Origin of the sequence: Streptomyces anulatus (assembly GCF_000721175.1) — a bacterium.
In the GTDB taxonomy this organism is placed as follows: domain Bacteria; phylum Actinomycetota; class Actinomycetes; order Streptomycetales; family Streptomycetaceae; genus Streptomyces; species Streptomyces anulatus_C.
Genome location: NZ_JOEZ01000023.1, coordinates 1 through 98,304 on the forward strand (window position 1 = coordinate 1; position 98,304 = coordinate 98,304).

Consider the following 98,304-nt stretch of genomic DNA (forward strand, 5'->3'; position numbering starts at 1 on the left):
CCAGCAGTACCTCGACCAGCGCCAGATACCTCGGCCGAAGTCCTGGCGAACCCTGGGAGCCTGACCGGCACCTTCAAGATCCCCGACAGAGTCAAGCTAGCCCGCCGCCACCCGGGCCAGCACCTCGCCCGTGCGCGGGCTGAACGCCAGCACCGTCGCGTTCTCGGGCAGCCGCTGGTGGCGGGTCAGCAGCAGCCACCGCACCCCGTACCGGGCAGTGATCTTGTCCCGCAGGGCCTGCGGGGTCGATACGTCGAGATAGGCGGCCACCGCCCGGCTCCTCTCCCGCCGCTCCGTGTTCGCGAGCCCCGCGTCCGGCAGTGCGTCGGCCAGCACGTACGCCCCGTGCCCGGCCAGCGCGTACATCGCGGGGCGGCTGTCCGTCAGGACCACTTCGCCCGGCGGCACGTACACGGTCGCCCAGGCGTACGGCTCCCCGGCCGCCCGCACCCCCTCGGCCGCCGTCGGGCCCCCGACGGGGGTGCGCGGGGCGGTGAGCCCGTTGTAGTACGGCCACAGCGCCGCCACGGTCACCGCGCACACGACGGCGAACGCCCACCGCCACACGGTCGGCCGGAACCGGGTCCGCGTCCGGACCGCGATCAGGGCGAGGCACCCGATCGTCGCGCCGACCGCCGTCGGCGGGTGGACCAGCAGGACGAGCCCGAGCAGTACGCCGATTCCGGCCGCCTCCGCCCACCGGGGCGTCCGGCCGGGCTTCGGATCGCCGGGTCGGGCGGCCCTCGCGGCAGCGCGACCGGTCCACGCCCACAGATGCAGCGTGACCGCGACCGCGAACGTGCTCGGCGCGCTCCAGCGGGCCGGGTCCGCCCAGTGGATCAGGGCCGGAGGCACCAGCGCGAGGACCGGCACCCAGCGGTTCGGGGTCAGCAGCCGGGTGAGCCGGCCGATCCCGGTGAGCAGGAGAGCCAGGTTCACCGACGCGGCCAGCGCGACGACGGACGGGCCCGAAAGCCCGGTGGCCCGGGCGGCCAGACCCTGGAGCAGCGCGTACGGGGAGTAGTGCGCGCTCGCCACGGCGGGCAGGTCGGTCATCGGGAACGCCGGGTGCAGCAGGTTCACCCGCAGCCGTTCGACGACCGCCGCCTGGAGCCCGGCCTCGCAGCACAGCGGTGCCTGCCAGGCCGCCGCCGACAGCACCGCCCACAGCAGTCCGCCCAGCACGAGGTACGGCGACGGCAGCCACAGGGGCGGCCGGGCCGCCCCGTCAGCCCCGTCGCCTCCGGTCCTGGAGGGCGGAACGTCGGACGGGATGCCGGGGGACGGGGCGGAGGAGGCAGCGGAGGAGAGGGGCACATCTCATGGGTTCCGTGCGGCGGGGCCGCTCTCCCCGCTGCCACCCGTCCGAGGGATTCCCTGCGATGGCTTCCGGAACGCTACGGGGTGTCGTCGGGCGCGTCCGCCAGGAGCCGGTCCGCCACCCGGGCCGCCGCACCGCCGTCGTCCAGGTCGCAGTAGTCGCGCCGGAAGCTCTCGTACGCGTCGGCGTGCCGGGCCGCCGGCGACCCGGTGTCCCGCAGCGCCTGGGCCACCTCGTCCGTCGTGACCAGCAGCGGCCCCGGCGCCCGGGTCTCGAAGTCCAGGCAGAAGCCGCGCACGGTGTCGCGGTAGTGCTCCAGGTCGTACGTGTGGAAGAGCATCGGCCGGCCCGTCAGCGCGAAGTCGAACATGAGCCCCGCGTAGTCCGTCACCAGGACGTCGGCCACCGTCAGCAGCCCGGCCGCGCCCGGGTGCCCGGACACGTCGAGCACACCGGGCCCGGCCGGGATGCTGCCGGTGACCCGGGGGTGGCGGCGCACCAGCACCGTGTGGCCGGGGCCGAGCGCCCGTGCCAGGGCGCCCGGATCGAGCGCCGGGTCCCAGCGGTACGGGCCGGGGACCGTGCGGTCGGTGGAAGCGGCCGGGGGATGGGCCAGGTGGTCGCGGTAGGTCGGGGCGTACAGCACGACACGGTGGTCCTCCGGGATCCCGAGCCCGCGCCGCACCTCCTCGGCGGCCTTGTCCCGGTCGGGCGGGAACAGCACGTCGTTGGCGGGCGACCCGGCCTCCAGCACCTCACCCGTGTACCCGAGCGACCGGCGCAGCCACGGGGTGGCGAAGCGGCTCGGGGAGACCAGCACCGACCACTGGGCCGACCGCTGCGGCAGGGTGGCGAGGTGCTGGTGGTCGGCGTAGAGGGTGTCCGCCAGGCCGCCGCCGAACCGGCCGAGGGGGGTGCCGTGCCACGTCTGGACGACCGTCTGTCCCGGCCGCCGCTCGAACCACCCGGGCAGCTGCTCGTCCGTGACGATCCGGCGGGAGCGGGCCAGCGCCTCGTACCAGGCCGCGCTGTGCACGGGGACGGCCCGCGCGCCGGGCGGTACGTGGGTGGTGCGGCCGGGGGCGGTACCCGTGACCCACAGGTGCTCGGTCTCCGTGCCCCGGCGCACGAGCTCGGCGTGCACGGCGCGCGGGGAGTCGCCGCCCGCGTAGAGGACGGCGTCGCGGAGCGGGAGGGCCGTGCGCCGGTCGCCGTAGTGCGCGGCGCGCAGGAGCCGCCTGCCGTACGCGCTCCGCCCGGCGGTCGGCAGGTCCGGTTCCGCGACCACGGACAGCCGGTCGCCGTGCCGCCGCTCCAGGCGCAGCGCGTTCTCGCCTCCGCCGCAGGGCAGGTGCGCGGCGGCGGAGCCGAGGACGCGTACGGGGCGGCCGTCCAGGCGGACCTCCCAGCGGCCCTCCGGGAGCGGCGGCGCGATCAGCGCGGAGAACCGGCCCGGCGCACCGGCGGGGGGCGCGGTCCCGGCCCCTGCCCGGGATCCGGCCGGGGTTTCGTCCGAAGCGTCCGACGCCCTGTTCGAAGTCCCGGTCGTCCCGGCCCCTGCCCAGGATCCGGCCGGGGTTTCGTCCGAAGCGTCCGACGCCCCGTTCGAAGTCCCGTCCACGACGGCCTCCGCGACCGGGACCGTCTCGTGCAGCGTCTCGTGGCGCAGGACGAGACGGCTGCCGGAGGCCTCCGGTCCGCCGTCGGCCCCCCGCCGCTCCCGGGCGTACGTCCCCCGGATGCGCAGGCCCCCGTCCGGCGTGCGCTCCACCCGGTCCGCGTACGGGGGGCCCGCCAGGTCCAGCACCAGGTCGCCCGCCGGGTCCGCGTAGGCGGGCGGCGGCAGGCCCGGGGCGGCGGGCAGCGGTACGCGGGTGCCGTCGGCGAGCAGCAGCCGGACCCGCCACCGCGCCGCGCTCCCCGTCTCGACCTCGCGGGGGGCCCGGTGCGGTGCGGGCGGGGCGCCGGCGAGTCCGGCGAGCGGCACGCGCACCGTGAACGCGACCCCGTGCGACCCGTGCACCCCGCGCGCCCTGTTCGATCCGTGCGCCCCAACCTTCGAGGGCGTCACCCCCGTCCGGACCGGCCCGCCTGTCTCGTCCGCCCCGCCGGCCTCCGCGTACTCCACCGGGCAGGACCGCTCCTCGCTCCCGTCGCGTGTCAGCAGCAGTGCCGTGGGCCTGCTCCCGCCGAAGAACCGGCCCGTGAGTTCCAGCGGGGCTCCCTCCTCCCCCTCGGTCCGGTGCCCCTCGGCCCGGGCCCGCAGTCGTGACACGGTCAGCCGGAGCCGGCCGCCCCGGTAGTCGAGCACCGCCCGCCGCCCGTCGCCCAGGTCGTGCACCAGCGGCTGGTCCGCGCCCGTGTCCGGAGCGCGCACCGCCACCCGGCGGACCGCCCAGGGCCCGGCGAGGACCAGGCCGACCAGCCAGCCGCTCCCCGCCGTCGCAGGAAGCCGGTCAGGGTCGACGACCATCTCGAAGCCGGCGTGGTCGTAACCGTGCAGCTCCTGGCCGGAGTTCACCGTCGCCTCGGGCGCGGACACGGACCGCACCGGCACCGGTCGCACCTGCCTCCCCCGCTCCGCCCGGACCATCCCCACCGTGAGCCGCTGCCGGGCGGAGGCGGCGGGAAGATTGCGCAGATACGCGTACCCGCGCAGCCGCAGCTTCCCGTCCGCGCCCCAGCGCGCCTCCAGCAGCCGCGCCACCGCCGGGATGTCCGTGCGCGCGAGCCGGGCGCTCGCGCCGCGCACGCCGGGGTACACCGCGCGCCGCCGCCCCGGAGGCCCCTCGACGGCGAACGTGCCGGCCCCGTTGGCCCGTTCGAACGCGAGGACAGCCAGCAGCTCGTCCAGGCGCCGCTCCCGCACCAGCGACCACTTGATGCGCAGCTCCACCGGCAGCCCCTCCAGCACCCCGGCACCTGCCCGGTCGACGAAGGCCCCGGCGCCCTCCAGGAACGCCGCCCGGTACGCCTCGCCGCCCATCGGCAGGCCGTCCAGGAAGTACCCGAAGTCGTCGCGCAGACAGGACGTGTCGTACGCCCGCCGCTGCGCCGCGTCCCGGCCGCCCAGGAACGCGCTGACCTGCTCGCACGCGGCGATCCGGTCCCGCACGCCCGTGACGTCCGTACGCCGCCGGGTGATCGAGCCCTCCCGCACCCGCCAGTAGTAGACGTGCTCGTGCAGGACGTCCACGGACCCGGCGAGATGGTGCGCGGGGATCATCACCGGGGTGTCCTCGTACAGCTTGCCCTCGGGGAAGGCGAAGGCGTGCGCGTCCCAGAAGGAGCGCCGGAACACCTTGTTCCACGCCACCCGGTCGGCCAGCAGGCGCGGATCCCGGGTGATGTGGGTACGCGGCCGGGTGCCGGTCAGCCAGCGGTACTGCCAGGCCTGCTGCCGTCCCTGCCCGGTCAGCCGCCACACATTGCCGGTGGCCAGATCGGAGCCGGTCGACTCCAGCGAGGCCGTCATCCGCTCGTACGCGTCGTGCACGACGATGTCGTCGCTGTCGGCGAACGCCAGGTAGGGGACGGCGGGGTCGGTGTGCCGGACGCCGGTGTTGCGGGCGGCGCTCAGGCCGGCGTTCTTCTGCCGCACCAGCCGGAAGCGGCTGTCCCGGGCGGCGAACTCCGCCGCGATCCGGGCGCTGCCGTCCGTCGAACCGTCGTCGACGAGCACCACCTCGATCGCTTCGAGGGTCTGTTCCGCCACCGACCGCAGGCAGTCCTCAAGGTAGGCCTCGACGTTGTGGACGGGGACGACGACGCTGAGGAGTGGCTTCATGTCCTGGTCAACAGGGGGCGGCTCCCGGGGTCACCGGCGCTGACCCGAACGGGTGAACGCGGGCCGCTCCTCGCCCGGACCCGCGATTACGCTCGGCTGCCATGCCCACCAGAGCCTCCGTGCCCACCAGAGCTTCCGTGAAGCGGTTCGTGCGTCGCCAGGCCATGCGGGCCGCCTACCGCACCGACCTGCGCCGCCCGCTCGACCCGGACCTCGCCGTCTACGGGGCGTACTGGAACCGGGGCGTCGCCTGCAATCCGGCCGCCATCCACGCCAAGGCCCGCGAGCTGGTCCCGCACATCCGGGGTGTGTGGGCCGTCTCCTCCCGGCATCGCGACGGGATGCCGGCCGGTGTGCCGTACGTCATCGAGGGATCGCGCCCCTACTGGCGGGCCATGGCCACGGCCACCTACCTGGTCAACAACTCCAGCTTTCCCGGCGGTTTCACCAAGCGGCCCGGTCAGCGCTACCTCCAGACCCACCACGGGACCCCGCTCAAGACCATGGGGCTGGATCAGCGCGCGTACCCCGCCCTCGCCCGGAGAGCCGACTTCGGCAAGATCCTCGCCCATGTCGGCCAGTGGGACTTCAGCCTCTCCGCCAACCCGCACACCACCGAGGTCTGGGACCGCGTCTACCCGGGCGCGTACGAGCGGCTCGACCTCGGATACCCCCGGAACGACGTCTACTTCACCGCCACCGCCGAGGACATCGCGAAGATCCGCGCCGAGCTGGGCATCGCCGACGGCCGGACCGCCCTGCTCTACGCCCCGACCCATCGCGACTACCGCACCGGCTTCGTCCCCGACCTCGACCCGGAGCGCCTGGCCCGCCAACTGGGCCCCGACTACGTGGTGCTGGTTCGCGCCCACTACTTCTACGGGCGTTCCGCCGGGGTCGGCGCGGTGGAGGCGGGAGCGGGGACGGGGCAGGTCATCGACGTCACCGGGCACCCCCGGGTCGAGGAACTGTGCCTGGCCGCGGACGCGTTGATCGCCGACTACTCCTCCCTGGTCTTCGACTACGCCTGCCTGGACCGCCCGATCGTCGTCCACGCCCCCGACCAGGCCGCCTACCGGGCCGCGCGCGGGACCTACTTCGACCTGCTGTCCGGGCGACCCGGCGACACCCCCGGGACCGTCACCACCGACCCCGAACGGCTGGCCGACGTGTTCCGGACGGGGGAGTGGCGGTCACCGGAGGCGGCCGCGCTGCGCACCGCGTTCCGGGAGCGGTTCTGCCCGTACGACGACGGGCACGCGGCGGAACGTGTCGTACGGCGGTTCTTCGCCCCGGCCGAGTGAGGCGCGAGGCCTCACCACCCGGATGGCTCATTCGGGCGACCGGTGCCGATTCCTCCGCCCCGTACGGTCGTTGTGCCCAACAGCTCGCTCGCCCCGCCATGTTGGGAGACGTCCATGCACCGGTCCGCCTACGAGCAGATGGAACTCTGCGTCAAGGAGTATCTGCCCGTCGAAGGGCCCGCGTCCGGTAACGGCGCCTACCGGGTCGTCGACCTCGGCTCCCGTATCTCCGGCAAGCAGACCCGCACCCACCGGGCGCTCCTCTCCGGCCACCCCGTCGACTACTTCGGGGTCGATGTGCAGGACGGCCCCAACGTGGACGCCGTGATGACGAAGCCGTACCGCATCCCCGCCCGCTCCAACAGCGCGGACGTCGTCCTGTCCGGGCAGGCGTTCGAGCACATCCCGTTCTTCTGGGCCTCCATGCTGGAGATCGCCCGGATCCTGAAGCCCGGCGGCCACGCGTTCATCACCGCCCCCTCGCGCGGTCATGTCCACGACGCCCAGGACTGCTGGCGCTACTACCCCGACGGCTTCCGCGCCCTCGCCGCTCACTCACGGCTCGAACTGCGCGAGACCTACACGGACTTCCCGCCCCGGAAGGGCATCCGGCACGACTACCGGGCCATCGACGAGCATGCGGCCTACTGGGGCGACTCCGTCGGCGTCTTCCGCAAGCCGCAGCGCTATCCGCGCCTGACCATGTTCGCCGTACGGGAGCTGGCGGTGTGGTGGGCCAACCGGGTCGGCGGCGTGGACGGCATCCCGCTGCCCCGGCCGGTGGACGGGCGCGAGCGGTGCGGGCGGCCGAAGACTCCGCCCGCGCGAACGGCCTCACTCGAACAGGAGCCGCCCCGATCAATGGCAGGTTGACGAAAGATGACATGCGGCGCATACCGCGCGTACTGTCCCGGGGCATGGCTTGGCGCAACGCCGTCAACGGCGTCCTTCAGCAGCTCACCGGATACCAGCTCAGGCGCGTCACCGTGCCCGCCGCCCGCACCGCCCCCGCCCCGGCGCCGGCCGCCCCAGCCGCCCCCGCTCCCGCCGCGAAGCCCAGGGTGAAGAAGCCCGCGCTCGCGTTCCCGGAGGACTACGACGACGAGGCGAAGGACATCATCCGCGCGGTCAAGCCGTACTCGATGACCTCGCCGGAGCGGCTGAACGCCTTCATCCTCGCCACGCGTCACATCGCCCGGCACAACATCCCCGGCTCCGTCGTCGAGTGCGGTGTCTGGCGCGGCGGTTCCATGCAGGCCTGCGCCCGGACCCTGCTGTCCGCCGGGGAGACCGAGCGCGACCTGTACCTCTTCGACACGTACGAGGGCATGACCCCGCCCACCGCCGAGGACCTGCGGCGCGACGGCCGGCCGGCCCAGGAACTGCTGGACGCCCAGGGCAAGGACCGGCCGATCTGGGCGGTCGCCTCGCTGGAGGACGTCAAGGCGGGCTTCGACCACGTCCCGTACCCGAAGGAGCGCGTCCACTACGTGCGGGGACGGGTCGAGGACACCGTCCCCGGGCAGGCCCCCGAGCAGATCTCGATCCTGCGCCTGGACACCGACTGGTACGCCTCCACGAAGCACGAACTGGAGCACCTGTACTCCCGGTTGGTCAGCGGCGGCGTCCTCCTGATCGACGACTACGGCTACTGGCAGGGATCGCGCCAGGCGGTCGACGAGTTCCTCGACAAGACCGGTGAGCGGCTCCTCCTGCTGCGGATGGACGAGGGCCGGATCGCCGTGAAGCCCTGACCCGGGCCCCCTCCACGGCAGCGCCGAGCACCGAGCCCCGTGCCCTTCCCGGTACGGGGCTCGAGCGCGCTCCCGGCACGCCCCCGGGTACGCGACTCCGCCCTCCGCGTCACCCGAACGGACCCCCTCGGGTGACCCGTCCTTCCGGCGCGGGTTGTACCCCATGGCCCCCGACGGGCCCCTGCCCCGAAGACTCAAGTCCCCGACGCTCATTGCCCCTGATGTCGTCCGCCCGGAAGGATCGTGCGCCGCGATGGCACCCCGTCTCACCGTCGTCGTCCCCCTCTACAACGTCGAGGAGTACCTCGGTGCCTGCCTGTCCTCGCTCGCCGAACAGACCATGCCGGAACTGGAGGTCGTCCTCGTCGACGACGGCTCCACGGACGGCGGACCGCTGCTGGCACAGGAGTTCGCGGACCGCGACCCGCGCTTCCGGCTGCTCCGGCAGGAGAACGCCGGGCTCGGCGCGGCCCGCAACGCCGGGATCCGCGAGGCCCACCCCGAGGCCGAGTTCCTGACGTTCGTCGACAGCGACGACGTCGTGCCGCCCGGCGCGTACGCGCGGATGCTGGCCGAACTCGACCGCTCGGGCTCCGACTTCGCCACCGGCAACGTGCTCCGGCTGCGGACGAACGGCGAGCTCGAACAGTCCCCGATGTTCCGCAAGCCGATGGAGAAGGCCCGGCAGGCCACGCACGTCACCCGCGACTGGCTCCTGCTCGGCGACCGCATCGCCTGCAACAAGGTCTTCCGCCGCACCTTCTGGGACGAGCACGCCTTCGCCTTCCCCACCGGGGTGCTGTACGAGGACATCGCCGTCGTCCTGCCCGCCCACTTCCTGGCCCGCTCGGTCGACGTCGTCGAGGAGCCCGTCTACCACTGGCGCGACCGCGACGGTTCGATCACCACCCGGCGGGCCGTGCCCCGGGGCATCCGCGACCGCGTCACCGCCGTGACCGCCGTCAGCCGCTTCCTCGCGGACCGGGCGGGGACGACCGGCGCGGCCGAGGCCAAGCGGCGCTACGACGCCCACGCGCTCTCCGGCGACCTGTGGCTGTTCATCGAGGCCCTGCCGGACGGCGACGCCGAGTTCCACGAGGCGTTCCTGAAGCACGCCGGCGCGTTCGCCGCCACCGTCGAACCCGACGTCCTCGCCTCACTGCCGCTGCATCTGCGGGTCAAGTGGCAGCTGATCCGCGAACGTCGGCTCCCCGAACTCCTCGCCCTCCTCGCCGACGAGAAGAAGGACCGGGACACCTTTCACGTACGCGGGCTGCTCCGCCCCCGTGCTCACCACCCCGCCGTCCGCGCCCCGCTGCCGTCCGCCACGACCGCACTGACCTCCGCCGACCTGCCCGTACACGCCCACCTCACCGAGGCCGTCTGGCGGGACGGGCTGCTGCACCTGACCGGCCACGCCTACGTGCGCAACGCCCCGGGCGGCCCGGCCCGGCTCGGCTGGCTGCGCGCGGGGAAGCGGCTGATCCCGTTTCGCCTGCGTCCCGTCGGCGGCGACGAGGCCACCGCCCGCTCCGGCCGTTCCCTGCACCGCTACGACCGCGCCGGGTTCGAGGCCGTCGTCGACCCGCGCGCGATCGCCAGGAGGGCGGGTGACGGGCGTACGGCCTGGAAGCTGGAGGCCGTCGTCTTCGGCGCGGGCCGGCTACGCAGGGGCCCCATGCGCCTCATCGGCACCCCGGCCCCGCCCGCCGTGACGTACACCGGCGAGGGGACCCGCGTCGTCCCCGTCCTGTCCGGCAACAAGCTGGAGCTGCGCACCGAACGCGTCGCCGCCGTCCTGACCGGGCAGTCGGCGGTCGAGGACTCCGTGCGCCTGGAGGTGAAGACCCTCGGTGACGCCGGGCCCGTCGCCCTCAGGCTCACCGAGTGGCGCACCAAGGAGACCCGGGAGTTCGCCCTGCGCGGCTCGCCCGGCTCCCGGGCGGCGGACATCCCGCTCAGCGCCTTCCGGCGGGAGGACGACAGCGCCTTCCGGGGACAGGACGCCATCTGGGGCGTCCAACTCGTCGTCGGGGGAGCCCCGTTGACGGTCGCTGCCCGGACCGACGGCCAGGACGGACGCTATGCGCTGCCCGGCGGCCGTGAACTGTACGCGGCACCCAACCCCTCGGGCGACCTCGTGCTCACCGACCGGGCCGTTCAGCCCGTCGTCACCTCCGCCACCTGGTCGGAGTCGGATGAGCTGGTGCTGGAAGGAGCGTTTCCGGCACCCGGCGCAGGCCTCCACGAACTCGTCCTGCGGCACAGCGGCCACCACGAGGAGGCCGTCCTCGGCCTGGAGCGAGGAGACGGCGACGGCTTCCGGGCCGTGATCGCGCCCGCCGCCGTCGACGGGCCGGGCGGGGCGCTGCCGCTCGCCGAGGGGCGCTGGTACCTCTTCCTGCGCGAGCCGGGGGAGCGGGACCCGGAGGCGTACCGGCCGCTCCGGCTGAGCACGCCGCTCCACCGTGACCTGCCACGGCAACACCCCTCGGGCGGTAGGGACTTCACCTTCCAGCGGCGCTACCACGACCGGCTTGTCCTGGAGTCCGGCAGCGCCCTCCCGGCGCAGGAGTCAGGACCGTACGGGCAGCGGATCCAGCGCGAGCGGTACACCGGCCTGCGCGGCCGCACGGCGGACGAACTGCGCCCCGCCGTCCTCTACTCCAGCTTCGACGGCCGCCAGTACTCCGACTCGCCCCGCGCCATCCACCGCGAACTCGCGGCCCGCGGAAGGGACATCGAGCACCTGTGGGTCGTGCGGGACCAGCAGGCGGCCGTGCCCGACGGCGTCCGCCCCGTCGCGCTGCACAGTGCGCAATGGCACGAGGCGCTGGCCCGCAGCCGCTGGGTCGTCACCAACACCCACCTGCCCCAGTGGTTCGAGCGGGCCGAGGGCCAGTGCGTCGTCCAGACCTGGCACGGCACCCCGCTCAAACGCATCGGCCGCGACCTCGCGGGCACCCCGCACGCCGACGCCGCCTACATGGCGTCCATGGAGCACCGGTCCGCCCAGTGGAGTGTCCTCGTCTCCCCGAACAGCTTCTCCACGCCCGTCCTGCGCCGCGCCTTCGGCTACTCCGGCGAGGTCCTGGAGTGCGGCTACCCGCGCAACGACCTGCTGTACGCCCCCGACCGGGTCAAGATCGCCACCGCCGTACGCGAACGGCTCGCGATCCCCGAGGGGCGGCGCGTGATCCTGTACGCGCCCACCTGGCGCGACGACCTCCCCCGGCAGGGCGGGCGCTACGGGCTCGACCTCCACCTCGACCTGGCGCAGGCCCGGGAGGCCCTGGGTGATGACCATGTCCTGCTGGTGCGCCGCCACTACCTCGTCGGCGGCAGTGTCCCCGACACCGCATTCGTCCGGGACGTCTCGCGCCACCCGGACGTCGCCGAACTGCTGCTGATCAGCGATGTCCTGGTCACCGACTACTCCTCGGTCATGTTCGACTTCGCGCAGACCGGCCGCCCGATGCTCTTCCACACCTACGACCTGGCCCACTACCGCGACACCCTGCGCGGTTTCTGCTTCGACTTCGAGAACCGCGCCCCAGGACCCCTGATCCCCGACTCCGCCGGGGTCGTGGCCGCCCTGCGCGACCCGGAGGCCGCCACCGCCGGGCACCGGGAGGCGTACGAGCGGTTCCGGGAGGCCTTCTGCGACCTCGACGACGGGACCGCCGCCGCCGGGGTCGTCGACCGGATGCTCAAGGGGGAGCAGGCATGAGCGACTTCAGCTGTGTGATCACCGGCGGCGGGGACGGCGAAGGACCCGGCGGCGCCGACGCGCTCCGCGCCTCCGTGGAGTCCGTGCTCGGCCAGTCGCTGCGCGGAGCCGAGGCCGTCGTGGTCCTCGCCTCCGCCGCCGACCCGGCCGTCCGCACCACGGCCCGCGCCCTCGCCGACCGGGCCCCCGGGCGGGTCCGCCTCGTCCACGCCGACCCGGCCGTCCGCACCACCGGAGCCCTGCGCAACGCGGGCCTGGAAGCGGCGGACGGCCGGTACGTCCTGGTCCTCGGCACCGGCGAGCGGCTCCAGCGGCACGCCTGCCGCAACCTCTGGCTGGCGGGCGAGACCAGCCGCGCCGACCTGATCGCCGGCCGCTGGAGCCGGATCGCCGACGAGAGCGGCAAGGAGCGGGAACCGTCCTGGCAGGGCGAGCTGTACGCCCGCTCCCGCACCCTCGCCCGCTTCACCGAGGCCCCCGGACTCGTCGTCAGGGACGCCCTGGTGACCGGATTCTGCCTGCGCCGCGAGGCCGCCAGGCGCCACGGGCTGCGTTACGAGGAGGACCTGGCGCACGGCGAGATCCTGTTCGGCCCGCTCGCCGCCGCCGCGGTCGGCCGGATCGCCCTGGTCCGCCGCCTCGTCGTGACCGGCCGGGCCGACCCCGACCGGGCCCGCGACCTCACCGCCCTGGTCGAGGCCCATCGCCGGGTCGCCAACACCCTCCTCGCACACGGGCTGACCGAGCTGCGCGAGGAGCGGGAGAAGGCGTTCGCGCGCGACCACCTGGTGCCGCTCGCCCGGTCCTTCCCCCGGCTGCCCGCCGCCCGCCGCGCCCAGGTCGCCGCAGCCGCCGCCCGCACGCTGACCACGCCCGTCCCGCCGGACCTGCCGCCGCTGGAGCGGGTCGCCGTGACCCTGCTGGCCCGGGGCGACGCGGAAAGGGTCCTCGCGGCGGCGTACGCGCTGAGCCGTCCCGCCACCGTGTGCGCGCCCCTGGCGACGGGTGCGGACGGGCGGGTGACCTGGGGCGACGGCGCTGAGGGGCTGCCCCTCGACGTCACGGAACTCGGTCACCAGCACCGTACGTTCGGCGAACTGCGGCTGATGAACCGGCTCACCCGCTGCGCCACCGACGGGGACGGCCGCCTGCTGCTCGAAGGCCGCCTCGTGCTGCCCGGCCACAGCGGACCCGGCCCCGGCACCCCCCTCACCGCCACCCTGGAGTTCCGGGCCCGGGGCGGGGCGCGCGCCGTCGCGTTCCCGGTCGAGGAGGTCCGGCACGACGGGAACGGGATCATCTGGCGCGCGCGGGCCGACGTCTCGCGCCGTCTGCGCCCCGTCGGCGCCCGCGACACCGCGTGGGACGCGCGGCTGACGGTACAGGCGGGGGGCGCCGACGGGCCCCGGTCCGTCAGCGATCTGTTCGCCCCCCAGGACCAGGTGGAAGGGGCGGCCCGGTTCGCCGCCCAGCCCCTGCTCGGGCGGCTCGCCGGGGACACCTGGGAGCCCTACATCACGCTGAAGGACCACCTCGCGCTCCGGCTGACCGCCCGCCGCCGTCCTGCCCGCACCGCCCACCGCCTGATCCGCTACGCCACGCACTTCCGTCCCGCCCGCAAGGCGAAGCTCCTCGTCAGGGCCCTGCGCAAGCGCCTCGACCGCTACCGCTCCCGGGGTTTCAAGGCCACCGCCTACAACACCTGGCTCACCCGGCTCCCCGTGCGCCGGGGCTCCGTCGTCCTCGAGAGCCACATGGGCACCTGCTACGGCGACAGCCCACGAGCCCTCCACGAGGAGATCCGCCGCCAGGGCCTGAAACTGCACGCCACCTGGTCCTACGACCCCTCCCCGGCCGGCTTCCCGGACGACGCCAGCCTCGTACGCCGCTGGTCCTGGCGCTATCTGTGGGCGCTGGCCCGCGCGGAGTACTGGGTCGACAACCAGGGCTTCCCGCAGAACCTGCGCAAGCCCCGGCACACCACGTACCTCCAGACCTGGCACGGATCCGCGTACAAGAGGATGGGCTTCGACGAGACCCGCGTACGGCTGCAGAACGCCCCGCAGCGCGAGCGGCTCCAGCAGGCCGTGGACCGCTTCGACCACTTCCTCGTCCGCTCCGAGCACGACGTGAACACCCTCGCCCGCGCCTACCGGCTGCCCGAGGACAAGCTCCTGCGCACCGGCTACCCGCGCAACGACGCCCTGATCGCGGAGCGCACCCGGTCCGAGACCGAAGGGCGGCTGCCGCGCCCGCCGCTCGCCTCGGCGCTCGGGCTGGACGACCACAGGAAGACGGTGCTGTACGCCCCGACGTTCCGGGGTGGGCCCGGCAGGCAGGGCAAGGGCCGACTCCTCCTGGAAGTAAGGGAGTTCGCGGAGCGGTTCGGCGACACCCACACCCTGCTCGTCCGGTCCCACTACCTGGAGTCCGCGCGGCTGCCGGTCTGCCCGCCCGGGACCGTCGTCGACGTCTCGCACCACCACGACGTCAGCGAACTCCTGGTCCTCACGGACGTGTTGGTGACCGACTACTCCTCGATCATGTTCGACTTCGCCCTCCTCGACCGGCCCGTCGTGCTGTACGCCCCCGACCTCGACACGTACACGGCCGAGCGCGGCAGCTACTTCGACCTGCGGGAGAAGGCCCCCGGCCCGGTGACCGCGACGCAGGACGAACTGTTCGCCGCCCTCGCCGAACTGAAGAAGTCGGACACCCGGTACGCGGATCAACGGCGGGCCTTCGTAGCGCAGTTCGGGCCCTACGACCGTGGCGACGCGGCCCGCAGGGCCGTTGCCGCCGTGTTCGCCCCCGGAGCCTCCCGAGGCTTCCGGGGCGCCCGCCACACCACCGACCACGACCGGGGGGCCGGCCGATGAGCCGCGACATCTTCATCGTCTCCAACAGCACCGACGAACTCGGCGGCGTCACCGGCTGGATGCACCAGACGGCCCGCCTCTTCACCGGCCAGGGCCACCGGGTCCACGCCATCGGCATCCACGCCTCCGACCTCACGATGGCGCTGCCCGAACAGCCCGCCCACCCCGTCACCGCCCTCTACCCCGCCCACCCCCCGACCCCCTGGACGCCCCACGGCATCCGCGACCGCTTCCGCATCCCCACCCGGCGCAAGGAGGCCGCCCGGGTCGCCGCCAAGAAGCAGGCGGTCGCCCGGCTCTCGGAGATCTTCGCGACCGCCCGCCCCGGCGCGGTCGTCATCGTCACCCAGGTCTGGGCGATGGAGTGGGTCGGCGAGGCCGACACCACCGGGCTGCGGGTCATCGGGATGAGCCACGAGTCCTACGGCTACTCCCGCGCGAGCCACCGCTACCGCTGGATCAAGAACCACTACAAGGACCTCGACCACTGGCTCGTCCTCACCGAGGAGGACGCCGACCAGTGGGCCGGGGACGGCATGAACAACGTCGGCTTCCTGCCCAACGCCCTCTCCCGGCTCCCCGCCGTGCCCTCCCCGCGCACCGCGAGGACCGTCGCGAGCATCGGCCGGCTCAGCGACCAGAAGGGCATCGACCTGCTCCTGGACACCTGGGCCCAGGTCGCGCCCTTCCGCCCCGACTGGCGGCTGCGCGTGTACGGGGCGGGCGAGGACGAGACCGCGCTGAAGGCGCAGTGCACCGCCCTCGGCCTCGACGGGTCCGTGGAGTGGATGGGCCGCACCGACGACGTCGAGCGGGCCCTCGCGGACGCCTCCGTCTTCGTCCAGTCCTCCCGCGGCGAGGGCTTCCCGCTCGCCCTGCTGGAGGCGATGGCCAGTGGCGTGCCCTGCGCCGCGTTCGACTGCGCGCCCGGGGTGCGCGAGATCGTCCGCGACGGCGAGGACGGACTCCTGGCCCCCGCCGGGGACACCGCCGCCCTCGCCGACCGGCTGCTGCGGCTCACCGGCAACCCCCGGCTGCGCGACTCCATGGGCGCGCGGGCCCGCTCCGGCGTCCAGCGGTTCTCCGAGCCGGAGACCCTGCGGCGCTGGGAGGAGCTGTTCGCGTTCCTGGAACGCTGATCACCCGCTGGGCGACCGGCCTAGCCCCCGACGCGGGCCCCGGTGTCCTCCTGGGACGGCAGGGCCGCGGGCGTCCGGCGGGCGGCGTACGGCACCGGCAGCGGCAGCCCGCCCGTCTCCCCGAGGAAGACCCGGCGCACCACCCGCTCCGCGGCGTACCCGTCGTCGTACGGACAGAACCGGGCCCGGAACGCGGCCCGCAGCTGCGCCGAGCGGGAGCCCCGCCAGTGGTCCGTGGCGAAGACGTCGAACAGCTCGTCCTGACTCCGGGCCACGATGCCGGGCGGGAACGCGGTGATGTCGAAGTACGTGCCCCGGGCCGCCTCGTACGCCTCGATGTCGTCGAGGTGCAGCACCACCGGGCGGTCCAGGTTGACGTAGTCGAACATCAGCGACGCGTAGTCCGTGATCAGGGCGTCCGAGGCGAGCGCCAGCGTCTCCAGGGACCGGTGCGCGCTGACGTCGATGATCCGGGGATCCGGCGCACGGCGGACGCCCCCTGGGCCGGCCGGTAGGGGCGCCCGGGCCAGGACCACGAACCGCGGCCCCAGGACCGCAACCAGTCGCTCCAGATCCAGGGCGGGCCGCTGGACGCGCCGGTAGTCGCGGTGCGTCGGGGCGTACAGCAGGGCCGTGCTGCCCGCCGGGATCCCCAGCGTCTCGCGCAGCCGCGCCACATCGGCCGGGCCCGTGCGGTGGTACACGTCGTTGCGCGGCGAGCCGTATTCCAGCGTCGTGTACGCGGACGGGTAGGCCCGCTCCCGTACGAGGGTGGAGTGCGGGTTCGCCGAGAGGGAGAAGTCCCAGGTGTCGACCGAGCGCAGCAGCTGCTCGAAGTCGGTGCCCCGGGCGGCGGCGGGCCGGTCCAGCAGATCGGTGCCCACGGTCCGCAGCGGAGTCCCCTCGTGCGTCTGCAGCAGCACCTGGCCCCGCCGCTTGACCAGCCCCCGGTCGAAGGAGCCGTCGTTCACCAGGTACGCGGAACGGGCCAGCGCCGTCCAGTGGGCGAACGTGCCGGGCGCGAGGTGCCGGGTGCCGGTCGGCACGGTGTGGGCGTCGACCGGCCGGCAGATCCAGGCCGTCCGCACCCCCGGGACCAGCTCGCGGACCTTCGCCTCGATCGCCGCCGGGCTGCCCGTGTACCCCGCGCCGCCCCGGGCGGCGAACACCGCGTCCCGGGTGCGCAACGGCAGCCGCGACTGGATCCGGTAGTGCGCCCGCAGTGCCGCGCCCCGCACCGCCCGGCGCACGGCCGCCGAGCCCCGGCGCAGCCGGCCGCCCAGGCGCTGGGCCCCCGACAGGGCCCGGTAGGTGCGCCGCGCGCCGAGCCGCAGCAGGCCGTGCCGCAGCAGCGCGCGGCGGGGGACCGGGGCGCCGGGGGTGTGATAGCGGCGGCAGGACGCGGTCGCCCGGCGGAAGAACGCGGCGCGGCTGTGGAGCGGCAGCCGGTCCCGGGAGGCGAACAGCGCCGAGAAGTGGTCCAGCATCCGCCGGAACATCACCGGCCGCCACACGGCGAGTTCGGGGCGGGAGTCGATGAACGCGAAGACCCGGTCGTACTGGTCGAAGACGTCGAAGTGCTTCTCGCTGGTGGTGGAGAGGATGTTGCCGCGCCGCCGCTGCCGGTAGGACACGCAGACCGCGTCCAGGACCGCGATCGACCCGGCCGACATCAGCACCGGGTAGGTCCAGGGGGTGTCCTCGTAGTAGCCGGGCGGGAAGGTGAACCCCTCGGCCTCGACGAACGCGCGGCGGTACGCCTTGTTCCAGACGACCATGAGGAGTTGCAGCAGCTCGGGGCGGTCGGTGAGCCGGAAACGGGCCGGCCCTGCCTCGTCGAGGTGGGCGGCCAGGACGTTGCGGACGCTGCGGCCCGTCCAGTACGTACGGGCGTAGTCGTACATCAGGACGTCGGGCTCGCCGGTCGCGTCGATCCGGTCGGCGATGATCCGGAGCGCGTCCGGCAGCAGGGTGTCGTCGCCGTCGAGGAAGATCAGGTAGTCGCCGCCGGCCCGGCCCATCCCGGCGTTGCGGGCCGGTCCCAGTCCGATGTTGCGGGGCAGGTGCAGTGCGGTGACGCGGGGGTCCCGGCGGGCGTACTCGTCGGCGATCGGTCCGCAGGCGTCGGGGGAGCAGTCGTCGACCACGATGATCTCGTAGTCCTTGAAGGACTGGGTCAGCACGGAATCCAGACACGCGTGCAGATACGCCTGGACCCGGAATGCGGGCACGATGATGGTGAACCGGGGCACTACACATCCATGGGTCGTTCGCGGGAACCAGGTGGCCCGCAAACGTCGGATGGAATGACAGGGTTACGCCGGACGTGGCATTCGGGGGATGTGCACACCGAAGCGGCCCGGTTCCGGGGAACCGGGCCGCTCGGTGTTGACGTACAGCCGTACGCCTTCGGTCGTACGCCTTCGAGGTTCACGGCCCTGCCGCGGCGGCTACTTGACCGCGCCCGCCATCACGCCGGAGACGAACTGCCGCTGGAAGGCGAAGAACACCGCCAGCGGGATCACCATCGACACGAACGCGCCGGGCGCGAGCACGTCGATGTTGTTGCCGAACTGGCGTACCTGCTGCTGGAGCGCCACGGTGATCGGCGGCGACTCGGAGTCGGCGAAGATCAGCGCGACCAGCATGTCGTTCCACACCCACAGGAACTGGAAGATCCCGAGCGAGGCTATCGCCGGACCGCCCAGCGGCATCACGACCCGGGTGAAGAGCCGGATCTCGCCGGCCCCGTCGAGCCGGGCGGCCTCCAGCAGCTCGCGGGGGATCTCCGCGAAGAAGTTCCGCAGCAGGAAGATCGCGAACGGCAGGCCGAACGCCGTGTGGAAGAGCACCACCCCGAGCGTCGTCTCGAAGATCCCGATGGTGCCGAAGAGCTCGGACACCGGGATCAGCGCGACCTGCACCGGCACCACCAGCAATCCGACGACCAGCAGGAACCACCAGTCCCGGCCGGGGAACTCCATCCACGCGAAGGCGTATCCGGCCAGTGACCCGATCACCACCACCAGCACCGTGGAGGGCACGGTGATCATGATCGTGCTGAGGAGCGAGCCGGTGATCGTCGAATTGTCCAGCAGTCGCTGGTAGTTGTCGAAGGTCATCTCGGACGGGGCGGTGAAGATCTTCCACCAGCCGGTCGCCGCGATGTCCTGCGGCCCGCGCAGCGAGGACAGCAGCAGGCCGATCGTGGGCATCAGCCAGAACAGGGCGACCAGGATCAGGAAGACCCGCATCACCCCGCCGCCGGCGCGGGCGGCGATCCGGGCGCCGAGGGACTGCTTGGCCTGCTTCGCCTTGAGAGATGATTCGGTCGCGCTCATCGGCGTCCCTCCTTCCGGATCCTTCGAATGTTGAACAGCATCACCGGGATCACCAGCAGCAGCAGGAGCACCGCGATCGCGCTCCCGATCCCCAGGTCCGCGTCCGTGCCGAACGAGGACCGGTACAGCTGGAGCGCCAGCACGTTCGCGTCGTCCTGGGAGGAGCCCGGCGCGATGATGAACACCAGGTCGAAGACCTTGAGCACATTGATCATCAGCGTCACCAGGACCACCGCCAGCACCGGCGCCAGCATGGGCACCGTGATCCGGCGGAACACCTGCCACTCGTTGGCGCCGTCCACCCGGGCCGCCTCCAGCAGCTCGCGCGGCAGACCGGCCAGTCCGGCGGCGATCAGCACCATCGCGAACCCGGCCCACATCCACACGTAACTGCCGATGATCCCGGGCGTCACCAGGGACGGCCCGAGCCAGTCGACGCCGTTGTACGGCTCGCGGAAGTTGTCGGCGGGCAGACGCAGTTGGGCCCCGTCCGCCGAGGCCGGCAGGGTGAACACGCCGTCCGGTCCGGCCGTGGCCGTGGCGATGACCCTGCCGTCCTTCACCGCCTCGACCGTGAGGCCCTTCAGGCCCACCTCCTTCGGGTCGACGGCATTCGGCTTTCCGCCGCCGCCCCGGGTGAAGTCCAGCCAGGCCGTGCCGGAGATCTTCTCCCCGTCCCCGGAAACCGCCGGGGCCTCCTTCGCCGGACGTGCGTCGCCGGGCATCTTCGCCGGGGCCACGCCCACCAGCGGAACCCGCAACGGCTGGCCCGCCCGGATCGGTTCCTTGGACACGAACGCCCCGCCGTCGCCCTTCTCCAGCGGGTGCACGGGCAGCGGGCGGGCCTTCGGGAAGCCGGAGGACTGGTTGAACGTGTCGTGCACGCCCACCGCCACCGCGTTGGCGACACCACGCTCGGGAGCCTGGTCGTACACCAGCCGGAAGATGATGCCCGCCGCCAGCATCGAGATCGCCATCGGCATGAAGACGATCAGCTTGAACGCGGTGCCCCAGCGGATCCGCTCGGTCAGCACCGCGAAGATCAGCCCGAGCGCGGTGGCGACCGTCGGGGCGAAGACCACCCAGATCGCGTTGTTCTTCACCGCCGTGAGGATCGTGGCATCGGTGAACAGGGCCGTGTAGTTGTCGATCCCGGCGAAGCCCGTACCGGCCTGGTCGAAGAACGACCGGTAGACCGAGTAGCCGATCGGATAGAGCACCAGAGCGCCGAGCAGCACCAGCGCGGGCAGCAGGAACGCCGCCGCGATGATCCTGCGGGTGCCGGTGACGCTCCGGCGGGACTTCCCCGGATCCGGGGGCGGGGACGGGCGCGGAGTCGTGTCGTCTGCGGGGGGCGCCGCACCGGCGCCCCCCGCGGTCGCTGTCGTCACCGCGTCAGCTCTTGTACGCCTTGACCGCTTCGGACTCCAGCTGTTCCTGGGTCCCCGCGATGTCCTTCGGGTTCTTCAGGAAGTCCTGGAGGATCTTCCACTCACCCTTCCCGGGCGTCCCGCCGAACGACTGCGGGGCCTGGTCGGACATGTCGAACCGGACGTCGTCCCCCGCGTCTATCAGCGCCTGGGCCATCGTGCGCTGCACGTCGTTCGGGTACGCCTTCAGGTCCAGGCCCTTGTTCGGGGAGATGAACCCGCCCGCCTCGGCCCAGATCTTCGCCGCGTCGGACGAGGCCAGCCAGGTCAGCAGCGCCTGCGCGCCCTTGGTGTCCTTCAGCGCCACCGCCGCGTCGCCGCCGGTCACCACCGGGGAGTCCGCGCCGACCGCCGGGAACGGGAACACCTTGGCGTCCGTGCCGATCTTCGCCTCGGTCTGCGCGATGTTGATGGAGACGAAGTCGCCCTCGAACACCATCGCGCCCTTGGGCTGGTCGCCCCCGGTGAAGGTCTGGGTCACCGAGGCCGGGAACTCCGTCTGGAGCGCCCCGTCCGCGCCGCCCGCGATCAGCTCCGGCTTCCCGAACAGCCCGGCCAGCGTGGTCAGCGCGTCCTTGACGGACGGATCGGTCCACGGGATCTCGTGCTTCGCCAGCTGGTCGTACTTCTCCGGACCCGCCTGGGAGAGGTAGACGTTCTCGAACCAGTCGGTCAGGGTCCAGCCGTCCGCGCCGCCCACCGAGACCGGCGTGACGCCGGAGGCGGAGATGGTCTCCGCGGTCGTCAGGAAGTCCTTCCAGGTCTTCGGCTCGCTCGCCCCCGCGTTGTCGAACGCGGCGGCGTTGTACCAGATCAGGGACTTGTTGGCGGCCTTGAAGTACACGCCGTACTGGGTGCCGTCCACCGCGCCGAGGTCCTGCCAGACCTTGGCGTAGTTCTTGTCGAGCTGGGCCTTCGCCTCGGCGCCGACCGGCTTGGCCCACTTCTTCGCGGCCGCCTGCTGGATGGCGCCGACCTGCGGGATCATCGCCACGTCCGGCGGCTGCTTGCCCGCGATCTTCGTGCCCAGGAAGTTGATGATCGGGTCCTGCGCGGGGACGAACGTGACGCTCGCGCCCGTGCGCTTCTCGAACTCGTCCAGCACCTTGGTGAAGTTGGCCTGCTCGGGTCCGGTCCAGACCGCGGCGACCGAGATGTTCTCCCCGTCCAGCTTCGGCAGGTCGACCGTGGACGCGCTGTCCGTGCCCTTGCCGGAGCCGTCTCCCGTCTTCTTCTTGCCATCGCCATCGCCCCCGCAGCCGGTGAGCGCCAGAGCGCCGACCGCCGCGAACACGAGTGCGGTCCTGCTTATCGAGAAGGTTGTGCGCATTCCTGCCCCGTCTCTTCCGTACGCGCCCGGTCATGTGCGCATGCCGGACTACGTCCTCCGTGCGCACAGTCCTACGCCCGGCGCACGGGCCCCGCAATACCGTCGGAGGGCCCAACAGGCCTATCGTGATCGGCTCGTGACGTCATGTCAGTGCATGTCGGGAGCCTGTCCGGGCAGGGGCAGAGGCGGGTCGTGCCGGTGGCGGCGGCGGGGGCGGTACGGGTCACGCCGGTGGCGACGGCAGGGGCGGTATCGGGTCGTGCCGGTGGCGACGGCAGGGCCGGGGCCGGGTCGTGCCGGTGGCCGCGTCAGGGCCGGGGCCGGGTCGTGCCGGTGGCCGCGTCAGGCCGTGAACGGCACCAGTGCGGGCAGCCGCTCGGCATTCACGGAACGGGCCGCGCGCTCCAGCGCACTGGCGAGCAGCGCCAGGTCCGTCGGACCGTTGCCCAGCTCGCGGACCGGGCGCCGGGTCGGCGGATCGCCCATCCGCTCCCACTCCAGCGGGACGACGGTGGGCCGCAGCGTCGCCGTACGCGGGATGCGGCCGGTGACCCGGCCCCCCTGGAACGGCGTCACCCGGCCGTCCGGATGCCCCAGCCTGCCCCGGCCGGGGGCCGGTTCGTCCGGGGACGGCGGCAGCACCGGGGCGTCCAGCACGATGCGCAGCCGGGCGCCGCGGGCCAGCTCGGTGTCCTCGGTACGGTCGGGGCGCGCGGACGTGGCGACCAGGTGCACCCCGAGCCGTCCGCCGTCCCGGGCCACGGCCTCCAGCGCCCGCACCACCGAACCGGCGGCCGGCCGGCCGGGGCTGCCGAGCGCCGGGGCGACCAGCGCGTCGAAGTCGTCGGCGAGGACGACGAGCCGGGGCAGCGGGGAGGGGCCGGGGTCCGCGGACCGGGCGGCGGGCCGCAGCCGCAGGGTGCCGCTGGCCGGGGAGTCCAGGTCGCCCCGCCGCTCGGCGCCGCTCGGCGGCCGCTGGCCCACGATGCGGGGGGAGGGGTCCTGCTGGGCGTACCGTCCGTGCCAGGCGGCGAAGTCCAGGTCGCCGAGCAGCTCGGCGCGCCGCTTCAGCTCGCCGCCCAGGGCCTGCGCGAACTCCCGCATCCGGACCGGGTCGGACGCCACGAGGTGCGTGAAGACGTGCGGCAGCTCCGTACAGGGGAGCAGGCCCTCACCGCGCTCCCCCTGCTCGCCGCCGGCGCCGTCGACGAGCAGGATGCCGAGCCGGTCGGGCCGGGCCGCGGAGGCGAGCGAGGCGGCGACGGCCCGGAGCAGCTCGGTGCGGCCGCTGCCCGGGGGCCCTTCGATCAGCAGGTGCGGGCCCTCGTCGGCGAGATCGACGCTGAGGGGGCCCCGGGGGCCCGCCCCGAGCACGAGGACCGGCCGGCCGGTGTGCACGGCGGGCCGGTCCGCGGCCCCGTCGCCCCGCTCCCCGGCCGCGGAGGCCTGGCCCGATCCGGAACGCTGGGCGCCCAGGATGGGCGTGCGCTCGGAGTCGCGGGTGTCCAGCGGTGGGTACGGGGTGCGGTCCGGGTCGGGGGCGCCCGCCACCGGGTACGGGGTGCGGCCGGAATCCCGGTGCGGGGAGGGGGTCGCGGTGCGCTGGGGGCCGACGCGGGGACCCGCGCTGAGGGTGCGCCCGGAATTGTGGCTGTCCAGCTCCTGGCGGGGCGGGGGAGCCGCGGCCCGGGGTGCCGACGCGCCCGGCTGGGCCTCCGCCGTGGACGCCCAGCGGGCCATCAGCGAGGCTGGAGTGGCGCGGGCCAGGCCCAGCTCGTCCAGGAGTCGGGCGGACGGCGGCAGGGCCGCGGTCGTCGGGCGGCCCGCCAGCGCGGCCGAGCCCTCCTCGCGCAGCGGTGCCAGGGCCCGCCCGAACCGCTCGGCCCAGGCCGCCGACACCGCGTCCACCGCGGCCACCGTCCCGTGCCCCGCGGCCTGTCCGCCCGCCGTACGCAGCAGGCGCAACGCCGTGGCGACGTCCCCGCTCAGCATCGCGACCGCCCCGCACTCCCGGAAGGCGATGGAGGCCCGGCAGGCGGCCTCGTACGTCGCGGACACCGGGGAGGTGGGGGAGGCGGCCGGGGTCTCGGCCAGGCAGATCAGATGGATCCCGGCCGCCGCGCCCGCCCCGGCCAGCCGCGCCGTGGTCTCGCGCAGCATCGCCGTACCGGGGTCGCCGTCCAGGACGACCACCGTGTGCGGACCCGTGTGGGCGCGGGCCGCCTCGGCCACCGAGGCCCGGTCCAGATGCGGCCAGTCGGGCCCGAGGGGCCCCTCGTCGAGGCGGCGCACCAGCTCGGCCGTACGGGCGGCCGCCTGCTCTCGGTCGTACGCGAGGAGCAGCCGGCAGTCCTGCCCGTGCGTCGGGCGCAGATGCGGCAGCCACCCCAGCCAGGACCACTCGCGCCGCCGTTCCTCCAGCGGGCGGGAGCGGTCCGTGCTGATGAGGACGATCTCCAGGTCGAACGGGGAGTGCAGCGCGGCGAGCTGCGCCACCGTCGCGCGGGCCAGCCCCGCCAGCCGGGCGCGCGGACCGGCCAGCCCCAGCGAACCGGCCTCCCGCAGCCCCACGGTCACCGGCACGGCGGGCACCTCGGCCCGGTCGGTCGTGCCGAGCCGCACCACCAGCGCCTCCGGGTGCTCCGGGTGGCGCTCCCAGAGGCGGGTACCGGGGCCGAGCGCGGTCAGCAGCACGGCCGCCGGATCCGGCCAGGTGCCCTCGGGGGCGGAGGGCAGCGCGGAGAAGGGGGAGCCGGGGGAGGCCGGGGAGGCGAGATGCCCGGCCCCCGACGGACCGCCGGAGGGGTCGGGAGAGCCGGCCGGGGAGCCGTAGGAGCCGTACGCCTCTGCCCCGTACGCCTCCGCCCCGCGCGTCCCTGATCCGTAGGCTCCGGGTCCGTACGCCGATGATCCGTGGGCCGCCGGGGCGCCGTGGGTGCGGGAGGCGCCGTACGCGTCCGGGCCGGCAAAGGGCCCGGACCTGCCGGCCACCGTCTCCGCGCCCGTCGCCTGCTCGCCCTTCGCGCCGCCCTTGAGCCGCCTCGCCCAGGCCCCTATGCCGCGCCGGGGCGCCGGGGCGCCGGCGAACTCCCCGCGGGGGTGGCCGCCGTGTCCCGCGTGCGCGCCGGGCCCGGCCTCGGCCTGCTCCGGCCAGGAGGCCTCCTCGGGGGAGGGCGCCGTGGAACAGGCGGAAGCGGATACGGATGCGGAAGGGGAGGGAGGGTGCGGGGAGGCCGGTGCGCCGTACGCGTGGCCCTGGCCGCCGTGGTCGGGGGTGCGCGCTCCGAAGGGCGCACCGGTGCCGTGGCCCGGGGCGGAGGCCCCCGTCTCGGCGCGGCTCACCCGCAGGTGCCCCTCACCGTCCGGGGCGGTCGGCAGAGTCGCCGGACGGGAGCCCGCCGTGAGGCGGAGGGCGGACTCGCCGAGCCGCAGCAGGGCGCCGGGCGGGAGGCGGACCGGCCGCTCGTGCACCTCGACGCCGTCCAGCGAGGTGCCGTTCGTCGAACCGAGGTCGGCGACCGATACCCGGCCGTCGTCGGCGACCGTCACCGCGCAGTGCAGCCGGGAGACGTCCGGGTCGTCGAGCGGGACGTCCGCGTCGGCGGAGCGGCCGATCCGGATCTGCCCGCCGTGCAGCAGATGGACCCCGCCCGCGTCCGGCCCCGCCACCACGTGGAGCTGGGCCGGCACGGGGTCGTCCGTGGCCTCGTCGTCGCCGGGGACCTGGAGCGAGAGGACCGCGCCGTCCACCAGGGGCGGTTCGCCCAGGGCGATGCGGTGCCCGTCGAGCCGCTCCCGTCCGGCGAAGAGCACGATCGCCCCGCCGCCCTGGGAGCTCTCGGGCCCCGACACGGCGGAGGCCAGCTGGGAGGCGACGGCGGCCAGCGCCGTCCCGGCGGGGGCGGTGACGAGCACGTCGCAGGTGCGCGCCGGGGTGTGGCCGCTGCGCGGCGCGAGGACGGTCAGCCGGATCTGCATCGCCGTCAGCGGTCCCTTCTGCGCGGGGTGCCCGGCAGGGGAAACGCCCTGTGATTCCCCCCGCCCGGCACGGACACGTCGTCCGTACAGGTCGTCACGCACCGCGAGACTCCGACCTCGCAGATCCGTGCTGGAGGCATCCTCGCACCTGCCACTGACAACACGCCCGGCGGTCACCTTTAAATGATCTTGAATGGTCGGCTGTGGGCGCAAAAGTGCCTGCTTGCGTCCGGATCCCGACGCTGGGAACGGTGTTCCGGCAGTTATCCGCCGCTTGCCGGGCGGAAACCCGCACCCGTGGCCGAACGTCTGACCGGCCCTTGGGCGGCTGTGCGGCAACCGTCCGCCCGGTCTGCGCGTCCTCCCTCGAAACGTGAGCCCCCGGTGCCCCGTTCGGCGGCACTACAGTGGGCCGGAACATCGGGGCCCCCAGGGGACCGCAAGCACCACGATCAGCAGGGAGCGCATGACGTGCGGCCGGTAGGCAGCAAGTACCTGCTCGAGGAGCCGCTCGGACGCGGCGCCACGGGCACCGTCTGGCGAGCCCGCCAGCGGGAGACCGCGGGCGCCGAGGCAGCCGTCGCGGGTCAGCCGGGCGAGACCGTGGCCATCAAGGTCCTCAAGGAGGAGCTGGCCAACGACGCCGATGTCGTGATGCGGTTCCTGCGGGAGCGCTCCGTCCTGCTGCGGCTCACGCACCCGAACATCGTGCGCACCCGGGACCTCGTCGTCGAGGGCGATCTCCTCGCCCTGGTGATGGATCTGATCGACGGCCCCGACCTGCACCGCTACCTCTGCGAGGACGGCCCGCTCACCCCGGTCGCCGCCGCGCTGCTCACCGCGCAGATCGCGGACGCGCTCGCCGCCAGCCACGCCGACGGCGTCGTCCACCGCGACCTCAAGCCCGCCAACGTGCTGCTCGACGAGCGCGACGGCCAGATGCACCCGATGCTCACCGACTTCGGCATCGCGCGGCTGGCCGACTCCCCGGGCCTGACCCGGACCCACGAGTTCGTCGGAACGCCCGCCTACGTGGCGCCGGAGTCCGCCGAGGGCCGCCCGCAGACCTCCGCCGTCGACATCTACGGCGCGGGCATCCTGCTGTACGAGCTGGTCACCGGCCGCCCGCCGTTCGCCGGGGGCACCGCCCTCGAAGTCCTGCACCGGCACCTCAGCGAGGAGCCCCGCCGGCCCTCCACCGTCCCCGCACCGCTGTGGACGGTCATGGAGCGCTGCCTGAGCAAGGACCCGGAGCGTCGGCCCAGCGCCGAGAACCTGGCCCGCGGTCTGCGTACGGTCGCCGCGGGCATCGGCGTGCACGCGAACTCCGCCCAGATCGCCGCCGCCGACGGGGTGGGCGCCCTGCTCGCCCCCGACCCGGCGCCCACGGCCGTCCCGGAGACCCCGGGCGCGGCCGACCCCACGCAGGTGCTGCCGGGCAACGCGGGCTCCTTCGACCCCGCCGCGGCCACCAGCGTGCTCCCGCAGACCGGCCCCGGGGGCCAGGGCGGCCCGGGCCAGGGTCCTGGCCACGCCGACCCGACCGCCGTCATGCCGCCCGTACCGCAGCGCCCCGACGGGCCGCCGCAGCCGGACGGCCCGCACCCGTGGCAGTCGCAGCTCCAGGCGGCCCGCGACCGCAACGAGCAGACCCAGGTCCAGTACCTCGACCCGAGCCAGGACCCGCTGCGCCGCCGGCCGCAGCGCCAGGGGCCGCCGCAGCACCAGCAGCAGCCGCCCCAGCGCCGCCAGCCGCCCCCGCAGCACCAGCAGTACCCGCCGCAGCATCAGCAGCAGCAACCCCAGCGGCAGCAGTACGCGCCTCCGCAGCAGCCCCAGCGGCAGCAGTACGCGCCCCCGCAGCCGCAGCAGCCCCAGCAGCCCGCCGCGCGCCCGCCGCGCGAGCCGCGTCCGCCGAGGCAGCGCGGCGCCAACCCGATGCGCATCCCCGGACTCGGCTGCCTCAAGGGCTGCCTGTTCACCGTGGTGCTCCTGGTCATCGCCGGCTGGCTCATCTGGGAGCTCACCCCGCTCCAGGACTGGGTCGCCCAGGGCAAGGGCTACTGGGAGGCGATCGGCGACGCGATCGGCACGGTCACCGACTGGATCTCCAGCGTCGGCGACAGCGCCGGCGGCTCGGGCGGAGCCTGACCCGCAACGGTGGAGAACCCGCCCCGGCCCGCTCCGGGCCGAGGTCTCGCCCCCGTAACTCTGTCCCTTTGTCGACTTCCCCGGGCCTTTTTGGCCCGGAGAAGTGAAGGTCGGTGCCATCCCAGGCACGTGACACCCCGAACGCCGCGTAACTTTGTCGGCCGGGGGTCCACCGCCAGCCGCTGAGGGAGCAGTCTTGGCACGGAATATCGGCAGCCGGTACACGGCCCACCAGATCCTGGGGCGCGGCAGCGCCGGCACGGTATGGCTCGGCGAAGGGCCCGAGGGCCCGGTCGCCATCAAGCTGCTCCGTGAGGACCTCGCGTCCGACCAGGAGCTCGTGGGCCGCTTCGTGCAGGAGCGCACCGCCCTGCTCGGACTCGACCACCCGCACGTGGTCGCCGTCCGGGACCTCGTCGTGGACGGCAACGACCTGGCCCTGGTCATGACGCTCGTACGCGGCACCGACCTGCGCACCCGCCTGGACCGCGAGCGCCGCCTCGCCCCCGAGGCCGCCGTCGCGATCATCGCGGACGTCGCCGACGGGCTGGCCGCCGCGCACAAGGCCCAGGTCGTCCACCGGGACGTCAAGCCCGAGAACATCCTGCTCGACATGGAGGGCCCGCTCGGCCCCGGCGGCTCCCACCCCGCCCTGCTCACCGACTTCGGCGTCGCCAAGCTGATCGACACCCCGCGCCGCACCAAGGCCACGAAGATCATCGGTACGCCGGACTACCTGGCACCCGAGATCGTCGAGGGCCTCCCGCCGCGCGCCGCCGTCGACATCTACGCCCTGGCCACCGTGCTCTACGAGCTGCTCGCCGGATTCACGCCCTTCGGCGGCGGCCACCCCGGCGCGGTCCTGCGCCGGCACGTCACCGAGACCGTCGTCCCGCTCCCCGGCATCCCCGAGGAGCTCTGGCAGCTCCTCGTCCAGTGCCTGGCCAAGGCCCCCGCCTCCCGGCTGCGGGCCTCGGAGCTCGCCGTACGGCTGCGCGACCTGCTGCCCCTGCTGGCGGGCATACCGCCGCTGGAGGTGGACGAGCCGGACGCCGGGGAGAGCGACCCGCAGTCCCCCGCCTACGACGAGCAGCAGTACACCCCGGCCGCCGAGGAGCCCCGCCGCCGCGGGGCGGTCCCGCTGGTGCCCGGCTCCGCCCCCGACTCCAACCGGGACACCCACACGAGCATGCGCGTCCCGGCCCCGGACGAGCTGGCGGGCGGCCCCCTCGGCACGGCCCGCGCCCCCCGCGCCCCGGGCAGGCCCCGGCCCGGCTCCGCCCGCAACAAGGCGGCGGCCGTCCGCAAGCGCCGCCTCACCCTCGGTGTCGCCGCCGTCGCCCTCTGCGCGGCCATCGCGGTCGGCGGCTGGCTGGCCACCGGCGGCGGGGACGGCGATCCGGTCCCCCAGGACAGCGAGAACTCGGCCCCGGCGACCCCGTAACAGAGCCGCTGAAAGCCCTCGCGGCGGTACGTCGAGAACCCTCGCCCGGACACCGGAGCGGCATCCGGTTTCGCGGGCGAGGGCAAGCTTCATCCGTCCAGCCGTTACGCTGGACCCGTGGCAGTCGTCGATATTTCCGAAGAGCTGAAGTCCCTCTCCTCGACCATGGGGTCGATCGAGGCCGTCCTGGACCTGGATGCGCTGAGGGCGGACATCGCCGCGCTCGAGGAGCAGGCTGCGGCGCCGTCCCTGTGGGACGACCCGGAGGCGGCCCAGAAGATCACCAGCAAGCTTTCCCACCTCCAGGCCGAGGTCCGCAAGGCCGAGACCCTGCGCGGTCGCATCGACGACCTCGAAGTCCTCTTCGAGCTCGCCGCCGACGAGGCCGACGCCGACGCCCAGGCGGAGGCCGAGACCGAGCTGGAGTCGGTGAAGAAGGCGCTGGACGAGATGGAGGTCCGCACCCTCCTCTCCGGCGAGTACGACGCGCGCGAGGCCCTGGTGACCATCCGGGCCGAGGCCGGCGGCGTCGACGCCGCGGACTTCGCCGAGAAGCTCCAGCGCATGTACATCCGCTGGGCCGAGCGGCACAACTACAAGACCGAGGTCTACGAGACCGCCTATGCCGAAGAGGCCGGCATCAAGTCGACCACCTTCGCCGTCCAGGTCCCGTACGCCTACGGCACGCTCTCGGTCGAGCAGGGCACCCACCGCCTGGTCCGCATCTCGCCGTTCGACAACCAGGGCCGCCGCCAGACGTCCTTCGCGGGCGTCGAGGTGCTCCCGGTCGTCGAGCAGACCGACCACATCGAGATCGACGAGTCCGAGCTGCGCGTGGACGTGTACCGCTCCTCGGGCCCCGGCGGACAGGGCGTCAACACCACGGACTCCGCGGTCCGTCTGACCCACCTGCCCACCGGCATCGTCGTCTCCTGTCAGAACGAGCGCTCGCAGATCCAGAACAAGGCGTCCGCGATGAACGTCCTCCAGGCGAAGCTCCTCGAGCGCCGCCGCCAGGAGGAGCAGGCGAAGATGAACGCGCTCAAGGGCGACGGCGGCAACTCCTGGGGCAACCAGATGCGTTCGTACGTCCTGCACCCGTACCAGATGGTCAAGGACCTGCGTACGGAGTTCGAGATGGGCAACCCCGAAGCGGTCTTCAACGGCGAGATCGACGGCTTCGTCGAAGCGGGTATCCGCTGGCGCAAGCAGCGCGAGAAGTAGCTTCGGCGGTACGGAGGTTGGGCCCGGACAGGTGACTGTCCGGGCCCGTCCGCGTTGCGGAGGATCTGTGCCCGATGCGTCACAGTCGGGCTTCCGATTAGCCGTCAAGAACCCCCATATCGGTGCCTAGTGCACGGAACGGCCTTGACGTAGTCCTCAACTCTGGCCAGGGTGCTAGAGCAGCATGCGTATGTCTGGGACGGGTGTGAACCGGGGGGCGGGCGGGGTGACCACGACACGACGTGGCCTTGCCGAGAGCGATTCCCCGCAGGGCTCGTGGCCCGCATATGGCTGCTCCAATGACGAGATCGGCTACTGGGGGTAGCAACACATGACGAAGAAGACGCGGGTTCGCGTCGCGCGGATCGCCGCTGGTGCGGTTATCGCCGCGGGTGCCTCGCTGACCGCTGCCGGTGCGGCGCAGGCACTGGAGATCGGCGTCGACACTGGCGTCGCCGACGTCCAGGTTCAGGCGGACATTTTGGGCGACGGCGACCCGGGCGGCGTCGACGCGGGCGCTGACGGTGGTGTAGATGGCGGTGTCGACGGTGGTGTTGACGGTGGCGTAGATGGTGGTGTTGACGGCGGTGTCGACGGTGGTGTTGACGGCGGCGTAGATGGCGGTGTCGACGGTGGTGTTGACGGCGGCGTAGATGGCGGTGTCGACGGCGGTGTCGACGGCGGCGTAGATGGCGGTGTCGACGGCGGCTCGGGCAACAACGGTGGTACCGGCAACAATGGCGGTACCGGCAACAACGGTGGCGGCGACCAGGGCGGGACCAGCGCCTCCGGCGGCACCACCGGTTCCACCGGCGGCGGCTCCGCGACCGGCGGTTCCACCACCGGCGGTTCCACCGGCGGCGGCTCCGCGACCGGCGGTTCCACCGGCGGCGGTTCCACCACCGGCGGTTCCACCACCGGCGGCTCCACCACCGGCGGCTCCGCCACCGGTGGCGACGACGCCGGCACCTGCACCGTCGACCTCGACGGCGCCGAGTGCACCGACAACACCGACACCGACAGCGTCGGCAACAAGCCGGTCGAGCAGAGCAAGGGCAAGGAAGAGCTCGCCGAGACCGGTGCGGCCGAGACGACCTTCCTGGTCATCGGCGCCGCGACGATGATCGCGGGCGGCATCGGCTTCCGCGTCCTGCCGCGCCTCGTCGGCGGCGGTCGCACGGTCGCCTAGGTCCGTAGCGTTCCGTAGCGGCCGTGGTGGACCGTACCGACGCGTAGCGGGCGCAAGCCAGGCCCGTACACGGCACGGCACAGCATGACGAAGGGCCCGGGAGGGCGTACGACGCCTCCCGGGCCCTTCTGCGCGCCCGGACCGCTCAGGCGGCCGTACGCATACGTCTGTCAGCCCCGACGGGGCGAATGCGGGGCGGCCCCAGGGGCCGCGCGGGCCGGATCAGGCCGCTTGGTGCGCCAGCAGCGCGAGTGCGGTCAGCAGCACCACCATCAGGGCGATCAGCATGACCGGGCTCATCCCGGCCAGCGGGCCCTGGCCCTGCTCCTCCAGCATCTGCTGCCGTACGGCACGGCACACACGGCAACGGCCCTCGCTCACGGGCGCCGCGCAGTTCGCGCACACCAGTCGGTCGTAGGTCATGCGCATTCCTCCTCCCGCGCGGCGGAGCCGCTTGCCTGCTTTCTCTCCGCACAACGCTCACGGAAACGCAACCGTTCCCCCCACCACTGTGCCAGCTCGCGGCGATTTCGGCGCGGCCCGCCGGACAAGGTCCGGCACGACCCGTTTCGTTCCGGGGGTCGATCCGCCATAAATCGCCCATTGCCGGACGCCGCCTGCGCGCGTGAGCCCGGTTCGCGTATGGTCACGCTCACCTACTCCCGGCCGACCGTGGTGCATCCGTGATCCGATTCGACAACGTCTCCAAGACCTACCCGAAGCAGACCCGACCGGCTCTGCGCGATGTCTCGCTGGACATCGAGAAGGGTGAGTTCGTCTTCCTGGTGGGGTCCTCCGGCTCCGGCAAGTCGACCTTCATGCGACTGATCCTGCGCGAGGAGCGCGCCAGCACGGGCATGGTCCATGTGCTCGGCAAGGATCTCGCGCGGCTGTCCAACTGGAAGGTGCCGCAGATGCGCCGCCAGCTGGGGACGGTCTTCCAGGACTTCCGCCTGCTGCCCAACAAGACGGTCGCGGAGAACGTGGCCTTCGCGCAGGAGGTCATCGGCAAGCCCCGCGGCGAGATCCGCAAGGCCGTGCCCCAGGTCCTCGACCTCGTCGGCCTCGGCGGCAAGGAGGAGCGGATGCCCGGTGAGCTCTCCGGTGGTGAGCAGCAGCGTGTGGCCATCGCCCGCGCCTTCGTGAACCGCCCCATGCTGCTGATCGCGGACGAGCCGACCGGCAACCTCGACCCGCAGACCTCGGTGGGCATCATGAAGCTGCTGGACCGGATCAACCGGACCGGCACCACCGTGATCATGGCGACCCACGACCAGAACATCGTCGACCAGATGCGCAAGCGCGTCATCGAGCTCGAGCAGGGCCGTCTCGTACGCGACCAGGCACGCGGCGTCTACGGCTACCAGCACTGACCGAAGGGCTCCGGCCCTTCGTGCATTTCGAGCATCGAGTACTGAAAGGACGCCATGCGCGCCCAGTTCGTCCTGTCGGAGATCGGCGTCGGTCTCCGCCGCAACCTCACGATGACCTTCGCGGTCGTGGTCTCCGTCGCCCTCTCGCTCGCCCTGTTCGGCGGTGCGCTGCTGATGCGCGAGCAGGTCAGCACGATGAAGGACTACTGGTACGACAAGGTCAACGTCTCGATCTTCCTCTGCAACAAGAACGACGCCAAGGACATGCCCAAGTGCGCCAAGGGGGCTGTCACCAAGGAGCAGAAGGAGCAGATCGAGACCGATCTGAAGAAGATGGACGCCGTCGAGACGGTCCACTTCGAGACGGTCGACGAGGCGTACAAGCACTACCAGGAGCAGTTCGGCGACTCCCCGATGGCGGGCAACATCACGCCCGACCAGATGCAGGAGTCGTTCCGCGTGAAGCTGGACGACCCGCAGAAGTACAAGGTCGTCGCGACGGCCTTCGCCGGGCGGGACGGGGTGCAGTCCGTCCAGGACCAACGGTCCATCCTGGACAACCTCTTCGAGCTGATGAACGGCATGAACGTCGTCGCGATCTACGTGATGATCCTGATGCTGGTCATCGCACTGATCCTGATCGTCAACACCGTGCGCGTCTCCGCGTTCAGCCGGAGACGTGAAACGGGCATCATGCGCCTCGTGGGAGCCTCCGGCTTCTACATCCAGGCCCCCTTCATCATGGAGGCGGCCGTCGCCGGCCTGATCGGCGGCGTTCTGGCCTGCGCGATGCTGCTCGGCGGCCGGTACTTCCTGATCGACGGCGGCCTCGCGCTCCAGGAGAAGCTGAACCTGATCAACTTCATCGGCTGGGACGCGGTCCTCACCAAGCTTCCGCTGGTGCTCGCGATCGGTCTGCTGATGCCCGCAGTCGCCGCTCTGTTCGCGCTGCGCAAGTACCTGAAGGTGTGACATGTGCCCCCTGGGGCGCACGGGTGATCGCCCGTGCGCCCCAGGGGGCTTGTCCTAGACTCGTCGCCATGCCGGGCTCTGCGCACCGCTTCGGGCCCCGCGGCCTTCGCCGCGGGGCGGCCCTGACATTGGTCTTCGGGTGTGCTCTCGCCACCGCCGCCGCGACCGGTTCGCTGCCGCGGGACCCCGATTCCCGGCCCGGTACGCAGACCCGTGCCGTCTCCTCCACCGTCGCCCCGGTCGACCGCGAGGAGATCGAGGACGCCGCCGCCGAGGCCGAGGCCGACGGGAAGTCCGTGAAGGACGCCGCCGAGGAGGTCGTCAGCCGCAGCGGGGACCGTTGGGGCGCGGTCTACGACGAGCGGGAGTACGAGGAGTTCGAGCAGGCGCTGGACGGTTCCTACACCGGCGTCGGGCTCTCCGCCCGGCGCACCGCGCACGGCGAGGTCACCGTGTCCCGCGTGCAGGCCGGCGGTCCCGCCGACCGGGCCGGCATCCGTACCGGCGACCTGCTGCGCACCCTGGACGGCCGCGCGGTCGGCAAGCGCCCCGTCGCGGAGGTCGTCGCGTTACTGCGCGGTGACGGTACGGGAGCGGCCGAGGGCAGCCGGGTGGAACTCGGTCTGGTCCGGGAGGGCCGGAGCTGGACGAGGACCCTGCGGCGGGCCCGGCTGACCACCGAGGCGGTCACGGTGCGGCGGCTGGGGGCCGAGCCCTCGTCGGCGGTCCTGATCAAGGTCGCCGCCTTCACCAAGGGTGCGGGGGCCGACGTCCGGGACGCGGTCCGGGACGCCCCTGACGGGGCCGGGATACTTCTCGACCTGCGCGCCAACTCCGGCGGACTCGTCGCCGAGGCCGTCGTCGCAGCCTCCGCCTTCCTGGACGGCGGGCTGGTCGCCACGTACGACGTACGCGGGGAGGAGCAGGCCCTGTACGCCGATCCGGGCGGTGACACGGACCGGCCGGTCGTCGTCCTGGTCGACGGCGGCACGATGAGCGCCGCCGAGCTGCTGACCGGCGCCCTCCAGGACCGGGGCCGCGCGGTCACCGTCGGGTCGCCCACCTTCGGCAAGGGCTCCGTGCAGATGCCCAGCGAGCTTCCGGGCGGTTCGGTGGCCGAGCTGACCGTCGGCCACTACCGCACTCCGGCGGGCCGCAACGTCGACGGCAGGGGCATCACCCCCGACCTCCTGGTGCGGGAGAGGGCCCAGCAGCGGGCCGAGACGGTATTGAGTGGCCTCGGGGGTGGGTCGTAGTGCGAAAATGACCGCACTATGGCGAAGGAAAAAGACACCGGGCGCAAGATGGTCGCGCAGAACAAGAAGGCGCGGCACGACTACACGATCCTCGACACCTACGAGTGCGGCCTCGTCCTCATGGGGACGGAGGTCAAGTCCCTGCGCATGGGACGGGCCTCCCTGGTCGACGGCTTCGTCCAGATCGACGACCACGAGGCCTGGCTCCACAACATCCACGTACCCGAGTACGTCCAGGGCACCTGGACCAACCACGCGGCCAAGCGGAAGCGCAAGCTGCTGCTGCACCGGGCCGAGATCGACAAGCTGGAGTCGAAGTCGCAGGAGAGCGGTCACACGATCGTGCCGCTCGCGCTGTACTTCAAGGACGGCCGGGTCAAGGTCGAGATCGCGCTGGCGAAGGGCAAGAAGGAGTACGACAAGCGGCAGACGCTCCGCGAGAAGCAGGACACGCGGGAGACGAACCGCGCCATCTCGGCGGCCCGCCGGCGGCAGCGCAGCGCCTGAGCGGGGCCTGTCCGGGGCCTGTCCGGGCGGGGACGGTGTCCGGGCAGGAATACGGTGGCATCGTCCGGCGTTGGTCACGTACGATGGGCCGTGCACCTCAGCGAAGGTGTGCGATTTGAAAAATCAACATGGGGATGATCGGTTTCGACAGCGGATGTCGAAGCAGGGGAAGCGAGTCGAGGAAGCGGCAATGATCTCGTAAACCATATGTCGCAAACAATAATCGCCAATTCCAAGCGCGATTCCTCCGCCTTCGCCCTCGCTGCCTAATTAGCAGCTAAGCGAAGACTCTGCGGAGTGTCAGCCCGGGGGTGATCCCGACCCGGATCCTGGCATCAACTAGGGATCTAAACTTCTCGGCCCGGCCACGGGGCCGAGAAGGAAACCAAACAGTGGCTGGGCCTGTCGGAGGCTTGTTCGCGTGACCTCCGGGGCCGAGAAAAGCGCAGCGAACTGCACTCGGAGAAGCCCTGGTTCCGCACCGTTGGACGCGGGTTCGATTCCCGCCATCTCCACCACCCCATGTAAGCCTCCGCCCCGCGAGTTCACTCGCGGGGCGGAGGCTTTTTCATGCCAGCACCTCTCCGTCGCCCGGGAGAGTCAGCTTGCCCCGCGACCGGGGCGTGCTGCCGGTGATGCCTCCGGTGAACCGTGGGGCGAAGCCGTTGTCGCCGTCGCCGCGACCGCGACGGCCAGGGCGAGGGCCGCCGCGGACATCGGGGCCGCGTAGCCGGTGGCCGTGCCCGCGTGCTCCACGAGCCAGCCGCCGGCCGCCGCTCCGGCCGCGATCCCGCCCAGCAGCGCGGTCACCGAGAGTGTCATGCCCTCGTTCAACTGCTCCGGGCGGGTGGCCCGCTGCACCAGCGTCATGCCCGTGACCATGGTCGGCGCGGTCGCCGCCCCCGCCAGCAGCAGACAGGGCGCCAGGACCGGCAGCGAGGCCGACCCGGCGGCGGCCAGCAGCGGGAGGGACATCAGCGCCGTCATCGCGGCCAGGCACAGCAGCAGCCTGCGGCGCACGTCCCGGGCGGGACGCAGCGAACCGTAGACCAGGCCCGCCGCGCACGACCCCGCCGCCTGGAGCGCCAGGATCGCGCCCCCGGCGTGCGCGATGGAGACCACCTCCAGCGCCCCGAACACCGCCCCCGTGGCGAGGAAGACCGCCAGCAGTGCGGGCACCCCCGGTGTGCGCAGGGGCGACGCCACGGTCCTCGTACCAAGCGTGACGGGCGGCTCCGTGGCGCGCTGGGCGGCGAAGATCAGGACGCCGGTCATCAGGAGCACCGCCCCCACCACCGTGCCCGCCTCCGGGAACAGCGCCCCGCAGAGCGTCGCGGCCAGTACCGGGCCCAGCATGAAGCACAGCTCGTCGGCGGCCTGCTCGAAGGAGTTCGCGGTGTGCAGGGCCGCCGGATCGCCCCGGTGCAGATGCGCCCAGCGGGCCCGCGACATCCCGCCGGTGTTCGGGGTCGTCGCGGTCGCGGCGTACGCGGCGAACAGCGTCCAGGCCGGGGCGTCGTGGCGCACGCACAGCACCAGGGCCAGCGAGCCCAGCACGGCGAGCGCGGTGGCCGGCACGGCGACCCGCGCCTGCCCGAAGCGGTCGACGAGCCGGGCGGTGAAGGGCGCGACGACCGCCGTGGCGGCCAGACCGGTAGCGGTGACGGCCCCGGCCAGGGCGTACGAACCCCGGGATCCGGCGATCATGATGATCGCGCTGACGCCGAGCATCCCCATCGGCAGCCGGGCGATCAGATTGCCCGCCGTGAACGCCCGGGCCCCGGGCGTGGCCAGCAGCCGGAGGTACGGGTTCGAGGACCGCCGTGGCCCGGTGCTCCCGGGCGCGGAGCGCGGGGCGGCGGCCAACTGGCCGCCGGCGACGGCGAACAGGGGAGTGGAGGAGTGCGCGGGCGGATCGGCCCGGACGGGGCGGGCGGACGGGACCGGGCGGGTCGGGGCGGCAGGGCGCGACGGGACCGCCGGGATCGGGCCGGCAGGCCGGGTCGGGTCGGCAGGGTGGGACGGGACGGCCCGGGGCGCGGTCTCCGGGCGGGCGGCTGGGGATATCGGCATACGGCAAGGCTCGCCGTGCCCCGCCGCCCGGGTCCAACACCTACTCCGCACCGATTCACGCGACCGTGTTGTGAATGGGGCCCGGCGCGGTAGATTCGCGCCGTGCCTCCCGCCGACACCGACCCCCGTCTCCTGCGCGCCTTCCTCGCCGTCGCCGACGAACTGCACTTCACCCGGGCCGCTGCCCGCCTCTTCGTCGCGCAGCAGGCGTTGAGCCGGGACGTCCGGCGGCTGGAGCGGGAGCTCGGCGCGGAGCTGTTCGTCCGCACGACCCGGCAGGTCACGCTCACCCCGGACGGCGAACGCCTGCTGCCGTACGCCCGCCGGGTGCTCGACGCGCACGCCGAACTGACCGGGGCGTTCAGCGGGGCGCCTGCCCGGCCGCTGCTCGTCGACCTGAACAGCGACGGGACGACCGCCGCCCGGGTGCTGGCACGGGCCCGCGAGCTGCTGCCGGAGTGCGAGCTGATGGCCCGCTTCGAGTCCGGGCTCACCTGGGCCGCCGCCGAGATCCTGGCCGGCCGGCTCGACGCCTCCTTCGGCCGGGCCGCCGGACTGGCCCCCGCGGTGCGCGCGGGTCTTTCCGTGCACCCCGTGCGGTACGAGCCGATGGCCCTGATGCTGCCCGTCTCTCATCCTCTCGCCGCGCGGGAGGTCGTCGCCCTGGCCGAGCTGGCCGGCGAGACCGTCTACGCGGGGGCCGGCAACGAGCGGACACGGGAGTGGACCGACCTCGCCGCATCGCTGTTCGCCGAGTGGGGCATCGCCATGGCCCCACCCGTTCCGCTCGCCGTGGGTGTGGCCGAATTTCAGCGGGTCATGTCGAAGGGGGGGCACCCCGTGCTCGCCGTCGTCGACTTCCCGCCGCTGCCCGGAACGGTGCTGCGCCCGCTCGTCGATCCGGTTCCGCTTTCGCCGCTGGCGCTGGTCTGGCGCAAAGGTCTGAACCACCCGGGCGTAGACGCGCTGCGGAACGCTACCGACCAGTTGGCCCTTGCCGATGGGTGGCTGGTCCCGCCGTCCGGATGCTGGCTTCCCGAGGGTGATCTGTCACTGATGCGCAACCGTTCCTGATCAACTCCGTTCAGCGGCACTTGGGCGTCAACACCGTGCGCTATGTTCTTCGTCCGGGTGCATGGGCGTCAGGTTCACGGACGGGTGGGGGCCAGTCCAACAGTAAAGAACCAGTCAAATTCGGTGTGCCCGATTCTTTGAGTGGGGGATGGGGCTTCAGCTGTGGACAATTGGCGCGAAGACAAGAGAACCGGGCATACGCATGAGCCCAACGACGCGACGATCCAGCTCGACGGGCTGGGCCGTCAGCTCGCCGAACTGCCCGGCGAGCCCGCCCCGCCGGACGGCTCCGACGGCCCCGTCTTCGTCGACGAGAGCGGCCGCCGCAGCAAGACCTTCCGACGTCTCGGCTGGGTGCTGGCCACGGTCTGCGCCGCCTACGCCGTGACGCTGGTCTTCGCCGTCCTCGGCGGCAACTCCAGCGCCCCGTGGCTGCCCCTGGCCGAGCCCAAGGAGGAGGCGCAGGCGGAGCAGGTCGAGGAGGTCCCCGCACCCAGCGAGGCCGCCGGGGACCCGTCCGGCGACGCCCCGGAGCCGGGGCCCGGCGTCTCCGGTTCCGCGGCGCCCGACGCGTCCGGCGAGCCCGGCGGCGCGACCCCGTCGGCCCCCTCCGTGCTGGTGCCCGCCGGATCGACGGGCAGCCCCTCCGCGTCCACGTCGGCCGTTCCGCCCGGCACCACCGGCGGCGGCGCGGGCGGGGCCACGGAACCGGCCCCCACGACCTCGACCGCCAAACCGCCGGCCGACCCCCCGCCGCCGCCCCCCGAGCCGGAGCCGTCCGATCCGACGACACCTCCCGCCGAGACTCCCGATCCGCCGGTGCAAGAAGAGAGCGCCCCGTAGATGAACACCCCCGCCACGCGGGGCAGGAACGGCAGATCGAGGAAAGCGCCACGCGGCCGGAGCCGGTTCAGGCTCCCCATGCGCTACCTCCTGCCGACGACGTTCCTCGTCGCCCTGCTCGCGATGCTGATGCTGCGCGGATACGTGCACAGCGAGATCCTCGCCGACCACCGGGTCCGCGACGCCGACCGGAACACCCAGGTGCCGAAGGACGTCCGCTCCGGCGGGCCCGTCATCGACGCCCGCTCCGGTGACGCGAAGACCCTGCGCATACCCGACCGCCGGATCGTCCTGACCTTCGACGACGGACCCGACCCGGTGTGGACGCCCAAGGTGCTCGACAAGCTGAAGGAGCACGACGCCCACGGCGTCTTCTTCGTCGCCGGCAACATGGCCGCCCGCTACCCCGGCCTGGTCGAGCGGATGGTCGCCGAGGGCCACGAGATCGGCCTGCACACCTTCAACCACCCCGACCTCTCCTACCAGTCCGACGAGCGCATCGACTGGGAGCTGTCCCAGAACCAGCTGGCGCTGGCGGGCGCGGCCGGCATCCGCACCTCGATCTTCCGGCCGCCGTACTCCTCCTTCTCGTACGCCATGGACAACAAGTCCTGGCCGGTCACGGAGTACGTCGGCAGCCGCGGCTACCTCACCGTCGTCAACGACACCGACAGCGAGGACTGGAAGCGCCCCGGCGTCCGCGCCATCGTCGAGCGGGCCACGCCGAAGGACGGCAAGGGCGCCATCATCCTGTTGCACGACTCCGGCGGCGACCGCTCGCAGACCGTCGCCGCGCTCGACACCCTGCTGCCCGACCTCAAGGAGCAGGGCTACACCTTCACCCGTCTCACCACGGCCCTCGACGCCCCCAGCGCGCACACCCCGGTCACCGGGTTCGCGCTGTGGAAGGGCAAGGCCTTCGTCTCCGCCGTCGCCGTGTCCGAGCGGATCACCGGCGTCCTGGTCGTCGGGCTCGCCGTCATCGGCGTCCTGGTCCTGGCCCGCTTCGGGCTGATGCTGCTGCTGTCGTTCCTGCACGCCCGCAAGGTCCGCCGCAGGAACTTCAGCTGGGGCGCGCCCGTCACCCGCCCGGTCTCCGTCCTCGTCCCCGCGTACAACGAACGCGAGTGCATCGAGGCCACCGTGCGCTCCCTGGCCGCCAGTGAGCACAGAATCGAGATCATCGTCATCGACGACGGCTCCACCGACGGCACCGCCGACCTCGTCGAGGCGATGCGGCTGCCCCGCGTACGGGTCGTGCGCCAGCGGAACGCGGGCAAACCCGCCGCCCTCAACAACGGCATCCGGCACGCCCGTTACGACATCGTCGTGATGATGGACGGCGACACCGTCTTCGAACCCGCCACCGTCCGCGAGCTGGTCCAGCCCTTCGGTGACCCCCGGGTCGGAGCCGTCGCGGGCAACGCCAAGGTCGGCAACCGCGACTCCCTCATCGGCGCCTGGCAGCACATCGAGTACGTGATGGGCTTCAACCTGGACCGCCGGATGTACGACGTGCTCGGCTGCATGCCCACCATCCCCGGGGCCGTCGGGGCGTTCCGCCGCGAGGCCCTGGAGCGGGTCGGCGGCATGAGCGAGGACACCCTCGCCGAGGACACCGACGTCACCATGGCCCTGCACCGGGACGGCTGGCGCGTGGTCTACACGGAGAACGCCCGCGCCTGGACCGAGGCCCCGGAATCCGTGCAGCAGCTGTGGTCGCAGCGCTACCGGTGGTCGTACGGCACCATGCAGGCCATCTGGAAGCACCGCCGCGCGGTGATCGAACGCGGGCCCTCGGGCCGCTTCGGACGGGTCGGGCTGCCGTTCGTCTCCCTCTTCATGGTCGTAGCCCCGCTCCTCGCACCCCTGATCGACGTGTTCCTGCTGTACGGGCTGGTCTTCGGCCCGACCGCCAAGACCGTCGCCGCCTGGTTCGGCGTCCTGGTGGTCCAGGCGGTGTGCGCCGCGTACGCGTTCCGGCTGGACAAGGAGCGCATGGTGCACCTGATCTCGCTGCCGCTCCAGCAGATCCTCTACCGCCAGCTCATGTACGTCGTGCTGCTCCAGTCCTGGATCACCGCGCTCACCGGCGGCCGGCTGCGCTGGCAGAAGCTGCGCCGCACCGGCGCGGTGGAGGCCCCCGGCGGCAGCTCCGTCCAGCGCCCGCAACAGGCCCCCGACACCGGGCCGGTCAGCGGCGGCAGCGCGGACCGGAGGCCCTTCGTATGACCGCCCCGCCCGTGCCGAGGGCCCTCTCCACGGACCACGCGGCCCCGCCGCGACCCGTGGTGCGCGTCAAGCCCGTCCGCGACCGGTACTTCGACCTGCTGCGGGCCCTCGCCCTCTTCCGGGTCGTCCTCTACCACCTGACCGGATGGGCCTGGCTGCCCATCGTCTTCCCCTCCATGGGCGTGATGTTCGCGCTGGCCGGGACGCTGATGGCCCGCTCGCTGGAGCGGCCCGCCGTCCAGGTGATCCGGGGCCGCGTCCGCCGGCTCCTGCCGCCGCTGTGGCTGCTCGGCGCGATCGGCGTCACCGGCATGCTCGCCCAGGGCTGGGGCCCGGACGCCGAGGGCCACCCCGGCTGGTGGTGGCAGCACCTCCTGTACTGGGTGCTGCCGCTCAGCGATCCACCGTACGCGTACGACGTGGCGGGCATCGACGGAATCCTCGGGGCGAGCTGGCCCGAGGAGCTGGCAGGGCCGCTCTGGTACATCCGGGCCTACCTGTGGTTCGTGCTGTTCTCCCCGCTGATCCTGCGCGGCCTGCGCCGGCTGCCCTGGCCCACGCTGCTCGCCCCGCTCGCACTCGCCGTCGTCATGCGCCTGGAGCTGTTCTCCACCACCGACCGCCTCGACTCCGCGATCACCGACTTCTCCACCTTCGGCGCCTGCTGGGTCCTCGGCATGGCCCACCAGGAAGGCGTCCTGAGACGGCTGCCCGCCTACACCGTGCCGTCGATCGCCCCGCTCTTCGCGGGCGCGGGCCTGTGGTGGGCGAGCCACGAGGGCTTCCGCAGCGGCTTCGACCTGGACTCCATCCCGCTCGCCCAGGCCCTGTGGTCCTTCGGCTGCGTCCTGCTCCTGCTGCACTACAGCCCGTCCTGGACCGAGTGGCCCAGGCGGCTGCGGGCCCTCGACCGGCCGGTCACCCTGCTCAACTCGCGGGCCGTGACCGTCTACCTCTGGCACAACGTCTGCATTCTGACCGCCGCCACGCTCTACGACCGGCTCTGGTCGGTGGACGCGCTGAGCGAGAACGTGCCCTGGCTGCTGGAGAGCTGGGTGCCCGTGCTGCTGATCACCTGGGCCCTCATCGCGCTCTGCGTCCTCGTCTTCGGCTGGGCCGAGGACGTCGCCGCGAAGCGCCGGCCGCAGCTCTGGCCGGACGGCAGGGGGTAGCGGGCACCGCATCTCACCGGACCGCCCCCGGCCCGGTGAGAGCAAGGTTGCGCACCGGTCACCTCGCGGCACCACGCCGAAACGCGGGCTCCCTAGCGTCGGGGACAACACCCCGACCCCCTGTGGAGGCGCGTGATGGCAGGCCGTTGGATCGAGACCTGGGAGCCGGAGGACGAGACGTTCTGGCGGGAGAAGGGCGAACGCGTCGCCCGCCGCAACCTGTGGTTCTCCGTGCTCTCCGAGCACATCGGATTCTCCATCTGGACCCTCTGGTCGGTGATGGTCCTGTTCATGGGACCGGAGTACGGCATCGACCCGGCCGGGAAGTTCTTCCTCATCTCGACCGCCACCCTCGTCGGCGCGCTGGTGCGGGTGCCGTACACCTTCGCCGTCGCCCGGTTCGGCGGCCGCAACTGGACGGTCTTCAGCGCGGTGAGCCTGCTCGTCCCGACCCTGGCCGCCTTCTGGGTGATGGAGCCCGGCACGTCGTACGCCACCTTCGTCGCGGTCGCGGCGCTCACCGGGATCGGCGGCGGCAACTTCGCCTCGTCGATGACCAACATCAACGCCTTCTTCCCGCTGCGCAGGAAGGGCTGGGCGCTCGGTCTGAACGCGGGCGGCGGCAACGTCGGCGTCCCCGTCGTCCAGCTCATCGGCCTGCTCGTCATCGGCACGCTGGGGGCCTCGCACCCCCGGATCGTCCTCGGCGTGTACATCCCGCTGATCGTCCTGGCCGCCGTGTGCGCCGCCCTGTACATGGACAACCTCCGGCCCGTGAAGAACGACACCGGTGCCGCGCTGGAGGCCGTCCGCGACCCGCACACCTGGATCATGTCGGTCCTCTACATCGGCACCTTCGGCTCGTTCATCGGCTACAGCTTCGCCTTCGGCCTGGTGCTCCAGACCCAGTTCGGCCGGACCCCGCTCCAGGCCGCGTCGCTCACCTTCATCGGCCCGCTGCTGGGCTCCCTGATCCGGCCCGTCGGAGGCCGGCTCGCCGACCGGTACGGCGGTGCGCGCATCACCCTGGCCACCTTCGCCGCGATGGCAGCCGCCACCGGCGTCGTCATCCAGGCCTCGGGGAACGCCTCGCTGCCCGTCTTCCTCACCGGCTTCACCGCCCTGTTCGTCCTGACAGGCCTCGGCAACGGATCGACGTACAAGATGATCCCCGGCATCTTCCACGCCAAGGCCCTCGCCCGGGGGCTCGACGGGGAGGCGGCCGCCGCCCACGGACGGCGGCTCTCCGGCGCGGCCATGGGCCTCATCGGGGCCGTCGGCGCGCTCGGCGGCCTGGCCATCAACCTCGCCTTCCGCCAGTCCTTCCAGGCCGCCGGAACCGGAACCGCGGCGTTCTGGTCCTTCCTCGCCTTCTACGGTGTGTGCTTCACCCTCACCTGGGCGGTATACCTTCGCCGCCCCGCACCCGCGCCCGCCCGGGCCCAGCTCGGCTACGCGGAGGTGTAGGGAGGGGCCACGGGACGACACCCCGGCGTCGTGTGACGTAACGGCCGGGAAATACGGGGGAACCGAGCCTGTCACGCACTGTTGGCAGGCTCGGGCCTCCGCACATCGCGTACCAGCGGGAACACGGGAACCGGGGAACACGCCATGCAGGACGACGACACAACGCACGGCCCCCTCGCGGGCTTCACCGTCGGGGTGACCGCCGCCCGTCGCGCCGAGGAGCTCGGCACCCTCCTCAGACGCCGCGGGGCCAGCGTCCTGCACGCCCCCGCCCTGCGGATCGTGCAGCTCGCCGACGACAGCGAACTCCTCGACGCCACCAAGGAACTGATCGGCCACGCCCCCGACATCGCGGTCGCCACCACCGCGATCGGTTTCCGCGGCTGGATCGAGGCGGCCGACGGCTGGGGCATCGGCGACGCCCTCCTGAAGACGCTGAGCGGGGTCGAACTCCTCGCCCGGGGCCCCAAGGTCAAGGGCGCCATCCGGGCCGCCGGGCTCACCGAGGCCTGGTCGCCCGGGTCCGAATCGATGGCCGAGGTCCTCGACCGGCTCCTCGCCGAAGGCGTCGACGGCCGCCGCGTCGCCCTCCAGCTGCACGGCGAACCGCTGCCCGGCTTCGTCGAGTCCCTGACGGCCGCGGGCGCCGACGTCGTCGTCGTCCCCGTCTACCGTTGGATGCCGCCGCAGGACATCGCCCCGCTCGACCGGATGCTCGACGTCACCGCCGCCCGGGGCCTGGACGCGGTCACCTTCACCAGCGCCCCCGCCGCCGCCTCGTTCCTGGGCCGCGCCGAGACCCGCGGACTGCTCCCCGAAGTCCTCGGCGCCCTGCGCGACGACGTGCTGGTCGCCTGCGTCGGACCGGTCACCGCGCTCCCGCTCCAGGCCCGGGGCATCACGACCCTCCAGCCGGAACGCTTCCGGCTCGGCCCCCTCGTCCAGCTCATGTGCGCCCACCTCCCGTCCGCCGCCCGCGTCCTGCCCGTCGCAGGCCACCGCGTCGAGATCCGGGGCCACGCCGTCCTCGTCGACGACGAACTGCGCGCGGTGCCGCCCGCCGGCATGGCCCTCCTGCACGCGCTGGCCCGCCGCCCCGGCTGGGTGGTTTCCCGCGCCGACCTGCTGCGGGCGCTGCCCGGCAGCGGCACCGACGAGCACGCGGTGGAGACGGCGATGGCCCGGCTGCGCACGGCGCTGGGCGTGCCCCTGCTGATCCAGACGGTCGTCAAGCGCGGCTACCGGCTGGCGCTGGACCCGTCGGCGGACACGAAGTACGGCCGCTGAGCGGCGTACGGGGAGGACCGCACGCACACGCCCGCCATCGCCGGGCCCGTGGGCAGCAGCCGGGGAGCCCCCGGTTAGCGTGACCGGATGACCAGTCACCCCCTCCGCATCGCTCCGGACGTGGCCTTCCGCCACGCCGAGATCACCGACGCGCCCTCCTTCGCCGCGGCCCTCACGCGCAACCGCGCGTACATGCGCCGCTGGGAACCCGTACGCCCCGAACTCTTCTACAGCGTCGAGGGCCAGGCCGCCCGGCTCACCGCGTTGCTGGCCGACCGGGACGCCGGGCGGGCCATGCCCTGGGTGCTCGCGGACGCCGACGACCGGGTGATCGGAGCGTTCACCCTCTCCGGCGTCGAGCGGGGCCCCTACCGCAACGCCCGCCTCGGCTACTGGGTCGACGCGGAGCACGCCGGGCGCGGACTGGCCACCGCCGCCGTCGGCGCGGTCTGCGAAGCGGCCCGCGACCGGCTGGGCCTGCACCGCGTCGAGGCGGCGACCGTCACCGACAACACCCCTTCCCAACGGGTGCTCGCCAAGGCCGGGTTCGAGCGGATCGGCACGGCCCCCGGCTATCTGCACATCAGCGGCCGCTGGCGGGACCACCACCTGTTCCAGCGGCTTCTGCACGATGATCCGCCGGCCGGCTGAGCGTCGCCGCCGAGGGAGCCTCCCGCACATGCACATGGCCGTCCAGCGGATAGTCGGGCGGCAGCGCCGGGATCACCCGCGCCAGCGCGTATCCGCCCTTCTCCGCCACCCGGCAGGAGGCCTCGTTGTCCACCTGGTGCATCAACTCCAGCCTGGTCAGGCCCTGTTCGGCGAACTCCGCGAACGCCCACTCGGACAGTGCCGTCAGCGCCCGTGACGCCACGCCCCGGCCGCGCGCCGCGGCCGTCGTCCAATAGCCCACCTCCGCACAGTCGTTCCGCGGATCCGGCCGCTTCAGCGCGATGTTGCCGAGTGGTTCGCCGACCCGCCCTTCGTCCGTCGTGGCTTCCGTCACGGCGAAGGCGAAGCGGGTGCCCGTCGCCCACCCCCTGCGCTGCGCCTCCAGCCAGGCGGCGGCCCCGTCCGCTCCGGAGACCTGGGTGGCCAGCCACCGCCGCATCGCCGGATCCTCGTACGCCTCCAGCAGCGCCGGCAGGTCCTCCTCGCGCCACCGGCGCAGCCGCAGCCCACCGGAGCCGATCACGACGCTCCCGTCGCGGTGGTCCATGAGTGTCTCCCCCTCGTGATCCATGGCCGCCACGGTACGCGGGCGGGGCCCGCACCCCGCGCGGCGGCAGGGGTTCCGGGCGGGCCCCGACAGGGGCACTCTGGGGGTGGCCGTTCCACCGGTGACCAAGGCGGTGACAGGAGCATGGCAGCGGGCAGGAGTACGCGCATGTGGCGGTTCGACGCGGGCCGGATCTGCCTCGATCTGGCGGCCACGGAACGTGCGGGCGGGGTGCCCGGTACCTGCGAACAGCTCGACGGGCCCGCGCACCTGGCCCAGTGGCTGACCGACGCCGGGCTCGTCCCGCCGGGCACCGTGCTGCCGGCCCTGGACGACACCTGGGTGGCCCGCTTCCACGAACTGCGCTCCGCGATCAGCCGCCTGATGGCGGCTCAGCTCGGCGGACCCGTGGCCGACGGCGCGCTGGCGCGGATCAACTCCCTTGCGTCCGGGGCGCCTCCGGGGCCCCGCGCGGTGCGCGGAGCCGACGGCGATCTGGTGCGGGCCCTGAGCGCCGTGCCCGACTGCGCGGGGCTCCTCGCCGCCGTCGCCCGGGACGCGGTGGACCTGCTCACCGACCCGGTCGCGCGGGCGGCCCTGCGCCGCTGCCAGGGCGAGGCCTGCCACCGGCTCTACCTGGACACCTCGCGCGGCGGGCGGCGCCGCTGGTGCTCCGGCGAGGTCTGCGGCAACCGCGAACGGGTCGCCCGGCACCGGCGCAGGACCCTGGGCGCACCCGATGTGGGCGGTCCGGAGAAAGAAATTCCGCCCGGCGTTGAATGAACCGGCCCCCACCCCCGTATCGATGGTCGAAGAGCTCGTTTCAGAGGTCTCGACCGGGAGGTTCGGGTGCGCAAGGATGCGGCCGTGGCCGATGACCGTCCGCACAGGGCACGACATCGCAGTGAGCCGCCCCCGTCACCCTCCGGGATACCGGACGAGGAACTGATGCGGGCGCTGTACCGCGAACATGCCGGGCCGCTGCTCGCGTACGTGCTCCGACTCGTGGCGGGCGACCGCCAGCGGGCCGAGGACGTGGTGCAGGAGACGCTCATCCGTGCCTGGAAGAACGCCGGCCGGCTCAACCGGGCCACCGGCTCCGTCCGACCCTGGCTGGTGACGGTCGCCCGGCGCATCGTCATCGACAACCACCGCAGCCGGCAGGCCCGGCCGCGCGAGGTCGATCCGTCGCCGCTGGAGGTCATTCCCGCGGAGGACGAGATCGACAAGGCGCTGTGGCTGATGACGCTCTCGGACGCGCTCGAAGATTTGACCCCCGCGCACCGGGAAGCATTGGTCGAGACCTACTTCAAGGGACGTACGGTCAATGAGGCCGCCGAAGTGCTCGGCGTCCCCAGCGGGACCGTGCGGTCCCGGGTGTTCTACGCACTGCGTTCGATGAAGCTCGCACTCGAAGAGAGGGGGATCACGGCATGAGCGACCAGCAGTGGCAGCCGTGGGGGCCCCGGCCTCCCGGCCACCACACGCCGTCCGGTCCCTCAAGTACCCCGTATGCCGCGGGTCCTGCACACCCCTCAGGGCCCGCGCACCACTCCGGCCCCGGGCACCCCGGCGGCCCCTCCGGCCGGGGCGAGCCGTTCGGGGTGCCTCCCGAAGGGCCCGAGCACGACGCGGCAGCCGCGTACGTCCTCGGCATCCTCGACGACGCCCAGGCGAGCGCCTTCGAGACCCATCTCGCGGGCTGCGCCCGGTGCGCCGCGCATCTCGACGAGTTCGCGACGATGGAGCCCATGCTCGCCATGCTCTCCGAGGCGCCCGCCGCCGCGCCCGGTGCCCGTCCCGTACCGCACGTTCCCGAGCGGCCCGCGCCCCGGCTGCTCGGCGGGCTGATGGACGAGGTCGCGCGCAAGCGGCACCGCCGCACGCGCCGCAGCCGGTATCTGGTCGCCGCGGCCGCCGCGTTGATCATCGGCGGCCCGGTCGCCGCCTTCGCGGTCACCGCGGGCGACGACCGCGGCGGCGGACCGGTGGCGGCGGGCGATCCGCATCCCACCAGCCCGGCCGAGGACGCCTTCTTCCAGCACATGACGGAGAAGGTCTCCGCGACCGACCCCACCACCCAGGTCGGCGCGACCGTCGGCATGGAGGAGAAGGCCTGGGGCACCCACACGGTCCTGGAGCTGAAGAACGTCAAGGGACCGCAGAAGTGCAATCTGGTCGCCGTCTCCAAGACCGGTGAGGAGGAGGTCGTCACCTCCTGGTCCGTCCCGCGGTGGGGGTACGGCATCGAGGGCGCCACGAACCCGACGGCGAAGTCCCCGCTGTACGTGCACGGCGGGGCGGCGATGGACCGGAAGGACATCGACCGCTTCGAGGTGCGGACCTTCGACGGGGAGCGGCTGGTGGAGATCGGGGCCTGAACCGCGCCCCGCCGGGCCCTCCCGCGCCCCACCCGGTACGACGCGCGATCGGGATGCGGTCGGCAGGTGCGCTCGGGCCCCCCTTCGCATAGGGTTGACGGCTGCCCAGTGCCGTTAAGAAGGGGGCCTCGGTGGCCGCGCAGGATGCCGCTGTCGAATCGCTGCGGGACCGGGAAATCGGTGTCGAGCAGGAGCATCTCGACCGTGTTTATCACCGCCTCGAAGAGAAGATCGACGAGGCGGAATTCCTCATGAACGACGCCGTCAAGCGCGGCCAGGTCGGTACCCCCGGCGCGCTCGCGGAGCGGGACGCCCAGGTGTTCCGGGCGGGGATCCACCTCAACCGGCTGAACAGCGAGTTCGAGGACTTCCTCTTCGGGAGGATCGATCTGCTGCTCGGCAAGGACGGGGAGCGCGGCCCGGACGGCGCGTACACCTCCGTCGAACCCGCCGACGACACCGTCCGGGAGGACGCCACCGCTGACATCGCGGAAACGCTCCACATCGGCCGGATCGGAGTCCTGGACTCCGACTACAGCCCGCTGGTCATCGACTGGCGGGCCCCGGCCGCCGCCCCGTTCTACCGCTCCACCCCGAAGGAGCCGGGCCGCGTCGTACGCCGCCGGGTCATCCGCTCCAAGGGCCGCAAGGTCCTCGGGGTCGAGGACGACCTGATGCGCCCGGAGCTGACGGCGTTCCTGGACGGCGAGAAGCTGCCGGTGGTCGGGGACGGCGCGCTGATGGCGGCGCTCGGTCAGGCCCGCAGCCACACCATGCGGGACATCGTCTCCTCCATCCAGGCCGAACAGGACCTGGTCATCCGGGCCCCCGCCGCCTCCGTCACCGAGGTCACCGGCGGCCCCGGCACCGGCAAGACCGCGGTCGCCCTGCACCGGGCGGCGTACCTGCTCTACCAGGACCGTCGGCGGTACGCGGGCGGCATCCTGGTCGTCTCGCCCACCCCGCTCCTGGTCGCGTACACCGAAGGGGTGCTGCCCTCGCTCGGCGAGGAGGGCCAGGTCGCGATCCGCGCGGTCGGCTCGCTGTCCGAGGCGGCGGGCGTCGAGGGCGCGTACGGGAGGGGCGGCCCGAAGGACCCCGATGAGGGGCGGCGGTCGGGTGACGGGGGGGCGTACGACGAACCGGCGGTGGCCCGGATCAAGGGCTCCTCCCGGATGCTCCACGTGCTGCGCAAGGCCGCCCGGGGCGCGCTGGAACAGGGCCGGCCCGCGGCACCCCGTGAGGAGGCGGGGCAGCTCGCCTTCGGCGAGGAGCCCGAACAAGGCGGTGCCGCGCCGACCCCGAACCGGCTGCGCGTCGTCGCCTTCGGGGCCCGGGTCGAGCTGGAGGCCGACGAACTCCATCGCATCCGGCACAACGCCCTGAGCGGGACCGCCCCGGTCAACCTGTTGCGCCCGCGCGCCCGCAAGCTGCTGCTGGACGCCCTGTGGAACAGGTCCTCCGGACGCGGCCGCTACACCGACCCCCAACTGGTGGCGGAGCTGCGCTCGTCGTTCGACGAGGACGTCTCCACCGAGACCCCGTTCCTGGAGTTCCTCGACGCGTGGTGGCCCGAACTGACACCGCGCCGGGTGCTGGCCGCGATGGCCGACGAACGGCGCCTCGGCCGCTGGTCCCGGCGCATCCTCAACCAGGGTGAGGTGCGCCGCCTGGCCCGGTCGCTGAAGCGTCTCGACGCGGACGGCAGCGGTCCGCTCTCCGTCCACGACGTGGCGCTCCTGGACGAGCTCCAGGCGCTGCTGGGCACCCCGAACCGGCCCCGGCGCAAGCGCGAGGCGGACCCGCTGGACCAGCTCTCGGGTCTGGAGGAGCTGATGCCGCAGCGCGAGGAGACCCAGTGGGAGCGGGCCGAGCGGCTCGCGGCGGAGCGCACCGAGTACGCCCACGTCATCGTCGACGAGGCGCAGGACCTCACCCCGATGCAGTGGCGCATGGTCGGCCGCCGGGGCCGGCACGCCACCTGGACGATCGTCGGCGACCCGGCCCAGTCCTCCTGGTCCGACCCGGACGAGGCGGGCGCCGCCCGGGACGAGGCGCTCGGCTCCCGCCCGCGCCGCCGCTTCACCCTCACCGTCAACTACCGCAACCCGGCGGAGATCGCGGAGCTGGCCGCGAAGGTGCTGGCGCTGGCGATGCCCGGCATGGAGTCCCCGGCGGCGGTCCGTTCGACCGGGGTGGTGCCGCGCTTCGAGCCGGTACGCGGGGGGGACCTCGCCGCAACGGTCCGCGAGGAGGCCGCCAGGCTGCTTGCGGAGGTGGACGGCACGGTCGGCGTGGTCGTCGCGATGAACCGGCGTGCCCAGGCCCGCGAGTGGCTCGCGGAGCTGGGGGAGCGGGTGGTGGCGCTGGGCAGCCTGGAGGCCAAGGGCCTGGAGTACGACGCCACGGTGGTCGTCTCGCCCGCGGAGATCGCGGACGAGTCCCCGGCGGGTCTGCGGGTGCTGTACGTGGCGCTGACCCGGGCGACGCAGCAGCTCACGGTGGTCTCCGGGGAGCGGGACCTGCCGGACGAGGACGGGGTGCCGGACCTGCTGAGGGACTGACGTACAGCCGGGCGGGGAGGGTTTCGCGAGTCAACCCGACGCACGGGAATCACTTCTCGGGGGTGTTTGTTACCTTGGTACTGGCACCGGCTCGATCCAAGCCCCCGGGCCCAACCTTCGTCGCTTCGAGCGACCACTTGCCGCGAGGCGAGCATGGCGGGTCGGTGCCACCTGAGTGAAGAAACGGACAGACCCGCGTCACCTGCTGGTGGCGCGGGTCTGTTCTTGTTCACGAGTCTTGTTCACGGGTCTTTGCACGAGCCCGCTGGGGTTCCGCCGAACGGGTTATTTCTCGTATGGTGGAAACTACTTTCCGAAAGACGGCAGTCATTACCGGCTACCAGTCGGTAGGTGCGACGATCGGGAAGCGTGACCGGAGCGAGGGTTCCGGTTGCGCGGCAATGAAGCTAAGGAAAGCGAAGGACTCGGCCATGGCAACGGCGCCCAGCGTCTCGTACTCGATGACGGTCAGGCTGGAGGTGCCCGCGAGTGGCACCGCGGTCTCCCAGCTCACCACGGCCGTGGAGTCCTCCGGGGGCTCGGTCACCGGCCTCGACGTGACCGCCTCCGGCCACGAGAAGCTGCGGATCGACGTCACCATCGCCGCCAGTTCCACCTCGCACGCGGACGAGATCGTCGAAGGTCTGCGCGACATCGAGGGCGTCGTGCTGGGCAAGGTCTCCGACCGTACGTTCCTCATGCACCTCGGCGGCAAGATCGAGATGGCGTCCAAGCACCCCATCCGCAACCGTGACGACCTGTCGATGATCTACACCCCCGGCGTCGCCCGGGTCTGCATGGCCATCGCCGAGAATCCCGAGGACGCGCGCCGCCTCACCATCAAGCGCAACTCCGTCGCAGTTGTGACGGACGGCTCCGCGGTGCTCGGCCTCGGCAACATCGGCCCGATGGCCGCGCTGCCCGTCATGGAGGGCAAGGCCGCCCTCTTCAAGCGCTTCGCCGGCATCGACGCCTGGCCGATCTGCCTGGACACCCAGGACACCGACGCCATCGTCGAGATCGTCAAGGCCATCGCCCCCGGCTTCGCGGGCATCAACCTCGAGGACATCTCCGCACCGCGCTGCTTCGAGATCGAGGCCCGGCTGCGCGAGGCCCTCGACATCCCCGTCTTCCACGACGACCAGCACGGCACCGCGATCGTCGTCCTGGCCTCCCTCACCAACGCCCTGCGCGTGGTGGGCAAGGGCATCGGGGACGTACGGGTCGTCATGTCCGGCGCGGGAGCCGCAGGTACGGCCATCCTGAAGCTGCTCATCGCCGCGGGCGTCAAGCACGCCGTCGTCGCCGACATCCACGGTGTGGTGCACGCCGGACGCGGGGACCTGGTCGCGGCCGACCCGGACTCGCCGCTGCGCTGGATCGCCGACAACACCAACCCCGAGGGCGTCACCGGCACCCTCAAGCAGGCCGTGGTCGGCGCCGACGTCTTCATCGGCGTCTCCGCCCCGAACGTGTTGAACGGCGACGACGTCGCCGCGATGGCGGACGGTGCGATCGTGTTCGCGCTCGCGAACCCGGACCCCGAGGTCGACCCCGCGATCGCCCGCGAGACCGCCGCCGTCGTCGCCACCGGACGCTCCGACTTCCCCAACCAGATCAACAACGTGCTGGTCTTCCCGGGTGTCTTCCGCGGTCTGCTGGACGCTCAGTCCCGCACCGTCAACACGGAGATGATGCTCGCCGCGGCCGGCGCCCTGGCCGACGTGGTCGCCGAGGACGAGGTCAACGCGAACTACATCATCCCCTCGGTCTTCAACGACAAGGTGGCGGGCGCGGTCGCCGGAGCCGTCCGGGCCGCGGCGAAGGCCGCAGCGGGCCCCGGAACGGCCACCTCCACCTCCGTCTGACCCCACCGTTTCGGGGGCCTCGCAAGGGGTATCCGCGAGACACCCGGGGCCGCACCCGCCCGTGCCGTACGGCGCGTCGCGGGTCGCGGCGCCCCAAACGCCCCTTTAGGGTGGGCGGGCAGTGGGCCCTGCGGGGCCCGGCATCCGCTGCGGACCGCTCGGCCAAGTCGACGGAGCGTCACCACGAGCAGACCGTGGCGCTTTTCATTGACCCCGAAGGGTTCCGGATTGGCTTTCCCGCCGCTGGTGGGGGCAGGATGCGTAATCGGGCGAGAGGGTCTGACATCAGACCCGGGTCCGGGGACTGTCAGAGGGCCCTGGCAGCATCGGCTTCGATCTCACGCCTCACAGGCAAGAAGAACACGGGAGTAACAACATGAACCGCAGTGAGCTGGTGGCCGCCCTGGCCGACCGCGCCGAGGTGACTCGCAAGGACGCCGACGCCGTGCTGGCCGCGCTCGCCGAGACCGTCGGTGAGATTGTCGCCAAGGGCGACGAGAAGGTCACCATCCCCGGCTTCCTGACCTTCGAGCGCACCCACCGTGCCGCTCGCACCGCTCGCAACCCGCAGACCGGCGACCCGATCAACATCCCCGCCGGCTACAGCGTGAAGGTCTCCGCGGGCTCGAAGCTCAAGGAAGCCGCCAAGGGTAAGTAACCCTCAACGGCGCAACGAGGGCGGCCACTCCCGACCAGGAGTGGCCGCCCTTGAGCATGCCCGGGGCACATGCGCCCCGGGCATGCGTACGGGCCTTCAGCGCGGCCTACGCCATCGCGCCGCACCAGTACCTGACGTCCCGCCACGTCGACCGGGCCCGCGGACCGCTGCTCGACGGGGTGCCGCCCGGCGCGAGGCGGCGGCAGCCGTGGGCTTCCACGACCAGTCCCACCTCGCCCGGCGCTTCAAGCGGATCGCCGGACCACCCCGGGCCGCTACGCCCGCCACACCCGCTCACAAGGGCTTCAGAGGCCCTTCTGACGCCCGGCAGCCCGCCGCCCCGGCTCCGAGACCGGAACCGGGGCGGCGGGCTGCTCACGCGGAAACTGGGCGGTGCGCAGTGCTGTGTGCGGCAGCACTGTGCGGGCCGTAGGCGGCACGCGGATGGGTCAGACGAGTGAACCGCCCGGCAGCTCCACCTTCGCGCCGAGCTTCTCCAGCTTCTCCATGAAGTTCTCGTAACCGCGGTTGATCAGGTCGATGCCGTGCACCCGGGAGGTGCCCTGCGCCGCCAGCGCCGCGATCAGGTACGAGAAGCCGCCCCGGAGGTCCGGGATGACCAGGTCCGCGCCCTGCAGCTTGGTCGGTCCGGAGACGACCGCCGAGTGCAGGAAGTTGCGCTGGCCGAAGCGGCAGTCCGAGCCGCCCAGGCACTCGCGGTACAGCTGGATGTGCGCGCCCATCTGGTTGAGCGCGGAGGTGAAGCCGAGCCGCGACTCGTACACCGTCTCGTGGACGATCGACAGGCCGGCGGCCTGCGTCAGCGCCACGACCAGCGGCTGCTGCCAGTCGGTCTGGAAGCCGGGGTGCACGTCCGTCTCCAGCGCGATGGCGTTGAGCGCGCCGCCCGGGTGCCAGAAGCGGATGCCCTCGTCGTCGATCTCGAAGGCGCCGCCGACCCGGCGGAAGGTGTTCAGGAAGGTCATCATCGAACGCTGCTGGGCGCCGCGCACATAGATGTTGCCCTCGGTCGCCAGCGCCGCCGACGCCCAGGAAGCCGCTTCCAGGCGGTCCGGGATCGCCCGGTGGGTGTAACCGTCGAGCCTGTCGACACCGGTGATCCGGATGGTCCGGTCGGTGTCCATGGAGATGATCGCGCCCATCTTCTGCAGTACGCAGATGAGGTCCTCGATCTCCGGCTCGACGGCCGCGTTGGACAGCTCGGTGACGCCCTCGGCGAGCACCGCGGTGAGCAGCACCTGCTCGGTGGAGCCCACCGACGGGTACGGCAGCCGGATCTTGGTGCCGCGCAGTCGCTGCGGGGCCTCCAGGTACTGGCCGTCGGCCCGCTTCTCGATGGTCGCGCCGAACTGGCGCAGCACCTCGAAGTGGAAGTCGATCGGCCGGCCGCCGATGTCGCAGCCGCCCAGACCCGGGATGAAGGCGTGGCCGAGGCGGTGCAGCAGCGGGCCGCAGAACAGGATCGGGATGCGCGACGAACCCGCGTGGGCATCGATGTCGGCGACGTTCGCCGACTCGACGTGCGAGGGGTCGAGGATCAGTTCGCCCGGCTCGTCGCCGGGGCGGACGGTGACGCCGTGCAACTGCAGCAGTCCCCGGACGACCCGTACGTCACGGATGTCGGGAACGTTGCGGAGACGGCTGGGCCCGCTGCCGAGCAGCGCGGCGACCATTGCCTTCGGCACCAGGTTCTTGGCGCCTCGGACGCGGATCTCGCCCTCCAGCGGGGTGCCGCCGTGGACAAGCAGGACATCGTCTGTGCCGGTCATGTATCTCGCGTTCCGGAGTGGTCGGGCAGGGGGCCAACGAAAAGGGTAATGGCCTCCTACCCTCCTTCCGTAAGGCGAAGGGGGGTGTACGAACGTCATGAATCCGCCACAACACCCTCCGCGCATCCGATCTTGCGGAGGGTTACCGTCCGCATGGCCCACCGTGCCCCCGCCGCCGGGTGCGCTCCCCGTGCCTCCGTGCGCCCTGAGCTGCGCTCGCTCTCATGAGGGCGGCATCACGCCCACTCGGCCCCCGCGGAGGGCGAAGATGCGGGATCATTCCTGCCATGACCGAGGTGTCCTCGCTCACAGGGCGACTGCTCGTGGCCGCACCCGCCCTCACGGACCCGAATTTCGACCGCGCGGTGGTGCTGCTCCTCGACCACGACGAGGAGGGCTCCCTCGGTGTGGTCCTCAACCGCCCGACCCCGGTCGGCGTCGGCGACATCCTCGCGTCCTGGGCCGGCCTGACCGGTGAGCCGGACGTCGTCTTCCAGGGCGGCCCGGTCTCGCTCGACTCCGCGCTCGGTGTGGCGGTGATCCCCGGCGACGAGGGTCCGCTCGGCTGGCGGCGGGTGCACGGGGCGATCGGCCTGGTCGACCTGGAGACCCCGCCGGAGCTGCTCGGGCCCGCCCTCGGTTCGCTGCGGATCTTCGCCGGATACGCGGGCTGGGGCCCCGGCCAGCTGGAGGGCGAGCTGAACGAGGGCGCGTGGTACGTGGTCGAGTCGGAACCCGGCGACGTCTCCTCCCCGCGCCCCGAACAGCTCTGGCGTGCGGTGCTCCGCCGCCAGCGCAGCGAGCTCGCGATGATCGCCACGTATCCGGACGACCCTTCGCTCAACTGACGCCCGTCTCTTTCAGTACCCTTGGCGGTTATGAGCACTCTTGAGCCCGATCGCGGGGCAGGTACGGGAACCCTCGTCGAACCGACGCCGCAGGTGTCGAGGGGCGACGGCGACCACGAGCGCTACGCCCATTACGTCCAGAAGGACAAGATCATGGCGAGCGCCCTGGAGGGCACTCCCGTGGTCGCGCTGTGCGGGAAGGTCTGGGTACCGGGGCGCGACCCCAAGAAGTATCCGGTCTGTCCCATGTGCAAGGAGATCTACGAGTCCATGGGCGCCGGCGGCGACAAGGACAAGGGCAAGGGTGGCGGCAAGGACAAGAAGTAGGTCCGCTCCCTCCCTCCGCTGTCAGGCCCCCGGGGCGCGCGTCACCGCGCGCCCCGGGGGCCTTCTCCATGTCCGTTCACCCTCGGTGACCGGGCGGTCGCGTTGCACGGGCTGCATCCGCTGGTCACAGAGTGGTGGAGACCACTTGTCGGCGCCGGAACGCGGATCTACTCTCCTGCCAGTTGTGCAGAACGAAACGCACGTTGCACATGATGCAACGCATGACCGGTAGGGGTTCCGGATGAAGCTTTATGCCCGAATTGCCGCCCCGGCTGCGGCGCTTGTGCTGGCCGGCCTCACCGCCACCGCCTGCGCGCCGCAGACCTCCGACACGAGTGCGAAGGGTGACGAGAAGAGCGGCACGCTCCGTGTCTGGCTCTTCCAGGAGGTCGGCAACAAGCCCAAGGAGAAGGTCGTCGACGCGGCCGTCGCCGACTTCGAGAAGGCCCACGAGGGCGCGGAGGTCGAGGTCGAGTACATACCCGTCGACACCCGCGCGCAGCGCATCAAGGCCGCGTTCAACGACCCCAAGAGCGCCCCGGACCTCATCGAGTACGGCAACAGCGACACCGCCGGATACGTCAAGGACGGCGGACTCGCCGACGTGACCGAGGAGTTCGCCGCCTGGGACGAGGCCAAGGACACCGACCCGATCGCCAAGCAGTCCGTCACCGTCGGCGGCAAGGTCTACGGCGCACCCTTCTTCGTCGGAGTCCGGGCCCTCTACTACCGCACCGACGTCTTCGAGGACCTCGGCATCGAGGCCCCCAAGTCCCAGGCCGAGCTGATCTCCACCGCCAAGAAGATCCGCAAGGCGAAGCCCGACCTCTACGGCCTCGCGGTCGGCGGCGCGTACACCTACGGCGCGATGCCCTTCATCTGGGCCAACGGCGGCGAACTCGCGGGCGAGAGCGGCGGCACGTACAAGTCGGGCATCAACAGCGAGAAGTCCCGCAAGGGCATCGAGGCCTACACCTCCCTCTTCGGCGACGACAACTGTCCGGCCGCCAAGTGCGCCTCCATGGGCGGCAACGCCACCGTGACCGCCTTCGCCTCCGGCAAGGCGGCCATGGCCATCGGCGGCGACTTCAGCCACGCGGCCGTCGAGGCGGGCGCGGTCAAGGGCAAGTACGCCGTCGTCCCGCTGCCCGGTATCGCCGAGGGCTCCATCGCCCCCGCCTTCGCGGGCGGCAACAACCTCGGGGTCCTCAAGAGCAGTTCGCACCGCACCCTCGCCGTCGACCTGATGAAGTCGCTGTCCGGCAAGAAGACCCAGGCCCAGATGTTCGACGCGATGGGCTTCCTGCCCACCTACACCGACGTCCTGGACAACGCCGCGAAGAAGGAGCCCTTCGTCGCCCCGTTCGTCCAGACCCTCGGCGCGGGCGCCAAGTTCGTCCCCGCCTCACCCGCCTGGGGCCAGATCGACGCCTCGCTGATCCTGCCGACGATGTTCCAGGAGATCGTCTCCGGCCGTAAGGACGTGGCCCAGGCCTCGGACGACGCGGCGAAGAAGATGGACACGGCCTTCACCGAAGCCGGCTGACGATGACCACGCACACCACCCCGCTCAAGGCCCCGCCCGCGGGCGCGGCCGGGGCGGGCGGCTCCACCCCGGCCGCCCGCCCGCCCCGGCGCGGCCGGTCAGTCTCGCCCGCGAACCGCTCCGGCTGGACCCCCTGGCTCTACCTCCTGCCCGCCCTCGTCCTGCTCGCCGGACTGCTCGTCTACCCGATCTACCAACTCGGCCTGATCTCGTTCCTGGAGTACACCCAAGCCCAGGTCAGCGGCGGCGAACCCACCACGTTCCAGGGCTTCGGCAACTACGCCACGCTCTTCAACGACAGCCAGTTCTGGCAGGTCCTCCTCGCCACGGTCCTGTTCGCCGCGGCCTGCGTGGTCTCCACCCTGTTCGTCGGCTGTGCGCTCGCCGTCCTGCTCACCCGCATCCGCGCCCTGCCCCGGCTCGCGCTGATGATGGCCGCGCTCGGCGCCTGGGCCACCCCCGCGATCACCGGCTCCACCGTCTGGGTCTTCCTCTTCGACCCCGACTTCGGACCGGTCAACAGAGTGCTGGGACTCGGCGACTTCTCCTGGACGTACGGCCGCTACAGCGCCTTCGCGCTCGTACTCCTCGAAGTCCTTTGGTGCTCGTTCCCGTTCGTGATGGTCACCGTGTACGCGGGCATCCGGGCCATCCCCACCGAAGTGCTGGAGGCGGCCTCGCTGGACGGCGCGTCCCAGTGGCGGATCTGGCGCACCATCATGGCGCCGATGCTCAAGCCCATCCTGATCGTCGTCACCATCCAGTCGATCATCTGGGACTTCAAGGTCTTCACCCAGATCTACGTCATGACCAACGGCGGCGGCATCGCCGGCCAGAACCTGGTGCTCAACGTCTACGCCTACCAGAAGGCGTTCGCGTCCTCGCAGTACAGCCTCGGATCGGCGATCGGCGTCGTGATGCTGGTGATCCTGCTGGCCGTCACGCTCGTCTATCTGCGTCTCGTACGCCGCCAGGGAGAGGAACTGTGAGCGTGGTCAAGCTCCTGCGCGTCAAGCGCCCCGGCAGGCTGGCCGCCGAGGCAGCCGCCCTGCTCATCGCCGTCGCGGTCGCCTTCCCCCTCTACTGGATGGTGCTCTCCGCGTTCAAACCGGCCGGGGAGATCCAGTCCACCGACGCCCGCCCCTGGACACTCGCCCCCTCGCTCGACTCGTTCCGCCGGGTCTTCGAACAGCAGGACTTCGGCCGCTACTTCCTCAACAGCCTGCTGGTGGCGGGCACCGTCGTCATCCTGTCCGCGCTGATCGCCTTCCTGGCCGCCACCGCCGTGACCCGCTTCCGCTTCAAGTTCCGCACCACCCTGCTGATCATGTTCCTGGTCGCGCAGATGGTGCCGGTGGAGGCGCTGACCATCCCGCTGTTCTTCCTGATGCGGGACTTCGGCCAGCTGAACACGCTCGGCTCGCTGATCCTGCCGCACCTCGCCTTCTCGCTGCCGTTCGCCATCTGGATGCTCCGCGGCTTCGTCAAGGCCGTCCCCGAAGCCCTGGAGGAGGCCGCCTACATCGACGGGGCCAGCCGCACCCGCTTCCTGTGGCAGATCCTCTTCCCGCTGGTCTTCCCGGGCCTCGTGGCGACGAGCGTCTTCTCCTTCATCACCACCTGGAACGACTTCCTGTTCGCGAAGTCGTTCATCATCAGCGACACCTCCCAGTCGACGCTGCCGATGGCGCTGCTGGTCTTCTTCAAGCCCGACGAGAACGACTGGGGAGGGATCATGGCGGCCTCGACGGTGATGACCATCCCCGTACTGGTCTTCTTCGTACTCGTACAGCGACGCCTCGTCTCCGGACTGGGCGGAGCGGTTAAGGACTGATGTCATGACACCCGAGAATTCCGTCTCCACGGGCGCCGTGGACACCGCGGCTCTCGGTCTGATCCCGGCCCCGCGCACCCTGACCGCGGCCGCCGCCGGGCCGTACCCGCTCGGCTGCACGACCCCGCTGAACGCCGCACCGGGCACCGAGGGCGTCGCCCGCTGGCTGCGCACCACTCTCGGCCCGGCCACCGGACTGCCCCTGCCCGAGGGCGGCCCGACGGGGGCGGGCAGGGGCTCGGGCTCGACCGGGCGGGGCATCGTGCTGGCCCTCGACGCCTCGCTCGCCCCCGAGGGCTACCGCCTGGCCGTCGAGGCGAACGCCGTACGCATCACGGGCGGCACCGCGGCCGGCGTCTTCCGGGGCGCGCAGACCCTCCGTCAGCTCCTCGGCCCGGACGCCTTCCGCCGGGCCCCCCTCGTCCCGGGCCGCACCTGGGAGGTCCCGCCGGTCGTCATCGAGGACGAACCGCGCTTCGGCTGGCGCGGCATGATGCTCGACGTGTCCCGGCACTTCCTGCCCAAGGACGACATCCTGCGCTACCTGGACCTGCTGGCCGCCCACAAGCTGAACGTCTTCCACTTCCACCTCACCGACGACCAGGGCTGGCGCATCGAGATCAAGCGCTACCCGCGCCTGACCGAGGTCGGCTCCTGGCGCTCGCGCACCAAATACGGCCACCGGGCCTCCGAGCTGTGGGACGAGACCCCCTACGGCGGCTTCTACACCCAGGACGACATCCGCGAGATCGTCACCTACGCCGCCGAGCGGCATATCCGGGTCGTCCCCGAGATCGACATCCCGGGCCACTCGCAGGCCGCCATCAGCGCATACCCCGAACTGGGCAACACCGACGTCATCGACACCACCACCCTCTCCGTCTGGGACACCTGGGGCGTCAACCCGAACGTACTCGCCCCCACCGACAACACCCTGCGCTTCTTCGAGGGCGTCCTGGAGGAGGTGCTGGAACTCTTCCCCGCCGCGACCTCACCCTTCGTCCACATGGGCGGCGACGAGTGCCCCAAGGACCAGTGGAAGGAGTCCCCGCTCGCCCAGGCCCGGATCGCGGAACTCGGCGTCAAGGACGAGGACGGGCTCCAGTCCTGGTTCATCCGGCACTTCGACGCCTGGCTCACCGCACGGGGCCGCCGCCTCATCGGCTGGGACGAAATCCTCGAAGGCGGCCTCGCCGAGGGGGCCGCCGTCTCCTCCTGGCGCGGCTACGCCGGAGGCATCGCGGCCGCCGAGGCCGGGCACGACGTGGTCATGTGCCCCGAGCAGCAGGTGTATCTGGACCACCGTCAGGACGGCGGCCCCGACGAGCCGATGCCCATCGGGTACGTCCGGAGCCTGGAGGACGTCTACCGCTTCGAGCCCGTCCCGCCGGGCCTGAGCGAGGAGGCGGCCCGTCACATCCTGGGCACCCAGGCCAACGTGTGGACCGAGGTCATGCAGAACCGGGCCCGCGTCGACTACCAGGTCTTCCCCCGCCTCGCCGCCTTCGCCGAGGTCGCCTGGTCCGCCCTGCCCGCCCCGGCCGACCGGGACTTCGCCGCCTTCGACGCCCGGATGACCGCCCACTACGCCCGGCTCGACGCCCTCGGCGTCGACTACCGCCCGCCGGCCGGCCCGTACCCCCGGCAGCAGCGCCCCGGCATCCTCGGCCGCCCGCTGGACGGAGTGCCGCCGGTGGTCTGACCCGCCGCCCGGGCCCGCCGGCCGCAGCCGTCCCCCAAGGCCGCTGCGGCCGGCGCGCGTCCGGGGCCGACAGCCCCGCCGACGTACGCCGGAGCGAGGGCGCGAACCGCACAAGTCGTACGAGCCTCGCTGAAGAGTGGCAATTCACCCTCCTCGCCGAAGAGGTGTGAAACCGGAACATCCCGCAGGTCAGGGACGGATCCACCCTTCGCGGACCCTCGCGCCGGTCCGATCGGAAGATGTGCCAGAGTTGCCACGTCCGGGCTGTGAACACGTACCGTACGGCGGAACAGGCGGGACAGCCGGGAGACCGGGAAGGGGCAGCTGGGTTGACCACGCACGCACCGCAGGCGATGCAGTCGGTGACGCTGCCGGCCTCGTTGGACGAGGCCGTGGCGGCACTCGGCGCCATGCCCGCAGCCGTTCCGGTTGCCGGCGGCACGGACCTGATGGCAGCCGTCAACAAGGGGCTGCTGCGCCCCTCGGGGCTGGTCGGCCTCGGGCGGATCAGCGAGCTGCGCGGCTGGCACTACCAGGACGGCCACGCACTGCTCGGCGCCGGACTCACCCACGCCCGCATGGGCCGCCCCGACTTCGCCGCGCTCATCCCCGCCCTCGCCGCCTCCGCCCGCGCCGCCGGCCCGCCCCAGATCCGCAACGCCGGCACCCTCGGCGGCAACATCGTCACCTCCGCGCCCACCGGCGACGCCCTGCCGGTGCTGGCCGCGCTGGAGGCCGAGCTCGTCATCGCGGGCCCCGGCGGCTCGCGCCGCGAGATCCCCGTCTCGCACCTGCTGGCCGGCCGTGAACTGCTGGAGCCCGCGGAGCTGATCGGCTTCGTCCGCGTACCGCTGCTGCACGCCCCGCAGGTGTTCCTGAAGGCCACCGGCCGCACCGGCCCCGGCCGCGCCACCGCCTCGGTCGCCGTCGTCCTGGACCCGGCCCGCCGTGGCGTGCGCTGCGCGGTCGGCGCGATCGCCCCGATGCCGCTGCGCCCGCTGGAGGCGGAGCGCTGGATCGCCTCGCTGATCGACTGGGACGGCGAGCGCGGCCTGGCCCCCGACGCGCTGGCCGCCTTCGGCGAGTACGTCGCCGCGGCCTGCATCCCGGACCACGCACCACCGGCCGACGGTTCAGAGGCCCCGCCGCTGTCCCCGGCCGTACTGCACCTGCGGCGCACCGTCGCCGCGCTCGCCCGACGCGCGCTGGGGAGGGCACTGTCGTGAGCAATGAGGAATACCCCGACCAGCACGGACAACAGGACGGGCAGGACGGCTCCGCCGGACCGGACCCGCGGTACGGGGCCTGGCAGCCGACCCCGCAGAGCGGCGAGTACGACGCCGACGCCACCGCGTTCGTCCAGCTCCCGCCGGAGGACCTGGCGAACATCCCCCTGGCCGCGCCCGGCCAGGGGTACGTCCCCCCGATGATCCTGCCGCTGACCCCGGCTGCCGGCCTGGACCCGGCGGCGACGGGCAGCTGGGTGCTCCAGACGCAGACCCAGCAGGCACAGGCCGAGCAGCGCGCCCAGGAAGCCGCCGCCCAGGAGCCCGGCGCGGTCCACTGGCCGGACCCGAACCAGCAGGGCGGGCAGGGCGGATACCAGGGCCCGTACCAGGACACGTCGCACTCCACGGCCCAGTGGAACTTCACGGAGGCCTTCGGCGAGAGGCCGGCAGCTCCACAGGCGACGGGGCCGGAGGCGACCGGCCCGGAAACCGGTCACCTCGATCTCCCCCACCAGGCGAGCGCGACCGGTCACACGGGTCAGTGGACGATTCCGGTGGCGGACGGGGATCTCCCGGACGAATCGGGCGAGTTCCTGGCCTCGGCACACACTCCGCAGTGGTACGCGGACAGCGCCCGCCCGGCCACGCTGCCCGGTGGCGCCCCCGCACCCTGGGCGACACCGGAACCGGAGGCCGCCCCCGTACCCGTGACGGAGGAGACCCCGGAACCGGAACCGGCGACGGTGGAACAGGCGGCAGAGCCGGCTCGGACGGCGACGGACGCGCAGCCCGCCACCACGGCCGACGCCGACACCGAGGGCGTGCCCGCCGAGGAGCCCGACACGGCACCTGACGCGGCACACGAGCCCGCTCCCGAGGCCGGCACGGACGCACCCCCCGAAGCAACCCCGGACGCACTCCCCGAAGCAACGCCGGGCGCACTCCCCGAAGCAGCCCCGGACGCCGCCGACCTCACCCCCGACCCCGAGCCCGTCCCCGAGCCCGCCCCCGAGCCCGCTCCTCTCGACGCACCGAGCGAGCACCCCTCCGCGTCCTACCTGCTCCACGTGAACGGCGTGGACCGCCCGGTCAGCGACGCCTGGATCGGCGAGTCCCTGCTTTACGTGCTCCGCGAGCGCCTCGGCCTGGCCGGGGCCAAGGACGGCTGTTCGCAGGGCGAGTGCGGTGCCTGCAACGTCCAGGTCGACGGCCGGCTGGTCGCCTCCTGCCTGGTCCCCGCGGCCACGGCGGCGGGCAGCGAGGTGCGTACGGTCGAGGGCCTGGCCGTCGACGGCGAACCGTCCGACGTCCAGCGCGCCCTGTCCGCCTGCGGAGCCGTCCAGTGCGGCTTCTGCATCCCCGGCATGGCGATGACCGTGCACGACCTGCTGGAGGGCAACCACGCCCCCAGCGAGCTGGAGACCCGCCAGGCCCTCTGCGGCAACCTCTGCCGCTGTTCCGGCTACCGGGGCGTGCTCGACGCGGTAGCGAACGTCGTCGCGGCCCGCGAGGCGAGCGCCGAGGCGGCGACGGCGGTCCAGGACGAGGCGCGCATCCCGCATCAGGCCGAGCCGGGCGCCGGCGGCGTGCAGCAGGAGCCCCACCCGCACGAGGGAGAGGTGCTGTGAGGCACGCCCGCGGCCCCGCCGTACATCAGCAGCACCAGCACGCGAACGACAAGGAGGCGGCGTGAGCGGCGACGCAGCCACCGCGGCCAACGCGACCAGCACCGGCCTGCCCAGGATCGACGCCGTCGGCGGCGGACGGGGCGCGGCTTCCGGCCCGGACCAGGAGCAGCCCCTGCGGGGCCTCGGCGCCTCGCTGCCGGCCGCCGACGTCCGGGCGAAGACCGAGGGCACCTTCCCGTACGCCGCGGACCTCTGGGCCGAGGGCCTGCTGTGGGCGGCCGTGCTGCGTTCCCCGCACCCGCACGCGCGGATCCTGTCCATCGACACCTCGGGTGCCGAGGAGATGCCCGGGGTGCGGGCGGTCGTCACCCACGAGGACGTGCCGGGGGACAGCAACTACGGCCGCCATGTGGTGGACCGTCCGGTGTTCGCCTCCGACCTGGTCCGCCACCACGGCGAGCCGATCGCCGCGGTCGCCGCCGACCACCCGGACACCGCACGGCTGGCCGCTGCCGCCATCGCCGTACGGTACGAGGTGCTGGAGCCGGTCACGGACCCGGAGAAGGCCTTCGCGGCGGAGCCCCTGCACCCGGACGGCAACCTGATCCGGCACATCCCGCTGCGCTACGGCGACGCGGATGCGACGGGCGAGGTCGTCGTCGAGGGCCTGTACCGCATCGGCCGCCAGGACCCGGCCCCGATCGGCGCGGAAGCAAGCCTCGCCGTGCCCCGCCCGGACGGCGGCGTCGAGATCTACACCGCCTCCACCGACCCGCACACCGACCGCGACCTGATCGCCGCCTGCTTCGGCCTGGACGCGGACCGGGTCAAGGTCGTCGTGACCGGGGTGCCGGGCGCGACCGGCGACCGCGAGGACCCGGGCTTCCAGATCCCGCTGGGACTGCTCGCGCTGCGCACCGGCTGCCCGGTGAAGCTGGCCGCGAGCCGCGAGGAGTCCTTCCTCGGCCACACCCACCGCCACCCCACCCTCCTGCGCTACCGCCACCACGCGGACGCGGAGGGCCGGCTGGTCAAGGTGGAGGCGCAGATCCTCCTGGACGCGGGCGCGTACGCCGACGCCTCCTCGGAGTCCCTGGCGGCTGCCGTGGCCTTCGCCTGCGGCCCGTACGTCGTCCCGCACGCCTTCATCGAGGGCTGGGCGGTCCGGACGAACAACCCGCCGTCGGGCCATGTGCGCGGCGAGGGCGCGATGCAGGTCTGTGCGGCGTACGAGGGCCAGATGGACAAGCTGGCCGCGAAGCTGGGCATCGACCCTGCCGAACTCCGCCTGCGCAACACCCTCTCCACGGGCGACATCCTCCCCACCGGCCAGACGGTGACCTGCCCGGCCCCGGTGGCCGAACTGCTCCAGGCCGTACGCGACTACCCGCTCCCCCCGCTTCCCAAGGACGCCCCGGAGGACGACTGGCTGCTGCCGGGCGGCCCCGAGGGCGCGGGGGAGCCCGGGGCGGTGCGCCGGGGCGTGGGCTACGGCCTGGGCATGGTCCACATGCTCGGCGCCGAGGGCACCGACGAGGTCTCCACGGCCACGGTCCGCGTCCACGACGGCGTGGCCACGGTGATCTGCGCGGCGGTCGAGACGGGCCAGGGCTTCACCACCCTCGCCCGCCAGGTCGTCCAGGAGGTCCTGGGCGTGGAAGAGGTCCACGTGGCCGCGGTCGACACCGACCAGCCCCCGGCGGGCCCGGCGACGCACGGCCGTCACACCTGGGTGTCGGGCGGGGCGGTGGAGCGCGCGGCGAAGATGGTCCGCACCCAGCTCCTCCAGCCGCTGGCCCACAAGTTCGGCATGTCCACGGAGCTGCTCCAGATCGCCGACGGCAAGATCACCTCGTACGACGGCGTGCTCTCCACCACCGTCACGGAGGCGCTGGACGGCAAGGAACTCTGGGCCACCGCCCAGTGCCGCCCGCACCCCACGGAGCCGCTGGACGAGTCGGGCCAGGGTGACGCGTTCGTCGGCCTCGCGTTCTGCGCGGTACGGGCGGTGGTCGACGTCGACATCGAGCTCGGCTCCGTACGCGTGGTGGAAATGGCGGTGGCCCAGGACGTCGGCCGCGTCCTGAACCCGGCCCAGCTGGCGATCCGCATCGAGGCGGGCATCACGCAGGGCATCGGCGCGGCCCTCACGGAGAACCTCCGCACGGCCCGCGGCCTGATCCGCCACCCCGACCTGACCGGCTACGCGCTCCCGACCTCGCTGGACGCCCCGGAAATCCGCATCGTGAAGCTGGTCGAGGAACGCGACGTGGTGGCCCCCTTCGGCGCGAAGCCCGCCTCGGCCGTCCCGGTCGTCACGGCCCCCGCCGCCGTAGCCTCCGCGGTCCGCTCCGCCACGGGCCGCCCGGTGAACCGACTCCCCATCAGACCCCAGGCGGCGGTGGCAACGCCCAAGCCCTGACTGGCTCGTTATCGCCGTCGGGGCAGTGTGATGCGCATTGCACATGCAATCAAAGGGTGCGAACTGTCACTGATGCTGGCTACAGTGATCCTCGAAGCTGTGCCAGCAGTACAACGGGGAGGTTGTTGTGGCGACGGGAGAGGGCTCCGATGGGGCCGGCTCCTCCGGGGGGCTCTTCGGGGGATTCATTGGGGGCGCCGTCGCTGCGGCGCAGAGCGCGGTCACAGAGCTTTACACCGAGCTGGAGTCCTTCACCAAGTTCCGTGACCGTATCGACGAGATCCTCGTAGACCTGAAGGCATCGCCGGCGGACGCCAAGAAACTGGGTGAGATCTCCATCAAGGACAGCCAGTTCGGCGACGTGGCGTGGCCGGAGGCGAAGAGCCTGTTCGCCTCGTACGAGAAGGTCGTCGGCGAGCTGGAGACCCTGTCGAAGCTGCTCTCGGACTCCATCGAGGGCATGAGCATCGCGGTCCTGGCGTCGCACAAGGGCTACGACAACATGGACCAGGACATCCGCGACCGCATGCTTGCGATCAAGTCGGGTGCGGAGAAGCACTATCCCGGTGAGTACAACCCGGTTCCGGGCGAGGACAAGCAGAGCGGAAACGGCGATAAGACGCCGCCCACGCCGCAGCCTTCGACGACCGATGACACCGGGGGTGCCTGATGTCGGTGGAGACGGCGTGGCGATCAGCGGTACGAACGGGGGAGTGAGATGGGTTCGACATCGTTCGAGGGCATGTCGCACAAGCAGATGATCGCGTGGCTGGACCAGGCCAACAGCACGGCTGTTCAGGGCGTGGCCGATCGTCTGTCGGGTGCGGCGAAGGAGATCTCGAAGATCGGCGAAGAGCTGAAGATCCGTCCGCAGATCGTGAAGTGGAAGGGCGACGGGGCCGAGTCGTTCCGCACCTGGAGTGCGGACCTGGCCAACTCCACTTTGCGCCTGGGTGAGTTCAGCCGGGAGGCATCGAAGCGTTTGGGTGAGGCGGCCGATGCGATTGCGTTGGCCAAGGCGGCGATTCCTCGTCCGACGGGAGACCCGGAGGCGAGTCTCAAGGCTGCGGAGTCGGCGCGGAACGACCCGGATTCCGCTGATTTGATCCGGAAGCTGAACGGGGAGCGGGAGGCTGCGGCGGCGGAGATGCGGAAGCTCTCCCAGACGTACAGCCATTCGGTGGCGCAGCTCGACGGCCTGAAGCGGCCGACGTTTCCTCCTCCGCCGCAGGGCATTGCGCCGGAGGCTGTGGGCAGGCGGGGAGATGCCAGCGGACATATTTCCGGCGGTGTGCCGACTGGGGGGGGTGCCGCAGGTGCCGTACCGGGTGGAGTCGCTAGCGCATCGATGTCTGGGAGCGGCCATGGAGTGACGGTGGGTGCGGACACGCCCCCACTCACGCACGCGAGCGTGTCTGCGCCGGTGGGAGGGGCGGTGCAGCGGCCGGTGGACATGGAGATCGATAACGTTGCGACTCTGCCACCGGCAACATCGAATCCGGTGGTAGGCCCGGCCGTGACTCCCGGCGTCAACAAGCCCGACGCGTTTGTCACGGCACCCGCTGTCCTGCCACCTCCCGTCGCGGGTAGGCCTGGTCTGCTGCCGCCGACGAACGCCGGGGGCAGGACGACGGGCATGGCCCGTCCTTCCATGGCTTTGGGCACGGGCCCGTTGGCCCCGCCGATCCGAGACAGCGGAATCACCGGTGGCCGCCCTGTGGCACAGACCACCGGGCGCCCAACGGGAGGTCTGCCGCGTGGCACGGTGGTCGGAGGCGAAGGCACTCACGCTGGCCGCGGAATGATGGGACACGGTGCCGGTGCCGGCGTGGGAGGCGCCGGGGGCGGTAGTCGGAGCGGGATAGTCGGTGACCGCCGACTGGCGGGGCAGACCGGTGGCATGGTGGGCGGACGGCCGCCGCAGCAGTCAGGAAGCGCTACCGGCCGCCCCTTTACGCCTGGGGGGACGGGACTGGTGCGAGGAGCCGGATCGGGCGACGGCAGCCGTGCAGTCGGTCAGATGGGCCGTGGAGCCGCTCCGCAGCGAGCTGGGGATCCCCGGCGCGATGAAAGCGAGCGGCCGGACTACCTCGTCGAGGACGAGGAAACCTGGCAGCAGGGCAGCCGACGGGTCGTTCCGCCAGTCATCGACTGATCAGCAAGAATCCAGAAAAAGGGAATGGAATGCGTACCAGCAGTGCAGCTGTTGCCCGGCGCGGGGCCGTCCTGTCAGCCGTTGTGGCACCGCTCTTGGTTGGCGCTGTCCCTGCGCACGCTGATTCCGTTCGTTCCGAACAGTGGCATCTCAATGTGATGCAGGCCGAGCAGATGTGGAAGATCAGCACCGGTGAGAACGTTACTGTTGCGGTGATCGATTCGGGCGTGGATGCTTCGGTTCCTGATCTTCAAGGGCGTGTCCTCAAAGGGAAGAACCTGGCTACAGACTCTCCGGGAGACGAGCATACGGACTACGCCAATCATGGAACGGGGATCGCTGGACTCATTGCTGGAACCGGCAATGCTGGCGGCAGGGACGGTGCCTTCGGCCTGGCCCCCCGATCCAAAATTCTCCCGATCCGCGTCAGGGATAGTGCGGGAAAAGTAAACGGTGCGACTGGAGATAGGTATTTCAACGATGACTTGTCGGCGGCAATCCGCTTTGCTGCGGATCAGGGCGCCGAGGTCATCAATGTTTCTCTCGGAAATAACGTGGGTTCGCAGCGACTGACGGATTCTGTGAGTTATGCCCTGGATAAAGGGTCGCTGGTCTTCGCGGCAGCCGGAAACAGTGGAGATGAGAAAAACTCGATCGAATATCCTGCCGGGACACCGGGTGTTGTCGGCGTGGGATCCGTCGGAAGGGATCTTCGAAGGGCCAAGTCCTCCCAGTACGGACCACAGGTCGATCTCGCAGCTCCAGGCGTGGACACCGTTCACGCGTGTTCTGGAGGAACCCAGTTGTGTAAGAGTAGCGGCACCAGCCACGCAACAGCCCTCGCCTCTGCCTCGGCGGCCTTGATCTGGTCCAAGCATCCGGACTGGACGAACAATCAGGTCCTGCGGGTCATGCTCAACACCGCAGGCGGCCCGATCAGTGGCAAGAAGCGATCCGACGGGATCGGCTACGGGATCGTTCGTCCTCGTATCGCGCTCAAGACGCCAGGCGACCCCGGGCCGGCCGATGTGTACCCGCTTCCGGATCTTGCCGCAGCCGCATCCGAGGCGCCGTCGCCGCAGCCGTCCAAGGCTGGGGGCGGTTCTGGTCAGAGCGAGGAGCCGGCTGTCGCGGCGGCGGACGAGGGTAGCAACACCGTTCTCTGGCTCGGCGTGGGGATCGGCGCGGCAGTCCTGGTGGGCGGTGCCGCGACCGCGGCGGTGCTCCGTTCCCGTCGGCGAGAGGTTGTTGCCGCGCCAGCTCCGCCGACGAGCCAGCAGCAGCCGTATCCGCACCACCAGTATCTGCAGCCGCCGCACTCTCCCTACGGTCCACCGCCGAACAGCTCATACCCTGAGGTTCCTTACGGAGCCCCTCCTGGCCGAGGTCCCGGCTCCGTCGGCTGAAAGTGAGCTGAACCGGCAGGAGCACTCGGTGGCCCGCTGCACCGTCGAGCGCCTCATGCGCGAGCTCGGCATCACCGGAGCCGTCCGCGGCAGGAGGGTGATCACGACGATCGTCGATCCGGCCGCCGAGCGCGCCCCGGACCTTGTCGAACGCGACTTCGGCGCCAGTGCGCCGAACCGCTGCTGGGTCGCCGACTTACGCATGTCGCCACCTGGAACGGGGTCGTCTACGTTGCCTTCGTCGTCGACACCTTCTCGCGCCGTGTCGTCGGCTGGTCCGCCGCCGCCTCCAAGGAGACCAGACTCGTCCTGGACGCCATGGAGATGGCACGAGCGTCCCGACCATCAGAGCAGTGCTCCACGGAACACTCCACGACCGCTGCCGCCGCGCGAGATGCTTGGCGACGTGCTGGTGTTCCGACAGCGGCGTGAGAACCGGAGGGCGGGAGCCGGACCACCGGCGCGACGATCCGGGGCCCACACACGATGTACTCGGCCTCTTCAAGTCACTCCGCACGGCGCGGAGTGTAGTTCGGGCCCAACAATCCGCCGGGCTGGGCTGGGTGCCCGCCCCCGTAGGGGGCCGTGTCACACATCGTCAGCCGTTCCGTCGATCGCAGGCCCCCAGTCTTCGGGCAGGGTAGCGGAAAGCAGCGCGACCGCCTGCGACGCGGTGTCCGCCACGCCTACTTCGCGAAGGCCGGACTCACCCGTCTCCCACATGCGGATTACGGAGAAGCGCCCGTCGCGTCGCCTGAAGAGGGAGGGCACGTCCCGGGACCATGGGTACCGTGTGCAGCGGCTGAACTGAAGAGATCCGTGACTGATGAGCGGAAAAAGTGAACGCAGTTTTGGATTCGCATAGGCAGCCCGTGAAAGGGTCGGGTCGATCACGCTCGATGGTTCCGACAGTACGCTTTGCCATTCCCTGGTTACTGAGCCCGGGATGCTGCCGTCGAACTCAGCTGCCATTCGCTGGTACCTTCCGCTTCACTGTGCAGCTCGGCACCGCGATCACAGATCGTCAGGGGTTCCGTCGATGGCCGGCCCGCAGCCGTCAGGAAGGCTGGCGGCGATCAACTCGTATGCCTCTTCGACGGTGTCGACCTCGCCGAGCATGGTCTTGTCGGACTCCCGACGTACTCGGTACCCACCCTCGACCAGCGGGTAGGCCGTACCGACATCGCTCGTCCAGGGCCACTGGGTGCACCGACTCAGGTACAGGACTCCGTGGCTGACCATGGGGTAGAGCTGCCGCAAGGACGGGTGGGTGTAAGCGGTTCGGGGAACGTCGAGGTCGATGCGGTCAGGTCCGTAAGACAGCACATCAGACCACTCTGCTGCCACGATCTCAGCCGCGCTTCGGGCCTTTTCGTTTCTCGCCATGGATTTCGTTACCTCAAGTGTGCCGGTAGGTTCGACAGGTCCGGTTGTATCTCGGGAATGTTCGGCTTGGGTACGGTAACTTCCTTGTATCCCCCCTCCTCGTTTCGGGTGTACCACTGTATCTCTTCCCACGGTCGCCCAGGGCGTTCGTCGTCGGGGTCTCCCCACGCGGCCGCCCCATCATAATTGCGTACTGCGTAGGCGACTTCGCTCATTTCCCATGCTGTGCCGTGACCGCGGCCCGGGTAGTTGTCCTCGTGCCTGGTGTTGAACTGAGCTCCATTCTGTGCCGCGGTCTGGAAAGCGTCCACAATATCCTCAGGTGAGCTCCAGTTCCCTATCCTGCCGCTACTGTTGGGCATTCCGTCGAGCGTGATCGACAGAGTGGTACCGCGATCCCCGATGGCCCCCATCACGTTGGTCATCCATACCGGGCCGCCAGGTTCCCGACCGGCGTAGTCCGGTCCGTTGTAGGTGTGGGCTCCCAGGTCACTGGGGCGATTCAAGTCGTACCCTTCGTCTGAGGGGTCATTGCGCAGGTACTTCGCCAGAGATTCCGATGCCCGGTCGGGAGAGATGTCCACCCCCAGAACAACACTGTGCCGGTGCTGCCCTCCTCGATGAGGGCACCCCGCAAGACCCAGCGGGTCGATCCACCGCGTGGGGTCGTCGACGTAGGTGACCGCGTTCGGGGCCGGTGTCAGACCGAGCGGGTCGGGGGAGAGATAGCGGCCCGACTCGGGGTCGTAGTGGCGGTGGCGGTTGTAGTGGAGGCCCGATTCGGGGTCGAAGTACTGGCCGGGGAAGCGCAGGGGGGTGTACGCGTCGGCGTCGCGGTTCCACGAGGTGGCTCCCCACAGGGCGGCACGGGTGCGCCACGCCACCTCGCCCTGCTCGTCGACGAGTTCACGGGGCGTGCCGATGAGGTCGGTGATGATTGCGAAGAAGCGGCTGTCGACCTCCGCGCTGTCCACGAGCCGCCGCTCCACCTGGGTCACCGGCTTGACGCCGTCGTGGTCCCAGGTGAGAGCGACGGAATCCGGGGAGCCCGCGGTGGAAGTGGTCTGTTCGCAGAGTGTGTCGCCGTCCCAGGTGAACACCACCTCCTCGACCACCGTCGCCCCGTCCTCGGCCAGGCGTCGCTTGGCCGAGCGCCGTCCCAGAGCGTCGTAGAGGTAACGCCAGCGCGTACCGTCCGGCGTGGTGACCAAGACCAGGCGGTCCTCCGCATCCCAGCCGTAGCGCCAGGTCTCGGGCTTGCGGGAGAGACGGGTCTTCTGGCGCAGTATCACCCGGCCTTGAGCGTCGTGCTCGTATCGGACACGGCCCGCGCGAGTGATGCGTGTTCCGGCGTACTCACGCGGCCCGGAGGCGTCGCCCGCACCGGGCCAGGATGCACCGGTCTGGTTCCCGGCCTCGTCGTACGCGTACCGCTCCGACCAGTTCTCCGCTGTGACGCCGGTTACCCGGCCGTCACCGGATACCTCCAGTCGCTTGCGGCCGCCGGTCAGCTCTTCGGCCGAAGCGAGATGGCCGTCGGGACGATATGTATACGTGCGGCGCTGGAGAACCCGGTCACCGGTCGTCCGGACGAGCTGGTCGATCAGGCGCCCCGCCGGGTCGTACGCGAGGTCGACGGTCAGCGCGTCACCGATCCGGCGGTCGGTCTCGCGACCCGTCTCGTCGAAGCGGAAGCTCAGGCGGTGGCCGGAGGCATGGAGCTCGGCGGTGCGACCGGCCGGGAATGACCAAGCACTGACGGCTCCGGACGGGGTGACACGTCGGACGCGCCGCCCGGTCTCGTCGTAGGTGTTGACCACTTCGCGGCCGTCGCACACCTCCCGGAGGACCCTGCCCGAGCTGTCGCGTACGTACGACAGCTCAGTTTCGGGGCCCGTCGCCGAGGCAAGACGGCCGTGGACGTCGTAGGCAAAGCGGGTGACGCTCCCGTCGGCGTCCTTGGCGGTGACCCGGCCCGCGAGGTCGCGTTCGTAGCGGACGGTCTGGCCGAGGCCGTTGGTACGGGTGACGAGTTGACCGCAGGGGTCGTGGGAGTAGCGGAGGATGCGGCCGTCGTAATCGGTCTCCGTGCTGGTGCGGCCTGCCGCGTCGTAGGTGTAGTCCCAGGTCAGACCCTGGGGGTTGGTGACCCGGGTCAGGCGCAGCTCGGTGTCGTGGGTGAACTCCTGGCGTGCGCCGCCTGGCGTGGTACGGGCGGAGACCAGGTCGAAGTGGGTGTATTCGAAGCGGGTCTCACCGCCCAACGCGTCAGCGTGCGCGATGCAGTTGCCCTCGCCGTCGTACGTCCACGACTGCTGCGAGCCGTCGGGATCGGTCCGGCGGGCGAGCTTGCCCTCAACCGTCCACTCCAGCTCGGTGGTGCGGCCCTGGGGGTCGGAGATGCTCACCGGGCGCCCGAACGCGTCCCTGACGTAGCGGGTGACCGTACCGAGCGGCCCTCGGACCGCCAGCGGCAGACCGGCCGCGTCGCAGCGCAGCCGGTCCAGCGCGCCCAGGGAGTCGTCGATCCCGGTGAGCTGTCCGTTCTGGCCATGGGACAGACGCGTCGTCGTGCCGTTCGGCCGGGTGAAGAGCGTCGGGTTGCCCCGGTCGTCGTACTCCTGCCGCGATGTCGCGCCGTCGGGGCCGGTGACGGCGGCGAGCTGGTTCAGCTCGTTGTACTCGATCCGGGCGAAGGTCCCGTCTGGGTGCTCGACCCGGACCGGGTTTCCACGATCGTCGTAGGTATAGGCGGTGGTCCGGCCGAGAGGGTCGGTCCGGGAGAGGAGACGGTCGTAGCGGTCGAAGCTGCGGTAGGTGACGCCGCCCAGCGGATCCGTCTCCGCGATGGCCTGGAGCCGGTCGTTGAAGTGGTGGACCGTGGTCGCGCCGAGGGAGTCCGTGTACCGGGTGACGCGGTCGCCCGTCTCCGGGTGGGTGTCGTACGCGAACGTGGACGACAGGTAGCCGTCCGGGCCGACCGTTCGGACCACCCGGCCGACATCGTCGTACACGTAGCGGAACGTGGAGTCGTTGCGGTCGGTCCAGGACGTGATCCGGGCGTCCGGGTCGTACGTGAAACGCAGGGGCAGACCGGACGAGTTGATGACCCCGTCGAGGTTGCCGAGAGGGTCGTAGTCGTAGCGCATGACGGTGACAGGACCGTCCGGTGTGCGCACGGACATCTCACGTACGCGGAAGTCCTCGACGGCCAGGGTGACCCGGTAGCCGCCGGAATGGGTGACGGCGGTCGGACTGCCGTCGCCGAGGCGGGCGAAGTTGATCCGGTTGAGGTTGCGGTCCTCGATCTCCCTGAGCCAGTAGGCGGGGGACACGTTGTACGGGCCGCCGCGGAACGAGCGCGTCAGACCCGAACGAGGGTCGGTGACGAGGTAAGTGGTCTCTCCGTTGTCCTGGCCCCCGTGCCGGATGGGCAGCCGGGGGCCCTCCACGGGAAACACACCGTCTTCCCCGGGCAGGGGCAGCCGCGGATAGACGAGGAGGGAACCGTCCTCCCGTGACCACACCGTGCCCGCGCCGACCGGGTCGAGTTCGATCCGTTCGTCCAGGGTGGAGGCCCAGCTACGTCCGAACCACTGGCCGTAGCGATAGCCGGAGAGATGGGTCCGGCGCAGGACGAGAGAAAGGACTCCGGGCAGGGCCAGATCGCTCTGCGGCAGGGTCATCTCCCCGGTGGCGACGTCCACCGGGTCGTTCTCGCAGGTCTTCTTCTCCAGCGAGATGGCGTTACGGCGGGGCTCGTCCTTGGCGTTCTTCAGAGCGTCGGCCTTGGTGCGAGAGGACTCCCGAGGCGCATCAGGGCGCTGACCGGTTTCTCCGCCGCCCTGGCGCACCTTGATCCCCTTGGCCAGCCGCTCCTTGATGTCCAGGTCGATCTTCTTCTGGGTCTCGGATATCTCTTTGACCGCCTTCGGCAGTGCTTCGCCGAGGTGGTTGCCCATGGCCTTGTTGGCCTTGCCGAGAGCTTTCATCGCCTTGTCGATCACGGGGTCCAGGGCACCGGCGATGTCGTCCCTGCCTCGGGTGCGCCCGTGGTGCGTCCTGGCCTTGGTCAACTTGCCGGCGGTCTTGCCGTGCACGCCGACGCTGACCAGGTTCAGCTTGGTGCCGGCCCGCGTGTGCTCCGCGTGCTCGATGTGCACACCCTTGCCGGGGGCGGGGCCCGGGCCGTCGGCTGAGGCGAGCTGGAGGGAGTCCTTGGCCCCCGCCACTCCGTCGTTGAAGCCCTCCTTGCCCGACTGGCCGACCTGGTTCATGTCGACGCCGTCCTGGAGGCCGAGCATGTTGGCGCCGACCTGCACCGCCAGATCCGCGGCCATGTTCTCCAGCGCGGCGACGGCCGGTTCGGTCAGGGCGGAGACGATGTAGCCGACGACCTCTTCCAGGCATTCCTTGATGACCCGGCGGATGGCCTGCTGGGCAACTGCGATCGCCGCTCCGCCGATGAGCATGGACAGCCCCCCGGTCACCGGTATCAGCGCCATGGAGATGCCCGCCTTGCCAGCCACCACGCCCAGGTGGACGAGTGCCGCGTACTTCATGGCTTCGATCGCCGTGGCCGCGTTGTCCAGGGCACCAGCGATCGTGCGAGCACCGCTGGCCAGGTCCTTCACGTGCTTGTTCTTGACCTTGCCCCAGTGCCCGCTGAGTGCGTCGAGGGCCTCGCCGCTACCGGAGGACAGCAAACGTTGCACGTGTTGGTTGGCAAGGTGTCCGTCGTCCTCGACGTCCTCGGCGAACTCCCGTAGCGCGTCGGCCATGTCGCGGTACGCGTCTTCATCGACGTTCGGCCAGTTGATCCCGATGACGTCAAGCATGGTGTCGGCCCAATCGGGCACGGTTACAGCCATGGTTCGAAGTTCCCCCGTGCAGAGCTGCGTTCACTGAATGCAGGTGCGACAGGATCTCATTTCCGGGCCGCATCACCAAGATGGTTCAGAATTGGCGTGACCTATGGCGCGCGGTTCCCGACGCGAGACGAGGCGGCGCGGGGTGGCGAGGCGGCGGAAGGGAGGCCGTACCCTCCGTGGGCGGCTGCGGGGGAGTGCTGGCGGAAGTCGGGTGCCGATCGCGGCCGTGGCCTGTCCGGGGCGCGCTGAGGGTGCGCCATCTGGTGCGCGACGCTTGAACTGGTCGAGACAACAAACAAAGCCCGGGTCGATGACCTGGGCCTTACAGCGCCTGACAGAATGAGGCGACGCAGCTGTCGCTCCAGGTAGGAGATAGGTGTCCGGCGTTGCCGCACGGCGCCAGTACCGTCCGAGCTATGCGGTTGCCTGAGTCCGTTGCTGCCGCAAGTGCCCAGCTCCCTCGACGTCGAAGCTCTATGAGTATCTGTACGGGTAGCAGCGGTTCGTGCCGTTGACCAGGGGGAGAGCCGTACACATGATTTCCGAGCCGGAGTTGGTGGGGGAGGACGGGCCGGGCACGCCCCCGGACGTGGTGAGCGGGTTTGACCCGAGGCAAGGGTCCGCGAGTGGATGTTCCGACAACGCGGCGAGGTGCCGTAGCTGTCGTCGTGCGCCCGCCGGGAATTGCGGGACAGCCCTTAGCATGAGTGTCCTCGTCGGGTGAAGTCGCCGAAGTTTCAGGCGATTTCACGAGTGACCACAGGGGAATTCATGACGTTCGACGCGGAATGGTCAGCGCTTCGTACCGAATCAGCCCAAAGGGTTGATATGCGCCTCAATGGCGTACCTGCCGAACCAGGAGTTCCCAAGGGCCCCTCCCAGGCTGACCTTGCCGTCAACGATGACGACCTGGGCGCGATCGGGCATGACGCGTACGAGCTGCGCACGCGGCTGTCGAAGGACGGCGACCACGCCCGGCCCACGACCTTCGACGCGGCCATCGCGCTCACCAACGGCAACTTCGAGAGCGGATCCGGTCTGCTGAAGGTTCACGATCGTTGGCAGACGCACCTCAAGACGCTCCTCGATGCTTGCGCACAGATCTCGAACCACCTTGACTACTCCAAGGCATCTCACCACAAGGACGACGTCCAGATCGTCGGCGATCTGCTCAGTGTGTCGAAGCTCAACGAGTATCTGAAGTAAGTCACGGGGGAGTTGGCGTGCTGAAGTACGAGGACATCATCGACGCACCACTGGGCAAGCTGAAGGAAGCTGTCGACGACTGGTCGGAGATGGTCACCAAGCTGCAACGCCTGGCCGAGGTGGCCAACGACGGCATGAAGGTCAAGGCGGACAAGGCTGAGTGGGAAGGCGTGAACGCCGGCGTCACCAAAGGGTTCATCGGCAAGACGGCCAAGGAGTTCAAGGATGCGGTCGCCGAGGCCAAAGGCGTGAAGCTCGTTCTGGAGGACGCGCACGCGGCCTTCAAGAAGGCCAAGGATGACCTGGTGAACATCCGCGACGTCGAAGGGCGCGGGGCAGGCATCCATGTGGACGCCAAGGGCAACGTCACGCCGCGGAGGCCGCTGGAGGAAGACGTGACTGCGCGGCACGATCCCGACTACCCCGAAGCGCTGCGCAAGCAGAAGGAAGCCGTCGAGAGCTGGCAGAAGAAGATCGACCTGATCGTCGACAACTGCAACGACACCGACGTCGCCTTCAAGAACGCGCTCGAGGCCAACGTCACCGAAGGCAAGAATTTCAGCAGTCCGAAGTACAAGAACCTGGATCAGGAGGAAGCCGCCCGTGCCGCTGACCTCGCGCGCAAGGGACGCGACCTGACACACGCCCAACTCCAGGCGCTCAACGAACTGCTGCGTGACAACGCCAATTCGCCAGAGTTCGCCACGGGCTTCTACGAGAAGCTAGGCCCGGAGAAGTCGCTCGCCTTCTTCGGGCAGCTCGCCACGGACACGCACGACTACAGCAAGGTCGACAAGGAGCGCCTGGCAGACGTCCAGGCCCTCCAGCGCAACCTCGGCCTCAACCTGGCCACGGCCTCGCACGACAAGGCGTTCACCGCGGAGTGGGGGCCGGAGCTCCGCAAGATGGGCACCCAGCAGATCCCGCTATCCAAGTACGACAACAGCGGCGGCCCGTACGGATATCAACTGCTCGGCGGAATCATGCGGTATGGGGACTACGACGCGAAGTTCCTCAACCCGATCGCCGAGCACGTGGCGCAGCTGCATCAGAAGGACCCCTACCGGTTTGCCGGCAACAAGCAGGTGAACGGCTTTCTGGACAACCCGTTCAACCCTTCGGGAAAGAACGGGTCCGGCTATGACCCGATCACCGCCATGCTGGAGGCGCTTGGAAACAGTCCGGACGCGGCGAAGAAGTTCTTCACCGATGACCCGACGGCCTACAACGAAGACGGTACGGTCAACGGAGGTGCCACGGCCGACCTTGGCAAAAAGGAGTCCGAGGCCATCGACAACGACCTCGGCAAGAAGGATGAGGTGGCCATCGACAACTACCTCGACTTCTTCGGAAACGAGAAGTGGGAATCGTTCCCGGACTCCAACTCTACCGATCCGGACAAACTGGGGCCCACTCTTCAGTACATGCCGGACGCGCTGGGTCATGCACTGGAGGCGGCAACGTTGGGCTACCCGGCGGGTGAGCCGGACGCGCGTGTGCAGCGGGATGCCGACAATGCTGCGATCATGCAGAAGGTCATGGAGAAGTACGGGTCGGACACTGGCTTGCTCAAGCACCAGGAGGGCTTGGCGGACAGCATTGGCGTCATGGGTGCGGGATATATCGACGACATCAACTGGGCGCTGAATGAGAACAATGCGAAAAGTATTTTCGCCCCCGGTTCGAACCGTGAAGCGCATCTCGACTTCGCGGACACCGAGGACCGCAACGGCCGCAACATCGTCCGGGGTTTCCTGAGCGCACTCGGTCAGCACCCGGACGCCTACGCGACCGTCTCGGCGGCGGAGGAGATCTACACCCGCAGTGTGTTGGAAGCGCATGTGGGCCGTGACGGGCAGATCGACCAAGGCGCGGCGCGGACGGCTGTATACACGGGGTCCGAGGTGCAGGGCATGCTCGACCAGTCCCGGGCCGACCAAGTGGAGGCGACGAACCTCAAAGTCCATGAGGATTACGAGAAGGCGGTGGCCAAGCGGGCGGGCTGGGTCGAGTTCGGGGCCGTGGCGGGCGTGGCGGCGGGCGTGGCCTTCTTGCCCGCGACGGCAGCCGTGGGTGCTGCCGCCGTCCTCATTCCATTGGCCACCGACACCGCAAGTGGTGCTCTAGAGCAGGTCATCGGACAGGTGATAGGCGACGTCTCCGATAACTCGGTGGACAAGCACAAGGAGAAGGTCGAGGAACTAATAGAGACTGAGAGGCGCAAGATTTATTCCGCCGGCGAGAACATGGCCGAATCGCCGATGGAGGAATTTATGCGTCACCATGAAGTGGGCCCCGATAGCGTTTTTGGGCGAGATCTCAAAGAATCCATGAGTATCGGATATTCCACCGGAAACGCCCGCGCGAAGCAACAGGGTAATGATCCGGAGACCGGCTGATGCCGGTGAGCAGGCGAGTAAGTAGGGAGGATGATGACAGTGATGAGTCGAAGGGGTGTGAGCCATCGAGCCGTCGTCGCATCATTGGTGGGCTCACTGGCACTCGGAGTGGTCGGCTGCACCGAGGGGGGCGGGGCAGCGATGGGGGACGACAGGGGTGTGGCGGGTACACAGCTCTGCGGCGGCAAAGCGGTCTCGGTCGAGGCGGGAAAGGCACTGAAGGTGATCACGGGTTCGTCAAGGTTCGAGGACTCGGACGAGAAGTCCACCGTCGCATACGCCGCAAGGTCATTGAGCGAGGCGTATGCTTCCCCCGCCGCCGATGACGGGGACATCTGCCACGTGTACGCGATTGATTCCGTCCCAAGCGATCGGCTGGAGGTCACCTGGGATCTGGCCTGGGGCACGCCGGAGGGTGAACCTGCTCCGGAGTTCAGGGTGCTTCCGATGGGGGAGCAGGCCTTGGCCGCTCCGGACGCCGGTGTTGTCCGGTTCGCCTGCCGGAGCGAGAAATTGCCTGGCTCCACACCGACTCACATCAGACTCGGCGTGGAGCGTTGGTCGCCCAAGGACCCCGAGGGTGATCCGGAGAAGTTGACGGACGCCTACGCGACAGTGGCTCATTCCTTCGCCCTGGCCATGGCGAAGGAACTGCGCTGCGAGGACGACGGAGGGCTGGAGGCCCGGCCGGTACTCGACCCCGCGTGACGCGCGACGCGGCGGCGGGGGCGGCGGCCGGTACCGTAGCCGTTGACCAGGGGGAGGTGCCGGTGTGATTTCCGAGCCGGAGATGGTGGGGGAGTACGAACCGGGCGCGCCCGCAGAAGTGGTGAGCGAGTTCGATCCGAGGCAAGGGCCTTCGGCCGACGCGCGGCGGCGGGGGCAGGGGCTGCTCTGGGGCGTGGCCGGCGTGCTGGTGGCTTCCGTGGTGTGGGCGGCGGCGGTGTTTGCGTACGGGTTCGGGGACGGGAAGCCGGATGTGCGGGGGTATCGGCTGGGGGCGAAGCCCTGTGCCGCGATGAAGCTCAAGGCGCTCTCCGGATCCGTCGGGAAGGCGGAGCACAAGCCGACCGAGCAGCCCGGGCGGGTCGAGCATCCTGCCGTCGACCGGGTCGACTGCGCGGTCTCGCTCGCTCCCTTCAAGGTTTCCGGGAAGAAGCAGGCTGCGGACGGGTGGTCCACCCAGATCTCCGTGACGATGAGGGTCGAACTGCACAAGGAGACCGACCCAGGGCCCGAATTCGAAGCTCTGAACACGAAGGTGGACCTCTTCGGAAATGAAGTCGCCAAGGTGGCGGGAATCGTCGGTCTCGGGGACAGCGCCTATCTGGTGACGCTGGACGACGCCTCCTCGCAGGTGTCCGTGCTGGACGGCGGTGCCGTCATCACGATCGGCATGTCCGTATCGACGGTGTACGACGGCGAGGACCCGCCTGAGGGCGAGACCGAGGTTCCCGAGCTGACCCCGTACCAAGGCGACCTGATCAGCGATGCGCACGATGTGCTGGACGCGCTCAAGGCGTGAGCGGTAATCGGCCCGGGCGCGTACGAACGCGTGTGGGAGCGTGTGGGAGTGCGTGCCTGCGGAAGTGGCAGCCCCCTTGTGTCCTGGGGGCGGCCACTTCCGTGTTGTGGAGACCGTGACCGGATTCGAACCGGTGTAACTCGAGTTGCAGTCGAGCCCCTGAGCCTCTCGGGCACACGGTCGGGGTGTGGTGCTGTGTCGCTGCTCGTTCTTCTGCTGCGTTCCTTTGCTGACCGTGACGCTACGGGCCGCCCGTCTCCGCCTCAAGGAATCCGGCCCTGCCGCAACGCGACTGCCATACGCCGTTCACACCCGGGGCTCGGGACCTACGACCAAGGGCCGAGCGCGGGACGGTACATCGACAGGGTTCAAACTGCCCCGCGCCCCTTACGCTGAGGCCATGACCGCCCTCGAACCGCGTGACGGCACCGATGCCGCGCGCCTTGCGCCGACCGGGACCGACGCCCCCTCCCCGGACCCGTTGTCCGACGTTCCGCTCGCGGCCGTCGAAGGGGTCCTCGGGCGCACCTACCGGGCGCTCAGCATCGGCATCGTCTCCGTCGTGTTCCTCATCGCGTTCGAGGCCACGGCGGTCGGCACGGCCATGCCGGTCGCCGCCCGTGAGCTGAACGGGATCCCCCTCTACGCGTTCGCCTTCTCCGCGTACTTCACCACCAGCCTCTTCGCCATGGTCCTCTCCGGGCAGTGGGCCGACCGGCGCGGACCGCTCCAGCCGCTCGCCACCGGGATCACCGCGTTCGGCGCCGGCCTGCTGCTCTCCGGGGCGGCCACCGGCATGTGGATCTTCATCGCGGGCCGGGCGGTCCAGGGCCTCGGCGGTGGGCTGGTGATCGTCGCCCTGTACGTGGTCATCGGGCGGGCCTACCCCGAGCGCATCCGGCCCGCGATCCTGGCCGCGTTCGCCGCGAGCTGGGTGATCCCCTCCGTCGTGGGGCCGCTCGCCTCCGGGACGGTGACCGAGCACCTCGGCTGGCGCTGGGTGTTCGTCGGCATTCCTGTTCTCATCGTGATCCCGCTTGCCCTGGCCCTCCCGGCGATCCGGCGGACCGCCTCCGGGCCGGCGGATCCGGCCGCCGCCACCGAGCCGTACGACCGCCGCCGGATCCGGCTGGCCCTCGGGATCTCGGCCGGGGCGGGGCTGCTCCAGTACGCGGGGCAGGAGCTGAACTGGCTCGCCCTCCTGCCGGCCGCCCTCGGCGTCGCCCTGCTGGTGCCCGCCGTCCGCGGACTGCTGCCCACCGGGACCGTACGGGCGGGGCGCGGGCTGCCCTCGGTGGTCCTGCTGCGCGGGATCGCCGCCGGGTCGTTCATCGCCGCCGAGTCCTTCGTACCGCTGATGCTGGTCACCCAGCGCGGACTGTCCCCGACGATGGCCGGGCTCTCGCTGGCCGTGGGCGGGGCGACCTGGGCGCTCGGCTCGTTCGTACAGTCCCGGCCGCGCATGGAAGCGCACCGGGAGCGGCTGATGGTCGGCGGCATGGTGCTCGTCGCCGCCTCGATCGCCGTCGCGCCCTCCGTGCTGATCGAAGGGGTCCCCGTCTGGACCGTCGCCGTCGCCTGGGCCTTCGGCTGCTTCGGCATGGGCATGGTGATCGCTTCCACCAGCGTGCTGCTGCTGAAGCTCTCGGCCCCCGAGGAGGCGGGCTCCAACTCCGCCGCCCTCCAGATCTCCGACGGGCTCTCCAACGTGCTCCTCCTGGCCACCGGCGGGGCGGCCTTCGCCGCGCTCGGCGGCGGCGCGGTGGGCGCGGCCGCGCACGGGGCGGTGGAGGCCGGAGCCTCCGGCTCGCACCCGGGCGCGTTCGCCGCCGTGTTCCTGCCGATGGCGGGGGTGGCGGTGGTGGGGGCGTGGGTGGCGACCCGTGTGCGCGAGCGGTAGTGTTCCTCGACTTCAACGGGACCGACATGGCCGAGGTCGACCAGGACGAGGCGTACAAACTCGTCATAGAGGTGGCCATGGGCGGCCTTGAGGATGTGGACCAGATCGCAGGGCGGCTGAGAGCGCTGCACGACGCGATGTGAGCACTGTCTCCTCCGGCACCGGCGCGGCTCGTTCGTGGCGGGTTCCAACCGGGCCCCCGGTAGGGTGGCCCGGTTGTCGTATCGCGGGCCGGGACGCACCGGCCCGGTCCGGTGCCGACAGCGACCCACGTACCCGAGAGCCCCGAACCGGAGACCGTGACTACTACCACCGCCTCCCACCACCTCTCACCCGCCTTTCCCGGCCGCGCCCCCTGGGGCACCGCCGGCAAGCTGCGAGCCTGGCAGCAGGGCGCCATGGAGAGGTACGTCCAGGAGCAGCCACGCGACTTCCTCGCCGTCGCGACGCCCGGCGCAGGCAAGACCACCTTCGCGCTGACCCTCGCGTCATGGCTGCTGCACCACCATGTCGTGCAGCAGATCACCGTCGTCGCCCCGACCGAGCACCTCAAGAAGCAGTGGGCGGAGGCGGCCGCGCGGATAGGGATCAAACTCGATCCCGACTACAGCGCAGGGCCGCTGAGCAAGGACTACCACGGGGTCGCCGTGACGTACGCCGGTGTCGGCGTCCGCCCGATGCTGCACCGCAACCGCTGCGAGCAGCGCAAGACGCTCGTGATCCTCGACGAGATCCACCACGCCGGTGACTCGAAGTCCTGGGGCGAGGCCTGCCAGGAGGCGTTCGACCCGGCGACCCGGCGGCTCGCGCTGACCGGTACGCCGTTCCGGTCGGACACCAACCCGATCCCCTTCGTCGCGTACGAGGAGGGCAACGACGGCATCCGCCGCTCCTCCGCCGACTACACCTACGGCTACGGCAACGCGCTCGCCGACGGCGTCGTCCGCCCGGTCATCTTCCTCAGCTACAGCGGCAACATGCGCTGGCGCACCAAGGCCGGCGACGAGATCGCGGCCCGGCTCGGCGAGCCGATGACCAAGGACGCCATCGGGCAGGCCTGGCGCACCGCGCTGGCGCCCACCGGCGAGTGGATCCCCAACGTGCTCTCCGCCGCCGACAAGCGGCTCACCGAGGTCCGCAAGGGCATCCCCGACGCGGGCGGGCTCGTCATCGCGACCGACCAGGACTCGGCACGCGCGTACGCCAAGATCCTCAAGAAGGTCACCGGCGAGACGCCGACCGTCGTCCTCTCCGACGAGAAGGCCGCCTCCAAGAAGATCGACAAGTTCAGCGCGGACGAGTCGCGCTGGATGGTCGCGGTGCGGATGGTGTCGGAGGGGGTGGACGTGCCGCGGCTCGCCGTCGGCGTGTACGCGACCACGATCTCGACGCCCCTCTTCTTCGCCCAGGCCGTGGGCCGCTTCGTGCGGTCCCGCAGGCGCGGTGAGACGGCCTCCGTCTTCGTACCGACGATCCCGATGCTCCTCGACTTCGCCAACGAGATGGAGGTCGAGCGCGACCACGTCCTCGACAAACCGAAGAAGGGAAGCGACGAGGAGAACCCGTTCTCCGAGGAGGACAAGCTCCTCGCCGACGCGGAGAAGCTGGAGGACGAGGAGACCGAGGAGCAGCTGCCCTTCGAGGCGCTGGAGTCCGACGCCGTCTTCGACCGGGTGCTGTACGACGGCGCCGAGTTCGGCATGCAGGCCCACCCCGGTTCCGAGGAGGAGCAGGACTACCTCGGCATCCCGGGGCTCCTCGAACCGGACCAGGTCCAGCTGCTCCTCCAGAAGCGGCAGAGCCGGCAGATCGCGCACAGTCGCCAGAAGCCGGCCTCGGAGGCCGACCTGCTGGAGAAGCCGGCCGACGCCCGGCCCGTGGTCACCCACAAGCAGTTGCTGAGCCTGCGCAAGCAGCTCAACACGATGGTCTCCGCCTACACCCACCAGAGCGGCAAGCCCCACGGTGTCATCCACACCGAGCTCCGCCGGGTCTGCGGCGGCCCGCCGAGCGCCGAGGCGACGGCCCACCAGATCCAGCAGCGCATCGTGAAGGTCCAGGAGTGGGCCACCCGGATGACGTGATCCCGGATCCCGGTGGCATTGCGGCTTCGTCGGCCCGTACGGAGGTTCCTCTCCCGTACGGGCGGACGGCCGTCCGGGCGGACGGCTGCTCCGGGCGGACGGCCGTCCGGGCGGACGGCTTCTCCGGGCGGCGAGGCGGCGCTTCCGGGAGGCGGGTCCGGCAAATTTCTCCGGTGGCCGTTCACAGACTGTTAACGCCGGCTCACATCCGTGGACATGCGGCCCGGGCGGTGTCGTGACACGTGAACGCGCGTAGATGTTCGCTTACCGGACGCCGTCCCGCTGACCGGCCCTTATGTGCGGGCCGTGCCGCGGCCCCGTGTCCGGAGACCGGATTCTGGACGAGTACTTCCGCTGAGCGGACTGGATCGCTACTGTCCCCGGCATATGAACGCCCCGTGGCAACGCCGCCGCGGAGCGCAGCCGGTGCCTTGCCAGACCGGCGGCCTCTCCGTGCGTCGCCGCTGGGACCGGCGTCGCAACCGCCGGAGCAGGACCGTCGTCGCTCACCCCGAAGAGGAGAGGGCGTCGTGACAGCGGAGACTTCCCAGACGCTCGACCGAGGGCTGCGTGTCCTCAAACTGCTCGCCGACACCGATCACGGCCTGACCGTCACCGAGTTGTCCAACAAGCTCGGGGTCAACCGGACCGTCGTCTACCGTCTGCTCGCCACCCTGGAGCAGCACGCCCTGGTGCGCCGTGACCTGGGCGGCCGCGCCCGGGTCGGCCTCGGTGTGCTGCGGCTCGGCCGCCAGGTGCACCCGCTCGTCCGGGAAGCCGCGCTGCCCGCGCTGCGCTCCCTGGCCGAGGACATAGGGGCCACCGCCCACCTCACGCTCGTCGACGGCAGCGACGCCCTCGCGGTCGCGGTGGTCGAGCCCACCTGGACCGACTACCACGTCGCCTACCGGGCCGGCTTCCGCCACCCGCTGGACCGGGGCGCGGCGGGCCGGGCCATCCTGTCCGCCCGCCGGACGACGGAGTCCGGGCACCCCGGCTACACCCTCACCCACGGCGAACTCGAAGCCGGGGCCAGCGGGGCGGCCGCGCCCCTGGTCGGGGTCTCGGGCGTGGAGGGCAGCGTGGGTGTCGTCATGCTCGCCGACGCCGTACCGGAACGGGTCGGGCCCCGCGTGCTCGACGCCGCCCGGGAAGTGGCCGACGCGCTGCGGTAAGCGCGTCACGGGACGGAAGCGTCACGGGACGGAAGCGCGCCGGGCGCGGAAGCGCGTCACGGGACGGAAGCGCGCCGGGCGCGGAAGCGCGCCGGGCGTGCCCTCGCGGAGGCGGCGAGGGCGGCGTACGCCTGGCGCGTTCCCGGTCCGGCGCGCCGGTTAGATTGGGTGCGTGCTCTCTCGCCTTTCGCGCCCCCGCGTCCTCGCCATCTGCGCGCTGCCCGTCCTCGCCCTGTTCGGTACGGTGGCCCTCGCGCCGCTCCCGTTCACCCTGGCGCGGCCGGGGGTGACCGCGGACGTGCTCGGCAAGGACGACGGTCGGCCGGTGATCACCATCACCGGCGCCGAGACCCGGCCGGCCGACGGGCAGCTGCGGATGACGACGATCCTGGCCACCGGGCCGAAGGCGGACGTCCGGATCGGCGAGGTGGTCGACGGCTGGTTCCGCGACGACCGTGCGGTCATGCCGCGCGACTCCGTCTACCCCACCGGCGGCTCCGAGAAGGAGATCGAGAAGCACAACCTCGACGACATGAAGGAGTCGCAGAACGTCGCCGTCGACGCCGCCCTGAACTACCTGGACCGCGAACCCGGTTCGATGCGGGTCGAGGTGGACCTCGGCGACATCGGCGGCCCGAGCGCCGGGCTCTTCCTCTCCCTCGGCATCATCGACAAGCTCGACGGCAACGGCTCCGGCGGCGGCCTCGCCGGCGGCCGCACCATCGCCGGTACGGGAACGATCACCGCGGACGGCAAGGTCGGCGCGGTCGGCGGGGTGTCGATGAAGACGCAGGCCGCCCACCGCGACGGGGCGACCGTCTTCCTCGTCCCGAAGGCCGAGTGCGCTCAGGCGGAGGCCGAGCGGCCCGACGGGCTGCGGATCGTGCCCGTCTCCACGCTGAAGGACGCGGTCGGCTCGCTCAAGGCCCTGGAGACGGGCGGGAAGGTGCCGAGCTGCTGACCTGCGGCGGCACGGGCCGCTCGGACCGCTTCCCGGCCTCGTCCGTCTTCCCGCTCTCCCCTCTCTTCCCGGTCTCCTCGGTCCTCCCTGTCTTCCGTGTCTCGTCGGTCTCCTCGGTCGCCGCCTCCGGCGTCCCGTCCCGCGCCCCTGCCCCGTCCTCCGCCTCCGGCGCGTCGTCCAGCGTGCGCCAGGACGGGAACACCAGCGGGCTCAGCGTGGCCAGGAAGTAGATCCCGCCCATCGCCAGCAGCGCCCCCGTCGCCCCCGCGCCCTCCACCAGCAGCCCCGCCGCGAGCCCGCCCAGCGGCATCGCGAACTCGCAGCCCGCCGTCAGCGCCCCCGAGACCCGGCTGCGCAGCCGGTCCGGCACACGCTCGTAGATCACCGTCGTCAGGATCGGGTTCAGCACGCCGCCCGCGATCCCGCCCAGCAGCATCGTCACCGCGAGCGGAAGCGTCGTCCCGGTCACCGCGGCCACCAGGTACCTCGGAGCTCCGCACAGGATCACGCACACCGTGAACACCGCCCGCCGCGGGAAGCGGTGCCCCACCGCCCCGTACAGCAGGGCCCCCACCAGACCGCCGGCCCCGAGCGTCGCGGTGAGCAGTCCGATGGCGGTCGCGCCGCCCAGCTCGCCCTCGGCGTGCACGGGGAGCAGCACCGCGTTCCAGCCCTGGTCGGTGCCGTTCATGAGCATCACCATGATCACGACCGACAGCAGCAGCCGGTTGCCCAGCAAGTGGGCGTATCCCTCGCGGAGTTCGCAGCCGTAGGTGCGCAGCGAGACCGGGGCCTCGGCCTTCTGCGGTTCGGCCGCGCGCACTCCCCGTACCCCCACGGCGATCAGCAGGGCGGACATCCCGAACGTCGCCGCGTCCAGCAGCAGGACCGTCTCCGCGCCGACGAGGGCGATGAGGACACCGGCGAGCGCCGCGCCGGCCATCCGGGCCCCGCGCGAGACCGCGTCGAAGAGGCTGGCGGCCCGGGGGAGTGTGGTGCCGGCGTGCTCGGCGAGGTCCGGGATCAGGACGTAGCGCGCCGTGTTTCCCGGGGTGTGGGCGAACCCGTTGAGCGCCATCAGCGCGCACAGCATCCAGAAGTCGAGGGCGCCGGCGAAGTGCAGCAGCGGGATCGCGGCGATGGCCGACGCGCACACGGCGTCGGACGCGATGGCGGTCCGGCGGCGGCCGATGCGGTCGATGACCGGTCCGCCGATCAGGGCGGCGACGACGATCGGGAGGGTCGCGCAGAAGGCGACGAGCCCGGCCCGGCCCGCGCTGCCGGTGGTCTCCAGGACGAACCAGGGGACACCGATCAGGGTCAGTGAAGTGCCTGCGGTGGATATGGAGTTGGCCGCGAGCGTGGCGGCGAGCGGGGTGCGGTGCCCCATGGTGCTGTCTCCCCCGAGTCGATGGTCACGCCGGGTGGAGGACGCCGGCGCGGGGCGCGGTCGTCTCCCGGCTCTGGGCCGTCAGCCGCAGGCCGACCTCGACCAGGGTCCAGCCGACCCGGGTGCGCAGGCTGGTGCGGGGGAGGCGGAACGCCGTTGCCTCGCGGTGGAGTTCGGCCGCGCGGGTGGTGTGCAGGAGGTGGTGTACGTCGGCGTGCATAAGGCGATTCCCTTCATGCGGTGGGTTGTCGGCGGCGTGGCGCTCATTCGGAGGGGCGCGGGAAGACGTGCAGGTGGGTCCGGACGGTGGCGGATCCCTCGGTGTCCTCGGGGATGATGTCGCGGTAGCTCTCCATCAGCGCCTGGACCTTCCCGGACAGCTCCAGCGCGAGCTCCGGGGTGAGGCGCAGTTTGAAGTCGCTCAGGTCCCAGCTCCGCTGCCACTCCTCCGGCCAGTCGCCCATCGTGCCCAGCCAGGTGTTCAGCTCCTGGGCGTGCGCGGTGGCCGTCTCGTGCAGGACGAAGTCGATGGCCCCGCGCACCTCCGGGTCGGCGTGCGTCCGGAAGTCCGTGGTTTCGAACATCGAGCCGTCGTGCACCGACCGCCACCAGCGCTCGCGGCCCTTGCCCAGCTCCGGGGCGTCCTCGACCAGTCCGCTCTCCGCCAGCCGGCGCAGGTGGTAACTGGTCGCTCCGCTGGACTCGCCCAGCCGGTCGCCGAGCTTGGAAGCGGTGGCCGGGCCGAACTCGCGCAGCGTGTTCAGCAGCCGGAGCCGCAGAGGGTGCGCGATCGCACGGAGGGTGCGGGCGTCGACGTTGTGTATGCGGTGGTCGGTTCCGTCGCGACGGAAGGGGCGCGGGTCGTTCTCGTTGTCACTGTCCGGCATGCTTCGACAGTAGAGATGCAAAGAAGGCTTTGCAAGGCTTTTTTGCAACGAGGTCTTTGCAACGATCCACATCCCGTACCCGGGTCAGGTTGAGGCGCTTCAGGGCCGCGCCCTCCCGAGCCCTTCGCTCAGTCGGTGTCCTCGGCCGCCTGTTCCACCAGCGGGATGATCCGCAGCGGAACCGGGTTCTCCATGACGATCGCCGTGGAGGCCCGGACAATGCCACCAAATCCGACGACCCGGTCGATCACCCGCTGAAGATCGGCGTTGGAGCGGGCGACGAGCCGGCACAGCATGTCGCCGTGCCCGGTGGTGGTGTGCAGCTCCAGCACTTCCGGTACGCCGCCCAAATGGGCCCGTACGTCGGCCCCTTGGCCCTGCTTGATCTCCAGAGTGGCGAACGCGGTGACCGGATAGCCGAGTGCCGCCGGGTCCACGTCGGGGCCGAACCCCCGGATGACGCCATTCGACTGAAGGCGGTCCAGCCGCGCCTGCACGGTCCCGCGCGCCACCCCCAGCCGCCGGGATGCTTCGAGGACGCCGATCCGCGGTTCGCGCGCCAGGAGCACGATGAGCCGCCCGTCCAGATGATCGATCGCCATGACTCCACCTTCGATGGTCACCCTGTACAGATAGTGCCGCCATCATGGCGATCCACTGGGCATATTGACCAGCGAATACGCGAACTATTGCGCACCTTGCGATGTGGGGAGAACCTTCGGACATGACTGAGACTCTGCACGCCAGCCCCGAAACCGCCCGGCAGGCCGACCCCTTCCCGGTCAAGGGAATGGACGCGGTCGTCTTCGCCGTGGGCAACGCCAAGCAGGCCGCGCACTACTACTCGACCGCCTTCGGCATGAAGCTCGTGGCCTACTCCGGACCGGAGAACGGCACCCGCGAGACCGCGAGTTACGTCCTGACCAACGGCGCCGCCCGCTTCGTCTTCACCTCAGTGATCAAGGCCTCCACCGAGTGGGGCACCTTCCTCTCCGACCATGTCGCCGCGCACGGCGACGGCGTCGTCGACCTCGCCATCGAGGTCCCGGACGCCCGGGCCGCGTACGCGTACGCCGTCGAGCACGGCGCCAGCGGCATCACCGAGCCGCACGAGGTCAAGGACGAGCACGGCACCGTCGTCCTCGCGGCCATCGCCACGTACGGCAGGACCCGCCACACCCTGGTGGAGCGCTCCGGCTACGACGGCCCCTACCTCCCCGGCTTCGCGGCGGCCTCCCCCATCGTCGAGCCGCCCGCCAAGCGCACCTTCCAGGCGATCGACCACTGCGTCGGCAACGTCGAGCTCGGCCGGATGAACGAGTGGGTCGGCTTCTACAACCAGGTCATGGGCTTCACCAACATGAAGGAGTTCGTGGGCGACGACATCGCCACCGAGTACTCCGCCCTGATGTCGAAGGTCGTCGCCGACGGCACGCTCAAGGTCAAGTTCCCGATCAACGAGCCGGCCATCGCGAAGAAGAAGTCGCAGATCGACGAGTACCTGGAGTTCTACGGCGGCGCGGGCGTCCAGCACATCGCGCTCGCCACGAACGACATCGTCGCCACGGTCCGCTCGATGCGCGCCGCCGGCGTCCAGTTCCTGGACACCCCCGACTCGTACTACGACACGCTCGGCGAGTGGGCCGGCGAGACCCGGGTGCCGGTCGAGACCCTGCGCGAGCTGAAGATCCTCGTCGACCGCGACGAGGACGGCTACCTGCTGCAGATCTTCACCAAGCCGGTCCAGGACCGCCCGACCGTCTTCTTCGAGATGATCGAGCGCCACGGTTCCATGGGCTTCGGCAAGGGCAACTTCAAGGCCCTGTTCGAGGCCATCGAGCGCGAGCAGGAGAAGCGCGGAAACCTCTGACCCGCGTCTCCCACGCAGAACGCCGCCGCGGCCCGGGGCAGTACCCCGGACCGCGGCGGCCCGCGTCCTTCACGGGCGCCGCTGTCACGGACTCCTCGACGCGGAAGGTGACGGGAGAGGCGGCGCGGAAGGCGACGGGGACTTCGAGGGAGCCGGGGCCGGGGCCTCGGGCTTCGTCTCCCGCTTCGGCTCCGACCCGGGGGCCCGCGGCGGAGGCGGAGGCGGCTCCATGCCGCCAGGACCGCCCGGCGGCGGCTCGCCCAGCGCGTCCAACGCCTCCTGGGCCGACGGAGCGGCGAGCGGCGAGAACGCCGGGTTGGTGCGCACGGCCTCCTCCAGGTGGCGGCGCGCCGGACCGTAGTCCTTCAGCTCCCGCTGGATCACGCCCAGGTGGTACGCGTACGAGGCGTTCCGTACGCCCGTGTCGACGGCCCGCTCCGCGTACTCGAGCCCTTCCCACGACCTGCCCGCCCGGTGCAGCGCCCAGCCCAGCGCGTCCGCCACCGCCGCACTGCGGTGCTGCTTCGTCCACTGGCCGCGCAGCAGCTCCACAGCCGTGTCCGGGTCTCCGTGGTCGGCCTCGAGGCGGGCCAGCACCAGGGACTCGTCGACCCCGGCCCTCTTCGCCTCCGCCACCATCTGCCGCACCTTCGCGTACTGGGTGCGGGCGTCCCCGTCCAGCCCCAGCGACTCGTACAGCTCGCCCAGCTCCAGCGCGTACTCCGGGCGCGGGAGCTTCTCCAGCGCGCTCTGGTACGCGGCCAGCGCCTCGTCGGTGCGGTCCAGCGCCGCCAGGGCCCGGGCCCGGCCCGCCAGCGAGGCGAGCTGACCGGCGTCCGTGCGCAGCGCCGCGTCGAACTGCGCCACCGCCTCCTCCGGTTCGCCCCGCTCCCAGGCCAGCTCGCCGAGCCGGTGCAGCGCCTCGGCCTTCTCGGCGGGCTGCGGCGCCCTGTCGGCCGCCTCCCGGGCGGTGGCCAGCGCGTCCTCGCGCCAGCCCTGGCGCCGGTACAGATCGGCGGTGCGGGCCAGCGCCGGAACGCCCTTGCGCAGCTCACCGAACTTCTCCGTCGCCGCGGTCGCCGCCTGCCGGTCGCCGAGCCCGGTGTACGCGTCGATGAGGACCGGATACACGCTCCAGGTCTTCGGCTGCTGCTTCTTCACGGTCTCGCCCCACCGCTTCGCCGCGAGGAAGTCGTGCCGGGCGTTGGCCAGGGCCGCAAGGCCCACCCACGCCTCCCCGTTGCCGCGCTCGCCCGGCCGCGCGTCCAGCGAACGCTTCAGGGCCTGTTCGGCGCGGGCGTAGTACGCCGTGTCCGCCGAACGCCGCGCCCACTCCACGTACGCCGTGCCGAGCGTCGCGAGGGACGGGGCGTCCGTGGGGTGGGACTCCACCCACTTCTGCCGGTCCCCGATCAGCGCGGTGAGGTCCGAGAGCGAGGCGGGGGAGCCCGCGGTCGTCGCCGCCTCGGCCCGCTCGACCGGCCCCGGCTCCCTCGGCGCGTCCTCCCCGTCCTCCGCCGCCACCAGCGCCCCGGCCAGCAGCACCCCGGCGGCGACCGCGCCGAACGCGGCCCGGCGCAACGTCGTCCGCAGGGTGGGAGGCGGCGGGAGTACGGCGGTGGCGCCTTCGGCGGGCATCACGCAGGGGTCCTGCGGGGACGGCTCGGGCGGCTGGCGGGACTCCGGATCCTGCTGCGGCATGACATCCATGGCCATCACTGTGCGTCAGTCATACGAGCACACCGCGCCTTGGGATCGCTGCCGCCCACGGGTTCACACCTTTGGCCCCGGGTGTCACGCTTGGATCATGAGCGATCTCCTCGAACGGCTGCGCGCGGGACTGCCTCCCGAGGCGCTGATCACGGATCCGGACGTCACCGCGTCCTACGCCCACGACATGGCGGGCTTCTGCGAGGCCGGCACCCCGGCCGTCGTGGTGCTCCCGCGCACGGTCGAGCAGGTCCAGCACGTCATGCGCACCGCCACCGCGCTGCGCGTCCCGGTCGTCCCGCAGGGCGCCCGCACCGGCCTGTCCGGCGCGGCCAACGCCTCGGACGGCTGCATCGTGCTGTCCCTCGTGAAGATGGACCGGATCCTGGAGATCAGCCCGGTCGACCGGATCGCCGTCGTCGAACCGGGCGTCGTCAACGCGGTGCTGTCACGCGCGGTGAACGAACACGGTCTGTACTATCCGCCGGACCCCTCCAGCTGGGAGACGTGCACCATCGGCGGCAACATCGGCACCGCGTCCGGCGGCCTGTGCTGCGTGAAGTACGGGGTCACCGCCGAGTACGTCCTCGGTCTGGACGTCGTCCTCGCCGACGGACGGCTCCTGACCACCGGCCGCCGCACCGCCAAGGGCGTCGCCGGATACGACCTGACCCGGCTCTTCGTCGGGTCCGAAGGCAGCCTCGGGATCGTCGTCAAGGCCGTCCTCGCGCTCAGACCGCAGCCACCCCGGCAGCTCGTCCTCGCCGCCGAGTTCCCCACTGCGACCGCCGCCTGTGACGCTGTGTGCCGGATCATGGAGCGCGGTCACACCCCGTCACTCCTCGAACTGATGGACCGTACGACCGTGCGTGCCGTCAACGCGCTGGCCTCCATGGGCCTGCCCGAGACCACCGAGGCGCTGCTCCTCTGCGCCTTCGACACCCCCGACCCGCTCGCCGACCTCGCCGCCGTCGGAGAGCTCTGCACCGCCGCCGGGGCCACCGAGGTGGTCCCCGCAGACAACCCGGCCGAGTCCGAACTGCTCCTCCAGGCGCGCCGGATGTCGCTGACCGCGCTGGAGACCGTCAAGTCCGCCACGATGATCGACGACGTCTGCGTACCGCGCTCGCGGCTCGGCGCGATGCTCGCGGGCACGGCGGCCATCGCCGAGGAGTACGACCTCACCATCGGCGTCTGCGCCCACGCGGGCGACGGCAACACCCACCCCGTCGTCTGCTTCGACCACCACGACCCCGACGAGTCCCGCCGGGCCCGCGAGTCCTTCGACGCCATCATGGCGCTCGGTCTGGAGCTCGGCGGGACCATCACCGGCGAACACGGCGTCGGAGTCCTCAAGAAGGAGTGGCTCGCCCGCGAACTGGGCGAGACCGGCATCGAACTGCAGCGCGGCATCAAGGCCGCCTTCGACCCGCTCGGCCTCCTCAACCCCGGCAAACTCTTCTGACCGCCCTCCTGTTCGGCGGCTCTCACACCTCGCCGTCCTGGGACGGCGACTCGTCCGCCGACCACGGGTCGCTCAGCCACAGGTCGTCCGCCGGCAGCGGCGCCAGCAGCTCGGCCAGCGCCTCGTCGATGCCGAGCCGCTCGCTCTCGGTGCCCGGCGGCACCACCCGCAGGGTCCGCTCCACCCAGGCGGACACGGCGGCCGAGGGCACCTCCAGCAGGGCGTTGCCGTCGGGGGAGGTGAGGGCCACGCAGATGACGCTGCGGTCGTCGACCTTCGTCGGCCAGATCCGTACGTCCCCGTGCCCGCACGGCCGGAACACGCCCTCCACCAGCAGCTCCCGGGCGAACGTCCAGTGCACGGGCGACTCGGAGCCGATGTGGAAGGCGATGTGCACGGCGTACGGGTCCTCCGTGCGGTACGTCAGCCGGGCGGGTACCGGGATGGACCGCTCGGGGGACAGGACGAGGCGCAGCTCCAGCTCACGTTCCACGATGCTCATCATGAGAATGCACGACCTTCCGGTGCTCATGGGCCGGTCCCGTGACCGTCCCGCACAAGGAGAGAGCGCCCTCCCCGCCACCTATTACGCGACTTCCCCGAAAAAACTTCGGGCCGTCCCGAAAGTGGTCCCAAACAGGTGGACCGGCCCGGGGGCGGGCGGCTGTCTGATAGATGTGGACCCTTGTATTGAGGCCGTCCGCCCGCGCCGCGGGGACGGCCTGAGGCCTCGAAGAGATACGGGACCCGCTGATGAGCGCGCCAACTCCGGCACCCGGTGACGAAAGCCCCCGCGAGGGCTACTACCCCGACCCCTCCATCCCCGGCTACGTCCGGTACTGGAACGGCGCGTCCTGGGTCCCCGGTACGAGCCGCCCCGCGCCCCGGCAGGCGAGCCCGTCCGCCGCCTCCGCCGCGGGTGCGCAGACCGCGCCGGTGGAGGAGACCGGGCCGATCTTCTTCGACGAGGAGGACGGCCTCCAGGCCGGTCCGGGGTCCCCGGCCGGACCGGGCGAAGCCGTCGCGGACCAGACGGACGCCGCGTCCGTATGGCAGGCGGACAGCGCACGCCAGCAGGGTTTCGGCGGCGAACGGGACCGCCGGGTCGACTGGGCCGGGCCGGCGCAGGAGCCCGCCGGCCGTCCGTCGCCGTCGGCCGACCCGAGGGCGCCGCTGGCCCAGGACCCGACCGGCGGCGCGCTGCCGGGTATGCGGGAGGGCGGCGACCGGTCCGCCGAGGGAGCCGGGACGCGTCCGCCGACCGACGGCACGGTCACGATCCGCGCGGTGGGGCCGCAGCCGAAGGCGGTACGGGGGAGCGCTCCTGCGCCCCACGCCGCACAGCCCCACCACCCGGCACCGTCGGACTCCGGTACGCCGCAGGGGCCGCAGAACGTGGGCGCGCCGCAGAACCCGAGCGCTGCGCGGAACGGCCTCGCACCGGCTCCGGAGCCCCGGGCCCTTCCGGCGCAGGCGCAGCAGCCGCCACAGCAGGCGCAGCGGTCACAGCCGCCACAGCATGCGCAGCCGTCGGCTCCCGCACCGGCGCGGGGTCCGGCCCCCACCCCCGCCCCGCAGGAAGTGCGTCAGGGGCCGGTCCAGGTCCCCGCCACCCCCCTACCCACGCCGTCCCCCGCCTCC

Annotated in this window: 72 protein-coding genes, 1 tRNA gene, 1 other RNA gene and 2 pseudogenes; 55 read left to right on the plus strand and 21 right to left on the minus strand. The window is 71.6% G+C overall.

Annotation, left to right across the window (positions count from 1 at the left end):
* Positions 1-96 precede the first annotated feature (96 nt).
* Positions 97-1,317 carry a hypothetical protein gene (locus tag IG90_RS0125610; RefSeq protein ID WP_030589088.1) on the minus strand — a complete coding sequence of 407 codons (1,221 nt, stop codon included), beginning with the start codon at positions 1,315-1,317 and terminating at the stop codon, positions 97-99.
* 80 nt (positions 1,318-1,397) lie between these two features.
* Positions 1,398-5,108 (minus strand): bifunctional glycosyltransferase/CDP-glycerol:glycerophosphate glycerophosphotransferase, encoded by a 3,711-nt coding sequence (locus IG90_RS0125615; protein WP_030589092.1) that lies wholly within the window; start codon positions 5,106-5,108, stop codon positions 1,398-1,400.
* Positions 5,109-5,209: 101 nt separating this feature from the next.
* On the opposite strand from IG90_RS0125615, the gene IG90_RS0125620 reads away from it, so the two are divergent.
* The 6 genes from IG90_RS0125620 (at position 5,210) to IG90_RS0125645 (ending at position 15,914) form a co-directional block, all read left to right on the plus strand.
* Entirely contained in the window at positions 5,210-6,412 is a 1,203-nt protein-coding gene (locus tag IG90_RS0125620) for a CDP-glycerol glycerophosphotransferase family protein (RefSeq protein ID WP_233435860.1), read from the plus strand.
* A gap of 114 nt (positions 6,413-6,526) precedes the next feature.
* Positions 6,527-7,285, plus strand: a complete 759-nt coding sequence (locus IG90_RS0125625; RefSeq protein WP_030589098.1) for a methyltransferase domain-containing protein — start codon at positions 6,527-6,529, stop codon at positions 7,283-7,285.
* An 11-nt stretch (positions 7,286-7,296) separates the two neighbouring features.
* A complete protein-coding gene (locus tag IG90_RS0125630; protein ID WP_030589101.1) occupies positions 7,297-8,166 on the plus strand; it encodes a TylF/MycF/NovP-related O-methyltransferase in 870 nt (289 codons plus the stop codon).
* Positions 8,167-8,419: 253 nt separating this feature from the next.
* Positions 8,420-11,896 carry a bifunctional glycosyltransferase/CDP-glycerol:glycerophosphate glycerophosphotransferase gene (locus IG90_RS0125635; protein WP_030589104.1) on the plus strand — a complete coding sequence of 1,159 codons (3,477 nt, stop codon included), beginning with the start codon at positions 8,420-8,422 and terminating at the stop codon, positions 11,894-11,896.
* Positions 11,893-14,775: a CDP-glycerol--glycerophosphate glycerophosphotransferase gene (locus tag IG90_RS0125640; protein ID WP_030589106.1), complete on the plus strand. Its 2,883-nt coding sequence runs from the start codon at positions 11,893-11,895 to the stop codon at positions 14,773-14,775. The genes IG90_RS0125635 and IG90_RS0125640 overlap by 4 nt, the downstream gene beginning before the upstream one ends.
* Positions 14,772-15,914: a glycosyltransferase gene (locus IG90_RS0125645; protein WP_030589109.1), complete on the plus strand. Its 1,143-nt coding sequence runs from the start codon at positions 14,772-14,774 to the stop codon at positions 15,912-15,914. Before IG90_RS0125640 ends, IG90_RS0125645 begins: the two co-directional genes overlap by 4 nt.
* Before the next feature lie 20 nt (positions 15,915-15,934).
* Here IG90_RS0125645 and IG90_RS0125650 read toward each other — a convergent pair whose 3' ends face one another.
* From IG90_RS0125650 to IG90_RS0125670, 5 genes are all read right to left on the minus strand, one after another.
* The gene (locus IG90_RS0125650; protein ID WP_030589112.1) at positions 15,935-18,166 is read right to left on the minus strand and encodes a bifunctional glycosyltransferase/CDP-glycerol:glycerophosphate glycerophosphotransferase; all 2,232 of its coding nucleotides are present in this window, start codon (positions 18,164-18,166) and stop codon (positions 15,935-15,937) included.
* A gap of 198 nt (positions 18,167-18,364) precedes the next feature.
* Positions 18,365-19,255, minus strand: a complete 891-nt coding sequence (locus IG90_RS0125655; RefSeq protein ID WP_030589115.1) for a carbohydrate ABC transporter permease — start codon at positions 19,253-19,255, stop codon at positions 18,365-18,367.
* Positions 19,252-20,646 (minus strand): carbohydrate ABC transporter permease, encoded by a 1,395-nt coding sequence (locus tag IG90_RS0125660; RefSeq protein ID WP_030589119.1) that lies wholly within the window; start codon positions 20,644-20,646, stop codon positions 19,252-19,254. Before IG90_RS0125660 ends, IG90_RS0125655 begins: the two co-directional genes overlap by 4 nt.
* A gap of 4 nt (positions 20,647-20,650) precedes the next feature.
* Positions 20,651-22,015, minus strand: coding sequence for an ABC transporter substrate-binding protein (locus tag IG90_RS0125665; RefSeq protein WP_030589123.1), 1,365 nt, complete (start codon positions 22,013-22,015; stop codon positions 20,651-20,653).
* 342 nt (positions 22,016-22,357) lie between these two features.
* Positions 22,358-25,993, minus strand: coding sequence for an FHA domain-containing protein (locus IG90_RS0125670; RefSeq protein WP_030589126.1), 3,636 nt, complete (start codon positions 25,991-25,993; stop codon positions 22,358-22,360).
* A 471-nt stretch (positions 25,994-26,464) separates the two neighbouring features.
* On the opposite strand from IG90_RS0125670, the gene IG90_RS0125675 reads away from it, so the two are divergent.
* The 4 genes from IG90_RS0125675 to IG90_RS0125690 all read left to right on the plus strand — a co-directional run bounded on the left by IG90_RS0125675 (position 26,465) and on the right by IG90_RS0125690 (position 32,001).
* Positions 26,465-28,144, plus strand: a complete 1,680-nt coding sequence (locus IG90_RS0125675) for a serine/threonine-protein kinase (protein WP_030589131.1) — start codon at positions 26,465-26,467, stop codon at positions 28,142-28,144.
* Positions 28,145-28,340: 196 nt separating this feature from the next.
* On the plus strand, positions 28,341-29,588 hold the full coding sequence (locus IG90_RS0125680) for a serine/threonine-protein kinase (RefSeq protein WP_030589134.1): 1,248 nt from the start codon (positions 28,341-28,343) through the stop codon (positions 29,586-29,588).
* A gap of 117 nt (positions 29,589-29,705) precedes the next feature.
* On the plus strand, positions 29,706-30,812 hold the full coding sequence (prfB, locus tag IG90_RS0125685; protein WP_030589137.1) for a peptide chain release factor 2: 1,107 nt from the start codon (positions 29,706-29,708) through the stop codon (positions 30,810-30,812).
* 331 nt (positions 30,813-31,143) lie between these two features.
* Positions 31,144-32,001: an LPXTG cell wall anchor domain-containing protein gene (locus tag IG90_RS0125690; protein ID WP_030589140.1), complete on the plus strand. Its 858-nt coding sequence runs from the start codon at positions 31,144-31,146 to the stop codon at positions 31,999-32,001.
* A gap of 222 nt (positions 32,002-32,223) precedes the next feature.
* Here the strand turns inward: IG90_RS0125690 and IG90_RS0125695 are convergent, their stop codons facing one another.
* Complete coding sequence (locus tag IG90_RS0125695; RefSeq protein ID WP_030589144.1) at positions 32,224-32,424, minus strand: hypothetical protein; 201 nt, start codon at positions 32,422-32,424, stop codon at positions 32,224-32,226.
* A gap of 260 nt (positions 32,425-32,684) precedes the next feature.
* On the opposite strand from IG90_RS0125695, the gene ftsE reads away from it, so the two are divergent.
* The 5 genes from ftsE (at position 32,685) to ssrA (ending at position 36,627) form a co-directional block, all read left to right on the plus strand.
* Positions 32,685-33,374: a cell division ATP-binding protein FtsE gene (ftsE, locus tag IG90_RS0125700; protein ID WP_003968787.1), complete on the plus strand. Its 690-nt coding sequence runs from the start codon at positions 32,685-32,687 to the stop codon at positions 33,372-33,374.
* A 54-nt stretch (positions 33,375-33,428) separates the two neighbouring features.
* Complete coding sequence (ftsX, locus tag IG90_RS0125705) at positions 33,429-34,346, plus strand: permease-like cell division protein FtsX (RefSeq protein ID WP_030589147.1); 918 nt, start codon at positions 33,429-33,431, stop codon at positions 34,344-34,346.
* Between the two features lie 68 nt (positions 34,347-34,414).
* On the plus strand, positions 34,415-35,602 hold the full coding sequence (locus IG90_RS0125710) for a S41 family peptidase (protein ID WP_033894653.1): 1,188 nt from the start codon (positions 34,415-34,417) through the stop codon (positions 35,600-35,602).
* A gap of 18 nt (positions 35,603-35,620) precedes the next feature.
* Positions 35,621-36,109, plus strand: coding sequence for an SsrA-binding protein SmpB (gene smpB, locus IG90_RS0125715; protein ID WP_030589153.1), 489 nt, complete (start codon positions 35,621-35,623; stop codon positions 36,107-36,109).
* 130 nt (positions 36,110-36,239) lie between these two features.
* Positions 36,240-36,627, plus strand: a transfer-messenger RNA (tmRNA) gene (ssrA, locus tag IG90_RS41150).
* An 82-nt stretch (positions 36,628-36,709) separates the two neighbouring features.
* Here the strand turns inward: ssrA and IG90_RS0125720 are convergent.
* Entirely contained in the window at positions 36,710-37,846 is a 1,137-nt protein-coding gene (locus IG90_RS0125720; protein ID WP_030589156.1) for an MFS transporter, read from the minus strand.
* A 438-nt stretch (positions 37,847-38,284) separates the two neighbouring features.
* Here IG90_RS0125720 and IG90_RS0125725 point away from each other — a divergent pair, with 438 nt between their 5' ends.
* From IG90_RS0125725 to IG90_RS0125755, 7 genes are all read left to right on the plus strand, one after another.
* On the plus strand, positions 38,285-39,256 hold the full coding sequence (locus IG90_RS0125725; protein ID WP_030589159.1) for a LysR family transcriptional regulator: 972 nt from the start codon (positions 38,285-38,287) through the stop codon (positions 39,254-39,256).
* Positions 39,257-39,418: 162 nt separating this feature from the next.
* A complete protein-coding gene (locus IG90_RS0125730; protein WP_030589162.1) occupies positions 39,419-40,099 on the plus strand; it encodes a hypothetical protein in 681 nt (226 codons plus the stop codon).
* A complete protein-coding gene (locus IG90_RS0125735; RefSeq protein WP_078585129.1) occupies positions 40,100-42,331 on the plus strand; it encodes a bifunctional polysaccharide deacetylase/glycosyltransferase family 2 protein in 2,232 nt (743 codons plus the stop codon).
* Entirely contained in the window at positions 42,328-43,503 is a 1,176-nt protein-coding gene (locus IG90_RS0125740; RefSeq protein WP_030589168.1) for an acyltransferase family protein, read from the plus strand. The genes IG90_RS0125735 and IG90_RS0125740 overlap by 4 nt, the downstream gene beginning before the upstream one ends.
* A gap of 135 nt (positions 43,504-43,638) precedes the next feature.
* On the plus strand, positions 43,639-44,970 hold the full coding sequence (locus IG90_RS0125745) for a nitrate/nitrite transporter (protein ID WP_030589170.1): 1,332 nt from the start codon (positions 43,639-43,641) through the stop codon (positions 44,968-44,970).
* A 144-nt stretch (positions 44,971-45,114) separates the two neighbouring features.
* Positions 45,115-46,257 (plus strand): uroporphyrinogen-III synthase, encoded by a 1,143-nt coding sequence (locus IG90_RS0125750; protein WP_030589172.1) that lies wholly within the window; start codon positions 45,115-45,117, stop codon positions 46,255-46,257.
* A gap of 87 nt (positions 46,258-46,344) precedes the next feature.
* On the plus strand, positions 46,345-46,908 hold the full coding sequence (locus tag IG90_RS0125755; protein ID WP_030589174.1) for a GNAT family N-acetyltransferase: 564 nt from the start codon (positions 46,345-46,347) through the stop codon (positions 46,906-46,908).
* Here IG90_RS0125755 and IG90_RS0125760 read toward each other — a convergent pair.
* The gene (locus tag IG90_RS0125760; protein WP_030589176.1) at positions 46,841-47,476 is read right to left on the minus strand and encodes a GNAT family N-acetyltransferase; all 636 of its coding nucleotides are present in this window, start codon (positions 47,474-47,476) and stop codon (positions 46,841-46,843) included. The two genes, IG90_RS0125755 and IG90_RS0125760, sit on opposite strands and share 68 nt — an antisense overlap.
* Before the next feature lie 168 nt (positions 47,477-47,644).
* On the opposite strand from IG90_RS0125760, the gene IG90_RS0125765 reads away from it, so the two are divergent.
* The 7 genes and pseudogenes from IG90_RS0125765 to IG90_RS46130 form a co-directional block, all read left to right on the plus strand.
* Positions 47,645-48,259: a CGNR zinc finger domain-containing protein gene (locus IG90_RS0125765; protein ID WP_233435862.1), complete on the plus strand. Its 615-nt coding sequence runs from the start codon at positions 47,645-47,647 to the stop codon at positions 48,257-48,259.
* A gap of 66 nt (positions 48,260-48,325) precedes the next feature.
* Positions 48,326-48,913, plus strand: coding sequence for a sigma-70 family RNA polymerase sigma factor (locus IG90_RS0125770; protein ID WP_063739458.1), 588 nt, complete (start codon positions 48,326-48,328; stop codon positions 48,911-48,913).
* Positions 48,910-49,857 (plus strand): anti-sigma factor, encoded by a 948-nt coding sequence (locus tag IG90_RS0125775; RefSeq protein WP_030589188.1) that lies wholly within the window; start codon positions 48,910-48,912, stop codon positions 49,855-49,857. Before IG90_RS0125770 ends, IG90_RS0125775 begins: the two co-directional genes overlap by 4 nt.
* Before the next feature lie 131 nt (positions 49,858-49,988).
* Positions 49,989-52,421, plus strand: a complete 2,433-nt coding sequence (locus IG90_RS0125780; protein ID WP_030589191.1) for a HelD family protein — start codon at positions 49,989-49,991, stop codon at positions 52,419-52,421.
* 431 nt (positions 52,422-52,852) lie between these two features.
* The gene (locus IG90_RS0125785; RefSeq protein WP_030589194.1) at positions 52,853-54,289 is read left to right on the plus strand and encodes an NAD-dependent malic enzyme; all 1,437 of its coding nucleotides are present in this window, start codon (positions 52,853-52,855) and stop codon (positions 54,287-54,289) included.
* A gap of 376 nt (positions 54,290-54,665) precedes the next feature.
* Positions 54,666-54,947, plus strand: coding sequence for an HU family DNA-binding protein (locus tag IG90_RS0125790; protein WP_003968811.1), 282 nt, complete (start codon positions 54,666-54,668; stop codon positions 54,945-54,947).
* A gap of 74 nt (positions 54,948-55,021) precedes the next feature.
* A pseudogene (locus tag IG90_RS46130) lies at positions 55,022-55,268 on the plus strand (helix-turn-helix domain-containing protein); the annotation flags it as partial.
* 128 nt (positions 55,269-55,396) lie between these two features.
* On the opposite strand, the gene murA reads toward IG90_RS46130, so the two are convergent.
* On the minus strand, positions 55,397-56,737 hold the full coding sequence (gene murA, locus IG90_RS0125795; RefSeq protein ID WP_030589197.1) for a UDP-N-acetylglucosamine 1-carboxyvinyltransferase: 1,341 nt from the start codon (positions 56,735-56,737) through the stop codon (positions 55,397-55,399).
* 287 nt (positions 56,738-57,024) lie between these two features.
* Between murA and IG90_RS0125800 the strand changes: the two genes are divergently transcribed.
* From IG90_RS0125800 to IG90_RS47155, 14 genes and pseudogenes are all read left to right on the plus strand, one after another.
* The gene (locus tag IG90_RS0125800) at positions 57,025-57,585 is read left to right on the plus strand and encodes a YqgE/AlgH family protein (protein ID WP_030589200.1); all 561 of its coding nucleotides are present in this window, start codon (positions 57,025-57,027) and stop codon (positions 57,583-57,585) included.
* A gap of 30 nt (positions 57,586-57,615) precedes the next feature.
* Positions 57,616-57,912: a DUF3039 domain-containing protein gene (locus IG90_RS0125805; protein WP_006124925.1), complete on the plus strand. Its 297-nt coding sequence runs from the start codon at positions 57,616-57,618 to the stop codon at positions 57,910-57,912.
* 241 nt (positions 57,913-58,153) lie between these two features.
* Positions 58,154-59,458: an extracellular solute-binding protein gene (locus IG90_RS0125810; RefSeq protein ID WP_030589204.1), complete on the plus strand. Its 1,305-nt coding sequence runs from the start codon at positions 58,154-58,156 to the stop codon at positions 59,456-59,458.
* 2 nt (positions 59,459-59,460) lie between these two features.
* Positions 59,461-60,447, plus strand: a complete 987-nt coding sequence (locus IG90_RS0125815; protein ID WP_030589206.1) for a carbohydrate ABC transporter permease — start codon at positions 59,461-59,463, stop codon at positions 60,445-60,447.
* Positions 60,444-61,292, plus strand: coding sequence for a carbohydrate ABC transporter permease (locus IG90_RS0125820; protein ID WP_030589209.1), 849 nt, complete (start codon positions 60,444-60,446; stop codon positions 61,290-61,292). The genes IG90_RS0125815 and IG90_RS0125820 overlap by 4 nt, the downstream gene beginning before the upstream one ends.
* A 4-nt stretch (positions 61,293-61,296) precedes the next feature.
* The gene (locus IG90_RS0125825; protein WP_030589211.1) at positions 61,297-62,994 is read left to right on the plus strand and encodes a beta-N-acetylhexosaminidase; all 1,698 of its coding nucleotides are present in this window, start codon (positions 61,297-61,299) and stop codon (positions 62,992-62,994) included.
* 329 nt (positions 62,995-63,323) lie between these two features.
* The gene (locus tag IG90_RS0125830) at positions 63,324-64,220 is read left to right on the plus strand and encodes an FAD binding domain-containing protein (protein WP_030589213.1); all 897 of its coding nucleotides are present in this window, start codon (positions 63,324-63,326) and stop codon (positions 64,218-64,220) included.
* A complete protein-coding gene (locus IG90_RS0125835) occupies positions 64,217-65,851 on the plus strand; it encodes a 2Fe-2S iron-sulfur cluster-binding protein (protein WP_030589225.1) in 1,635 nt (544 codons plus the stop codon). The genes IG90_RS0125830 and IG90_RS0125835 overlap by 4 nt, the downstream gene beginning before the upstream one ends.
* A gap of 61 nt (positions 65,852-65,912) precedes the next feature.
* Positions 65,913-68,273, plus strand: coding sequence for a xanthine dehydrogenase family protein molybdopterin-binding subunit (locus tag IG90_RS0125840; RefSeq protein WP_030589228.1), 2,361 nt, complete (start codon positions 65,913-65,915; stop codon positions 68,271-68,273).
* A gap of 127 nt (positions 68,274-68,400) precedes the next feature.
* Positions 68,401-68,943, plus strand: a complete 543-nt coding sequence (locus tag IG90_RS0125845; RefSeq protein WP_051859890.1) for a hypothetical protein — start codon at positions 68,401-68,403, stop codon at positions 68,941-68,943.
* 48 nt (positions 68,944-68,991) lie between these two features.
* On the plus strand, positions 68,992-70,428 hold the full coding sequence (locus IG90_RS44390) for a hypothetical protein (RefSeq protein ID WP_157846271.1): 1,437 nt from the start codon (positions 68,992-68,994) through the stop codon (positions 70,426-70,428).
* Positions 70,429-70,457: 29 nt separating this feature from the next.
* Positions 70,458-71,834, plus strand: a complete 1,377-nt coding sequence (gene mycP / locus IG90_RS42440; RefSeq protein ID WP_078585130.1) for a type VII secretion-associated serine protease mycosin — start codon at positions 70,458-70,460, stop codon at positions 71,832-71,834.
* Between the two features lie 7 nt (positions 71,835-71,841).
* Positions 71,842-71,919: pseudogene (locus IG90_RS47150) on the plus strand (IS3 family transposase); the annotation flags it as partial.
* A 98-nt stretch (positions 71,920-72,017) separates the two neighbouring features.
* Positions 72,018-72,266, plus strand: a complete 249-nt coding sequence (locus tag IG90_RS47155) for a DDE-type integrase/transposase/recombinase (RefSeq protein WP_411572604.1) — start codon at positions 72,018-72,020, stop codon at positions 72,264-72,266.
* A gap of 156 nt (positions 72,267-72,422) precedes the next feature.
* On the opposite strand, the gene IG90_RS0125855 is transcribed toward IG90_RS47155, so the two are convergent.
* From IG90_RS0125855 to IG90_RS0125865, 3 genes are read right to left on the minus strand one after another with little or no spacing between them, the layout of a single operon-like run.
* Positions 72,423-72,806: a DUF6193 family natural product biosynthesis protein gene (locus IG90_RS0125855; RefSeq protein ID WP_051859891.1), complete on the minus strand. Its 384-nt coding sequence runs from the start codon at positions 72,804-72,806 to the stop codon at positions 72,423-72,425.
* 42 nt (positions 72,807-72,848) lie between these two features.
* The gene (locus IG90_RS0125860) at positions 72,849-73,220 is read right to left on the minus strand and encodes a DUF6193 family natural product biosynthesis protein (protein WP_030589238.1); all 372 of its coding nucleotides are present in this window, start codon (positions 73,218-73,220) and stop codon (positions 72,849-72,851) included.
* An 8-nt stretch (positions 73,221-73,228) separates the two neighbouring features.
* Complete coding sequence (locus IG90_RS0125865) at positions 73,229-78,091, minus strand: RHS repeat-associated core domain-containing protein (protein WP_033894654.1); 4,863 nt, start codon at positions 78,089-78,091, stop codon at positions 73,229-73,231.
* Between the two features lie 771 nt (positions 78,092-78,862).
* Here IG90_RS0125865 and IG90_RS0125870 point away from each other — a divergent pair.
* The 4 genes from IG90_RS0125870 (at position 78,863) to IG90_RS0125885 (ending at position 83,221) form a co-directional block, all read left to right on the plus strand.
* Positions 78,863-79,297: a hypothetical protein gene (locus IG90_RS0125870; protein WP_030589242.1), complete on the plus strand. Its 435-nt coding sequence runs from the start codon at positions 78,863-78,865 to the stop codon at positions 79,295-79,297.
* A gap of 17 nt (positions 79,298-79,314) precedes the next feature.
* Complete coding sequence (locus tag IG90_RS0125875; RefSeq protein WP_030589245.1) at positions 79,315-81,696, plus strand: DUF6571 family protein; 2,382 nt, start codon at positions 79,315-79,317, stop codon at positions 81,694-81,696.
* Between the two features lie 30 nt (positions 81,697-81,726).
* Positions 81,727-82,404 carry a hypothetical protein gene (locus IG90_RS0125880; RefSeq protein ID WP_030589248.1) on the plus strand — a complete coding sequence of 226 codons (678 nt, stop codon included), beginning with the start codon at positions 81,727-81,729 and terminating at the stop codon, positions 82,402-82,404.
* Between the two features lie 64 nt (positions 82,405-82,468).
* A complete protein-coding gene (locus IG90_RS0125885; protein ID WP_030589251.1) occupies positions 82,469-83,221 on the plus strand; it encodes a hypothetical protein in 753 nt (250 codons plus the stop codon).
* A gap of 107 nt (positions 83,222-83,328) precedes the next feature.
* On the opposite strand, the gene IG90_RS0125890 is transcribed toward IG90_RS0125885, so the two are convergent.
* Positions 83,329-83,403, minus strand: a tRNA-Cys gene (locus tag IG90_RS0125890).
* Positions 83,404-83,621: 218 nt separating this feature from the next.
* On the opposite strand from IG90_RS0125890, the gene IG90_RS0125895 reads away from it, so the two are divergent.
* The 5 genes from IG90_RS0125895 (at position 83,622) to IG90_RS0125915 (ending at position 89,341) form a co-directional block, all read left to right on the plus strand.
* Positions 83,622-85,121 carry an MFS transporter gene (locus IG90_RS0125895; RefSeq protein WP_030589254.1) on the plus strand — a complete coding sequence of 500 codons (1,500 nt, stop codon included), beginning with the start codon at positions 83,622-83,624 and terminating at the stop codon, positions 85,119-85,121.
* A complete protein-coding gene (locus IG90_RS39765) occupies positions 85,121-85,264 on the plus strand; it encodes a hypothetical protein (RefSeq protein WP_411572602.1) in 144 nt (47 codons plus the stop codon). Before IG90_RS0125895 ends, IG90_RS39765 begins: the two co-directional genes overlap by 1 nt.
* Positions 85,265-85,420: 156 nt before the next feature.
* Positions 85,421-87,205: a DEAD/DEAH box helicase gene (locus IG90_RS0125905; RefSeq protein WP_033894660.1), complete on the plus strand. Its 1,785-nt coding sequence runs from the start codon at positions 85,421-85,423 to the stop codon at positions 87,203-87,205.
* A gap of 530 nt (positions 87,206-87,735) precedes the next feature.
* Positions 87,736-88,380, plus strand: a complete 645-nt coding sequence (locus tag IG90_RS0125910; protein WP_030589260.1) for an IclR family transcriptional regulator — start codon at positions 87,736-87,738, stop codon at positions 88,378-88,380.
* Between the two features lie 172 nt (positions 88,381-88,552).
* Positions 88,553-89,341, plus strand: a complete 789-nt coding sequence (locus tag IG90_RS0125915; RefSeq protein WP_030589263.1) for a S16 family serine protease — start codon at positions 88,553-88,555, stop codon at positions 89,339-89,341.
* On the opposite strand, the gene IG90_RS0125920 is transcribed toward IG90_RS0125915, so the two are convergent.
* The 4 genes from IG90_RS0125920 to IG90_RS0125935 all read right to left on the minus strand — a co-directional run bounded on the left by IG90_RS0125920 (position 89,301) and on the right by IG90_RS0125935 (position 92,220).
* Positions 89,301-90,731 (minus strand): MFS transporter, encoded by a 1,431-nt coding sequence (locus IG90_RS0125920; RefSeq protein ID WP_030589266.1) that lies wholly within the window; start codon positions 90,729-90,731, stop codon positions 89,301-89,303. The two genes, IG90_RS0125915 and IG90_RS0125920, sit on opposite strands and share 41 nt — an antisense overlap.
* A 25-nt stretch (positions 90,732-90,756) precedes the next feature.
* On the minus strand, positions 90,757-90,951 hold the full coding sequence (locus IG90_RS0125925; RefSeq protein ID WP_030589269.1) for a hypothetical protein: 195 nt from the start codon (positions 90,949-90,951) through the stop codon (positions 90,757-90,759).
* Between the two features lie 43 nt (positions 90,952-90,994).
* Entirely contained in the window at positions 90,995-91,618 is a 624-nt protein-coding gene (locus IG90_RS0125930; RefSeq protein WP_030589273.1) for a winged helix-turn-helix domain-containing protein, read from the minus strand.
* A 128-nt stretch (positions 91,619-91,746) separates the two neighbouring features.
* Positions 91,747-92,220 (minus strand): Lrp/AsnC family transcriptional regulator, encoded by a 474-nt coding sequence (locus IG90_RS0125935; protein ID WP_030589276.1) that lies wholly within the window; start codon positions 92,218-92,220, stop codon positions 91,747-91,749.
* Between the two features lie 122 nt (positions 92,221-92,342).
* Between IG90_RS0125935 and hppD the strand changes: the two genes are divergently transcribed.
* Positions 92,343-93,488, plus strand: a complete 1,146-nt coding sequence (hppD, locus tag IG90_RS0125940; RefSeq protein WP_030589278.1) for a 4-hydroxyphenylpyruvate dioxygenase — start codon at positions 92,343-92,345, stop codon at positions 93,486-93,488.
* 84 nt (positions 93,489-93,572) lie between these two features.
* Here the strand turns inward: hppD and IG90_RS0125945 are convergent, their stop codons facing one another.
* Entirely contained in the window at positions 93,573-95,198 is a 1,626-nt protein-coding gene (locus IG90_RS0125945) for a tetratricopeptide repeat protein (protein ID WP_033894661.1), read from the minus strand.
* A gap of 97 nt (positions 95,199-95,295) precedes the next feature.
* Here IG90_RS0125945 and IG90_RS0125950 point away from each other — a divergent pair, with 97 nt between their 5' ends.
* Positions 95,296-96,663 (plus strand): FAD-binding oxidoreductase, encoded by a 1,368-nt coding sequence (locus tag IG90_RS0125950; RefSeq protein WP_030589283.1) that lies wholly within the window; start codon positions 95,296-95,298, stop codon positions 96,661-96,663.
* A gap of 22 nt (positions 96,664-96,685) precedes the next feature.
* Here the strand turns inward: IG90_RS0125950 and IG90_RS0125955 are convergent, their stop codons facing one another.
* Positions 96,686-97,168 carry an SsgA family sporulation/cell division regulator gene (locus IG90_RS0125955; protein ID WP_030589286.1) on the minus strand — a complete coding sequence of 161 codons (483 nt, stop codon included), beginning with the start codon at positions 97,166-97,168 and terminating at the stop codon, positions 96,686-96,688.
* A 248-nt stretch (positions 97,169-97,416) separates the two neighbouring features.
* On the opposite strand from IG90_RS0125955, the gene IG90_RS0125960 reads away from it, so the two are divergent.
* Positions 97,417-98,304, plus strand: an 888-nt coding sequence (locus IG90_RS0125960) for a DUF2510 domain-containing protein (RefSeq protein WP_030589289.1), incomplete at its 3' end; no start/stop codon positions are given.

What these genes read in the sequence shown, in the direction of transcription:
- IG90_RS0125615 (WP_030589092.1), bottom strand. Translation starts at nt 5,108, where the DNA reads ATGAAGCCACTCCTCAGCGTCGTCGTCCCCGTCCACAACGTCGAGGCC.
- IG90_RS0125620 (WP_233435860.1), top strand. Translation starts at nt 5,210, where the DNA reads ATGCCCACCAGAGCCTCCGTGCCCACCAGAGCTTCCGTGAAGCGGTTC.
- IG90_RS0125625 (WP_030589098.1), top strand. Translation starts at nt 6,527, where the DNA reads ATGCACCGGTCCGCCTACGAGCAGATGGAACTCTGCGTCAAGGAGTAT.
- IG90_RS0125630 (WP_030589101.1), top strand. Translation starts at nt 7,297, where the DNA reads ATGCGGCGCATACCGCGCGTACTGTCCCGGGGCATGGCTTGGCGCAAC.
- IG90_RS0125635 (WP_030589104.1), top strand. Translation starts at nt 8,420, where the DNA reads ATGGCACCCCGTCTCACCGTCGTCGTCCCCCTCTACAACGTCGAGGAG.
- IG90_RS0125640 (WP_030589106.1), top strand. Translation starts at nt 11,893, where the DNA reads ATGAGCGACTTCAGCTGTGTGATCACCGGCGGCGGGGACGGCGAAGGA.
- IG90_RS0125645 (WP_030589109.1), top strand. Translation starts at nt 14,772, where the DNA reads ATGAGCCGCGACATCTTCATCGTCTCCAACAGCACCGACGAACTCGGC.
- IG90_RS0125655 (WP_030589115.1), bottom strand. Translation starts at nt 19,255, where the DNA reads ATGAGCGCGACCGAATCATCTCTCAAGGCGAAGCAGGCCAAGCAGTCC.
- IG90_RS0125665 (WP_030589123.1), bottom strand. Translation starts at nt 22,015, where the DNA reads ATGCGCACAACCTTCTCGATAAGCAGGACCGCACTCGTGTTCGCGGCG.
- IG90_RS0125670 (WP_030589126.1), bottom strand. Translation starts at nt 25,993, where the DNA reads ATGCAGATCCGGCTGACCGTCCTCGCGCCGCGCAGCGGCCACACCCCG.
- IG90_RS0125690 (WP_030589140.1), top strand. Translation starts at nt 31,144, where the DNA reads ATGACGAAGAAGACGCGGGTTCGCGTCGCGCGGATCGCCGCTGGTGCG.
- IG90_RS0125695 (WP_030589144.1), bottom strand. Translation starts at nt 32,424, where the DNA reads ATGACCTACGACCGACTGGTGTGCGCGAACTGCGCGGCGCCCGTGAGC.
- ftsX (WP_030589147.1), top strand. Translation starts at nt 33,429, where the DNA reads ATGCGCGCCCAGTTCGTCCTGTCGGAGATCGGCGTCGGTCTCCGCCGC.
- IG90_RS0125710 (WP_033894653.1), top strand. Translation starts at nt 34,415, where the DNA reads ATGCCGGGCTCTGCGCACCGCTTCGGGCCCCGCGGCCTTCGCCGCGGG.
- smpB (WP_030589153.1), top strand. Translation starts at nt 35,621, where the DNA reads ATGGCGAAGGAAAAAGACACCGGGCGCAAGATGGTCGCGCAGAACAAG.
- IG90_RS0125720 (WP_030589156.1), bottom strand. Translation starts at nt 37,846, where the DNA reads ATGGGGATGCTCGGCGTCAGCGCGATCATCATGATCGCCGGATCCCGG.
- IG90_RS0125735 (WP_078585129.1), top strand. Translation starts at nt 40,100, where the DNA reads ATGAACACCCCCGCCACGCGGGGCAGGAACGGCAGATCGAGGAAAGCG.
- IG90_RS0125740 (WP_030589168.1), top strand. Translation starts at nt 42,328, where the DNA reads ATGACCGCCCCGCCCGTGCCGAGGGCCCTCTCCACGGACCACGCGGCC.
- IG90_RS0125745 (WP_030589170.1), top strand. Translation starts at nt 43,639, where the DNA reads ATGGCAGGCCGTTGGATCGAGACCTGGGAGCCGGAGGACGAGACGTTC.
- IG90_RS0125750 (WP_030589172.1), top strand. Translation starts at nt 45,115, where the DNA reads ATGCAGGACGACGACACAACGCACGGCCCCCTCGCGGGCTTCACCGTC.
- IG90_RS0125755 (WP_030589174.1), top strand. Translation starts at nt 46,345, where the DNA reads ATGACCAGTCACCCCCTCCGCATCGCTCCGGACGTGGCCTTCCGCCAC.
- IG90_RS0125760 (WP_030589176.1), bottom strand. Translation starts at nt 47,476, where the DNA reads ATGGACCACCGCGACGGGAGCGTCGTGATCGGCTCCGGTGGGCTGCGG.
- IG90_RS0125765 (WP_233435862.1), top strand. Translation starts at nt 47,645, where the DNA reads ATGTGGCGGTTCGACGCGGGCCGGATCTGCCTCGATCTGGCGGCCACG.
- IG90_RS0125775 (WP_030589188.1), top strand. Translation starts at nt 48,910, where the DNA reads ATGAGCGACCAGCAGTGGCAGCCGTGGGGGCCCCGGCCTCCCGGCCAC.
- IG90_RS0125785 (WP_030589194.1), top strand. Translation starts at nt 52,853, where the DNA reads ATGGCAACGGCGCCCAGCGTCTCGTACTCGATGACGGTCAGGCTGGAG.
- IG90_RS0125790 (WP_003968811.1), top strand. Translation starts at nt 54,666, where the DNA reads ATGAACCGCAGTGAGCTGGTGGCCGCCCTGGCCGACCGCGCCGAGGTG.
- murA (WP_030589197.1), bottom strand. Translation starts at nt 56,737, where the DNA reads ATGACCGGCACAGACGATGTCCTGCTTGTCCACGGCGGCACCCCGCTG.
- IG90_RS0125800 (WP_030589200.1), top strand. Translation starts at nt 57,025, where the DNA reads ATGACCGAGGTGTCCTCGCTCACAGGGCGACTGCTCGTGGCCGCACCC.
- IG90_RS0125805 (WP_006124925.1), top strand. Translation starts at nt 57,616, where the DNA reads ATGAGCACTCTTGAGCCCGATCGCGGGGCAGGTACGGGAACCCTCGTC.
- IG90_RS0125810 (WP_030589204.1), top strand. Translation starts at nt 58,154, where the DNA reads ATGAAGCTTTATGCCCGAATTGCCGCCCCGGCTGCGGCGCTTGTGCTG.
- IG90_RS0125815 (WP_030589206.1), top strand. Translation starts at nt 59,461, where the DNA reads ATGACCACGCACACCACCCCGCTCAAGGCCCCGCCCGCGGGCGCGGCC.
- IG90_RS0125825 (WP_030589211.1), top strand. Translation starts at nt 61,297, where the DNA reads ATGACACCCGAGAATTCCGTCTCCACGGGCGCCGTGGACACCGCGGCT.
- IG90_RS44390 (WP_157846271.1), top strand. Translation starts at nt 68,992, where the DNA reads ATGGGTTCGACATCGTTCGAGGGCATGTCGCACAAGCAGATGATCGCG.
- mycP (WP_078585130.1), top strand. Translation starts at nt 70,458, where the DNA reads ATGCGTACCAGCAGTGCAGCTGTTGCCCGGCGCGGGGCCGTCCTGTCA.
- IG90_RS0125855 (WP_051859891.1), bottom strand. Translation starts at nt 72,806, where the DNA reads ATGGCAGCTGAGTTCGACGGCAGCATCCCGGGCTCAGTAACCAGGGAA.
- IG90_RS0125860 (WP_030589238.1), bottom strand. Translation starts at nt 73,220, where the DNA reads ATGGCGAGAAACGAAAAGGCCCGAAGCGCGGCTGAGATCGTGGCAGCA.
- IG90_RS0125865 (WP_033894654.1), bottom strand. Translation starts at nt 78,091, where the DNA reads ATGGCTGTAACCGTGCCCGATTGGGCCGACACCATGCTTGACGTCATC.
- IG90_RS0125870 (WP_030589242.1), top strand. Translation starts at nt 78,863, where the DNA reads ATGACGTTCGACGCGGAATGGTCAGCGCTTCGTACCGAATCAGCCCAA.
- IG90_RS0125880 (WP_030589248.1), top strand. Translation starts at nt 81,727, where the DNA reads ATGATGACAGTGATGAGTCGAAGGGGTGTGAGCCATCGAGCCGTCGTC.
- IG90_RS0125895 (WP_030589254.1), top strand. Translation starts at nt 83,622, where the DNA reads ATGACCGCCCTCGAACCGCGTGACGGCACCGATGCCGCGCGCCTTGCG.
- IG90_RS0125920 (WP_030589266.1), bottom strand. Translation starts at nt 90,731, where the DNA reads ATGGGGCACCGCACCCCGCTCGCCGCCACGCTCGCGGCCAACTCCATA.
- IG90_RS0125925 (WP_030589269.1), bottom strand. Translation starts at nt 90,951, where the DNA reads ATGCACGCCGACGTACACCACCTCCTGCACACCACCCGCGCGGCCGAA.
- IG90_RS0125930 (WP_030589273.1), bottom strand. Translation starts at nt 91,618, where the DNA reads ATGCCGGACAGTGACAACGAGAACGACCCGCGCCCCTTCCGTCGCGAC.
- IG90_RS0125935 (WP_030589276.1), bottom strand. Translation starts at nt 92,220, where the DNA reads ATGGCGATCGATCATCTGGACGGGCGGCTCATCGTGCTCCTGGCGCGC.
- hppD (WP_030589278.1), top strand. Translation starts at nt 92,343, where the DNA reads ATGACTGAGACTCTGCACGCCAGCCCCGAAACCGCCCGGCAGGCCGAC.
- IG90_RS0125945 (WP_033894661.1), bottom strand. Translation starts at nt 95,198, where the DNA reads ATGGATGTCATGCCGCAGCAGGATCCGGAGTCCCGCCAGCCGCCCGAG.
- IG90_RS0125950 (WP_030589283.1), top strand. Translation starts at nt 95,296, where the DNA reads ATGAGCGATCTCCTCGAACGGCTGCGCGCGGGACTGCCTCCCGAGGCG.
- IG90_RS0125955 (WP_030589286.1), bottom strand. Translation starts at nt 97,168, where the DNA reads ATGATGAGCATCGTGGAACGTGAGCTGGAGCTGCGCCTCGTCCTGTCC.